101 protein-coding genes and 1 pseudogene are annotated in these 112406 nt (G+C 67.7%); 39 read left to right on the top strand and 63 right to left on the bottom strand.

Going from position 1 to position 112406, the window contains the following annotated elements; genetic code table 11:
• Nucleotides 1-177: 177 nt before the first annotated feature.
• Nucleotides 178-813, top strand: a complete 636-nt coding sequence (locus AC2JAJ_RS13140) for a DUF2461 domain-containing protein (RefSeq protein WP_486415525.1) — start codon at nt 178-180, stop codon at nt 811-813.
• Between the two features lie 21 nt (nt 814-834).
• On the opposite strand, the gene AC2JAJ_RS13135 is transcribed toward AC2JAJ_RS13140, so the two are convergent.
• From AC2JAJ_RS13135 to AC2JAJ_RS13090, 10 genes are all read right to left on the bottom strand, one after another.
• Nucleotides 835-1440, bottom strand: a complete 606-nt coding sequence (locus AC2JAJ_RS13135; protein ID WP_221386377.1) for a TetR/AcrR family transcriptional regulator — start codon at nt 1438-1440, stop codon at nt 835-837.
• 114 nt (nt 1441-1554) lie between these two features.
• Nucleotides 1555-3117, bottom strand: a complete 1563-nt coding sequence (locus tag AC2JAJ_RS13130) for an amino acid permease (RefSeq protein ID WP_221386376.1) — start codon at nt 3115-3117, stop codon at nt 1555-1557.
• A 176-nt stretch (nt 3118-3293) separates the two neighbouring features.
• Nucleotides 3294-3701, bottom strand: a complete 408-nt coding sequence (locus tag AC2JAJ_RS13125) for a DUF779 domain-containing protein (protein ID WP_486415526.1) — start codon at nt 3699-3701, stop codon at nt 3294-3296.
• Entirely contained in the window at nt 3701-4723 is a 1023-nt protein-coding gene (gene adhP / locus AC2JAJ_RS13120; RefSeq protein WP_486415527.1) for an alcohol dehydrogenase AdhP, read from the bottom strand. The genes AC2JAJ_RS13125 and adhP overlap by 1 nt, the downstream gene beginning before the upstream one ends.
• A gap of 45 nt (nt 4724-4768) precedes the next feature.
• Nucleotides 4769-6292, bottom strand: a complete 1524-nt coding sequence (gene exaC, locus AC2JAJ_RS13115) for an acetaldehyde dehydrogenase ExaC (RefSeq protein WP_486415528.1) — start codon at nt 6290-6292, stop codon at nt 4769-4771.
• 140 nt (nt 6293-6432) lie between these two features.
• Nucleotides 6433-7773 carry a GAF domain-containing protein gene (locus tag AC2JAJ_RS13110; RefSeq protein WP_221386373.1) on the bottom strand — a complete coding sequence of 447 codons (1341 nt, stop codon included), beginning with the start codon at nt 7771-7773 and terminating at the stop codon, nt 6433-6435.
• Between the two features lie 134 nt (nt 7774-7907).
• A complete protein-coding gene (locus AC2JAJ_RS13105; RefSeq protein ID WP_486415529.1) occupies nt 7908-9182 on the bottom strand; it encodes a glycosyltransferase in 1275 nt (424 codons plus the stop codon).
• Entirely contained in the window at nt 9182-9793 is a 612-nt protein-coding gene (locus AC2JAJ_RS13100; protein ID WP_486415530.1) for a TetR/AcrR family transcriptional regulator, read from the bottom strand. Before AC2JAJ_RS13100 ends, AC2JAJ_RS13105 begins: the two co-directional genes overlap by 1 nt.
• Before the next feature lie 62 nt (nt 9794-9855).
• Nucleotides 9856-11286: an FAD-dependent oxidoreductase gene (locus AC2JAJ_RS13095; protein WP_486415531.1), complete on the bottom strand. Its 1431-nt coding sequence runs from the start codon at nt 11284-11286 to the stop codon at nt 9856-9858.
• A gap of 122 nt (nt 11287-11408) precedes the next feature.
• Entirely contained in the window at nt 11409-12404 is a 996-nt protein-coding gene (locus AC2JAJ_RS13090) for a DNA topoisomerase IB (RefSeq protein ID WP_221386369.1), read from the bottom strand.
• A gap of 105 nt (nt 12405-12509) precedes the next feature.
• Between AC2JAJ_RS13090 and rarD the strand changes: the two genes are divergently transcribed.
• Nucleotides 12510-13568: an EamA family transporter RarD gene (rarD, locus tag AC2JAJ_RS13085; RefSeq protein ID WP_486415532.1), complete on the top strand. Its 1059-nt coding sequence runs from the start codon at nt 12510-12512 to the stop codon at nt 13566-13568.
• Nucleotides 13569-13684: 116 nt separating this feature from the next.
• Here rarD and gabT read toward each other — a convergent pair whose 3' ends face one another.
• Together gabT and AC2JAJ_RS13075 are read right to left on the bottom strand one after the other, a co-directional pair.
• The gene (gene gabT / locus AC2JAJ_RS13080; RefSeq protein ID WP_486415533.1) at nt 13685-15055 is read right to left on the bottom strand and encodes a 4-aminobutyrate--2-oxoglutarate transaminase; all 1371 of its coding nucleotides are present in this window, start codon (nt 15053-15055) and stop codon (nt 13685-13687) included.
• A 30-nt stretch (nt 15056-15085) separates the two neighbouring features.
• Nucleotides 15086-16516, bottom strand: coding sequence for an aminobutyraldehyde dehydrogenase (locus tag AC2JAJ_RS13075; RefSeq protein WP_473696601.1), 1431 nt, complete (start codon nt 16514-16516; stop codon nt 15086-15088).
• 170 nt (nt 16517-16686) lie between these two features.
• On the opposite strand from AC2JAJ_RS13075, the gene AC2JAJ_RS13070 reads away from it, so the two are divergent.
• Nucleotides 16687-18123 (top strand): PucR family transcriptional regulator, encoded by a 1437-nt coding sequence (locus tag AC2JAJ_RS13070; RefSeq protein ID WP_221386365.1) that lies wholly within the window; start codon nt 16687-16689, stop codon nt 18121-18123.
• A gap of 19 nt (nt 18124-18142) precedes the next feature.
• Here AC2JAJ_RS13070 and AC2JAJ_RS13065 read toward each other — a convergent pair whose 3' ends face one another.
• Nucleotides 18143-19756: a CYTH and CHAD domain-containing protein gene (locus AC2JAJ_RS13065; RefSeq protein WP_486415534.1), complete on the bottom strand. Its 1614-nt coding sequence runs from the start codon at nt 19754-19756 to the stop codon at nt 18143-18145.
• Nucleotides 19757-19897: 141 nt separating this feature from the next.
• Here AC2JAJ_RS13065 and AC2JAJ_RS13060 point away from each other — a divergent pair, with 141 nt between their 5' ends.
• The 3 genes from AC2JAJ_RS13060 to AC2JAJ_RS13050 all read left to right on the top strand — a co-directional run bounded on the left by AC2JAJ_RS13060 (nt 19898) and on the right by AC2JAJ_RS13050 (nt 23209).
• Nucleotides 19898-21160: an MFS transporter gene (locus tag AC2JAJ_RS13060; RefSeq protein ID WP_486415535.1), complete on the top strand. Its 1263-nt coding sequence runs from the start codon at nt 19898-19900 to the stop codon at nt 21158-21160.
• Nucleotides 21161-21841 carry a FadR/GntR family transcriptional regulator gene (locus AC2JAJ_RS13055; protein WP_486415536.1) on the top strand — a complete coding sequence of 227 codons (681 nt, stop codon included), beginning with the start codon at nt 21161-21163 and terminating at the stop codon, nt 21839-21841.
• A gap of 117 nt (nt 21842-21958) precedes the next feature.
• A complete protein-coding gene (locus AC2JAJ_RS13050) occupies nt 21959-23209 on the top strand; it encodes an AI-2E family transporter (protein WP_486415537.1) in 1251 nt (416 codons plus the stop codon).
• A 71-nt stretch (nt 23210-23280) separates the two neighbouring features.
• Here AC2JAJ_RS13050 and AC2JAJ_RS13045 read toward each other — a convergent pair whose 3' ends face one another.
• Both AC2JAJ_RS13045 and AC2JAJ_RS13040 read right to left on the bottom strand, forming a co-directional pair.
• Nucleotides 23281-24486, bottom strand: a complete 1206-nt coding sequence (locus tag AC2JAJ_RS13045; RefSeq protein ID WP_473697588.1) for an IS30 family transposase — start codon at nt 24484-24486, stop codon at nt 23281-23283.
• 515 nt (nt 24487-25001) lie between these two features.
• A complete protein-coding gene (locus AC2JAJ_RS13040) occupies nt 25002-25541 on the bottom strand; it encodes a hypothetical protein (RefSeq protein WP_486415538.1) in 540 nt (179 codons plus the stop codon).
• A 154-nt stretch (nt 25542-25695) separates the two neighbouring features.
• Here AC2JAJ_RS13040 and AC2JAJ_RS13035 point away from each other — a divergent pair, with 154 nt between their 5' ends.
• Genes AC2JAJ_RS13035 through AC2JAJ_RS13025 form a run of 3 tightly spaced genes read left to right on the top strand, consistent with a single transcriptional unit; the run spans nt 25696 to nt 28054 of the window.
• A complete protein-coding gene (locus tag AC2JAJ_RS13035) occupies nt 25696-25986 on the top strand; it encodes a hypothetical protein (RefSeq protein ID WP_486415539.1) in 291 nt (96 codons plus the stop codon).
• 3 nt (nt 25987-25989) lie between these two features.
• A complete protein-coding gene (locus tag AC2JAJ_RS13030; RefSeq protein WP_486415540.1) occupies nt 25990-26820 on the top strand; it encodes a DUF1206 domain-containing protein in 831 nt (276 codons plus the stop codon).
• 28 nt (nt 26821-26848) lie between these two features.
• On the top strand, nt 26849-28054 hold the full coding sequence (locus AC2JAJ_RS13025; protein WP_486415541.1) for an SRPBCC family protein: 1206 nt from the start codon (nt 26849-26851) through the stop codon (nt 28052-28054).
• Between the two features lie 68 nt (nt 28055-28122).
• On the opposite strand, the gene AC2JAJ_RS13020 is transcribed toward AC2JAJ_RS13025, so the two are convergent.
• The 7 genes from AC2JAJ_RS13020 to AC2JAJ_RS12990 all read right to left on the bottom strand — a co-directional run bounded on the left by AC2JAJ_RS13020 (nt 28123) and on the right by AC2JAJ_RS12990 (nt 35836).
• Nucleotides 28123-29589 carry an FAD-dependent oxidoreductase gene (locus AC2JAJ_RS13020; RefSeq protein ID WP_486415542.1) on the bottom strand — a complete coding sequence of 489 codons (1467 nt, stop codon included), beginning with the start codon at nt 29587-29589 and terminating at the stop codon, nt 28123-28125.
• Nucleotides 29590-29687: 98 nt separating this feature from the next.
• On the bottom strand, nt 29688-30953 hold the full coding sequence (gene cobA, locus AC2JAJ_RS13015; RefSeq protein WP_486415543.1) for a uroporphyrinogen-III C-methyltransferase: 1266 nt from the start codon (nt 30951-30953) through the stop codon (nt 29688-29690).
• 74 nt (nt 30954-31027) lie between these two features.
• Nucleotides 31028-31489 (bottom strand): SRPBCC family protein, encoded by a 462-nt coding sequence (locus AC2JAJ_RS13010; RefSeq protein WP_486415544.1) that lies wholly within the window; start codon nt 31487-31489, stop codon nt 31028-31030.
• Between the two features lie 208 nt (nt 31490-31697).
• Nucleotides 31698-32669, bottom strand: coding sequence for an ABC transporter permease (locus AC2JAJ_RS13005; RefSeq protein WP_486415545.1), 972 nt, complete (start codon nt 32667-32669; stop codon nt 31698-31700).
• Nucleotides 32659-33384: an ABC transporter ATP-binding protein gene (locus AC2JAJ_RS13000; RefSeq protein ID WP_221386355.1), complete on the bottom strand. Its 726-nt coding sequence runs from the start codon at nt 33382-33384 to the stop codon at nt 32659-32661. Before AC2JAJ_RS13000 ends, AC2JAJ_RS13005 begins: the two co-directional genes overlap by 11 nt.
• Before the next feature lie 27 nt (nt 33385-33411).
• A complete protein-coding gene (locus AC2JAJ_RS12995) occupies nt 33412-34539 on the bottom strand; it encodes an ABC transporter substrate-binding protein (RefSeq protein ID WP_486416688.1) in 1128 nt (375 codons plus the stop codon).
• 130 nt (nt 34540-34669) lie between these two features.
• Complete coding sequence (locus AC2JAJ_RS12990) at nt 34670-35836, bottom strand: RtcB family protein (RefSeq protein ID WP_486415546.1); 1167 nt, start codon at nt 35834-35836, stop codon at nt 34670-34672.
• 77 nt (nt 35837-35913) lie between these two features.
• Here AC2JAJ_RS12990 and AC2JAJ_RS12985 point away from each other — a divergent pair, with 77 nt between their 5' ends.
• Entirely contained in the window at nt 35914-36348 is a 435-nt protein-coding gene (locus tag AC2JAJ_RS12985; RefSeq protein WP_486415547.1) for an SRPBCC family protein, read from the top strand.
• A gap of 15 nt (nt 36349-36363) precedes the next feature.
• Here the strand turns inward: AC2JAJ_RS12985 and AC2JAJ_RS12980 are convergent, their stop codons facing one another.
• The 6 genes from AC2JAJ_RS12980 to AC2JAJ_RS12955 form a co-directional block, all read right to left on the bottom strand.
• Nucleotides 36364-37137 (bottom strand): hypothetical protein, encoded by a 774-nt coding sequence (locus tag AC2JAJ_RS12980; protein ID WP_486415548.1) that lies wholly within the window; start codon nt 37135-37137, stop codon nt 36364-36366.
• A gap of 205 nt (nt 37138-37342) precedes the next feature.
• Nucleotides 37343-38758: a sulfate adenylyltransferase subunit 1 gene (locus tag AC2JAJ_RS12975; protein ID WP_221386352.1), complete on the bottom strand. Its 1416-nt coding sequence runs from the start codon at nt 38756-38758 to the stop codon at nt 37343-37345.
• Nucleotides 38758-39702: a sulfate adenylyltransferase subunit CysD gene (gene cysD, locus AC2JAJ_RS12970; RefSeq protein ID WP_486415549.1), complete on the bottom strand. Its 945-nt coding sequence runs from the start codon at nt 39700-39702 to the stop codon at nt 38758-38760. The genes AC2JAJ_RS12975 and cysD overlap by 1 nt, the downstream gene beginning before the upstream one ends.
• Entirely contained in the window at nt 39699-40427 is a 729-nt protein-coding gene (locus tag AC2JAJ_RS12965; RefSeq protein ID WP_221386350.1) for a phosphoadenylyl-sulfate reductase, read from the bottom strand. Before AC2JAJ_RS12965 ends, cysD begins: the two co-directional genes overlap by 4 nt.
• Nucleotides 40427-42172, bottom strand: a complete 1746-nt coding sequence (locus AC2JAJ_RS12960; protein WP_486415550.1) for a nitrite/sulfite reductase — start codon at nt 42170-42172, stop codon at nt 40427-40429. Before AC2JAJ_RS12960 ends, AC2JAJ_RS12965 begins: the two co-directional genes overlap by 1 nt.
• Nucleotides 42173-42226: 54 nt before the next feature.
• Nucleotides 42227-43096 (bottom strand): sirohydrochlorin chelatase, encoded by an 870-nt coding sequence (locus AC2JAJ_RS12955; RefSeq protein WP_486415551.1) that lies wholly within the window; start codon nt 43094-43096, stop codon nt 42227-42229.
• 61 nt (nt 43097-43157) lie between these two features.
• On the opposite strand from AC2JAJ_RS12955, the gene AC2JAJ_RS12950 reads away from it, so the two are divergent.
• Complete coding sequence (locus AC2JAJ_RS12950) at nt 43158-43811, top strand: trimeric intracellular cation channel family protein (protein ID WP_221386347.1); 654 nt, start codon at nt 43158-43160, stop codon at nt 43809-43811.
• A 51-nt stretch (nt 43812-43862) separates the two neighbouring features.
• Nucleotides 43863-44291 carry an SMI1/KNR4 family protein gene (locus AC2JAJ_RS12945; protein ID WP_221386346.1) on the top strand — a complete coding sequence of 143 codons (429 nt, stop codon included), beginning with the start codon at nt 43863-43865 and terminating at the stop codon, nt 44289-44291.
• A 97-nt stretch (nt 44292-44388) separates the two neighbouring features.
• Here the strand turns inward: AC2JAJ_RS12945 and AC2JAJ_RS12940 are convergent, their stop codons facing one another.
• From AC2JAJ_RS12940 to AC2JAJ_RS12925, 4 genes are all read right to left on the bottom strand, one after another.
• Nucleotides 44389-44901 carry an endonuclease domain-containing protein gene (locus AC2JAJ_RS12940; protein ID WP_486415552.1) on the bottom strand — a complete coding sequence of 171 codons (513 nt, stop codon included), beginning with the start codon at nt 44899-44901 and terminating at the stop codon, nt 44389-44391.
• An 819-nt stretch (nt 44902-45720) separates the two neighbouring features.
• Entirely contained in the window at nt 45721-46821 is a 1101-nt protein-coding gene (locus AC2JAJ_RS12935; protein ID WP_473696580.1) for a polyprenyl synthetase family protein, read from the bottom strand.
• Nucleotides 46818-48149: a geranylgeranyl reductase family protein gene (locus AC2JAJ_RS12930; RefSeq protein ID WP_486415553.1), complete on the bottom strand. Its 1332-nt coding sequence runs from the start codon at nt 48147-48149 to the stop codon at nt 46818-46820. Before AC2JAJ_RS12930 ends, AC2JAJ_RS12935 begins: the two co-directional genes overlap by 4 nt.
• Before the next feature lie 5 nt (nt 48150-48154).
• On the bottom strand, nt 48155-48928 hold the full coding sequence (locus AC2JAJ_RS12925) for a demethylmenaquinone methyltransferase (protein WP_486416689.1): 774 nt from the start codon (nt 48926-48928) through the stop codon (nt 48155-48157).
• A 115-nt stretch (nt 48929-49043) separates the two neighbouring features.
• Between AC2JAJ_RS12925 and AC2JAJ_RS12920 the strand changes: the two genes are divergently transcribed.
• From AC2JAJ_RS12920 to AC2JAJ_RS12905, 4 genes are all read left to right on the top strand, one after another.
• On the top strand, nt 49044-50444 hold the full coding sequence (locus AC2JAJ_RS12920) for an isochorismate synthase (RefSeq protein ID WP_486415554.1): 1401 nt from the start codon (nt 49044-49046) through the stop codon (nt 50442-50444).
• A 225-nt stretch (nt 50445-50669) separates the two neighbouring features.
• Nucleotides 50670-51476 carry an ABC transporter substrate-binding protein gene (locus tag AC2JAJ_RS12915; protein ID WP_486415555.1) on the top strand — a complete coding sequence of 269 codons (807 nt, stop codon included), beginning with the start codon at nt 50670-50672 and terminating at the stop codon, nt 51474-51476.
• A 94-nt stretch (nt 51477-51570) separates the two neighbouring features.
• Complete coding sequence (locus AC2JAJ_RS12910) at nt 51571-52362, top strand: ABC transporter permease subunit (RefSeq protein ID WP_501053153.1); 792 nt, start codon at nt 51571-51573, stop codon at nt 52360-52362.
• Nucleotides 52363-52374: 12 nt separating this feature from the next.
• The gene (locus AC2JAJ_RS12905) at nt 52375-53178 is read left to right on the top strand and encodes an amino acid ABC transporter ATP-binding protein (protein WP_486415556.1); all 804 of its coding nucleotides are present in this window, start codon (nt 52375-52377) and stop codon (nt 53176-53178) included.
• A gap of 91 nt (nt 53179-53269) precedes the next feature.
• Here the strand turns inward: AC2JAJ_RS12905 and menD are convergent, their stop codons facing one another.
• From menD to AC2JAJ_RS12870, 7 genes are all read right to left on the bottom strand, one after another.
• Nucleotides 53270-55057, bottom strand: a complete 1788-nt coding sequence (gene menD / locus AC2JAJ_RS12900; protein WP_486415557.1) for a 2-succinyl-5-enolpyruvyl-6-hydroxy-3-cyclohexene-1-carboxylic-acid synthase — start codon at nt 55055-55057, stop codon at nt 53270-53272.
• A 109-nt stretch (nt 55058-55166) separates the two neighbouring features.
• The gene (locus AC2JAJ_RS12895; protein WP_486415558.1) at nt 55167-57233 is read right to left on the bottom strand and encodes a PhoX family protein; all 2067 of its coding nucleotides are present in this window, start codon (nt 57231-57233) and stop codon (nt 55167-55169) included.
• Nucleotides 57234-57404: 171 nt separating this feature from the next.
• Nucleotides 57405-58448 (bottom strand): o-succinylbenzoate synthase, encoded by a 1044-nt coding sequence (locus tag AC2JAJ_RS12890; protein ID WP_486415559.1) that lies wholly within the window; start codon nt 58446-58448, stop codon nt 57405-57407.
• 110 nt (nt 58449-58558) lie between these two features.
• Nucleotides 58559-59575 carry a magnesium and cobalt transport protein CorA gene (locus AC2JAJ_RS12885; RefSeq protein ID WP_486415560.1) on the bottom strand — a complete coding sequence of 339 codons (1017 nt, stop codon included), beginning with the start codon at nt 59573-59575 and terminating at the stop codon, nt 58559-58561.
• The gene (locus AC2JAJ_RS12880; RefSeq protein ID WP_486415561.1) at nt 59572-60048 is read right to left on the bottom strand and encodes a GbsR/MarR family transcriptional regulator; all 477 of its coding nucleotides are present in this window, start codon (nt 60046-60048) and stop codon (nt 59572-59574) included. Before AC2JAJ_RS12880 ends, AC2JAJ_RS12885 begins: the two co-directional genes overlap by 4 nt.
• Nucleotides 60045-61676, bottom strand: coding sequence for an ABC transporter permease (locus AC2JAJ_RS12875; RefSeq protein ID WP_486415562.1), 1632 nt, complete (start codon nt 61674-61676; stop codon nt 60045-60047). Before AC2JAJ_RS12875 ends, AC2JAJ_RS12880 begins: the two co-directional genes overlap by 4 nt.
• Nucleotides 61669-62694 carry an ABC transporter ATP-binding protein gene (locus AC2JAJ_RS12870; protein ID WP_473696571.1) on the bottom strand — a complete coding sequence of 342 codons (1026 nt, stop codon included), beginning with the start codon at nt 62692-62694 and terminating at the stop codon, nt 61669-61671. The genes AC2JAJ_RS12875 and AC2JAJ_RS12870 overlap by 8 nt, the downstream gene beginning before the upstream one ends.
• Nucleotides 62695-62748: 54 nt before the next feature.
• Here AC2JAJ_RS12870 and AC2JAJ_RS12865 point away from each other — a divergent pair, with 54 nt between their 5' ends.
• Both AC2JAJ_RS12865 and AC2JAJ_RS12860 read left to right on the top strand, forming a co-directional pair.
• Nucleotides 62749-63924, top strand: a complete 1176-nt coding sequence (locus tag AC2JAJ_RS12865) for an MFS transporter (protein WP_486415563.1) — start codon at nt 62749-62751, stop codon at nt 63922-63924.
• A 58-nt stretch (nt 63925-63982) separates the two neighbouring features.
• Nucleotides 63983-64885, top strand: coding sequence for a phosphatase PAP2 family protein (locus tag AC2JAJ_RS12860; protein WP_486415564.1), 903 nt, complete (start codon nt 63983-63985; stop codon nt 64883-64885).
• Nucleotides 64886-65190: 305 nt separating this feature from the next.
• Here the strand turns inward: AC2JAJ_RS12860 and AC2JAJ_RS12855 are convergent, their stop codons facing one another.
• Nucleotides 65191-65571, bottom strand: coding sequence for a VOC family protein (locus AC2JAJ_RS12855; protein ID WP_486415565.1), 381 nt, complete (start codon nt 65569-65571; stop codon nt 65191-65193).
• Nucleotides 65572-65813: 242 nt separating this feature from the next.
• Here AC2JAJ_RS12855 and AC2JAJ_RS12850 point away from each other — a divergent pair, with 242 nt between their 5' ends.
• Nucleotides 65814-66290, top strand: coding sequence for a hypothetical protein (locus tag AC2JAJ_RS12850; RefSeq protein WP_486415566.1), 477 nt, complete (start codon nt 65814-65816; stop codon nt 66288-66290).
• A 99-nt stretch (nt 66291-66389) separates the two neighbouring features.
• A complete protein-coding gene (locus tag AC2JAJ_RS12845; RefSeq protein ID WP_501053152.1) occupies nt 66390-67811 on the top strand; it encodes a hypothetical protein in 1422 nt (473 codons plus the stop codon).
• Between the two features lie 5 nt (nt 67812-67816).
• On the opposite strand, the gene AC2JAJ_RS12840 is transcribed toward AC2JAJ_RS12845, so the two are convergent.
• Complete coding sequence (locus AC2JAJ_RS12840; protein WP_486415569.1) at nt 67817-68419, bottom strand: TetR/AcrR family transcriptional regulator; 603 nt, start codon at nt 68417-68419, stop codon at nt 67817-67819.
• A 62-nt stretch (nt 68420-68481) separates the two neighbouring features.
• Here AC2JAJ_RS12840 and AC2JAJ_RS12835 point away from each other — a divergent pair, with 62 nt between their 5' ends.
• The gene (locus AC2JAJ_RS12835; protein WP_486415570.1) at nt 68482-68832 is read left to right on the top strand and encodes a cupin domain-containing protein; all 351 of its coding nucleotides are present in this window, start codon (nt 68482-68484) and stop codon (nt 68830-68832) included.
• Nucleotides 68833-68844: 12 nt separating this feature from the next.
• Here the strand turns inward: AC2JAJ_RS12835 and AC2JAJ_RS12830 are convergent, their stop codons facing one another.
• Nucleotides 68845-69498, bottom strand: coding sequence for a TetR/AcrR family transcriptional regulator (locus AC2JAJ_RS12830; RefSeq protein WP_486415571.1), 654 nt, complete (start codon nt 69496-69498; stop codon nt 68845-68847).
• Between the two features lie 100 nt (nt 69499-69598).
• Here AC2JAJ_RS12830 and AC2JAJ_RS12825 point away from each other — a divergent pair, with 100 nt between their 5' ends.
• A complete protein-coding gene (locus tag AC2JAJ_RS12825; protein ID WP_486415572.1) occupies nt 69599-70729 on the top strand; it encodes a flavin-containing monooxygenase in 1131 nt (376 codons plus the stop codon).
• Here AC2JAJ_RS12825 and AC2JAJ_RS12820 read toward each other — a convergent pair.
• Nucleotides 70698-71399: an esterase/lipase family protein gene (locus AC2JAJ_RS12820; RefSeq protein ID WP_486415573.1), complete on the bottom strand. Its 702-nt coding sequence runs from the start codon at nt 71397-71399 to the stop codon at nt 70698-70700. The genes AC2JAJ_RS12825 and AC2JAJ_RS12820 overlap by 32 nt on opposite strands.
• Before the next feature lie 128 nt (nt 71400-71527).
• The gene (locus AC2JAJ_RS12815; protein ID WP_486415574.1) at nt 71528-72745 is read right to left on the bottom strand and encodes an MFS transporter; all 1218 of its coding nucleotides are present in this window, start codon (nt 72743-72745) and stop codon (nt 71528-71530) included.
• Between the two features lie 200 nt (nt 72746-72945).
• Here AC2JAJ_RS12815 and AC2JAJ_RS12810 point away from each other — a divergent pair, with 200 nt between their 5' ends.
• Complete coding sequence (locus AC2JAJ_RS12810; protein ID WP_486415575.1) at nt 72946-73686, top strand: GAF and ANTAR domain-containing protein; 741 nt, start codon at nt 72946-72948, stop codon at nt 73684-73686.
• Nucleotides 73687-73701: 15 nt separating this feature from the next.
• On the opposite strand, the gene AC2JAJ_RS12805 is transcribed toward AC2JAJ_RS12810, so the two are convergent.
• Nucleotides 73702-74130: a hypothetical protein gene (locus AC2JAJ_RS12805; protein WP_486415576.1), complete on the bottom strand. Its 429-nt coding sequence runs from the start codon at nt 74128-74130 to the stop codon at nt 73702-73704.
• A gap of 160 nt (nt 74131-74290) precedes the next feature.
• Here AC2JAJ_RS12805 and AC2JAJ_RS12800 point away from each other — a divergent pair, with 160 nt between their 5' ends.
• On the top strand, nt 74291-74686 hold the full coding sequence (locus tag AC2JAJ_RS12800) for a hypothetical protein (protein ID WP_486415577.1): 396 nt from the start codon (nt 74291-74293) through the stop codon (nt 74684-74686).
• A 3-nt stretch (nt 74687-74689) separates the two neighbouring features.
• On the opposite strand, the gene AC2JAJ_RS12795 is transcribed toward AC2JAJ_RS12800, so the two are convergent.
• Nucleotides 74690-75316 (bottom strand): PAS and ANTAR domain-containing protein, encoded by a 627-nt coding sequence (locus AC2JAJ_RS12795; protein ID WP_486415578.1) that lies wholly within the window; start codon nt 75314-75316, stop codon nt 74690-74692.
• Between the two features lie 224 nt (nt 75317-75540).
• Between AC2JAJ_RS12795 and AC2JAJ_RS12790 the strand changes: the two genes are divergently transcribed.
• Nucleotides 75541-75882, top strand: a complete 342-nt coding sequence (locus tag AC2JAJ_RS12790; protein ID WP_221386320.1) for a hypothetical protein — start codon at nt 75541-75543, stop codon at nt 75880-75882.
• Nucleotides 75883-75922: 40 nt separating this feature from the next.
• Here the strand turns inward: AC2JAJ_RS12790 and trxB are convergent, their stop codons facing one another.
• Nucleotides 75923-76900, bottom strand: a complete 978-nt coding sequence (gene trxB, locus AC2JAJ_RS12785; RefSeq protein WP_486415579.1) for a thioredoxin-disulfide reductase — start codon at nt 76898-76900, stop codon at nt 75923-75925.
• A 172-nt stretch (nt 76901-77072) separates the two neighbouring features.
• Between trxB and AC2JAJ_RS12780 the strand changes: the two genes are divergently transcribed.
• From AC2JAJ_RS12780 to AC2JAJ_RS12770, 3 genes are all read left to right on the top strand, one after another.
• Nucleotides 77073-77396: a hypothetical protein gene (locus tag AC2JAJ_RS12780; protein WP_486415580.1), complete on the top strand. Its 324-nt coding sequence runs from the start codon at nt 77073-77075 to the stop codon at nt 77394-77396.
• Between the two features lie 129 nt (nt 77397-77525).
• On the top strand, nt 77526-77852 hold the full coding sequence (locus AC2JAJ_RS12775) for an ArsR/SmtB family transcription factor (RefSeq protein ID WP_221386317.1): 327 nt from the start codon (nt 77526-77528) through the stop codon (nt 77850-77852).
• Nucleotides 77849-78478, top strand: coding sequence for a cation efflux transmembrane domain-containing protein (locus tag AC2JAJ_RS12770; RefSeq protein ID WP_486416690.1), 630 nt, complete (start codon nt 77849-77851; stop codon nt 78476-78478). Before AC2JAJ_RS12775 ends, AC2JAJ_RS12770 begins: the two co-directional genes overlap by 4 nt.
• 101 nt (nt 78479-78579) lie before the next feature.
• Here AC2JAJ_RS12770 and aztD read toward each other — a convergent pair whose 3' ends face one another.
• From aztD to aztB, 4 genes and pseudogenes are all read right to left on the bottom strand, one after another.
• Entirely contained in the window at nt 78580-79791 is a 1212-nt protein-coding gene (aztD, locus tag AC2JAJ_RS12765) for a zinc metallochaperone AztD (protein ID WP_486415581.1), read from the bottom strand.
• A gap of 54 nt (nt 79792-79845) precedes the next feature.
• Nucleotides 79846-80667 (bottom strand): annotated as a pseudogene (aztC, locus tag AC2JAJ_RS12760) (zinc ABC transporter substrate-binding protein AztC).
• Between the two features lie 107 nt (nt 80668-80774).
• Nucleotides 80775-82019 carry a hypothetical protein gene (locus AC2JAJ_RS12755; protein WP_501053151.1) on the bottom strand — a complete coding sequence of 415 codons (1245 nt, stop codon included), beginning with the start codon at nt 82017-82019 and terminating at the stop codon, nt 80775-80777.
• Nucleotides 82000-82920 carry a zinc ABC transporter permease AztB gene (aztB, locus tag AC2JAJ_RS12750; RefSeq protein WP_486415583.1) on the bottom strand — a complete coding sequence of 307 codons (921 nt, stop codon included), beginning with the start codon at nt 82918-82920 and terminating at the stop codon, nt 82000-82002. Before aztB ends, AC2JAJ_RS12755 begins: the two co-directional genes overlap by 20 nt.
• A 25-nt stretch (nt 82921-82945) precedes the next feature.
• On the opposite strand from aztB, the gene AC2JAJ_RS12745 reads away from it, so the two are divergent.
• Together AC2JAJ_RS12745 and AC2JAJ_RS12740 are read left to right on the top strand one after the other, a co-directional pair.
• Nucleotides 82946-83689: an ATP-binding cassette domain-containing protein gene (locus AC2JAJ_RS12745; RefSeq protein ID WP_486415584.1), complete on the top strand. Its 744-nt coding sequence runs from the start codon at nt 82946-82948 to the stop codon at nt 83687-83689.
• 216 nt (nt 83690-83905) lie between these two features.
• Nucleotides 83906-84601: a GAF and ANTAR domain-containing protein gene (locus AC2JAJ_RS12740; protein ID WP_486415585.1), complete on the top strand. Its 696-nt coding sequence runs from the start codon at nt 83906-83908 to the stop codon at nt 84599-84601.
• A 497-nt stretch (nt 84602-85098) separates the two neighbouring features.
• Here the strand turns inward: AC2JAJ_RS12740 and AC2JAJ_RS12735 are convergent, their stop codons facing one another.
• A complete protein-coding gene (locus tag AC2JAJ_RS12735; RefSeq protein ID WP_501053150.1) occupies nt 85099-86358 on the bottom strand; it encodes an MFS transporter in 1260 nt (419 codons plus the stop codon).
• Complete coding sequence (ftsW, locus tag AC2JAJ_RS12730; RefSeq protein ID WP_486415587.1) at nt 86342-87628, bottom strand: putative lipid II flippase FtsW; 1287 nt, start codon at nt 87626-87628, stop codon at nt 86342-86344. Before ftsW ends, AC2JAJ_RS12735 begins: the two co-directional genes overlap by 17 nt.
• A 203-nt stretch (nt 87629-87831) precedes the next feature.
• Between ftsW and AC2JAJ_RS12725 the strand changes: the two genes are divergently transcribed.
• On the top strand, nt 87832-89382 hold the full coding sequence (locus AC2JAJ_RS12725; RefSeq protein ID WP_486415588.1) for an LCP family protein: 1551 nt from the start codon (nt 87832-87834) through the stop codon (nt 89380-89382).
• An 11-nt stretch (nt 89383-89393) separates the two neighbouring features.
• Here the strand turns inward: AC2JAJ_RS12725 and AC2JAJ_RS12720 are convergent, their stop codons facing one another.
• From AC2JAJ_RS12720 to AC2JAJ_RS12695, 6 genes are all read right to left on the bottom strand, one after another.
• Nucleotides 89394-89576, bottom strand: coding sequence for a DUF4177 domain-containing protein (locus AC2JAJ_RS12720; protein WP_221386311.1), 183 nt, complete (start codon nt 89574-89576; stop codon nt 89394-89396).
• Nucleotides 89577-89589: 13 nt separating this feature from the next.
• Nucleotides 89590-90225 carry a hypothetical protein gene (locus AC2JAJ_RS12715; protein ID WP_486415589.1) on the bottom strand — a complete coding sequence of 212 codons (636 nt, stop codon included), beginning with the start codon at nt 90223-90225 and terminating at the stop codon, nt 89590-89592.
• Nucleotides 90222-90794: an RNA polymerase sigma factor gene (locus AC2JAJ_RS12710; protein WP_486415590.1), complete on the bottom strand. Its 573-nt coding sequence runs from the start codon at nt 90792-90794 to the stop codon at nt 90222-90224. The genes AC2JAJ_RS12715 and AC2JAJ_RS12710 overlap by 4 nt, the downstream gene beginning before the upstream one ends.
• Nucleotides 90795-90809: 15 nt before the next feature.
• A complete protein-coding gene (locus AC2JAJ_RS12705) occupies nt 90810-91469 on the bottom strand; it encodes a hypothetical protein (protein ID WP_486415591.1) in 660 nt (219 codons plus the stop codon).
• Nucleotides 91470-91958: 489 nt separating this feature from the next.
• Nucleotides 91959-93410: a DUF222 domain-containing protein gene (locus AC2JAJ_RS12700; protein ID WP_501053149.1), complete on the bottom strand. Its 1452-nt coding sequence runs from the start codon at nt 93408-93410 to the stop codon at nt 91959-91961.
• A gap of 127 nt (nt 93411-93537) precedes the next feature.
• Nucleotides 93538-94713 carry an acyltransferase family protein gene (locus tag AC2JAJ_RS12695; RefSeq protein WP_486415593.1) on the bottom strand — a complete coding sequence of 392 codons (1176 nt, stop codon included), beginning with the start codon at nt 94711-94713 and terminating at the stop codon, nt 93538-93540.
• Nucleotides 94714-94856: 143 nt separating this feature from the next.
• Between AC2JAJ_RS12695 and AC2JAJ_RS12690 the strand changes: the two genes are divergently transcribed.
• Nucleotides 94857-95594: an ANTAR domain-containing protein gene (locus tag AC2JAJ_RS12690; RefSeq protein WP_486415594.1), complete on the top strand. Its 738-nt coding sequence runs from the start codon at nt 94857-94859 to the stop codon at nt 95592-95594.
• Nucleotides 95595-95892: 298 nt separating this feature from the next.
• On the opposite strand, the gene AC2JAJ_RS12685 is transcribed toward AC2JAJ_RS12690, so the two are convergent.
• Nucleotides 95893-96918: a DUF6454 family protein gene (locus tag AC2JAJ_RS12685; protein ID WP_486415595.1), complete on the bottom strand. Its 1026-nt coding sequence runs from the start codon at nt 96916-96918 to the stop codon at nt 95893-95895.
• Nucleotides 96919-97188: 270 nt separating this feature from the next.
• Between AC2JAJ_RS12685 and AC2JAJ_RS12680 the strand changes: the two genes are divergently transcribed.
• A complete protein-coding gene (locus AC2JAJ_RS12680) occupies nt 97189-98307 on the top strand; it encodes a glycerophosphodiester phosphodiesterase family protein (RefSeq protein ID WP_486415596.1) in 1119 nt (372 codons plus the stop codon).
• Between the two features lie 78 nt (nt 98308-98385).
• Here the strand turns inward: AC2JAJ_RS12680 and AC2JAJ_RS12675 are convergent, their stop codons facing one another.
• Nucleotides 98386-99855, bottom strand: a complete 1470-nt coding sequence (locus AC2JAJ_RS12675) for an FAD-dependent monooxygenase (RefSeq protein ID WP_501053148.1) — start codon at nt 99853-99855, stop codon at nt 98386-98388.
• A gap of 473 nt (nt 99856-100328) precedes the next feature.
• Between AC2JAJ_RS12675 and AC2JAJ_RS12670 the strand changes: the two genes are divergently transcribed.
• The 3 genes from AC2JAJ_RS12670 (at nt 100329) to AC2JAJ_RS12660 (ending at nt 106087) form a co-directional block, all read left to right on the top strand.
• The gene (locus AC2JAJ_RS12670; RefSeq protein ID WP_501053147.1) at nt 100329-103292 is read left to right on the top strand and encodes a BTAD domain-containing putative transcriptional regulator; all 2964 of its coding nucleotides are present in this window, start codon (nt 100329-100331) and stop codon (nt 103290-103292) included.
• A gap of 581 nt (nt 103293-103873) precedes the next feature.
• Complete coding sequence (locus AC2JAJ_RS12665) at nt 103874-104152, top strand: hypothetical protein (protein ID WP_221386299.1); 279 nt, start codon at nt 103874-103876, stop codon at nt 104150-104152.
• A gap of 246 nt (nt 104153-104398) precedes the next feature.
• A complete protein-coding gene (locus AC2JAJ_RS12660; protein ID WP_486415600.1) occupies nt 104399-106087 on the top strand; it encodes a peptide ABC transporter substrate-binding protein in 1689 nt (562 codons plus the stop codon).
• 50 nt (nt 106088-106137) lie between these two features.
• On the opposite strand, the gene AC2JAJ_RS12655 is transcribed toward AC2JAJ_RS12660, so the two are convergent.
• Together AC2JAJ_RS12655 and AC2JAJ_RS12650 are read right to left on the bottom strand one after the other, a co-directional pair.
• On the bottom strand, nt 106138-106323 hold the full coding sequence (locus AC2JAJ_RS12655) for a hypothetical protein (RefSeq protein WP_501053146.1): 186 nt from the start codon (nt 106321-106323) through the stop codon (nt 106138-106140).
• A gap of 632 nt (nt 106324-106955) precedes the next feature.
• The gene (locus AC2JAJ_RS12650) at nt 106956-107795 is read right to left on the bottom strand and encodes an SGNH/GDSL hydrolase family protein (protein WP_486415601.1); all 840 of its coding nucleotides are present in this window, start codon (nt 107793-107795) and stop codon (nt 106956-106958) included.
• A 126-nt stretch (nt 107796-107921) separates the two neighbouring features.
• Between AC2JAJ_RS12650 and AC2JAJ_RS12645 the strand changes: the two genes are divergently transcribed.
• The 3 genes from AC2JAJ_RS12645 to AC2JAJ_RS12635 all read left to right on the top strand — a co-directional run bounded on the left by AC2JAJ_RS12645 (nt 107922) and on the right by AC2JAJ_RS12635 (nt 112391).
• The gene (locus AC2JAJ_RS12645) at nt 107922-108317 is read left to right on the top strand and encodes a hypothetical protein (protein ID WP_501053145.1); all 396 of its coding nucleotides are present in this window, start codon (nt 107922-107924) and stop codon (nt 108315-108317) included.
• Complete coding sequence (locus tag AC2JAJ_RS12640; protein ID WP_486415603.1) at nt 108314-110386, top strand: DUF8189 domain-containing protein; 2073 nt, start codon at nt 108314-108316, stop codon at nt 110384-110386. The genes AC2JAJ_RS12645 and AC2JAJ_RS12640 overlap by 4 nt, the downstream gene beginning before the upstream one ends.
• A gap of 130 nt (nt 110387-110516) precedes the next feature.
• Entirely contained in the window at nt 110517-112391 is a 1875-nt protein-coding gene (locus AC2JAJ_RS12635; protein ID WP_486415604.1) for a DNA/RNA non-specific endonuclease, read from the top strand.
• The last annotated feature ends 15 nt before the right edge of the window (nt 112392-112406 follow it).

The following is a 112406-nucleotide window of genomic DNA, read 5'->3' as shown; positions in this document are numbered from 1 at the left end:
TGCCCCCCCACGGCGGGAACCATCCGGTCCTGCCAATTTCGGGCTTCGTCAGGACACCCCTCCCGGTCTTCCGGGCGGGGTGTCCTGCCGTTTAAAGAGCGGTTTTGCACATAGGGTTTTGCACATACGGTGCGCGGAGCCTGGCCGGTTGCGGCGGCCCGGCCCTAGGCTCCATCCATGAACACATTCGCAGGCATCCCGCCGGAGGCCTTCCGGTTCTACGCGGAGCTGGAAGAGAACAACAACCGTGAATGGTGGCTCGGGCACAAGGACACCTATGACTCCGCCGTCAAGGAACCCCTCACCGAACTCCTCGCCGGCCTGGAACCCGAGTTCGGGCCGGCCAGGCTGTTCCGGCCCTACCGGGACGTCCGCTTTTCGCAGGACAAGTCACCGTACAAGACCGCGCAGGGCGCCTTCTCCACCCGGCAGGAGGGGGTGGGGTTCTACCTGCAGGTGAGCGCGGACGGGCTGCTGATCGGCGGCGGCTACCACTCCCACACGCCCGCACAGCTGGCCAGGTTCCGGGCCGCCACCGACGCCTCGGCGAGCGGCGCCGCGTTGCAGGAGATCGTCGATGCCGTGGCGGGCGCCGGCTTCACCATCGAGGGCGAGAAGCTCAAAACCGTCCCCCGCGGTTTCGCCAGGGACCACCCGCGCGCCGAATTGCTCAAGCACAAGTCCTTGTCGGCAGGGGTGGAAGTGGGCCAGCCGGAGTGGGTCTCCACGCCCGCAGTCCAGGACGAGGTCGCGGCAAGGTGGCGGCAGCTGCGGCCCCTCGTGGAATGGGTGGGGAGGTACGCGGCGCCGTAGGTGCATGCCCCGCGGCAGGCGTCAGGCGCCCTGCGCGGCGGCGGCCAGGCGGGTGTCGAGGTTGTTGAAGAAGACCGCCAGCATCAGCTCGAAGGCCTTGGTGGCGGCTTCCGGCTCATTCATCACCACGAAGTCGAACTGCAGGCCGTAGAAGGTGGAAGTAAAGAGCCGGGCGTCGGTGTCGGCATACTCCTCCGCGATCCCCTGCACCATGAGCCAGTCCCGGGTCTTGTGGTGCAGCAGGCGGAAGTTTTCCTGCGAACTCCCGCGCGGCTCGCCGGCAACGATGTCCTGTGCGGTCGCCTCGAATTCGAGCCTGGTCAGGTGGCGGTTACGCTGCGCCATGGTCCACTGCCAGGAGTCCAGCAGGAACGCCCGCCATGCGTCGCGGTCGATGTCGCGGACGTCGGTGCTGCGCATCCAGTCCAGCCGGGATTCGATGGACGCGACGATGTCGTTGATGAGCTGGTCCCGGTTGCCGAAGTGGTAGACCAGTACGTAGGCACTCACGCCCAGGCCTTCGGCGAGGCTGCGGAAGGTCAGCTCCGCGAGCGTCTTGTCCATCAGGTAGTCGAGGATGGCGGTGAGCAGTTCGGCCTTGCGTTCGGACCGGGAGGGACGTGCCATGCTTCCATCCTAGGAGCCCGGAACCGGCGGGCCGGAAACGCCCGGAGCCCGATACGCGTCTGCCCGCCCGGGCAAAGTCCGGGCGGACAGAAACGGCAGGTGTTGCGGAGGAGCTCAGGCGCGGCTGAACTCGTCCTCGTCGTCACGGCCGGCAGCGGCGGCGGGGTCTGCCTGGGGTGCGCGGTTGACCGAGGCGCTTGCCTCGGCGAAGCGCTCGTTGAGCCGCGAGTGGCGCTGGCCGTAAGCGAAGTAGATGGCCAGCCCGAGGAGCAGCCAGAAGGCGAAGAAGATCCACGTCTCCACGGCGAGGTTGGTCATCAGGTACAGGCACAGCACGGCCGACACGATCGGCAGCACCTTGCCGAACGGTACACGGAACGCAGGCTTCAGGTCCGGGCGCTTCTTGCGGAGGACCAGGATGCCCAGGCTGACCACCACGAAGGCTGACAGCGTGCCGATGTTGATCATTTCCTCCAGCAGGTCCACGTTGGTCAGCCCTGCCACCAGGGCCACCGCGGCGCCGCAGATGATCTGGAGGCGGGCCGGCGTCGAACGCTTCTCGCTGGTCTTTGACAGCGACCGCGGCAGCAGGCCGTCGCGGCTCATGGCCAGGACCACGCGGGACAGGCCCATGAGGAGCACCATGATCACGGTGGTCAGGCCCACCAGGGACCCGAAGGCGATCACCTTGGCGGCCGAGGTGTCCCCTACCGCTTCGAACGCAGTGGTGAGGGTGGGGCTCTTGGCCTCGGCGAGCTGGGTGTAGGACACCATGCCGGTCAGGGCCAGGGAAACGAGGATGTACAGCAGGGTCACCAGCGCCAGGCCGCCGAAGATGCCGCGGGGCAGGGTCTTCTGCGGGTTCTTCACTTCCTCCGCTGAGGTGGCCACCACGTCGAAACCGATGAAGGCGAAGAACACCAGGGCGGCGCCGGCGAAGATGCCAAGCGTGCCGTACTGGGCGGGGGCGGCGCCGGTGAGGAAGCCGAAGAAGGACTGCTTCAGGACATCGGCGGCACCGGTTCCGGCCGTGGGCTCAGCAGCGGGAACGAACGGCGTGTAGTTCTCGAACTTCACATAGCTGAAGCCCACCACAATCACGAACAGCACGACGCCGATCTTGATGAGGGTGAAGATGTTGCCCACCCGGGCTGAGAGCTTGGTGCCGAGCACCAGCAGCACGGTGAAGATGGCAACGATCAGGAAGGCGCCCCAGTACAGGTCCACACCGCCCAGGGAGATGGCCGGCGGGATATCAGCGCCCATCAGGGCAAACACCTTGCTGAGGTAGATGCCCCAGTACTTGGCGATCACGGCGGCCGCGGTGAACAGCTCAAGGATCAGGTTCCAGCCGATGATCCAGGCGAGGAGCTCGCCCATGGTGGCGTAGGTGAAAACATAGGCGGAGCCGGCAACGGGGATGGCGGTGGCGAACTCTGCGTAGCACATGATGGCCAGCGCACAGGTGACGGCGGCGACCGCGAAGGACACGGTCACGGCGGGACCGGCAAAGTTGGCAGCTGCCTTGGCGCCAACGGAGAAGATACCGGCACCCACTGCCACGGCGACGCCCATAATCATGAGGTCCCAGGTACTGAGGGAACGCTTGAGCTTGCGTCCGGGCTCATCGGCGTCGGCCATGGACTGCTCAATGGACTTGGTCCGGAGAAGATTCATTGGGGAATCACAATCCTGGTTTGTGATGGAAACAGACCTATCAACGATAGTGTCCATCCAGTGGACGGCCCCAATCGTCCCACATGGTGAGACGGCCGGTTTTCCGAACTTTGTTCTGGAAAACGCGTTCGGGGCCCTCCGAATGGAGAGCCCCGAACGTATTTTGACCGAATTCCTCAGGCCGGCCAGTCCATCAGCGTGGACCGGATGAGGAAGCGCTTGCCTTCCGGCGCCTCCACCGAAAACCCGCTACCCCGGCCCGGAACCACGTCCACTGTGAGGTGTGTGTGGCTCCAGTATTCGAACTGCTCCCGCGACATCCAGAACTCCAGGGGCCGCGGGGCCACGCCGTCGGACAGGTCGAACAGCCCGAGCAGGACGTCGGAGCCGCCGGTGATGAAATCCCCCGCCGGATAGCACATGGGTGAGGACCCGTCGCAGCAGCCGCCGGACTGGTGGAACATCAGCGGGCCGTGCCGGTCCCACAGCATCTGCAGCAGCGCCACGGCGTCAGGCGTCAGCGCCACCCGGGAGAACTCCTCCCCCGGCAGCGTCGCGGCGGCCTCGATCCCCTGGGCCGGCATCAGAACCTCAGCACCACGCGGCCGTCGATCTTGGCGTGCTTCATTTCGTCGAACACCGCGTTGACCTCGGAAAGCTCCCGCACGGAAACCGTGGGATGGATCTTGCCACGGGCGTAGAAATCCAGTGCTTCCTCCAGGTCCTGCCGGGTGCCGACGATCGAGCCGCGGACCGTCAGTCCCTTGAGCACAATCTCGAAGATCGGCGCCGGGAAGTCCCCCGGCGGCAGCCCGTTGAACACGATGGTGCCGCCGCGGCGGGCCATCCCGATGGCCTGCCCGAATGCGGACGGGTGCACCGCAGTAACCAGGACTCCATGGCAACCCCCTGTTTCACGCTGGATCACTTCCGCCGGGTCTTCGTGCAGGGCGTTGACGGCCAGTTCGGCGCCGTGGGCCTTGGCGAGCGCGAGCTTGTCGTCGGCGATGTCCACGGCGGCAACCCGTAGGCCCATCGCCACCGCATACTGCACGGCGATGTGTCCCAGTCCGCCGATCCCGGAAATCGTGACCCACTGGCCCGGCCGGGCCTCGGTCATCTTCAGTCCCTTGTACACGGTGACGCCGGCGCAGAGCACCGGTGCCACCTCGACGGGGTCGGATCCCGCCGGTATCCGCGCCGCGTAGCGCGAGTCCACCAGCATGTACTCCCCGAAGGAGCCGTCCACGCTGTAGCCGCCGTTCTGCTGGGCCTCGCAGAGGGTCTCCCAGCCGGTGCGGCAGTACTGGCAGTCGCCGCACGCGGACCACAGCCAGGCGTTGCCCACCAGGTCGCCGATGGCGAGGTCGGTGACGCCCTCGCCCAGGGCCACCACTTCGCCCACCCCTTCGTGGCCGGGAACGAACGGCGGGGTCGGTTTGACCGGCCAGTCGCCTTCGGCGGCGTGGAGGTCGGTGTGGCAGACACCGGTGGTGAGCACCTTGACCAGCGCCTGCCCGGGCCCCGGTTGGGGGATGGCGATGTCCTGGACGGAGAGGTCGGAGCCGAATGTGGTTACTACTGCTGCTTGCATTGTCGTCGTCATTGGCGAAATCCTTGCGTCGTTGTAGCGGAGGTAGGGCAGCAGGGCCTAGAAGAAGCCCAGCTTGTTTTCGTTGTAGCTGACCAGGAGGTTCTTGGTCTGCTGGTAGTGGTCCAGCATCATGGCGTGGTTCTCGCGCCCGATGCCCGAGGACTTGTAGCCACCGAAGGCGGCCCCTGCCGGGTAGGCGTGGTAGTTGTTGACCCAGACGCGGCCGGCCTGGATTTCGCGGCCGGCGCGGTAGGCCACATTGCCGTTGCGCGACCAGACACCGGCGCCGAGGCCATAGAGGGTGTCGTTGGCGATGCCCATGGCGTCGTTGTAGTCGCTGAATTTCGTCACCGCCACGACGGGTCCGAAGATCTCCTCCTGGAAGATCCGCATCCTGTTGTGGCCTTCGAAGACGGTGGGCTGGACGTAGTAGCCGCCGGCCAGGTCGCCCGGCAGCTCGGCGCGGGCGCCGCCGGTGAGGACCTTGGCGCCTTCCTGCTTTCCGATGTCGATGTAGGAAAGGATCTTCTCCAGCTGGTCGTTGGAGGCCTGCGCCCCCACCTGGGTGTCGGTGTCCAGCGGGTTGCCCTGGATCATCTTCTCCACCCGGGCCACGGCGTCGGCCATGAAGGAGTCGTAGATGTCCTCCTGGACCAGGGCGCGGGAAGGGCACGTGCAGACTTCGCCCTGGTTGAAGGCGAACAGCGCGAAGCCTTCCTGGGCCTTGTCATAGAACGCGTCGTTTTCCTGGGCCACATCGTTGAAGAAGATGTTGGGGCTCTTGCCGCCCAGTTCCAGGGTGACGGGGATGAGGTTCTGGCTGGCGTACTGGCTGATGAGCCGGCCGGTGGTGGTTTCGCCGGTGAACGCGATCTTGCGGATCCTGGAGCTGGAGGCAAGCGGCTTGCCGGCCTCCACGCCGAAGCCGTTGACCACGTTGACCACGCCGGCGGGCAGGAGGTCCCCGATCAGTTCCATCAGCACCAGGATGGACGACGGCGTCTGCTCGGCCGGCTTGAGGACCACGGTGTTGCCTGCGGCGAGCGCGGGGGCCAGCTTCCACACGGCCATCAGGATGGGGAAGTTCCAGGGGATGATCTGGCCCACGACGCCGAGCGGTTCGTGGAAGTGGTAGGCGGTGGTGTCGTCGTCCAGCTGCGAGAGGCTGCCTTCCTGCGCCCGGACAGCCGAGGCGAAGTAGCGGAAGTGGTCGGCGGCGAGCGGGAGGTCTGCGTTGAGGGTTTCACGGACGGGCTTGCCGTTGTCCCAGGTTTCAGCCACGGCGAGCATTTCGAGGTTTTCGTCGATGCGGTCCGCGATCCTGTTCAGGATGGCGGCGCGTTCAGCGACGGAGGTCTTGCCCCAGGACGGGGCCGCCTTGTGTGCCGCGTCCAGCGCCAGCTCGATGTCCTCCGCGGTGCCGCGCGCCACCTCGCAGAAGGCCTTCCCGGTGACGGGGGTGATGTTGTCGAAGTACTGCCCCTTCACGGGGGCCACCCATTCGCCGCCGATCCAGTTCTCGTACCGGTCCTTGAAAGTGACCTTCGAACCCTCGGTGCCGGGCTGTGCGTAAACGGTCATTGCTAGCTCCTTTGCTAATCCCAGGCTTTCGCCATTGGAGCCAGCGTAGGAGGGGGCAGGTTGCAGCAAGGTTGCAACCGGGTGACGCACGTCACCTGGCATGGAAAGCACGCATGGAAGGTACGACGGCGCCCGCAGCCTCAGGCGCGGAGTTCGGCTTCCAGCCGTTCCAGGTCCGCGACCAGGGCGGCCCGCCGGGGTGAGCGCGGCGGGAGGAGGCGGAGCGCGGCCCGGCGGACGCCGACGTCGTCCCTTGCCTCCGGCAGCTCGGCGTACTTGAGCAGCGACTCGGCGCTGCCGTCGGTGAGGACTGCCTCGCGGAGCAGGGAGGAGACCCTGCTCCGCAGTTCGACGATGCCCGGCGCCTCCGAGCGCGGAAGCACCGCCCCGCGGTAGATTTCCAGGGCGATCCGGTGGGCCCCGCGCTGCAGGCAGCTCAGTACCTGGCCGGTGTCCGGCACCACGTCCAGCGGGAGCCGGTAGGGCCGCGAGCCGGGCACGGCTTCCGGGTTGAGCTGCTGGAGGACCTTGCGGAGGCGGACCATCTCGGCCCGGAGCGTGATGGTGGACCCTTCGCCGGGATACAGCAGCGAGCCCAGTTCCTCGGCCGAGAGCCCGTCCTTGTGGGTGCTGAGCAGCGCCATGATTTCGCTGTGCCGGGCGGACAGCGCAACCGTCTTGCCGGCCAGGCTGAGCAGCGCCTGGTCACGGCCCAGCAGCTGCAGGCTGTTGCGGTAGAGGCTGCCTTCCGTGGCACCTTTACCTTGCCTGGCAGCGGCGGACGGGGACCGGCGTCGTACTGGCTTCCGCGCCAGGTCCGCGGCGAGCTGCAGCCGCTCCACGCGCAGCTGCGCCTGCGCGGCGGCGACGGTGGCCTCCACGAGGGACAAGGTGTGCGGCGCGACGGCGGTGGCCGTTCCGGTGATGTCCACGACGCCGAGCACCGCGCCGGAGTCGGGGTCGTGGAACGGGACGGCGGTGCAGCTCCAGGGATGGACCGTGCGCTGGTAGTGCTCCGCACCGGAGATCTGGATGCCCCGGCCCAGGGCGAGGGCGGTCCCGGGGGCGCTGGTGCCGACGCTGGCCTCGGACCAGTCGGCGCCGGGCACGAACATCATGCCCTCGGCCCTGCGCTGCAGCGTGGGGTCTCCGTCCACCCAGAGGAGGCGGCCCACTTCGTCGCCTACGGCCACCAGGAGCCCGCTGTCGTGGCTGGGCTGGACCAGGAGCTTGTTGATGACCGGCATGATCGCGGCCAGGGGGTGCTGCCGGCGATAGTCCTCCAGCTCGTCCCAGTCGAGGGCCAGCGGCGCGGCGGGGTTGTCCGGGTTGGCCCGGAGGCTGGCGGAGCGCTGCCAGGACTCCTTGATGAGGTTGCGCAGCCCGGGCAGCTCCGGCGTGCCCCCGGAGGCGGCGTCCAGGTGCTCGTGCCCGGCCAGCGCAGCGCGCTGGAGCGGTTCAGGCTGGAGCAGGTTCGTCATCGAACTCCCGTTGTGTGCAAGCATGTGGCGGCCGTTCCAGGCCGTGCGCATTCGGTCCCGCGCCCTGGACTTTTGGTCCGGCTATGCAGGGCTCGGGGGTGCCCAAGCCAGCATAGCTGGCCAAGAACCCCGTGTCATGGGTGTACCCGGACCAGCTCTTCCAGGGCGTCCGCTCCTGCTGCTGCTCCCCCGGCGGCCGTGAAGCCTGCAGCAACCCGGCGGGCCCCTTCCTTTTTCGCCAATGCCTTCCGGACCGCCGCGCGGAGCGTACCCGGGGAGAGGTTTTTGCGGCTGAGCCTGATGCCGGCGTCGGCCGCCACCACCCGCGCCGCAACCTCGTGCTGGTCGCGCCCGAAGGGCACCACCACCACCGGAACTCCCTTGGACAGGGCCTTCTGTGTGGCCCCCATGCCGCCGTGGGTGACGGCCACGGCCGCATGCTCCAGGACTTGGCCGTGCGGGACGAAGTGTTCCAGCCGGGCATTCGCCGGAACGCTGCCGAAGCCGGCGGTGCCCGATGCCCGTGCCGCACCGGCGGAGCCTGTTTCCGCCGCGGGCACGGTGGCGACGACGGTGAATGGCTCCGCAGCCAGGCCTTCCAGGGCGGCCCGCACGATGGCCTCGTCCGCCTGGTACTCGGACGAGGTGGTAACCAGCACGACGGGCTCCGCGGCGTCCCCAAGCCAGGCCGGCGGAGGCGACGGCGGTTCCCACCCCAGCGCCCCGATCATGCGGACATCGCGCCCCCAGTCAGGATGCGGATACTCGAAGGGCTCCGAGGTGGTGACGAGCAGGAGCGGGGCGGTCCTGAACATCTCATCGGCGCCCTTGACCGGGGCAAGGCTGCCCCCGGACAGGCCGGCACGCAGCGAGTTGACGCGCGGCAGCATCAGTTTCTCGACGGCGCCAATCACCAGGCGGCGCGCCAGTGCGTCCCGGCCCCGCCCCAGGGGTCCGGGCATGGGATCGAGCCCGGGACCGAACGGCGGGGTGCCGCGGGACGTCAGCGGGGGCGTGTACGGGCTGAATGTGGCCCAGGGAAGCCCCGACGCCTCCGCCACGATCCGGGCACCCCAGGAGTTGATGTCCACCACCAGCAGGTCCGGCTTGACGGCATCCATGGCGGCACGGAGATCGGGTGCGTCGAAGCGGGCGCGGGCCGTGAAGGTCTCAACACTGGACGCCAAGGCAGCCCGCGCATTCCCTGCCCGGTAGTCCACGGCCTCCACGGCGAGAAGCCTGTCATCGACCGCCTGGGCCTGGAACCCGGCCCCGCGGAGCATCGGGATCTGTTGGCGGAGTGCGCGCACGTGGACCTCGTGGCCGCGGGCCTTCAGTTCCAGGAGCAGCGGCACCATGGGAAAGAGGTGGCCGATGGCCGGCGACGTGTAGGCAAGGATGGTGGACATCAGGACCTCCGGGTGAAGGGCTCCAGCATTTCGATCAGGGAAAGCGCCACCTGGTCCTTGCCCAGCCCCGCGTCGAGGCGGAGCAGCTTCCAGGTGTAGACGTCGCACAGCGCGACGAACTGGGCGACGCGGCGTTTCCGCTCCACCCCGGCCGGCAGATAGTCGTCCGCCAGGAACGGCGCGAAGACGCGTTCACACCATTCCCTGTGGAGGCGCCGGCCGCCTGCGGTGATCTCGGCGAGGACCGTCGACGTTTGCTCCTCCGCCAACAGCTTCAGCGCCAGGGCACCGGTGGTTTCGTAATGCTCCACGAGGTTGCCGACGGCGGCAGGGACATCCCCGGAGGGGGCGGCACCGCGCTGGGCGGCAACCCCGGTGGACGCGAACTCAGCAGTGGCGTGGATCAGGCCCATCCGGTCACCGAAGCGGCGGATGACGGTCTGGACGGTGACCCCTGCGCGGTCCGCGACGGCGTTCAGGGTTACGTCGGCGAGCGGCCCCTCCATGAAAAGCTCCAGCGTTGCCTGCAGGATCCGGCGCCCCGTCTCGGCGGCGGAAGAAGCCCGCTTCGGCGAACTGTAAGCCCTGGTTTTGGCCGCGGCCGTATTCATGTTAATCAGACTAACCCGAATACGTTTCCGCGCCTAGGGTTTTGGGCTGCGTGCTCCGGGGGTTAGCCGCGGGAGATGCGGATCATCTCTTCGCGCGGCACCACCTTGATGCGTTCGCGCACCACGTGGTCCAGGCCTTCGGGCCCGGTCCAGGCCTGGCCCAGGCCGGCCTCGTGGGCGTCGAGCTTGTTCCAGCCCTCCCACGTCGTGTATTCGATGCCGCGTTCCTCAAGCAGGTCGATGATGGCCTGGGGATCCGGGTTTTGTGCCGCCGGGAGGTGCAGCCGGTCCTCGAGCAGGAAGCCGATGGTCTCAAGGGCGTCGCCCTTGGTGTGCCCGATCAGTCCCACGGGACCGCGCTTGATCCAGCCGGTGGCGTAGATGCCGGGAACGGGGGTGCCGGAGGCGTCCAGGACGCGGCCGCCCTCGTTCGGGATGACGCCGCGCCTGGCATCGTATTCCAGTTCGTCAAGCGGGGAGCCGTGGTAGCCGATGGCCCGGTAGACGGCCTGGACCGGGTACTCGACGTATTCGCCGGTGCCCTTGGCGTTGCCGGTGCCGTCCAGCTGCATGCGTTCGAACTTGATGCCGCCCACCTTGCCCGTGCCGTCGTCGAGCACCTCGACGGGGCTGTGCAGGAAGTGCAGGTGCAGCCTTCGGGAGGAAGGGTTCTCGGACTCCGCGTGTTCCTCCACCAGCCAGTTGGTGAGGGTGTTCACCATGGTCTTGGTCTGGTTGTTGGTGCGGATGGCTTCGTCGGAGGCCTCGTCGAATTCGAAGTCCTCCGGGTACAGCACGATGTCGACGTCGTTCATGTGGCTCAGCTCCCGCAGTTCCAGCGGGGTGAACTTGACCTGGGCCGGGCCGCGGCGGCCAAAGACGTGCACGTCGGTCACCGGCGAGGACTTCAGGCCCTGGTAGACGTTGTCCGGAATCTCGGTGCTGAGCAGTTCCTCGGGATGTTTGACCAGCATGCGGGCCACGTCCAGGGCCACGTTGCCGTTGCCGATGACGGCGATCTCCCTGGCATCCAGCGGCCACTCGCGCGGTACATCGGGGTGGCCGTCGTACCAGGAAACGAAGTCGGCGCCGCCGAAGGAACCCTGGAGGTCAATGCCCGGAATCCCCAGGTCCGCGTCCTTGACGGCGCCGGTGGAGAAGATCACGGCATCGTAGAAGGCGCGGAAGTCGTGGAGGGTGAGGTCACGGCCATAGGTCACATTGCCCAGGAAGCGGATGTCGCCGCGGTCCAGGACCTTGTGCAGGGCGTTGACGATGCCCTTGATGCGGGGATGGTCGGGGGCCACGCCGTACCGGATGAGGCCGTACGGCGCCGGGTAGGCCTCGAAGAGGTCGATGCTGACCTGGAAGTCGCCGTCCTTCACGCCGCCGGACTTGGTGAGGATGTCAGCAGCATAGACTCCTGCCGGTCCGGCGCCGATGATGGCGACGCGGAGGGGACGGTTGGCGGCAGTTTCGCTGTGGTTGGACACCGGGAGCCCTTCTGAACTGGTCCTGCACGAGGTTTCGTGCTGCTGCGCAGCAGCATGCCGCGCACTGTGTCATTTTAGTTCTGTGCCATTCTAGTTCGGCGCCATTCCAGTTGGCGGCCATGCTAATTCGCGGCCAGCGCGACCACCTTGCCTTCCCGGTAGAGGAGGGCCCGGAGTTCGGCTTCCGCCGAATCAAGCCGTTTCGGGTCGATGGTCTCCCCGGCGTGGTAATGGTCCAGCACCCTGGGGTCGACGTAGCTTTTGCGGGCGATGGAAGGCGTGTTGCCCAGCGTCTCCGCGGCCTCATACATGGCCCGGCTGATGGCGCGTTTCCGCTTGGCGGCCGTCCGCTGCGCACCGGTCCGTGCCAGGCTGGCCGCCGCGGCCACGGTCCCCCGCAGCGTGCGGAAGTCCTTGGCGGTGAAGTCGGAGCCGGTCCGCTCCTTCACGTAGGCATTGATGTCGGCGCTGGTGACCGGACGCCAGGTCCTCCCGTCCTTGTAGGCCAGCAGCCGGGCGTTGGACCCCCGCCGCTTGAGCAGGCGCAGGAGGGCGGCGAGGTCGGCATCGCGGATTTCCGATTCCCAGTCCTTGCCGCTCTTGGCCGGAAACCGCAGCGTGATCCTGTCCTTGCGCACCTGGACGTGGGCGCACAGCAGGGTGGCCAGGCCGCGGCTCCCGTTCTCGTTCGTGTACCGCTCCGATCCCACGCGCAGGGACCCGCTGTCCAGCATCCGGAAGGCCGCCGCCAGGACGCGTTCGCGGCTGAAGCCATCGCTGCGCAGGTCCATGGTGACCCGGCGGCGGGCGGCGGGCAGGGATTCGGCCAGTTGCAGGGACCGGTCGAACTTCACCCTGTCCTTACGCTCGCGCCACTCGGGGTGGTAGATGTACTGGCGGCGGCCCACCGCGTCGAGGCCCGTGGCCTGGATATGGCCATTGTCGAAGGGGGCAATCCACACGTCGGTCCACGCCGGGGGAATGCCGATGCTCTCCAGGCGGTCGCGGACCGGCCCCGGTGGCAGGGTGGAGCCGTCCAGGTCCCGGTAACTGAAGCCTTTGCCGGCGGCCACCCTGCGGTAGCCGCGGCCCGAGGCGTTGCTGCGCCGGAGCCTCATGGGGCGCATTCCGGCCGGAGGGCACGTGTCATGAAAGCAAGCCTACTGACTATTTTGCGGAATGCCCGCGTGCCTGCCCGGAATACCTGTCCCCCGGCTGGTGTTATGGGTTCCGTGCCAACACCCGAAGGAACCCCCGCCAGCCCCGCAGCCACCTCCGCCCCCGTTGCCAAGGTTGGCGCAGCACCCGGCGGGGCCAAGGCAGCTGCCGCGGGCCCCATCCAGGCGGGCCCCAAGCAGGTGGGCGGGGATACGACGGCGGGCATGCTGTTCGGCATCGGCGCGTACGTCATGTGGGGGCTGCTGCCGCTGTATTTCTTCATCCTGATGCCGGCGGGCGCGGTCGAGATCGTAGCCAACCGCGTGGTGTGGTCGCTGCTGTTCTGTGCACTCCTGATCACCGTGACCAGGTCCTGGCGTCTGTTTGCGGCCGCGCTCAGGGACCGGCGCATCCTTGGCTCGCTGGCCCTGGCGGCGTTCCTGATCGCGGTCAACTGGCTGACCTACACCTACGGCGTCACTACAGGCCAGGCGGTGGAAACGTCACTGGGCTACTTCATCAACCCGCTTGTCTCGGTGCTGCTGGGGGTGTTCGTGCTGAAGGAGCGGCTGCGCCCGCTGCAGTGGGCCGCCGTCGGCATCGGCTTTGTGGCGGTGGGCGTCCTGACCTATTCCTACGGACAGCTCCCGTGGATCGCGCTGACGCTGGCCTTTAGCTTCGGCCTGTACGGCTTCGTGAAAAAGCGCGTGGGACCGAAAGTGGATGCCGTCACCAGCCTCAGCGTGGAGACCATGGTGCTGGCACCGCTGGCGGCGGTGGCGATGGTGGTCCTCGCGGCCTCCGGCACCTCGACGCTGATGTCCCATGGGGCAGGGCATTTCTGGCTGCTGCTGGCGTCCGGCGTGATCACCGCGGTCCCGCTGGTGTTCTTTGGAGCCTCCGCCCGGCGGCTGCCGATGACCACCATCGGCCTGCTGCAGTACTTCGCGCCCGTGCTGCAGTTCCTGGTGGCACTGCTGGTATTTGGCGAAACCATGACGGTTGAACGCTGGATCGGTTTCGGCGTGGTGTGGCTCGCCCTGGTGATGCTGACCCTGGACATGCTGGGCACGGCACGCAGGAACTCGCTGGCCCGCAAAGCCCTGCTGCACCCGGCCGCCTGACGCGGCCCTTCGTGCAGGCCGGCGTCGTACGGCAACCCATCACCTCAACCCACGAAGGTGGGCACCGCAGCCGCGGTGCCCACCTTCGTGGCGTTGCCGGAGGGAGTCGTTCCGGTTTAGGCGTGTGCCTTGATGGCGGCGGCCAGGACCTCCAGGCCGTCTGCCAGCAGCTCGTCGGTGATGACCAGCGGGGGCAGGAGGCGGATGACGTTGCCGTAGGTGCCGCAGGTGAGGATGATGACGCCCTCCTTGAGGCAGGCGGCAGCAACGGCCTTGGTCAGTTCCGGGTTCGGTTCCTTGGAACCGGCCTGGACGAGTTCGACGGCGAGCATGGCGCCGCGGCCGCGTACGTCGCCGATCACGCCGGCACCGGCAGCGGCCAGTTCCGACTGCAGCCCACGCAGGCGGGCCGTGGCGACTGCCTCGATATGGCGGGCGCGCCCGGCGAGGTCGTACTCCTCCATGGAGCTGATGGAGGCAAGCGCGGCGGCGCAGGCCACCGGGTTGCCGCCGTAGGTGCCGCCCAGGCCGCCGGGGTGGACGGCGTCGAGCAGGTCGGCGCGGCCGGTGATGGCGGAGAGCGGCATGCCGCCGGCGATGCCCTTGGCCAGGGTCATGATGTCCGGGACGACGCCTTCGTGGTTGACGGCGAACCATTCGCCGGTGCGGCAGAAGCCGGACTGGACCTCGTCGGCGATGAAGACGATGCCCTTTTCCTTGGCCCAGGCGGCCAGGGCGGGCAGGAAGCCCTCGGCCGGGACGATGAACCCGCCCTCACCCTGGATGGGTTCGATGATGATCGCGGCAACCTGGTCTCCGCCGATCTGCTTTTCGATCGCGAGGATGGCCCGCTTGGCGGCCTCGGCACCCGTGATGTCAGGGTTTTCCTCGCGGTACGGGTAGCTCATGGGCATCCGGTAGACCTCTGGCGCGAACGGGCCGAAGTTGGTCTTGTACGGCATGGCCTTCGCGGTCAGCGCCATGGTCAGGTTGGTGCGGCCGTGGTAGGCGTGGTCGAACGCGACGACGGCATCCCGGCCGGTTGCGAGGCGGGCCACCTTGATGGCGTTCTCCACTGCCTCGGCACCGGAGTTGAAGAGGACGGTGCGCTTTTCGTGGTCGCCGGGGGTGAGGCGGTTCAGCTGCTCGGCGACGGCCACGTAGCCTTCGTAGGGGGTGACCATGAAGCAGGTGTGGGTGAAGTGCTCCACGGCTTCCTTGACGGCACCCACGACGGCGGGGTCGGACGCACCGACGCTGGTCACGGCGATGCCCGAGCCGAGGTCGATGAAGGAGTTGCCGTCGACGTCGTGGATGATGCCGCCGTCGGCGTCGGCAACGTAGACGGGGACGCTGGAGGCGACGCCGGCAGCGACCACGGCCTTGCGGCGTTCGGTCAGCGCTACGGACTTGGGGCCGGGGAAGTCGGCCTGGACGCGGCGCTTCTGCTCCAGGCGGTAGGTGATGTCAGATGCGGTGGTGGTCATGGGGTTACTTTCAGTGCTGGTGGTGGGAAATCAGGCGTCGAGGGCGGACATGACGTGCTTGATGCGCGTGTAGTCCTCCACGCCGTACATGGAGAGGTCCTTGCCGTAGCCGGACTGCTTGAACCCGCCGTGGGGCATTTCGGCGGTGAGGAGGATGTGGGTGTTGATCCAGACGGCGCCGAAGTCCAGGTCGCGGCTCAGCCGCATGGCGGTGCCATGGTTGGTCGTCCAGACGCTGGAGGCCAGGGCGTAGTCCACGTCGTTGGCCAGTGCCACCGCTTCTTCCTCGGTGCTGAACTTCTGCACGGTGATGACCGGGCCGAACGTTTCCTTCTGGACCACGTCGTCGGTCTGCTTGGCGCCGGTGATGATGGTGGGTTCGAAGAAGTAGCCCTTCTCTCCCGCCCGGTGTCCGCCGGTCTCGATCCGGCAGTTGGCCGGCAGGTTCTCCACCACGGAGGTCACCGCGTTGAAGTGGTTGATGTTGTTCAGCGGGCCGAAGTAGTTGTCTTCGTCGTTCTGCGAGCCGGTGTGCAGGGTCCGGGTGTGCTCCACCATGGCGGCCACGACGTCGTCGTGCACCGACTCCTCCACCAGCACCCGGGTGATGGCGGTGCAGTCCTGGCCCGCGTTGAAGAACGCGAACTCGGCGATGGCTGCGGCGCTCTTCTTGATGTCGGCGTCCTTGAACACGATGGCAGGGGCCTTGCCGCCGAGCTCCAGGTGGGCACGCTTGAGGCCCTTGGCGGCGCCGGAGGCAACGGCAATGCCTGCGCGGACGGAGCCGGTGATGGACACCAGGCCGGGGACCTTGTGCTCCACCATCATCGCCCCGGTTTCGCCGGTGCCCAGCACCACATTCAGGACGCCGGCGGGCAGGATCTCCCCGGCGAGGCGGGCCAGCACCAGGGTGGACTCGGGGGTGGTGTCGGAGGGCTTGAGGACCACGGTGTTGCCGGCAGCAAGGGCGGGGCCGATCTTCCAGATGGCCATCAGGAACGGGTAGTTCCACGGAGCCACCTGGGCCACCACGCCGATGGGCTCGCGGCGGACGTAGGAGGTGTGGCCCTCGAAGTACTCGCCGGCGGACTTGCCCTCCAGGATGCGGGCGGCGCCGGCGAAGAAGCGCAGCTGGTCGGCGCCGGCGGCCACTTCCTCGGAGGCGATGAGCGAGCGGACCTGGCCGGTGTTGCGGTGCTGGGCCTCGACGATTTCGTCGCTGTTGGCCTCAATGGCGTCGGCGAGCTTGAGCAGCATCAGCTGGCGCTGGCCGGGCGTCACGTGCTTCCAGGTTTTGAAGGCGTCCTTCGCCGCCGCCATGGCCGCGTCCACATCGGCCTGGACGGAGACAGGTGCCTGCGCCACCACGTCGCCGGTGGCGGGGTTGACCACGTCCAGCAGGGTGGTGCCGGCGGGGGTGACGAACTTCCCGTTGATGAAGTTCTGCAAGGTTTGGACCACAGTGTGCAACCTCTTTTCTAGGAGCCATCGGCACCGGAGCGAATGGACCAGGACGGATGGATGGAACTGCCTCGAGCCTATGCCAGCACCAGGCCCCGGTGAATAGCCACCTGCACACCCTTGTCGACGTGCTTTAGTGCGCTTGCCCAGCAGCCGTTTATCCTTTCCTTATGGCCATTTCCCTTGCCGCCCTGGTGGGCGTGACCTCGCTGCACCTGTCCAAGGCAGGCATCGCGGAGACCACCTGGCACCAGGACATCAACTGGGTTGCGGTGACCGAACTGGAGGATCCGCAGCGGTTCCTCAATGGCGGCGAACTGGTCCTCACCACCGGCCTGCGGCTCCGTTCGGCCCCCGAGCAGCGGCGGTTCGTCCGGCAGGTGCAGCGGGCCGGCGCGGTGGGCATCGGCTTCGGGGTGGGGCTCTCGCATGAGGCCGTGCCGCCGGCGCTGCTGGCAGAGGCGAACCGCTGGGGCCTGCCGGTGGTGGAGGTCCCCTACGAAACCCCGTTCATCGCCATCACCAAGCTGGTGGCGGACGCCCAGTCGGCGGACCACTACGCCAAGCTGGAGCGGCTGATCGCCGGCCACCAGGTGCTGGCCCGGGCCCTCCTGACCGGCGGCGGCCTGGCCGAGCTGCTGAAGAACCTGGGCGGCATGCTGCGCACTGATGTCGCGCTGACCCAGTTCACGGCGCAGCTGTACAACAGCAGCAAAGCCAGCCCGTCCGCGGACTCCTGGTCCAGCTACCCGGTCCCCACGGGCCGGCGTGACGCCTGCACGCTGTGGATCCGGCAGCCCTTCGAGGACACGGGCATCATCGGCTACGCGCAGAACCTGATCAGCGTGGAGCTGAACAACATGGTCAAGCAGCGCCAGGCCCAGCGCGCCCTGTGCGGGCAGGTGCTTGAGGACGTGATCCACGGGGCGCTGGAGACGAGCGAGGCACAGCGCCGCCTGGCGGGCGTGGGCGTGAACAGCACCCGCAAGAACGTGGTGCTGCTGGCGGTGTCGGCGGCGCACGGCAAGGCACTGGGCAGCACCTCGGTCCCGCAGGAACTTGAGAAGGCAGTGGCCGCCGTCGTGGGCAAGGACCTGGTGCTGGTGGTCAATGACGACGGCGGGGCGGCACCTGCGCTGGCACGCAAGCTCAGCGACCACCTGGCTGAGGCGGGCATCCACGCCACGATCGGCATCGGCGGTGCGTACACCAAGCCGAACGGGCTGCGCTGGAGCTACTTCGAGGCGCGGGACGCCGCCAGCCACGGCCTGCCGGTCAATGAGCCGGAGCGGCTGAGCCTGACGTCGCTGCTGCTCGCCAGCGAGGATGTGCCGCTGGCGGACATGGCGCACGAGTCCCTGAATCCCCTGCGGAACTTCGATGCGGCGCACGGCGCAGAACTGATGACCACCCTGGAGAGCTACCTGAACAACAACGGCTCAGTGGCGGCCGTGGCGGAGGAACTCACGCTGCACCGGAACACCGTGCGGTACCGGCTGGCGCAGATCACCGAACTGACCGGGTACGACCCCTCGGTCACCGCGGACCGGGTGCAGCTCTGGCTGGCGCTGGCGGTGGCCCGGCTGTCCGCGCGGCAGGGCAAGTAGGCGCCGGCGACAGCAGGGCTCAGAGGACCCCGCTGCGGAGCAGGCCGCGGGACTTCTTCCGGGCCTTCCGGTACTTGGCCTGCGCCGACAGCATCCGTTCCTCCTGCCTGTCGAGCAGGCCCGCGTACACCGCTGCGGTGGCCGGTTCGGTATGCTCCGCGGCGATGTCGGCCAGCAGGCTGCGGGCCACCACGGCGTCCTGGAAGCCGCCCAGGATCTTCTGCTGCCGGCGCGCCGCCTTGGCCACCTTGCCGGCGCGCTTGCCCCGGACCAGGGCTGCGGTCTCCGCCACGTGGCGCAGCCGCTTGGCGTCTTTGCGGACCTGGTGCAGGGCACGTTCCTGGTCCGCGCCGCGCCGGGCATCCCGGGCGGCTTTCTGCGAGCGCCGGAGCCGCTTGGCGGACTTGTCCACCGCTTTCGCCGCCGCGCGCTGGCCGGACTTCACGGCATCGGCGCGCACGGGAGGGTTGTCGCGGAAGTCCTCCAGCTTGTCCAGGAGCCGAAAGTAGCGCCCCGACCCCAGCGCATCCTGAAGGAGGCGGTAGGCGGCATCGAAATCCTCACCGGTGCGCCGCTCCACCCGCTCCGCGGCAGCGGCGGCGCCCTCCCCCGGCGGCAGCCCGCCCAGCTGGCCGCGGAGGTCCTCACGCAGGACATGGGCGTCGCGGGGTTCACCGAGGACCCTGCCCAGCCACTGCAGTTCGTCGCGCAGCCGCCGTACCGGGGAGGCGCGGTACAGCTTGGCATACGCTGCCAGGACCGAGCGGATGCGCCGGGCGGCGGAGCGCATGTTGTGGACGGCTTCGGCGTCCTCCAGCCGGGCGCCGGCGTCATTGGCCAGGATTTCGTCCAGCTGCGCCGCCACATAAACGGTGACGACGGCGGCGGCCGGGGCGCGCTTTCCGGCAAGGAGCGGACGGCTGCTTTCGGCACCGGCGTCCGCGGGACCTTCGGCGGCGCGCTTCCTCGACGCCTTGCCGCCGCCGAGGGCGCGGGCCAGCTTGGAGGCGTGGCCGGCAGGCCGGGCCCCGGCGGCCATGAGCAGTTCCTCCACGGGCGCGAAGAGGCCGGGCTCCCCGTGCACCAGCTCCAGCTCCCATTCGCGCCACTGCTGCCGGCGGTCCTCGCCGGGGCCTGCATTGCCTTGCTCGTCCGGGCGGTTTCCGCCGTCCAGGCGCTCGGCGGTGACCTGGTCGTCGGCAAGGTCGGCGAGGTGCACGCCGTCGTCGCCGTAGAGCGGATGGGTGGTCCGGCGGGTCTCCAACCGGACCACCGGAGCCGGGACCGCGCCGCGCAGGTAGGCCTGCAGGTAGGTGAGCAGGCTGTCCGGCACGACGTCGGGCCGGCCCAGGGGTGCGTGCAGTTCCCTCCGCTGGGGCACTTCATCGGGGGCGGCAGCATGCGGCGGCAGCAACAGGTGCCACCCGGCGTCCTTGCCGCCGGTCCTCCGCCGCAGCGTAATGCGCCGGGCCGCCAAGGTGTGCCGGTCGGTGTCAAAGTACACCGCTTCCAGGACGTCGGTGTGCGGCTTGCCCACCCGCGCCACGCCGGGCGCGTGCTCCAGCGCCGGCACCGTGGCGCCTGCATCGACGTCGTACTTCTTCTCGATCTCCAGTCCCTCGGAAGCCTCCACAGCCACCCTTCCACACGTCGGCATGGTCCGGACCACGCCTTCCGCCGGCCCCTTGGCAGTCTATTCCCCGGGCCCGGCAGGCCGGGAGAGCTTGGCCACAAAACCTCAAACATCAAACGTCTAACCTTTAGGCTGGAGGGTATGTCCGCCACTCCACCCTCCCCCGCTTCCGCCCCGAGCAGCCCTGCAGCGGCGCCGCTGGCGTCCCCTGCTCCCGCATCAGCGCGGACCAAGCCGCGCTCCGCCGTCGTCTTCGGCGTCATCGCACTGGTGCTGATCGGACTGAACCTGCGCGCGGGCATCACGGGCGCCTCGGCATTGCTGCACGATCTCCAGGCTGTGCTGGGCTACGGCGCGCTGGTGGCGGCCATCATCCCTTCCATCCCCACGCTGTGCTTCGCCATGGCGGGGGCCACCACGTCGTGGCTGACCGGCAGGGTCGGCGTCGAAAAGGCCATCCTCCTGGCACTGGCCATGCTGGCAGGCGGGCTCCTGCTCCGTGCCATCCCGTCCACCGGGATGCTGGTCGCGGGCAGCGTGGTGGGCATGTCCGGCCTGGCGGTCTGCAACGTGGCCATGCCGTCCTTCATCCGGGAACACTTCGCCGCCCGCACATCCCTCATGACGGCGGTCTACACGGTGACCATGACCACCGGCGGCACGCTCACGTCTGTGGCCGTAGTGCCCCTGGCCCAGGCGCTCGGCTCCGCGTCGGCAGCTGTCGGCGCCGTGGGCATCGCCGCCGTGGCCGCCTTCCTCGGGTTCCTTCCGGTGGCACTGCACGCCCACCGCAGCACCGTGCGCACCACTGCCCGGCACGTCCCCCCCTGGCCGCTGCTTCGCAGCCGCAAAGGCCTGCTCCTGACCGCCATCTTCACCCTGCAGGCACTGCTCGCCTACGCGCTGTTGAGCTGGTTCCCGTACATGCTCACCACCATGGGCCTGAGCGCCTCGGAGAGCGGGCTGATGTTTGGCGTGATGCAGCTGGTGTCCGTGCCGGCCGGCATGGTGCTGATTGCCATCGGGTCCCGTCCACGGATGCTGCGCCCCGCGTTCTACCTGGTCAGCATCACCATGCTGGCAGGCATTGCCGCCTTGCTCCTCCTGCCCACGGGCCTGGCTGTCATCCCTGCCATCCTGATGGGGTTCGGCCTGGGCATTTTCCCGCTGGTGATGGTAATGATCAGCCGCAGCGGAACGAGCACCGCCGAAACCACCGCCCTCTCCACGCTGGCACAGTCCACCGGCTATCTCCTGGCAACGGCAGGCCCCTTCGGGATGGGCCTGCTGCACAGTGCCACCGGCGGGTGGGCCCTCCCCCTGGCCCTGCTGCTGGGCCTGGCCGCTGTGCAGATCGTGGTGGCGCACCTGCTCACCGGCCGCGCGTTTACAGGAGGCAGGTAGATGTCCCTGAGTCCCTCCGTGCGCCCGCCGCTTGCCGACGAAGTCACCGCCAAGTTGCGGGAGATGGTCCATTCGGGCGAGTGGGCGCTGAACCAGCGCATTCCGTCCGAGCCCGAGCTTATGGCCCGGCTGGGAGTGTCCCGCGGCACGCTGCGCGAAGCGGTCAAGGCCCTGGCCCACGGCGGCATGCTGGAGGTCCGCCGCGGCGACGGGACGTACGTGCGCGCCACCAGCGAGATGTCCGGCGCTGCCCGCAGGATGTACCAGGACCACACCGAGCAACACATCCTCGAGGTCCGGCTGGGGCTGGACACCCAGGCGGCCCGGCTGGCCGCCCGGCACGCAACCGACGACGACGTCACGGCCCTGCGCGCACTCCTCGCCACCCGGGACCATGCCTGGAGGAACGGGGACTTCGAAGCCTGGGCGGAAGCCGACTGGGGTTTCCACGTGCGCGTGGCCCAGGCCTCCGCCAACCCGCTGCTGCACGAGCTCTACGCCAGCTTCGGCACCGTGTTCCAGCAGGACCTCCTGGCGCAGCATCGCCGCCCGGGCTTCAACGGGCTCCCCCGGGAAGGGCATGAAGCGCTGCTCGAGGCCATCGGCCAACGGGACGAGGACGCCGCGGTTGCCACTGTGAACCGGAACCTCAACTCCTGCGCGGAGTGGCTCGCCGAATAGCCCCTGCGCGGACGGCGGTTACATCCTCCGAAACCAGTCAGTAGGCTTACTATCTGACCGGGGTATCCGTGGCCGCCCGCAGCGCGGGCAGGCACCGCCGATGATTGAGGAGTTTCCATGTCGAGACCAGCACGCACCTCCCCACCAGAGCGGGCCGGCTGGCCCGAACCGGCGCAGCCCGCCGGTAAAGAGCCTGCGGCGAACCCGGCCGGCGCGGAGCCGGCGGCGAACCCGCCCGCCGCGGAGGCCGCCACACCTGGCGCGAAGGCAGCCATGCCACCGGCGGCGCTCTGGTCTGACGGCCTGGGCAGGGTGGGCACGCGCGCAGCCCAGGTCCTGCTGATCCTGACGGTCGCCGCCGTGTCCGTCTTCGCCCTGATGCAGGTCAAACTCCTGGTCATCCCGCTCCTGATCGCACTGATCCTGGCGGCAGCCATCGGCCCGTTCGTCAACATGCTCCGCCGCCGCGGGCTGCCCGGCGGGGTGGCCACCGGGATCGCCTTCGTAGCCTTGCTGGCGATCCTGGCAGGCGTCTCCACCGTGATCTACTTCTCGGTGCGGAACCAGTGGGGCGAGCTGGCGGCACAAGCATCGTCCGGCCTCGACGAGCTGGAGAAGTTCCTGCTGACCGGGCCCATCCCCCTTGAGCAGGGCCAGCTCGACCAGGCACGCGAAGCCGTGGTGCAGTTCGCCACCAGCAGCCAAGTGCGCTCCGGCGCCGTCACCGGATTATCCGTCGTGACCGAGTTCATCGCCGGGGCCAGCCTCATGGTGGTGATCCTGTTCTTCTTCCTCAAGGACGGCGCCAAGATCTGGAACTTCTTCCTCCGCCCCTTCTCCGGGCAGCGCGAGGCAAAGCTGCGCCGGGCAGGCCGCCGCACCCTTGAGGTCCTGGGCGGCTACGTGCGCGGCACCGCGATCGTGGCACTGGTGGACACCGTCGCCATCGGCGCTGCACTGCTGATCATGCAGGTCCCGTTGGCCATTCCACTCGCCATCGTTGTTTTCATTACCGCGTTCATCCCGCTCGTGGGCGCGACCATCGCCGGCATCCTCGCAGCCCTGGTGGCGCTGGTGGCGAACGGGCCGGTGGTTGCGCTGATCGTGGTGGCCGTCGTCGTCGCCGTCAACCAACTGGAGGGCGACCTGCTGCAGCCGATCGTCATGGGCAAGTCACTGCAACTGCACGCCCTGGTGATCCTGATGGCACTGACCGCCGGCACGATCCTGGCGGGGATCGTCGGGGCAGTGCTGTCCGTGCCGCTGGCAGCCGTGGCGTGGGCCATCATCCAGGTGTGGACGGCAGAAGATCCCGACCTGAAGGACATGAACCCGGACCTGCCGCCGGCCAACACCCAGCCCGTCTGACCCCAGGGAGCCACGCACGACGACGGTCCGGCACCTGGGCGGATTCTAGGGGTCGTTGCAACACCTGCTGGTTAGGTGGTTAGTAGTAAATCACGCAGACGCTCGGCTGGAGTTTTCCAGTCGAGCGTTTTGCGTGGGCGGCCGTTGAGTTCCTGGGCGACGTGTTCGAGGTCTTCGGGGCCGTAGACGGACAGGTCGGTTCCTTTGGGGAAGTATTGGCGCAGTAGCCCGTTGGTGTTTTCGTTCGAGCCGCGCTGCCAGGGGCTGGCCGGGTCGCAGAAGTAGACGTCCATGTCGGTGGCGAGGCTGAAGGATTTGTGGGCTGCCATTTCCGCGCCTTGGTCCCAGGTCAGGGAGCCGCGCAGGTGCGCCGGAAGGGTGGACATGGTGTTGATTAGTCCGTCGCGGACGGTTTCCGCGGTGTGGTCGCCGGGAAGGTGGACGAGCATCACGTAGCGGGTGGTGCGTTCCACGAGCGTGGCGATCGCGGATTGGTTGTTCGCCCCGGTGATGAGATCGCCTTCCCAGTGCCCGGGAACGGCCCTGTCTTCGATCTGGGGCGGGCGTTCGGAAATCATGACCATCGGATCCACGAACCGTGACTGGCGTTGTTGTGGATCCTTGTGGGGTTTGCGGCGGGCCCGGCCCGTCCGCAGGGCAGTTGCGACCTCGCGTTTGAGGCCGCCCCGGGCCTGGATGTAGAGGGCTTGATAGATCGTCTCTGGGCTCACGCGCATCTCCGGTTTGTCGGGGAACTCGTCGACCAGGGTGTGGCTGATCTGCTCCGGAGACCAGCGTATGAGCAGTTTCTCTTTCACGTAGTTGCTCAGGTCCGATTCACCAGCGAGTTTCGCGATCTTGGGCCGGGCGCGGCGTGAGGCAGCTTGACGTTGCGCCGCATACGGCTGGTAGCCAACGCCCGGGTGGCCGTTACGGGTGATTTCCCGGCTAACGGTCGACGGCGATCGCTGCAACACTGCCGCGATTGAACGTACCGAAGCCCCAGCGGCGTTCAGGTCCCGGATGGTTTCGCGTTCTTGCAGCGACAGAAACCTCGGGTCAAGGGGCCGTTCAAGCACCGAGATCGATACAGGGCGGGTCTGCTGCCTATTGTCGGGGACGGCAGGAAGTGTCGAAGAATCCACAACATGGTTGTAGTGCACTCTCTGTCCAGCTGGATAAATGCGTCGACCGCCCGATTTCCTCACCCCAAGCTCCCACTCCCGTGCACTGCTGCGGGGAACGCCCAGCACCTTGACCGCATCGCGCCGGCTCAGTCCTTGGTCCCGTAGGCGCAGGTACTCCACCCGCCTGCGATGACTCACCGGTCGGCTGGAAATGCCCGCCTCGCGTGCCCAGCGGAACGCGGTGTTTACATTCAGGCTGATTTCAGCTGCGGCAACAGTCACGCTCCCTTCCCGCTCGAGAACGGACAAGAACTCCCGTTTCTGTTCGGGCGTGTACTTGGCTCTGGCTGCCGCCCGGGTTGATGCGGTGTTCCCGGAAGTGAGGCCAGCCTTGCGGAGCCACTGATAGCAGCTGTTCCGGTTCAAACCCAGTTCTGCCGCGGCCAATGTCGCACTTCCGAGTCGGTCAAAAACCCGGAAGAACTCTTCCCTCTGCTGAACAGTCGATCTCGCGTACTTCCGGGACTCCGCTGAAATTTCGCTTAAATGCGGCACGGTCGTTGCAACTCCCAAAATCTATGGGTGTTGCAACGACCGCTAGAACTCAAGCTGGGTGCCGGACCGTCGTCGTACGCCTTACATTGCCGTTGGACGGCTATTGACTGCTAGTCGCCGCGCAGGCCCGCGAACACGTTCTTGGGACGCTGCATCTCCCCGTGCTTGGCTCCAAGGATGATCACCAGTGCGGCGAATCCCGGGATAGCCCACTGCAGCATCTTGAGCTGCTGCTGGGCGGCCTTCAGTTCGTCCGAGGCTGCAGCGTGCGGCTCGGTGGCACCCTCTGCGCCCTCGCCCGAAAGCTTCTCCACCTTCTTGCCCAGGATGCCGGAGTAAAGGGTCACTGCGGCGCCCACTACCGTCACCGCCGTCTTGATGACGGTGTCCCGCGCCACGCCTTCCTGCTTGGCGATGCGGCCCTTGTTCTCCCAGGCGATGGCGAGGTCCGCCACCAGGTGGGAGGCGAATGCCGCCGTCTGGAACGGAGCCCACTTCATCCAGCCGGCGCTGGAAAGCCGCGTGCGCTCGGCGGGGTCCTTGGCCTGGGCCGCTGCCCCGTTCAATCCGACGGCGCCCATCAGGGATCCGCCGAACCATGCCGCTGCCGTCAGGTCGTGAACCGAACGGGCGATGAGATTTCCTGCCATGTTGTGCATTCCTAACGTTGTGAACTGTTCCGGTTGCCGCAGGTGCGGGCTTCTGTTGCCTGTCCCATCAAGGTATGGTGCGCCCATGGTAAGCACACTTACTAATGTTAAGAAAGCCCGTCTTGAACGGGGCCGACCGCGTAATATCGTCGCCATGGGAAACACAGGGACATTGTTCGGCTGGGCTTTCGGGGACCCGGCCCGTGAAGACGACGGAAACTACGTGGAGGGCCTGCAGCGCGAGGCGTTCGGGAACGCCAGCGAAACAGCGAAGGCGAAGGGTGTGGGCGTAGTGGCGGGCTCCGAAGTGTTCACCGTCCTCAGCGGGGACGACTCCCTGGTGGAACTGGACAACGCACCGGGCCGGCTGGTGGTCCGCTGTACGGTGCATGTCGAGGGACCCGGAGCCGAAAAGCTGCGGGCCGAAGGGCCCATGAACGGCTGACCCTTGTCCGACGGCGAATCCATGCTCAGCCAGGCGGCCGATGCCGTCGAGGAGGCATCCAACCACAAGGTCCTGGACGTCCTGGCCCGTTTGGGCTTCGCCGTCATGGCACTGCTGCACATCATTGTTGGCGCCATCGCGATCGCCATTGCCCTGGGGCACCCCGGGGACGCCGAGGCCACGGGTGCCATCGCACAGCTGGCGGACAACCCGTGGGGCCCGGCGGTCATGTGGGCCTGCGTGGCGGGCTGCTTCGGGCTGGCACTGTGGCAGGCCAGCGAGGCCACCCTCCGAATGCGCGGCGAACCGCGCAAGGAACGCCTGGCCAAACTGATTTCCTCGGGGTTCCTCGCCATCGCCTATGGCAGCGTGGGGCTCAGCTTTGCCGGGTTCGCTGTGGGGCTTCGCGGGGACTCCGGGGACAGGACGCGCGACTTCAGCGCCGCCCTGATGGGTCATCCGCTGGGACTGTGGCTACTCGTGGCGGTGGGGCTCACCATCATCGGGATCGGCGTCTATTTCGTGGTCAAGGGAGTCACCCGCGGTTTCAAGAAGGAGGAGCTTTTCCACTTCAACGGAACGAGGCGGGGCAGAATCATCGACAGCCTGGGCGTGGTGGGGCACGCCGCCAAAGGCATCGCGCTGGGCCTCACCGGACTGCTGTTCATCATCGCCGCCGCGAAGCGCAGCCCTGAGGAATCCACCGGCCTGGACGGCAGCCTGAAGGCCCTCCGCGACCATCCTTTGGGTCCGTACCTGCTGGTGGCCATCGGCGCGGGGTTCATCGCGTACGGGATCTTCGCCCTGATCCGGGCCAGGTTCGGACGCATGTAGCCGTGGCGATTATGGGTAGGGAGAAAGTATGACCCAGCACCTGGGCGACGCCCCCGCCGCCACCGGCGCCGCCGGCCAGGCCTTCGCCTCCCTGTTCCGGCTCCTGAAGCTTGCCCGGCCGGACCGGCCCATCCATCCCCATGGGCTGGGCCTCACCGGCGAACTCACCCGGACCGGCAGCCCGGCGGCACCCAGCGGGATCGACTGGCTGGACTCCGCCGGGACGGACAAGGTTGAGGCGCGGTACTCCCGCTCGGTGGGGCTGCCGGAGATGCTGCCGGACATCCTGGGGCTGGCGCTCCGGGTCACCCCTTCAGGCCCGGCCAGCGCAGGACCGGCGGATGTCCTCTTCGCCTCCACCGGCTGGCAGCTGCCGGGGCGGTTCCTGCTGAGGCCGCGGTTGGGCGTTGCAGGTGCCGGCATGACCACCCTCATGCCGTACCGCGGCCGGATGGGCCCGGTGCTGCTGGGCCTGCGCACGCGGAGTCTTCCGCAGGATTCGCTGGCCTCCGGGGACTGGGTGCTGGGACTGTACTGGGCTACCCCTGCAGGGCCGTGGCGCGAGTGCGGGGAGTTGCGGCTGCATGCCGGCGCCGATCCGTCGGACACCGCACTGCGTTTCGATCCGCTGGGGAACCAACCGCCCGGGGCACAGGTCTACGGGTGGACCCGGCGCCTGCGGAAGCCGTCGTACCGCGCGGCCCAGCGGCCCGCACCTCCCGCCGTCGTATACGGCCCAGGTGGGCAAACGCACCCGGACCGTGAAAGCACTACCGCAACCGGAAGGAACACCATGTCCACCGTTTCGCAGCAGTTCAACTCCCCGCCGGCCGACGTCTGGCGCGTCATCGCCGACGGCTGGCTGTATTCCGGCTGGGTGGTGGGCGCCTCCCGGATCCGCGATGTGGACGCCGAATGGCCGCAGGTGGGCGCGCGGCTGCACCACTCCGTGGGTGCCTGGCCGCTGGTGATCGACGACAGCACGAAGGTGACCGCCGTCCAGCCGGGCCGCTCGCTGGAACTTGTCGCCCGCGGTTGGCCGATGGGCGAGGCCAAGGTGGACATCACCGTTGAGGAACTCGGCGATGGCTGCAAAGTGACCATCGCCGAGGACGCCATCCGCGGGCCGGGGAAGCTGGTGCCCAAGTTCCTCCGCGACCCCCTGATCTCGGCGCGAAACCGGGAGACCCTCCGCAGGCTGGAACTGATGGCTGTCGGCGGCGCGGGAAAATAGCCCGGCAGGGTTAAAAGCAGGAACCGCGGAACCAAAGGCTCCGCGGTTCCCCGCTCGTGATAGGGCTGCTAGACCTGCGCGGCCACGCCGTCGCGGGAGATGTCCACCATGTCCTCGCGCGGCACCACCTTGATGCGCTCACGCTTGACGTCGACACCGTGCGAACCGCCGGCCTCGGTGGCTGCCGCGCCGAGCGCGAGCTCGTGGGCGTCCAGCGCCAGCCAGCCTTCCCAGCTGGTGAACTTCACGCCACGGGCATCGAGGAGTTCGACGACGGCGTCCTCCGCGGGTGCCGCGGCAACCGGCAGGTTTTCGCGGTCCTCCAGCAGGTAGGTCACGGTCTCGAGGGCGTCGCCCTTGGTGTGGCCGATGAGGCCGATGGGTCCGCGCTTGATCCAGCCGGTGGCGTAGATACCCGGCACGTGGGTGCCTGAGGCATCCAGAACGCGGCCGCCGTCGTTCGGGATGACGCCCTTTTTGTGGTCGAACTCGACGTCGGGCAGGGCGGAGCCGAAGTACCCGATGGCGCGGTAGACGGCCTGGACCGGGTAGTCCACGAACTCCCCGGTGCCGCGGGCGTTGCCGGTGCCGTCCAGTTCCGTGCGCTCGAACTTGATGCCTGCCACCTTGCCGGGGGTCTCGGCGTCGTCGTAAATCTCCACCGGGCTGTGCAGGAAGTGCAGGTGCAGGCGGCGGGAGGCCTTCAGCTCGGAGAGGTCCTCGGGCTGCTCGGCAATCCAGTTGGTGAGCGTGCCCACCATGGTCTTGGTCTGGTTGTTGGTCTGGATCTGGCGGTCAGATTCCTCGTCGAACTCGAAGTCCTCGGGGTACAGGACGATGTCCACGTCGTGGGAGTGGGACAGCTCGCGCAGTTCCAGCGGGGTGAACTTGACCTGGGCCGGGCCGCGGCGGCCGAAGACGTGCACGTCGGTGACGGGGGAAGCCTTCAGTCCGGCGTAGACGTTCTCCGGGATTTCGGTGGTGAGAAGGTCGTCGGCGTGCTTGGACAGGACACGGGCCACGTCCAGGGCCACGTTTCCGTTGCCGATGACGGCGATCTCCTTGGCCTCGAGCGGCCATTCGCGCGGGACGTCCGGGTGGCCGTCGTACCAGGAGACGAAGTCGGCGCCGCCGAAGGAGCCTTCCAGCTCGATGCCGGGGATGTTCAGGTCCGCGTCCTTGATGGCGCCCGTGGCAAAGATGACGGCGTCGTAGTGGGTGCGGAGGTCCTCGATGGTGAGGTCCGTGCCGTAGTCCACGTTGCCGAAGAAGCGGATGTCGCCGCGGTCCAGGACCTTGTGCAGGGCGTTGACGATGCCCTTGATGCGCGGGTGGTCCGGGGCCACGCCGTAGCGGATCAGGCCGTAGGGTGCCGGGTAGCGGTCAAAGAGGTCGATGCTGACGGTCAGCTCGCCGCTCTTGACGGCTTCGCTCTTGGTGAGGATGTCAGCGGCGTAAACGCCGGCCGGGCCGGAGCCCACGACGGCGACGCGGAGCGGACGTTCGGCAGAACCTACGGTGGTGCTTGATGACACGGCTGTGTTCCTTTTGTTCGTTCCTTCCCAACCAGGTAGCGCTAAGTGTCGTGATGAGGGATCAAAACGACACTTCGCTCTGCCTGGTTGGGTGGGGGCTAGGTTGTGAGGACTCGGGGCTTGCGGGGGCTGTTCGGGGTGGTGGTGCTGTAGTCAGCGGTTTTGAAGTGCGACGGCGCGAACGGGCTCACGCGCACCACGTCACCGATGACAATCACGGCCGGGTTCGCCACACCGGCGGCGTCGGCCTGGTCTGCGATGGATCCGAGCGTGCCGATGGTGACGCGCTGGTTCGGCAGATAGCCGTTCTCCACGATACCAACTGGAGTGTTTTCCGGCAGGCCGGCTTCGCCCAGCGCGGACGCGGATTCGCGCAGCTGGCCCACGCCCATCAGCAGGACGATGGTGTGGTCCGGGCGGGCCGGAACCTCGGACAGTTCCTCGTGGCCGGTTACCACGCTGAAGCCCTTGGCCAGGCCGCGGTGCGTCACGGGAATGCCGGCTGCTGCCGGTACCGAGATGGCGGACGTGACGCCCGAAACCACTTCGACCTCGACGCCGTGCTGGCGGCAGTATTCGGCTTCCTCGCCGCCGCGGCCCAGGACGTAGGGGTCGCCGCCTTTGAGCCGGACCACGCGGTGGCCGCTCTGGGCTTCCTCCACCAGGATGCGGTTGATCTCCGCCTGCGGCACGGGGTGGTGGCCGGGGGTTTTGCCCACTTCGATGACGCGGACGTCGGGGGCGAGTTCGTTCAGGAGTTCGCGGGGGCCGAGCCGGTCGGCAACGACCACGTCGGCCTGGCCCAGGAGCCTGCGGCCTTTGACCGTGATGAGGCCCGTGTCGCCGGGGCCGCCGCCCACGAGCGCCACGCTCCCCTGGTGTGCGCGGCGGCGGCGCAGCGGGAGGTCGCCGGTTTCCAGGGCGGTGGCCACCGCGTCACGGAGGGCCATGGCGCGGCGCGGGTCTCCCCCGGCGTTGATGGCGATCTTGACGTCGTCCACCACAGCGACGGCGGGGGTCCAGGCGGCAGAGGCTTCATGGTCGGAGGCGTTGACGCACCAAACGCGCTGCGCCTCGGCGTCGGCCGACACCCTGGCGTCCACCTCCGAATCGCCGGTGGCGGTCTGGACGAACCAGACGCCGTCGACATCCTTCGAATCATACGGCCGCGCTGCCCAGGTGAGCAGGCCGGCGTCGGCCATTTCACGGAGCGCGGGCGAGGCAACCGGGGCCACGACGGTGACCACGGCACCAGCGTCGAGCAGCCCCTTGGCACGGCGGGCGGCAACGGGGCCGCCGCCCACCACCAGCACGGGGCGGCCGAGCAGCCGCAGCGCCGTGGGGTAAATATCCTGAATTGCCATGGATCAACGGTAGGGCCGCGTCACAATCGCCTACAAAGGCCGAGCAACACCAGTTCACGCAAGGTAACGCTGCGTCACAAAGTATTCCCAGGCGCACTGCTGGCAAGGAACCGTCCACGGGCAGCAATCAGCCGCTCAAGGTACCGGGCCAGGAATAACCGCTCGACGGCGACCCCCAGGGCTCCCAGCGGTGCGGCGAACTCCACGCGGTCCGTCATGACGCTGCCCGCCGCTGTTGATTCGAACCCGTGGACGTGGCGGAACGCCTTGAACGGGCCCTTGACTTGTTCATCCGTGAAGCTGCGGGGAAAGTCGAAGTGGGTGATGCGGCTGGTCATGCTCAGCGGGATCCCGAAGTGCCGGGCCCGCCAGGTCACCTCCTGTCCCTCCCCGATCAACCCGCTGGTGACACCGGCGACGGCGCGCTCCCCCGAACCCTTTTGCGAGTCCAGGTGCAGGTCGATGCTGCGTGCCAGGTCGAACAACTGCTCCACCGGCAGCGGGGACTCGGTGCGGCACACGAAGCGGGCGGTCATGGCGCCAGTCTGCCATTGATTCTTGGGCAGGTCCGTCCCTGCCGTCGTGGGGCACATTGGCGGGGAATCTATGGGCAGGAAGCTTTTTCCCCGGCGTGTCCGTGTCAAAGTGCCCCTCTTTGGTTGCCACGCGCCCAGGAAACAGCAGAAAGCCCGACGGCGGGAGGTCGCCGTCGGGCTTTCTGCTTTAAGTGTGGAGCGGGCCGGGTCAGCGGGTGCTGCCGGCCAGGAGCCCGCGGCGGCGCAGGAGCCGCTTCTCGATGGGGCCGAAGACCAGCAGCTCGATCAGGATGCCGACGGCGAGGATCAGCAGGATCGCCGCCATCACCACGGCCATGTCCGAGAGCTGGCGGCCCTGGTCCAGCAGGGAGCCCAGGCCGAAGCCGATGGTGCCGCCAACGGCAATGATTTCCGCGGCCATCAGGGAGCGCCAGGAGAACGCCCAGCCCTGTTTGAGGCCGCCCAGGTAGCCGGGCAGTGCGGCGGGAAGGATGACCTGCAGCGCCATCTGGAGCCGTGAGGCGCCCAGGACGGTGCCCACGCGGCGGTACTGCGGCGGGATCTGGTCCACACCCGAAATCAGGCCGTTGATGATGGAGGGGATGGCGCCCATGAACACCACAAAGTAGACGGTGGCGTCGGTGAGGCCGAACCAGATGATGGCCGCCGGCACCCACGCCACCGACGGCAGCACCTGCAGGCCGGAGATCAGCGGACCGAAAGCGCGGCGCAGCGGAGCGACCTGGGCCAGCAGCAGGCCCACGGGGGTGGCGATGGCCACACTGATCACGAACCCGACGATGCCGCGCTGCAGCGACGTCCACACGGATTCCTGCACCTTGCCCTCGCCCCAGAGAACCCCCATCTGGTTCAGCACGTCCAGGGGCCCGGGCACCTGGTCGCGGCGCTTGAGGCCCAGGGAGACGTAGAACTGCCAGATCAGCACCAGGACCACCAGGGCCGCGATTGGCAAGAGGATGCGGGTCCAGTCGATGCGGTGCTTGCGGACGGTGTCGGACTGCAGCGAGTCGAGCCCGGATTCGAGCTCCCGCAGGTCCTCGTTGCCGGTGGAGGTCCGGGTCAGGGCGGCATGGACATGCTCGCGGGGTTCGGCGGACCCGGTTTCGACAGATTCGGCCACCGGCTTCTCCTCGACAACGGGGCTGGGGTTACTTGGCATGGCGGCGAATCTCCTCCCGCAGCCGGGCGGTGATGACCCCGGTCAGCTGGCCGGCGAGCCCGGCGTCGGTTCGGTGTTCCTCGGTGACGGCCCATTCCTGGACCACACGGCCGGGCCGGGAGGACAGCAGCAGCACGCGCTGGCCCAGCCGGACGGCTTCGCGGACGTTGTGGGTGACGAAGACGATGGTGCGTCCGGTTTCCTTCCAGATGCGCTCCAGCTCGTCATGCAGCAGGTCACGGGTGATGGCGTCCAGGGCGGCGAACGGCTCGTCCATGAGCAGCAGCTGCCGGTCCTGCGCCAGGGAACGGGCCAGGGACACGCGCTGGCGCATGCCGCCGGAGAGCTCGTGCGGGCGCTTGTCCCCCGCCGCGCCCAGGTGCACCAATTCCAGGAGCTCCTGGGCTTTGGCGCGGCGTTCGGCCTTGCCCACACCGCGCAGCTTCAGGGCCAGTTCGATGTTCTCGCGGGCCGTAAGCCAGGGGAAGAGTGCGGCGTCCTGGAACATGAAGGCGGCACCGTCGCTGGGCACTTCCAGGGCGCCCGACGTCGGCGCCTCCAGTCCCGCGATGATGTTCAGGAGGGTGGACTTGCCGCAGCCGGAGGCACCGAGGAGGGCGACGAACTCGCCCCGTCCGATGTTGGCGTTGACGTCGTCCAGTACCGGGGCGCCGTCGCCGAAGCGCTTGCCCAGGTGTTCCAGTACGACTGGCATGGTGCCGTCCTTAGGTAGAGGGTGGGGTCAGTCCAGGCCGAGGCCGGCTGCGGAGATCTTGCTGCTGCCGGTGACTTCGTTGAGTGCCCGGAGGTCGAAGAGGCCGCTGAGATCGGCCTTCTTGGTGGTTCCTGCCTCCACGCCGTCCTGCAGCAGCTTGGGGTAGCTGCCCGCCAGGGGGTCCAGGGTGAAGGTGATGTTGGCCAGCGCCCGGTTAAGGACATCGGCGGGCAGTGCCGCGCCGGCGGACTCCTGCAGTCCGGCGTTGATGACGGCCGCCTTCTCCTCCACTGGGGCCGAGTTGAGCCAGGCCACGGACTCGGCGTTGCCCTTCAGCAGGGCCTTGACGGTGTCCGGGTGGTCGGCGGCGAACTTCTGGTTCACGATCAGGATGGTGGTGGGGAACTCGCCGGGCTTGCCGGTTCCGGCACCGTCCCAGAGGTCCTTTTCGTCCACCAGCACCTTGGCTCCGGCCTGGAGCACCAGCCGTGATGCCCACGGTTCAGGCAGCCACGCGCCGTCGAGCTTTCCGTCCTGGAACAGCTTGAGGGTCTGGGCGTTGTCGGTGGGGTTGATCGCCACATCGCCCCTGCCGTCGACGCTGGTCTTATAGCCCTGGGAGGACAGCCACGCGCGGAGGGCGACGTCCTGGGTGCCGCCAAGCTGGGGGGAGGCGAGGGTCTTGCCCTTGAGGTCTGATGCCGAGATGATGCCGGGCTTGACCACCAGCTGCGCACCGCCGGCAGCCGCTCCCGCGATGACGCGGACGGACTGTCCCTGGCTCTTGGCGAAGGAGTTGATGGCCGGGTTGGGGCCGATGTACGCGGCGTCGATGGCGCCGGCATTGAGCGCCTCGATGGCGGCCGGACCGGCGTTGAACGTCTCGGTGCTGAGCTTGGTGCTGCCCAGCGCTTCGGCGAGGAAGCCCTTTTTCACGCCCACCAGCGCGGCGGCGTGCGTGACGTTGCCGAAATAGCCCAGCTTCAGTTCCGCTGCGGGGGTGGGTTCCGCGGCCTGCGCCTCAGTGTTGCGCGAGATATTCGAGGCAACAATGGCGCCGACGGCGATCAGCAGGACAAGCCCGATGGCCAGGGCGGCTTCGATGGCACGCTTGCGCTTGGGAACCGCGCTTTCGCCTGCCACGATGCGGGTCATCCCGGGCTTGGAACTAGTCATTGTTTCACCATAGGGAGTGGCCCAAACCCGTTCAACGAAGCGGAAACGGGGGGTCACGCACGTTCATCTGGCGTCACATTTGGCCGTATGCCTGGCGGGATATGACGGCTCAGTCGCCTTTCACGTTGACCAGCTGCCGCAGCTTGTGCCGCACCGCCACGAGGTCCGCCGCGTCCTGCATGACCTGGTCGATCGGCTTGTAGGCGGCCGGAATTTCGTCAATGAAGGCCTCGGACGCCCGGAACTCGATGCCGCGCATGGCCCGCTTCAGTTCCTCCAGCGTGAACGTTTTCCGCGCGGCGTTCCGGGAGTATTCGCGCCCGGCGCCATGCGGGGAAGAGTGCAGCGAAGCTTCGTTGCCGAGCCCAACAACAACGTACGACGCCGTCCCCATGGACCCGGGGATCAGTCCGGGATCGCCGTCGCCGGCTTTGATGGCCCCCTTGCGGGACACCCCGACTTTCTTGCCGTAGTGCGTCTCCCGCTCCGTGAAGTTGTGGTGGCAGTTGATCCGTTCCAGCTCCCGGACGCCGCCGCCCACCCACCTCGCGAACGACGTGCTGACGCGGTCCATCATCTCCTCGCGGTTCAGCAGGGCGAAGTGCTGGGCCCACCGCAGCTCGGCGATGTAGCGGTCGAACTGCGGCGTTCCCTCGTCCAGGTAGGCCAGGTCCGGATGCGGCAGGTGTACCTGGTGCTTGCGGCCAACGTGCTGGGCGACCCCGATGTGGTGCTGGGCGATCTTGTTCCCCACGCCCCGCGAGCCCGAATGCAGGAAGAGCCAGACGCCGTCATGCTCGTCTGCGGAGACTTCGATGAAGTGGTTTCCCGACCCCAGGGACCCCAACTGCAGCTCCCATTTGGCCACGTACTGTGACGGGTCGAAGCCGGCCTTCGCGGCCAGCCGTTTCAGCTCCGCGACCCGCGGCTCCGCGGTGGCCATGATCTGCTTGTTGTTGTGCCCCGCAGACAGCGGGATGACGCGTTCGATATCCTCGCGGAGGCGTTTACGGTCCTTCGGCAGGTCCTTCACCGAATACTGGGTCCGCACGGCGATCATGCCGCAGCCGATATCGACGCCCACGGCTGCCGGGATAATGGCCCGGAGCGTGGGGATCACCGAACCCACGGTGGCACCCTTGCCCAAGTGCGCGTCCGGCATCAGGGCCAGGTGCGGGTAGATGAACGGCAGGGCCGCCGTCATCACCGCCTGGTCGCGGGTTTTGCTGTCAAGGATGGATGCCCAGTTGAGGAGCTTTGGGCTGATGGTTTCCATGGCTTCACCTCCCCCGGTTCCGACGAGGACTAACGTGATGTCCAGGCTAGTCCCGCACTCTACAGAGGAGATGCCAGATGGTGAACGTACAAACCGAAGTTGTCATCAACTGCCCGCGCGCCCAGGTTTCGGAGTATGCGGCCAATCCGGACAACGCGCCAAGCTGGTACGCGAACATCCACTCGTCGCAGCGGCTGGACAGCCGCCCGCTCGGCCCCGGCTCAAAGGTGGACTTCACGGCCAAGTTCCTGGGCCGGGAGCTTAACTACACCTACGAATTCATCGAGTATGTCCCGGGCGAAAAGCTGGTGATGCGGACCGCCCAGGGTCCCTTCCCCATGCAGACCACCTACACATGGGCGGACGACGGCGGCGGGACCCGCATGACGCTCCGCAACACGGGGATCCCCTCAGGTTTCTCGAAGCTGGCCGGGCTGGTCATGGAACCGATGATCCGCCGCGAGACCCGCAAGGACCTCCGGCGGCTCAAGGCGATTCTCGAAAACCGGTAGCGCCGGCGGCAGGGCCTACGGGGTGCGGGGCACGCGGTGGCGCACCGCACGGACGGTGGGCTGTGCCTCCAGCAGGCGGCGCACGTTGAACCAGCTGAACATCGCGAGCCCGAAGTAGAGGGTCAGCTCCAGCACTTCCCCAAACTCGGAGATCACAAACGTAGGCTCCGGCCAGATCAGCAGGCGGAAGAGCCGGTACAGTGCGGCCAGCAGGAAGGCCGGCACAAGGCAGAGCGGCGGGACGAGCAGGCGCCGGGACGCAACGCTCTTCCACCGGTCCCCCAGCCACGCCGCTACCAGCGCGGCACAGGCGCCGTACAGGCTTGCCACGAGCATGGCCGCCGGGACGAACTCCTGCACGCCCCGGATGTTGTGCAGGTTGGTCTCGTCCTGGCGGTTAATGGCTTCCATGGATGCCGGGGTCTGCCAGCCAAAGATGCGCTGGCCCCAGGAGATCTCCTCGCCCGCCAGGAACACGACCCCGATCGTGACCACCGCGTACAGCACCGCCATCCCCTTCTGCCCCCTCCGGTACAGCCGGAAGGCGAGGAAGCCCAGGAAGACGGCGGCGGCCACCAGGCACGCAAACTGGAGCCATTCGATCGGATGGTCCTCGTCAACAAGCCAGAGATAGAACTCCTTGAACGGGACCGTGGCAGCGACAGCAACGGTGAGGACTAACGGGAGCAGCGCGAGGAGCTTCGCCTGGCGCTGGGGGATTCCCCACGCCTGGGAATCACGCCTGAAGACTTCAGCCGCTCGCGTGGACCATCGCTGGACCGTTTCCATCCTGCCTCCTGAAGGGAACCTGCCAGGGCGTGCAGGCCCGGGCATCGTCAAAGCAATGCCTGAGCTTCCCACGCCCCCAACAGCCAGGGAACATCCGGGGCGAACCTTTGTGGTTAACGTGCGGGATGCCGCAGAAACGCGGAATCGCCGGAATACTGCCGGGTTGCCGTAGCGGCCCCGCAGTGTTCCGGCGATCCGGAGAAAACTAGATGCTGTAGCGCTCGTCCTCATGGTCGCCCGGGTGGTCCTTGACCAGCCCGGCGGCCAGCGTGTTGCCGTCCAGCGGGTCGATCACCAGGAACGCGCCGGTGCGGCGGTGGTGCAGGTAGTTCTCCAGCGGCAGCGGCGCGGCGAGCCGGAGCTGCGCGTGGCCGATGTCGTTCAGCTCCAGGTTGGAGGCGCCCTCCAGCTTGAAGGTGGACAGGTCCAGCTTGCCGGACACGCTGCGGACCATCGCCTGGACGGTGCGGGTGCCGTGCTTGACCAGGACCTTCTGGCCCTCGCGCAACGGCTTCGGGGACAGCCAGCACAGGGCCGCGTACAGGTCGGCGGAGGCTTCGCGGACGGTGCCGGCGGCGGCAATGGTGTCACCGCGGGCGACGTCGAACTCGTCAGCCAGGCGGATGGCCACCGACTGTGGGGCGGCAGCTTCCTCCAGCGAGGCGCCGGCGAAGTCGATGCCCACCACGGTGGTGGTGCGCGGGTCCTGGCCAGGCGTCAGCACGGAGACCTGGTCCCCCACCTTCACGGAGCCTTCAGTGATCTGGCCGGCGTACGCGCGGTAGTCGCGGTAGGCCTCAACATCCAGCCCGGCTGCGACGGCGTCCGGCGCCAGCGCGCCCTGCGGCCGGATGACCAGCTGCACCGGGAAGCGGAAGCTCTCCAGGTGGCTTTCGAGTTCGTCCGCGGCCGGGAGGGTCTCGAGGACCTCCAGCAGCGCGGGACCGGTGTACCAGGGGGTGCGCTCGGAGCGCTCCACCACGTTGTCGCCGTCCAGCGCCGACACGGGGACCACCAGCAGGTCGGAAATGCCGTCCGAGCCCAGGCCCAGCTCGCGGCCCACCTGCTGCACGTCGGCTTCGATCCCGCGGAACACGGACTCGCTGAAGTCCACCAGGTCGATCTTGTTCACGGCCACGATCACGTGCGCCACGCGCAGCAGCTGCAGCACGGACAGGTGCCGTCGGGTCTGCTCCAGGACACCCTTGCGGGCGTCAATGAGGACGACGACGGCATCCGCAGTGGACGCGCCGGTCACCGTGTTCTTGGTGTACTGCACGTGCCCGGGGCAGTCGGCAAGGATGAAGCTGCGGCGGTCTGTGGCGAAGTAGCGGTAGGCCACGTCGATGGTGATGCCCTGTTCGCGCTCGGCGCGCAGGCCGTCGGTGAGCAGGGCGAGGTCGATGCCGCCCTTTTCCCCGCCGAAGCCGCGGTCGGCCGAGGTGCGCGCCACGGCGTCGAGCTGGTCGGCCAGGATCGCCTTGGAATCGTGGAGGAGGCGGCCCACCAGGGTGGACTTGCCGTCGTCGACCGATCCCGCAGTGGCGAACCGGAAGAGGGTGGTGGGCAGGGCTGCTTCCAGGCCACCGGCAGCGCCGGACACAACAGTTTCGGTGGTCATTAGAAATACCCGTCCTTCTTGCGGTCTTCCATGGCGGCCTCGGAGATGCGGTCATCTGCCCGGGTGGCGCCACGTTCGGTCAGGGTGGAGGCGGCGACTTCAACCACCACGTCGGACACCGTAAAGGCGTTCGACTCGACGGCACCGGTGCAGGACATGTCCCCCACGGTGCGGTAGCGGACGGTCTTGGTGATGACTTCCTCATCGGGGCGCGGCTGGGAGACCTCGCCAACCGCCCGCCACATGCCGTCGCGGGCGAAGACCTGGCGCTCGTGGGCGTAGTACAGGCCGGGCAGCTCGATGTTCTCGCGCTCGATGTAGCGCCAGATGTCCAGCTCGGTCCAGTTGCTGATGGGGAACGCGCGGACGTGCTGGCCCACGGTGTGGCGGCCGTTGTACAGGTTCCACAGCTCGGGGCGCTGGTTGCGCGGGTCCCACTGGCCGAATTCGTCGCGCAGGCTCAGGATGCGCTCCTTGGCGCGGGCCTTGTCCTCGTCGCGGCGGCCGCCGCCGAAGACGGCGTCGAACTTGTTCTGCTGGATGGCGTCCAGCAGCGGGACGGTCTGCAGCGGGTTCCGGGTGCCGTCGGCGCGCTCGGCCAGCTCGCCGCGGTCGATGAACTCCTGGACAGAGCCGACCACGAGCTTCAGGCCCAGCCGCTCCACGGTCCGGTCGCGGAAGTCGATGACCTCGGGGAAGTTGTGGCCTGTGTCCACGTGCAGCACGGGGAACGGCACCTTGCCCGGCCAGAACGCCTTGGTGGCCAGGTGCAGCATCACCACGGAGTCCTTGCCGCCGGAGAACAGCAGCGCAGGCTTCTCGAACTCGGCGACAACCTCGCGGATGATATGGATCGCTTCGGATTCGAGGGTGTCCAGGCTGGACAGGCGCGTGGATATGGCGGCGTCAGTCACCTGGGTCTCCTCGGATAGGTAAGTGCTCATACGTGTAGTCCGCATTCTGTCTTGTCGGAACCTGCCCAGCGGCCGGCGCGGGGATCCTCGCCGGGTGCCACCTTGCGGGTGCAGGGCTGGCAGCCAATGGAGGGGTAGCCCTGGGAAAGGAGCGGGTTGACGGGCAGGAGGTTGTCGTCGGAGTACTGGACCAGCTGGTCGAACGTCCAGGCGGCCATCGGGTTGACCTTGACCAGGCCGTTCTTCTCGTCCCACGTGACCAGCGGCGTGTTGGTGCGGGTGGGGGCTTCGTCGCGGCGGACGCCGGTGAACCACAGCTCGTAACCGGCCAGGGTGCGCTGCAGCGGGGCCACCTTGCGGAGGGCGCAGCACTGGGCAGCGTCGCGGGCGAAGAGGTCCTTGCCGAGGAGCCGGTCCTGCTGCTCCACGGTGTTCTCCGGGAGGACGTCCACCACGTTGACGCGGAGGTTCGCGGCCACCTCGTCACGCGTGGCGTAGGTTTCCGGGAAGTGGTAGCCGGTCTCCAGGAACAGGACGTCGACGCCGGGCATCTGGTCTGCGACCAGGGCCGGCAGGACGGCATCGGCCATGGAGCACGCGACGGCGACGGCGGGCAGGTCGAAGTTGCGCTCCACCCAGGCGATCACGTCGCGGGCGGGGGCGTCCCAGCCGAGTTCGGCGGCGCCGGCTTCGGCCAGGGCCTTCAGCTCCTCCTTGGGGCGCTTGGCAGGTGCGGGTGCGAGATGCTTTGCCATTACTGCAGTGCCTCCTCGTCTGCTGCGTGGGCCCATTCAGCGAAGGTCTGGCCTTCGGCGCGGTCGGCGACGAACCGGCGCACCACGCGTTCCACGTAGTCGGGCAGGTCGTCGACGTAGACCTTGAGGCCGCGGACTGTGCGTCCCAGGCCGGCTTCCTCGCGGTCCTTCGAAGCCAGCCCGCCGCCCAGGTGGACCTGGAAACCCGGGGAGGGGTCGCCGTCGGGCGTTGGCAGCATCATGCCTTTGAGGCCGATGTCCGCCGTCTGGATGCGGGCGCAGGAGTTTGGGCAGCCGTTGATGTGCAGGGACAGCGCGTGCGGCAGTTCACCGGACCCGGCAAGGTCCGCCAGGCGGCGTTCCAGCTCTGCAACCGCGCTGGCGGCGGTCATCTTGGTCTCGACGATGGCCAGCTTGCAGTACTCGATGCCGGTGCAGGCGATGGTCCCGCGGCGGAACACGGACGGGCGGGCGGACAGGCCCAGGGCGTCAAGCTCGGCGATGAGCGGCTCCACGTGCTCCTTTTCGACATCCAGGACCACAATCTTCTGGTGCGGGGTGGTGCGCAGCCGGTAGGAGCCGCGGGCCTCGAGGGTGTCCGCGAGCTTGACCAGGGACGAGCCAGCCAGGCGGCCGGCCAGCGGGGTGGCGCCGATGAAGAACTTGCCGTCCTTCTGCTCGTGCACGCCCACGTGGTCGCCCGGGGTGGCGGCCTTCGGGGCGGCCGGGCCGTCGGCCAGCTTGTAGCCGAGGTATTCGTCCTCCAGGACCTGGCGGAACTTCTCGGTGCCCCAGTCGGCCAGGAGGAACTTCAGGCGGGCCTTGGTGCGCATGCGGCGGTAGCCGTAGTCGCGGAAGATGCTGGTGACGCCGAGCCACACGTCGGCGGCTTCTTCGGGCTTGACGAAGGCGCCCAGTCGCTTGCCGAGCATCGGGTTGGTGGACAGCGCGCCGCCCACCCAGAGGTCGTAGCCCGCGCCCAGTTCGGGGTGGCGGACACCCACGAAGGCGCAGTCGTTGATCTCATGGACCACGTCCTGGCTGGGGTGGCCGGTGATGGCGGTCTTGTACTTGCGGGGCAGGTTGGACACGATCGGGTTGCCGATGAAGCGTTCCGCCAGCTCCGCAATAAGCGGTGTGGGGTCGATGATCTCGTCCTTGGCGATGCCGGCCACGGGCGAGCCCAGGATGACGCGGGGAACGTCGCCGCACGCCTCGGTGGTGGACAGGCCAACGGCCTCCAGCCGGCGCCAGATCTCGGGGACGTTCTCCACCTCGATCCAGTGCAGCTGGATGTTCTGGCGGTCGGTGATGTCCGCGGAGTCCCGGGCAAAGTCCACCGAGATCTGGCCGATGACGCGCAGCTGCTCGGTGGTGAGGGCGCCGCCGTCGATCCTGACGCGGAGCATGAAGTACTTGTCCTCGAGCTCGTGCGGCTCAAGCGTTGCGGTCTTGCCGCCGTCGATCCCCTGCTTGCGCTGGGTGTAGAGGCCCCACCAGCGGAAACGGCCGTGCAGGTCCTGGCCGGGGATGGCGTCGAAGCCCTCCTTGGCGTAGATCGTCTCGATACGCTCGCGCACGTTGAGGCCGTCGTCTTCCTGCTTCCAGGTTTCGTTGGCGTTCAGCGGCGTTTTTCCGTCAACCTTCCACTGCCCGTGCGGCTTTGCGGCAGGGCGGGACGGGCGGGCGGGGCGCTTGGGGGCAGCGGAGTCCGCGGACGCTCCGGCTAGAGCTGTATCAGTCATGCATCGACTGTAGGGCGCCCCCGAATTGCGTCACAAAGGCCCGGAAATGCGAAGTCACCTAGGGAAATATTTCGTCACGAAACGCCGGAGGGCCTTGAAGAAGCCACCCTGCTGTGCATCCGGGGACGGCTTTCCAGACGGCTCCGGACCGGCCGCTGCGGGGGCCGCCGCTTCGGCCGCCGGGGGCGTTTCGTTCATCCTTGCGACGGCGGCGTCGTACCTGTCCAGCGCGATCTCCGCGAGCACCGGAGACGGCAGCAGGGGTTCGGTGACGACGTCGGCCCCGGCCTTGGCGAGCTGGTCGTGGAAGAAGCCCGGCGCAAGGAGGTATGAGGCAACCACCACGCGCCCGCCGACGTCGACCGCTCCCGCGGACTCCCCCGCGCCGGCACCCCCGGCGAGCTCCTCGCGAAGCATCGCGACGGCGTCGGGCACGGATGGCTGGGCGGAGGCTCCGTAGGCGGCCACCATCCGGTTGGACCGCAGTTGCTGAAGCTGGCCCAGCAGCTCCTCGACGCTGACGGCGGCGTTGGGATTGGACGAGCCTGCGGCCGCGAGCACGATCACGTCGTTATCGGTGGTCCCGGCCTCGCGCAGCCGCTGGTCCAGCAGTTTTGCCAGGCGCGGGTCCGGGCCCAGCGGCGCGGCCGCGGCACTGCCGGGACGGCTCTTCACCGCCCGGGCGATGTCCACCTTAACGTGGTAGCCCACGCTCAGCAGCAGCGGCACCACGACGGCGGCCTCCCCCTCGGGCAGGCCCGCCACCACGTCCACCAGGTCGGGCTGCTGGACGTCCACGTAGGCTTCCCGGACGTCGAGGCCGGGGCGCAGTTCCGCGATGGCGGCGCGGAGGGCGTTGACCTCCGCGGCCCCTTGTGTGTTGGACGTCCCATGGGCGCAGGCGATCATGATGGGGCTGTTCATAGGGGCTAGCGTAACGTTGGAGCCGCCCTGTCCGCCCTCTTTGAAAATGCCGGGACGCTCCATGACATTCGCCTTTGACAACTCCCCGGTGTGGCTGGATCTGCTGGGCGTGTTCTTCTTTGCGGTCTCGGGATCGCTGCTGGCGGCGCGGAAGCAGATCGACATTGTCGGCTCCCTGCTGCTGGCTTCCCTGGTGGGGCTTGGCGGCGGCGTGATCCGCGACATCATCCTCGCCGTGGTCCCGGCGGCGTTCACCAATCCGGCATACCTTGCGCCGCCGGTGCTGGCCACGGTGCTGGTGTACTTCCTGTTCTCCAGCGTCCAGCGCTACACCTCCCTGTTGACCCTGTTCGACGCCGCGGGCCTGGCTTTGTTCTGCATGACCGGCACGCTCAAGGCACTGGCCACCGGCCTGAATCCGGTGGCGTCCGTGCTTTTGGGCGTGACGACGGCGGTGGGCGGCGGCCTGCTGCGCGACATCACCGCCAATGAGGTTCCGGAGTTGTTCAACCCGAAGGACATCTATGCCCTGCCGGCTTTTGTGGGCGCCTCGCTCACTGCAGTGCTGTGGGTGCTGGGGGTCTTCAACGTCCTGACCGCAGCCGCCATCGCAGCCCTGGTTTTCACGTTCCGCGTCCTGGCGTGGCGCCGCTCCTGGCAGGCCCCGCTGGCTGTCCGCGGATGGCACCGGCGGCCCAGCGACCCGGGGATGTGAGTGCATCCCGGGTGTCATTTTGGGTGGGCCCCGATTAGCTAGGATATGAACATGACTGACATGTTCCTCGAGAAGTTCAAAGCGCTTGTTCCGAAGTATCTCGAGGATGAATGGCAGGAAGAGGACGGGCTGACGCCCGAGGAACTCGACTCCGCGCTTGCCGAGCACCAGTTCCAGATTCCCCTGGTCCTCCGCGAGTTCTACCTGGCCCTGGGCGGCTGCGAGGACCTGATGGAGGCCTACCACTACTTCTGGGACCCCGAGGAACTCGAAGTCGATGACGAGGGCTTCCTGATGTTCCTCGAGGACGAAGAGGAAGCGTTTACGTGGGGCTTCCGCGTGGGCGACCTCAGCGTCCCGGACCCCATCGTGTACCGCCGCAACAATGCCCGCGGCCAGTGGAAGTCCGAAGAGGGCACCTTCTCCGAGTTCGTCTTCGACATGTTCGAGTGGGCCTTCGAGGAAGAAGCCGAGGAGTAGGACTTCCCTGGCTTCTGAGCTGCCGCATTTGCGCCATTTATGGAGCCAGCCAGGCATGACTTCTCCGGATTGGCAGGGCCGACTTCCTCTGGACCCGCTATAAGTGACGCATATCCGGCCGGCCCCGCCCGGACCGCTTCCACAGGAGCAGGACTGCTTGGATCTCCGTAACCATGACTTCCGGACGGTGGATAACGTCCTCGTAGTAATAGCGCAACACCAGGTAGCCCCCGATAATGCTCTGGTTATTGCGCCGCTGGTCCCGCTTGATCGATTTGGGCTCAAAGTGTGTTGAGCCATCGGTCTCCACTACCAGGCACTCCTCAACCAGAAAGTCGACCTCTCCCACGCCGGAAATGTGAACGTGGCGGCGGACCCGCAGTCCCGCCCGCGCGAAATGCACATTGGCAATGACCTCCAGCACTGAGTCCGCACGTGGAATCACCAGGTCCAGGACCGATCGGGCGAGCCCGTTCCGGCGCCCTTGGCATTTGTCGTAGAGGAAGTCGAAGGAAATACTTCCGTTCCCTACGGCTGACTGAACCATCACAAGGGCCTCCAGGTCAGGCAAGCAGTGCAGCGCATGCAGGAGCACGTCAGCCAGCCCCACGACAGGCAGCCAGGCATGCCGTGGATGCTTGGGGCGCCCGTGGTCAGTGACACCGGAAGTAGCGCTTGGATGGCTCCGGCACAGGTGCAGGGATGTCGGGCCATTGAGCGTCCAGAGTCGGTAGAAAGGTGCCGCGGACAGACAGGTAAGACGACCGCCGGCAGCCAAAGCCATCCTGACTGGGCTGCCGGCGGGCAGCGAATAGACTCCACGCCGAACCCTTACAACCACCCCAAGCTCTACTGCCTGCCGCACCCTGGTCCGCGTTAACCCAACCTTTTCCAGCTCAAGGGAGCGGGCTGCTCCTCCACGCCTTTCCAAGTAGTCACAGATGTCCATTCGCTTATCGTGGCTGCGCTTTGGCCCCTGCGGTGCCGCCACCCGCCCTTATGTGGATAACGCGGGAGGAGGAGGTCGTTGACGCAATTGCGTGATTCATGCAGTGCGTCCGGGGACGAGGCCGCGTGGAATCAGGCTAAGTGTTGATCGTGGTGCGCATAAGTCACGCAATTACGGCGTGGACTTGTACGCCCCCCGCGACGGCAGAAGCGGCCCCGAAAACCCTGTGACACTTCTGGTAAATCAGGGCTTGCATATTATGACAAAGCTGTCATAAGCTATTCACGGATCCGCTAAACGCCTCCGGCGGGTCTGATGCGAACGGAGAGATAGCCCCGGTTCACAGCAGCTTCGGTTGTTGGGGACCGGGGCTATCCCGTTTAAGCGGAGGAAGTTAAGCGGAGGAAGCCGGGTTAACCGAAGAAGCCCGGCCCCACCTGGCATCAACCAGGCCGAACCGGACTCCAAACAGATGCTTACTCAGCTGGCGCGGTCCACCACGGCCAGCGCGAAGTTGGACAGCGATTCCTTGACCACGCCTTCGGGCAGCGGGGCAAGTGCGGCGATGGCCTCGTTGGCCCACTGTCGGGCTACCACCCAGGACTCGGCAGTGGCAGGGTGCTCACGCAGCCCGGCCACGGCGGCGGCCAGCGCCTCGTCGGAGGACAGGTCGCCGTCAATCAGTTTCAGGAGGTCGACGGCGGACTGGTCACCGTCAGCGGCAGCGCGCCGCAGCAGCAGGACCGGCAGGGTGGGCACGCCTTCGCGCAGGTCGGTTCCGGGCGACTTGCCGGACTTCACCTTCACGCCGGTGACATCGATGACGTCGTCGGCGAGCTGGAACGCTACGCCCACCTTCTCGCCGTATTCCACCAGTACCTGTTCGTAGGCCTCGTCGGCGCCGGAGAAGATTGCCCCCAGCTGGCCCGATGCCGCCACCAGGGAGCCGGTCTTGTCCGCGATCACGGACAGGTAGTGCTCCACCGGATCCTCGTCCGGGCGGGGTCCCACGGTTTCGTGAAGCTGGCCAAGGCACAGCCGTTCGAAGGTGCGCGCCTGGATGCCCAGTGCCCGGCCGCCGAGCTCGGACACCAGGATGGAGGCGCGGGCGAAGATCAGGTCGCCGGTCAGGACCGCGACGGAGTTGCCCCAGACTTCGTGGGCCGTAGGGGCGCCGCGGCGGAACGGCGCGGAGTCCATGACGTCGTCGTGGTACAGGGTTGCCAGATGCGTCAGTTCAACCACGACGGCGGCCTGCACCACATCGGGCAGCGACGCGTCGCCGAGGTGTGCGCAGAGCAGGGTCAGGAGGGGCCGGATGCGCTTGCCGCCGGCTTCCACCAGGTGGCGCGACGTTGCGTCAGCCAGGGGATCGGAGTTGGCGATGGCTTCGCGGAGCTTCTTCTCCACCTTGGCGAGGTTGGTGGTGATGGCCGGGCCCAGTTCGGCGTCCCCCGCGATGGCAGCAAAGCCGGCCGGGAGCTGCAGGCCGGTGGCGATGGCGGTGGTGTTGAGGCTGGGTTCGGAGTCCGGCAGGCCGTGCCCGGCGTGCGTCCAGCTGTGGTCTGCGGAGTTGGTCACGGGTTAACCCTAACTTTTTGTTGCGGATACCGCTGATTCGTAGCTGGTGGGGCGTTGGTTGTGGCGGGGACCAGTGATTCGAGGACGCGGATCACCCGGTCCTCGAAGCCCTTCGCGGAGGGGTCCGTGAGGTTGGCCAGGAGCCGGACCACGAAGCGCATGAGCACCGGGATCGGCATGCCGGTCCGCAGCGCGAGTTTCATGACGGCGGGTTTCCCGATCAGGGCGGCGAACGCCCGGCCCAGGGTGAAGTGCGAGCCCCACTGGTCCCGCACGTAGTCCGCGTACCGCGCAAGGTGCGCATCGGCGTCGTACGTTCCTCCTGCGGCATATGTACGCGAGGAGGCATCGATGATGAACCCTGCGGCGAAGCGCGCGGATTCCATCGCATAGGAGATGCCTTCGCCGTTGAACGGCGAGACCATTCCGCCGGCATCACCGAGCAGGAGCAGGCCGGGTGAGTAATGCGGGGTGCGGTTGAAGCCCATGGGCAGCGCCGCGCCGCGGATCTCCCCCACCTGGTTCTCCGGCGTGAAGCCCCACTCGGCGGGCATGCCTGCCGTCCACTCGCGCAGGACCTGTTTGTAGTCGAGCTTGCCGAATTCCTTGGAGGAGTTCAGGATCCCCAGGCCCACGTTGGACGTGCCGTCGCCCACGCCGAACACCCAGCCGTAGCCGGGGAGCAGCTTGCCGTCGCGGCCGGGAAGCTCCAGCCAGCCTTCCATCCAGTCGTCATCCGTGCGCGGGGAGGTGAAGTAGGTACGGACAGCCACGCCGAGCGGGCGGTCGTCGCGCTTCTGGATACCCAGGGACACGGCCGTGCGGGTGGAGTTGCCGTCGGCAGCGAGCACGACGTCGGCACGGAACTCGCGCGTCTCCCCCGTCTTGCGTCCGGACTCGTCCAGGAGCGCTGCGCGTACACCGGTGACGCGGCCGTCGTCGTTCCGCAGGGCATCGGTGACGCTGTGCCGCTCGAGAATCGCGGCGCCGGCCGCTTGGGCGTGGCGGGCGAGTTCCTCATCGAAGCCCAGGCGGGTGCGGATCAGCCCGTACTGCGGGAAGTCGGAGACCTCGGGCCACGGCAGCTCGATGGTGCGGCCGCCGGCAATGAGGCGCAGGCCCTTGTTGCGCCGCCAGCCGTCGTTCTCCGGGTGCGCAAGGCCGAGCTTCTGGATCTCGCGGACGGCGCGGGGGGTGAGGCCGTCGCCGCAGACCTTCTCGCGGGGGAAGCTGGTTTTCTCCAGGACCGTGACGTCGAGGCCGGCCTTGGCAAGGTAGTACGCGGCGGTGGACCCGGCCGGGCCCGCGCCGACAATCAGTACCTGCACGCCGGTCAGCGGACGATGTTGCGGCGCAGCTTGGTCACCGGGCCCTTGTGCGCGGCGATGGCGGCAGCGGCGCTGTCCGCGGCGTCGGCCGGCTTGAAGGCGCGGTGGACCGCCACGATGCCGCCGGTGAGGTTCCGGTAGGTGACCTTCTCCCAGCCGCTTTCCTGCAGCCACGCGGCCAGGTGGTCCTGGTCCGGCCAGGCACGGATGGACTCGGCCAGGTAGACGTAGGCGTCCGGGTTGGAGGCGACCTTGACCGCGATCGCGGGCAGGGCGCGCATCAGGTATTCGGTGTACATGGTGCGCCACAGCGGAACCACGGGCTGGGAGAACTCGGCAATGACCAGCCGGCCGCCGGGCTTGGTGACGCGCAGCATTTCCTGCAGGGCCTTCTTGGGCTCGTTCACGTTGCGCAGGCCGAAGGAGATGGTGGTGGCGTCGAAGGTGTTGTCAGCGAACGGCAGGTTGGTGGCGTCCCCAGCGATGAAGTCGATGTCCGGGCGGCGGCGCTTGCCCACCTTGAGCATGCCGAGCGAGAAGTCGCAGGCCACAACGTCTATGCCGGCGTCCGCATATGGCTCGCTGGAAGTGCCCGTGCCGGCCGCGAGATCCAGGACCCGCTGGCCCTTGGAGACTTCCATCGCATCCACCACGATCTTCCGCCAGCGGCGGGTCTGCCCCATCGAGAGGACATCGTTGACGACGTCGTATTTTGGTGCGACGTCGTCAAACATCGTGGCTACTTCGTCCGGACGCTTATCCAAGGATGCTCGGTTCACCATGACATTGTCTCAAATGTTCACCGGCGTCCGGACCACCGCCGGCAGGTTCCTCAAGCTGCCCGCCCGGGTACCCGGCGGGATAAGTACCTTTCAGTACTAGTGTTGTCTCATCATGACGAGCACGTTCCGCACCTTGACAGTCCCCCTGGATGGCAAAGCGTTCCCCGGGGGGCTGCCTTCGTTTCTGGTCCGGGACGACGTCCTCTGCTGGACCCGGCGCGAGGCAGGGCTCGCCGGATTTGGCGAAATCGCGCGCTTCAGTGCCACCGGCCCGGAGCGGTTCCTCGAGGCGGACATCTGGTGGCGGCACCTGGTCCTGGAGGCGGACGCCACCGACTCCGTGGAGCTCCCCGGCACGGGACCGGTGGCTTTCGGCTCCTTCGCGTTTTCCAAGACTTCCACCTATGAGTCGCGGCTGATCGTGCCCGAAATCGTGGTGGGCGTGCGGGACAACCAGGCCTGGCTCACCCAGTTGACGTTCGACGACGGCCCGCTCACCGAAGAGACGGCCCTCGCCGCCCTTGACCGCTGGCTGGGCAGCGGCTCCGCCGGCACCCTTGGCATTGAAAGCACGACGGCGGCGGCGGACTCCGCCGGGGACGGAACCTTGGGCGGGGGGCCAGCCAAGGCGGGGGGCGCCGTCGTACGCCCGCTCCGCCTGGCAGCCGGAGCAACGCTGCACACCGGGTCCCTCAGTGAGGAAGCGTGGAAGGATGCCGTCGCGGCGGGGGTGGCAGAAATCCGCACCGGGGCACTGGAGAAGCTGGTGCTGGCGCGTGATGTGGTGGCAACCATTCCCTCCGGCGTACATGCCTCCGATGTGCTGCGCGAACTGGCCGCCAGGTACCGCGAATGCTGGACCTACGGCGTGGACGGGCTGGTGGGCGCCACCCCTGAGATGCTGATCCAGGTGGAAGGCCGCACCGCCCAGGCCAGGGTGCTGGCCGGCACGTTGGACCGCCGCGACGCCCACGGCCAGGACGGTCCTCCGATGGAATACGCCACGCGGGTGCTCGCCGGCTCTGAAAAGCAGCGGCATGAACACGAAATCGCCATCCAGTCCCTGACCTCACAGCTGGCACCGTTCTCGGAGGCGATGAACGCCCACGACGAACCGTTCATCCTGGAGCTGCCCAACGTGTGGCACCTGGCGTCTGACGTCAAGGCGGAGCTTACGGAGGTGGAAGGCCACGTACCCACGTGCCTGGCGCTGATCAATGCCCTGCACCCGACGGCTGCCGTCTGCGGCACGCCCACGCTGGTGGCCGGGGAGCTGATCCGCAGATTGGAGCACCTGGACCGCGGGCCCTACGCCGGTCCCGTGGGCTGGCTGGATGCCGCGGGCAACGGCGAGTGGGGCATCGCGCTGCGCGGAGCCGTCATCGAATCGCCGGAGACGGTGCGGCTGTATGCCGGATGCGGCATCGTGGACGGCTCGCAGCCTGAGGCCGAACTGGCGGAGACGTGGGCCAAGTTCCGGCCCATGCTGGAATCCCTGGGCATCAGCAGCTAGAGGCGCCCCTAGCGTCTTTCGCGAGCATCAAAACGCCATGTCCCGGCCCCGCACCGGCAGGAAGTCCGGCATCCCAGACAATCTTCTGCTTGGAAGGCTTGAATCTGGGTGTGGTTTAGTTATCAAATAATCAAAATAAGTTTTCTGTGATGCACATCTCTCCATCGGCGCTACACTATGAACCGGTTTAGTCCCGCATACCCCCTGCAACAAAAGGTAAGAAATATGCAGCTCAAGTCCCTGGCCACGGCCAAAATGTCCGCCAAGGCAGCAGCAATCCTCGCCGCCGGCGCCCTCACCCTTACGGCATGCGGCGGCGGCAGCAGCTCCACCCCGTCAGCCTCCCAGGGAGGCGTGCAGCTGATCAACACCGGCAAGCTCACCGTCTGCTCCGACATCCCGTACGAGCCGTTCGAATTCCAGAAGGACGGCAAGACCGTCGGGTTCGACATCGACATTGCCACCGAACTGGCCAAGGACCTCGGAGTTGAACTCAACACCGTGGACAGCTCATTCGAGGCCATCGAGACCGGCACCGCCCTGACCCAGTGCGACGTCTCTATCTCGTCGATCTCGATCACTGACACCCGCAAGTCGGTCATGGACTTCTCAACCCCTTACCTGGACGATGACCTGACCCTGGTAGCCAGCGCGGACTCGGGCATCAAGGGCCTCGACGATGCCAAGGGCAAGAAGGTTGGCGTCCAGCAGGCCACCACTGGTGCCGACTACGCCAAGGAAAAGGGCATTGAGGCACAGCAGTTCGAGGACACCGGCCTCCTGGTCCAGGCCCTCAAGGCCGGCACCATTGATGCCGCGCTGGGCAACCAGTCGGTCCTGGGGTATGCCATCAAGGACGAGTCGAAGTTCAAGAGCGTCGCGGACTTTGCCACGGGCGAGAAGCTCGGCATCGCCGTCAAGAAGGGCAACACCGCCATGCTGGACAAGGTCAACGGAACGCTGAAGCGCCTGACCGACGACGGCTCGCTGGACAAGTTCAAGACCACCTGGTTCGGGCAGTCCGCCAAGTAGTCCTCCCGGCAAACAACGCTGCTGGGGCCCCGGAGCCGGCTGTATCCAGTCCGTCCGGGGCCCCAGCCACGCAACAACGAAATGTGAGCTTTTTATGGCAATGACCGCACGCCAACGGGCAAGGGTAAGCCTCTATGTCCAGGCCGGGATCTTTATTGTGGCCGCGGCCGCCATCGCCCTGGCGGTTGACTGGAAGACCATCGGCAACAGTGTCTTCAACTTCGGCAAGATCGGTCCGATGTTCCCGGAGATCTTCCTGTCCGGCCTCAAGAACACCCTGGTCTACACCTTCCTTGGCTTTATCGTCGGCCTCTCCGGCGGCCTGCTGCTGGCACTCATGAAGCTGTCCAGCTTTCCTCTCTACCGCTGGATCGCCACCGGCTACATCGAGTTCTTCCGCGGCGTTCCGGCGCTGCTGGTCTTCATTGCCTTTGGATATGGCGTCCCGCTGGCGTTCGGCGTGCAGTGGAACGTGACCATCGTGGTCATGATCTCGCTGGGCATGGTTGCATCGGCCTACATCGCTGAAACGCTCCGTGCCGGCCTCCAGGCGGTGCCCCGGGGCCAGTTCGAGGCAGCCCGTTCCCTTGGGATGCCGCACTGGCGCTCAATGGTCACCATCGTGATCCCGCAGGCCTTCAAGATCGTCCTCCCGCCGCTGACCAACGAGGTCATCCTGCTCACAAAGGACTCCTCGCTGATTTACGTCCTGGGCCTGACCGCGTCCCAGTACGAGCTCACCAAGTTCGGCCGTGACGGCATCTCCAGCCTCGGCGCAGGCCTCACCCCGCTGCTGGTCGCGGGTGCGTTCTACCTGGTGATCACCATCCCCCTGAGCCTCCTGGCCCGGAAGTTCGAAAGCCGCTCTGCGCGGACCAAGCGATAGGCAGCCAAGACAATGAACGACGTCGTAAAATCCGCCGCAGGCAGCACCGCCACCGTGCACGCCGCGGGTGTGGCCATCAAGGACCTGCGAAAGTCCTATGGATCCAACGAGGTCCTGAAGGGCATCAACCTCAACGTTGTACCCGGTGAAGTGGTGTGCCTGATCGGGCCTTCCGGCTCCGGAAAGTCCACCCTGCTGCGCTGCGTCAACCTTCTGGAGCAGCCCAACGAGGGCAGCATCCACGTGGGCGGTTTCGAAGCCACCGACCCCGACGTGGACATCGACAAGATGCGCCGCAAGGTGGGCATGGTGTTCCAGCAGTTCAACCTGTTCCCCCACCTGAACGCCATGCGCAACTGCACGGTTGCCCAGACCAAAGTGCTCAAGCGCTCCCAGGCTGAAGCGGACAAGGTGGCCATGCACAACCTTGAGCGTGTGGGGCTGGGCCACCTTGCCGACCGGTTCCCGGACCAGCTCTCGGGCGGCCAGCAGCAGCGCGTGGCAATCGCCCGGGCGTTGAGCATGGACCCCGAGCTGATGCTCTTTGACGAGCCCACGTCCGCGCTGGACCCGGAGACGGTGGGCGATGTCCTGTCGGTCATGCGCAACCTGGCCCAGGAAGGCATGACCATGCTGGTGGTCACCCACGAAATGGGCTTTGCCCGCGAGGTTGCCGACCGCGTGGTCTTCATGGACGGCGGGGTGGTGGTGGAAGAAGGCGTGGCCGAGCAGGTCATCGGCGCCCCCACCCAGCCCCGCACCAAGGAGTTCCTGCGACGCGTCCTGGACCCGACGCACATCGAGATCGAGGAATAGGCCTCCGCTTTTCGCTGCACAAATTCCCTGGCGCTCCCGTTATTTGGGCAGCGCCAGGGAATTTTCGCATCGCGGGGGAATTCCCGCGTCGTCACTGCCCGGCCAGCACGCCGTCGACGGCAGCGGCCACCGCTTCCTTAATCCTGGCGTGGAGCTGCCGCAGCGAATGGCGGTCCGTGCGGACCTCCACAATGCTGCGCCCCTGCACAGGCTGGTGGAGCGCTTCGGCGAGTCCCGCCGTCGTACTGACCAGGGAATGCCCGACGCCGTACGCCTTGGCGAGTGCCGCGATGTCCACCGAGTGCGGGGTGCCGAAGAGGCGTTCGACGGCGTCGCCGTAGCGGCCGGACTCCTCGACGCCACCGTGTTCGAGCAGCCCGAAGATGGCGCCGCCGGAATCGTTCAGGACGACAATCCGCAGGTCCGGCTGCTCCTCCCCCGCGCCCAGGAGGAGGCCGCCGGCGTCGTGCAGGAAGGTGACGTCGCCCAGCAGCACTGTGGTTTCCTGCCTGCCGCCCAGCGCGATTCCGGTGGCGGTGGAGATGGTGCCGTCGATCCCGGCCAGGCCGCGGTTGGCGTAGACGGTGGCGGCGGGTTCCGGCGCGGGCAGCCCGGCGAGGTCCACATCGCGGATGCCGTTGGAAGATCCGAGCAGCAGCTGGCCGCGCGCGGTCTTCCACACCAGCGACGCCACGGACGGGCCGGTGGCGGCAGCCGTCGCGGACAGCACCTGGTCCAGTGCATGCTGGGCCGCGGAGCCTGCCAGGAGCCAGGTGTCCAGCCAGGAGGCAGCCCCGCGGCCGGCGAAATCAGCGAGGTCTGCGAGGTTTTCCAGCGGCAATTCCGTGCGCCGCCCGGGCTCGTACCAGGCCACGGGCACTGGCTGGTACAGGGCTGATTCAACGTCGGCGCGGGCCAGGAGTGCGGCCACCGGGCGGGACAGCGTGGGCCGGCCGAACAGCACCACGCGTTCGATTGGTTGCGCAGAACCGGCGCCGAAATGTTCCAGGAGCAGCCGGTACGGGCCCACAGCGTTGGGGCCAAACCGCGAGTTGGAGGACGGTTCGGCGAGCAGCGGCAGGTTGTGGGCTCGCGCGAACGCCTCGGCGACCGGGCCGGCGTCGTGCCCTGCCAGCACCACCGTGCGCCGCTCCGGCAGGGTGTCCGGCGCCGGCGGCAGGTTCATGACCAGCGGCTCGGTGCCCACCCGGTAGCGCTGCCGCTCCACCGCCTCGGGCAGGCTTTCCCCGGGCGATGGAACCAGCGGATCGCGGAACGCAAGGTTCAGCTGCACAGGCCCCGGCGCCAGCTGCGGGAACGCGCCGGTGGCGGCAGAGAGGCCGGTTTGGATTGCGCGCTCCGGGTTGCTTCCGGCCGGAACGTCGGCCGCGAAACGGACCTGTTCGCCGAACAGGTCAGGCTGCATGGTGGTTTGGTTGGCCCCTGTCCCCCGCAATTCGTCCGGCCGGTCGGCGGAGAGCACGATCAGCGGGACGGCGGCATGGTTGGCCTCCATGACAGCGGGCATCAGGTTCCCGACGGCGGTCCCGGACGTGGTGAGGACGGCGGCGGGCGAGCCGGTGGCAAGGGCCAGGCCCAGGGCCGTGAACCCGGCGGAGCGTTCGTCGATCCGGACCAGCAGGTCCACCCGGCCCGCCGCCGAAGCCTCGGCCAACGCGTACGCCATGGGGGCCGACCGCGAACCCGGCGACACCACCACGTGCCGCACGCCGCCGTCGAGCAGGACGTCGACGGCGATCCGCGCCGCGGCGAGCGCGCTCAGCTCAGGGGTGTCCAGCCTGGATGCGTCACCGGGATGCCGGGCTTCTGCGGAGGCGGATGGGGTGGCGTCGGGGGCGGGCTCGTTCAACGAAGTCACTCATCCAGTCTGCCACCCTCCAACGCCCGCCGTAGTTCCCGCTTGCTCTATCACTTTTGGTCCCTAAACCGGGGTTTTGGGGACCAAAAGTGATAGAGCAACGGGGGGACTAGCCGCGGAACACCTGGACCACTGAGGGACGGGGCGCGCGCACCTGGCCGGGGGCCGGCGCCGTACCTGCCGGGACGTAGTCCGGGAAGTAGGAGTTGGGTGCCTCGAAGGTGCCGTCCTCGCCCGGGTGCTGCACGGAAACGAACACCGTGCGCTCGTCGTCGTGGATGACCGGGCCGCAGGTCTCGGCATCGCGGGGAACGGAGAGGAACTGCTCCACCTTGCCGCGTTCGGCGCCGTCCAGCGTGACCTTGAAGAGGCCGTCGTTGTAGCCGATGCCGGAGGGGGCGCCGTCGGTGGAGATCCACAGGTTGCCCACGGAGTCGAAGGCGACGTTGTCCGGGCAGGAGATGGGCGAAACCTTGTCCACCGGGTAGCCGGAGAAGTAAGTGACGTCTCCCTGGGCCGGATCGCCGCAGACCATCAGGAGGGTCCAGTTGAACTTCGTGGAGGTCTGGTCGCCGGTTTCGGTGATCTCCACGATGTGGCCGTCGCGGTTCTGGGTGCGCGGGTTGACCTCGGTGGCGCTTTCCTTGCCAACCTTGCCGCGGTCAGAGTTGTTGGTGCAGACCACGTAGACCTTGCCGGTGTGCAGGCTGGGCTGGACGTCCTCGCAGCGGTCCATCTTGGTGGGGCCCACCTTGTCGGCGGCCAGGCGGGTGTACACCAGGACCTCTTCGACGGACATGCCCGGGACAGCCGACTTTCCGCCAACTACCAGGGGCAGCCATTCACCCGTGCCGTCGAACGCGCCATCGGAGGGAAGGGCCCCCGTGCCGGTGATCTCTGCGGCGGGCGAGTTGCCGGTGAACTTGGCAACGTACAGGTCGCCCTCGGACAGCAGGTTCATGTTGTGCCTGCGGTCGCCCTCACGGTACTTCTCCGCCGAGACGAACTTGTAGAGGTAGTCGAACTTCTCGTCGTCGCCCATGTACGCCACCACGTGCCCGGACTCGGCTACGATCACGTTGGCGCCCTCGTGCTTGAACCGGCCCATGGCGGAGCGCTTCTTGGGGGTGGAGGTGGGGTCGAAGGGGTCGACTTCCACGATCCAGCCGAAGCGGTTGCTCTCGTTCTCGTAGCCGGGGTTGCGGGTGTCGAAGCGGGGGTCGTCCAGTTCCCACTGGCGGGCGGTGGGCTTGGCGGTGAGGCCGTAGCGCTTGTCGCCGGCGGAGGTGCCGGCTGCCACGAAGTAGCCATTGAAGTTTTCCTCGCCGGAGAGGATGGTGCCCCAGGGGGTGGTGCCGCCGGAGCAGTTGCCGAACGTGCCCTTGATGGCGCGGCCGGAGGGGTCGGCCGCGGTCTTGACCAGCGCGGAGCCGGCAACGGGGCCCGTCAATTCGTAGGTGGTGTCGGAGAGGTAGCGGCGGTTCAGCGGCGCACCCTTCACGTAGCTCCAGGGCTTGGTGGTGTTCTTGCGCTCCAGCTCCACGACGGCCAGGCCATGGGCGGCGCGGCCGATGGCACGGGTCTCCGCGGCGTCGTAGCCGGCAGGGACCATGATGCTTTCGTTGGTGTACTCGTGGTTGGTGAACAGGACGGCGCGGCGGCCCTTGCTGCCGGGGATCTCCAGGATGTCTGTGTAGTCGTTGTTGTAGCCGAACTGCCGGGCCTGCGCGGCGGCGGTCTGGTTGTTCAGGTCGAAATCCGGGGAGTCGTTGAACAGCGGGTCGCCCCAGCGGATGATGGGCTGCCAGGAGAAGCCTTCGGGCACCGTGAAGGCGTCAACGGCCTTGTCCACCGGCTTGATGGCGGTGAACTCCAGCTTGGACTTCCCGAAACCCTCCGTGGCGGCCTTGGACAGCCCGGCGGCGGAGGCGGGTTCGTTGGAGGTCACGGCGGAGCCGAGGACGACGGCGAGCGCACCGGCGGCGCCCAGGCCCAGGGCGGCGCGGCGCGACATGGCGGCGGAGGCAATGTCGCGGAAGTATCCGTTGGAGCTGGTGTTGCAGACCTCCCCGGCGCAGGCGTTGTCGCACTTGAGCGCGCAGGTGACGGGGCTGCGCTTGCCCTTGGTGTGGCCGAGCATGGGCAGCAGGGTGAACTTGCGGGCTGTTTCAGACATGGGAACCTTCCAAGGAATCTCTCTGGGGATGCCGCCCACCCTTCCAGCCGCTTCCTACGCAAACGCATCGATTGGATGAACTCAGGGTGAACCGCCCGTGACCTGCAGGAACGCCCCCGCCCGGCTCATCGGCTGCTGAGCAACTGCCCTTTTGGAGCCGGAAAACGGCAGTTACCCAGCAACCGATGGGGTGAGGAGGGCGTGGACGCGGCGGAGCCGGTCCAGCCACCATTCCCGGCGTTCAGCGGGAGCCGCAAACCGCTCCAGCAGCCCGGCGTCGGGGACGGCGTCCCGCAGGCGGATGGCGCCGTCGTCGGCCACCAGCGGATCCAGCGTGACGTCCGATGCGAACAGGGACACCGTGCCCAGCCCGCATGCGTAGGGCAGGTCCGGCAGGGCCGCCGCGAGCGCCAGGCCGGCGCGGATGCCCACGGAGGTGTCCAGGGCGGAGCTGACGACGGCGGGAAGCCCGGCCTGTGCCACGATGTCCAGGGCGCGCCGCACTCCCCCGAGCGGCGCCACCTTGACCACCAAGAGGTCGGCCGCGCCGGCACGGGCCACGCGGAGGGGGTCGGATTCCTTGCGGACGCTCTCGTCGGCGGCGATCAGCACCGGCGTTCCGGCGTCGCGGAGCCGGGCACGGACTTCGGCGAGGCCTTCGATGGAGGGCACGGGCTGCTCGGCGTATTCCAGCCCAACAGGAGCCAGCCTGGTGAGTGCCTCCACGGCGGCGGGCACGTCCCAGCCGCCATTGGCGTCCACCCGGACGGCGGCCTCTGGCAACGCGGCGCGGACGGCGTGAAGCCGGGCGATGTCGTCGTCCAATGACTGCCCGCGTTCAGCCACCTTCACCTTTACCGCGTCCACCCGGCCGAACCGGGACAGCACGTCCGGCACCCGGTCGGCGGGGACGGCCGGTACCGTGGCATTGACGGGCACGGAGGAACGGACAGGAGCCGGAAACCCGTGCCAGCCCGCCTCGATGGCCGCGGCCAGCCAGCGGGACGCCTCGGCGTCGCCGTATTCGGGGAAGGGGCAGAACTCACCCCACCCGTGGGGGCCGCGCAGCAGCAGGGTTTCGCGCTCCATGATGCCGCGGAACTTCACCCGCATGGGCAGGCTGAGAACGCAGGCCCCTGCCAGGAGTTCGCCCAGGGCCGGTATTCCCTCCGGCAGGACAGCGGGCACGGAACGGTCAGTCGGGAGGTGCGGCATGCCGTTTACTGTACGCCGGAGTTCCGCGGGGCCGCCGACTGCCAACCAGCCTTAGTCTCTGCAGCCCATCGCAGGCCACAAAGCCCGGCGCGGCGCAAACGGAAGCCGGGTCAGATCCACTTGTTGTGCTTGAACGCGAGGTACAGGACCAGGCCCATCGCCAGCATCAGCCCCAGGGCGAAGGGGTAGCCCTCCGCCCAGCCCAGTTCGGGCATGTTGGCGAAATTCATGCCGTAGATGGATGCCACGAGCGTGGGCGCGAACAGGATGGCGGCCCAGGAGGAGATGCGCTTGACCTGCTCGTTCTGCTCAAAGCTGGACTGGGTCATCCGCTGCATCTCTTCGTTCTGGCGCTGCGCCACCAGGGCCGCATTCACGGCCAGGGCATTCTGCAGCAGGGCGCGGAAGGATGCCACGCGCTCGTTCAGCCGGATCACGTGGTCCAGGACATCGCGGTAGTGGTCACGCAGCTCGGTGGCCTGCTCGCGGTCCGGAGTTCCGGACATCAGCGCCTGCAGGATCCCCACCAGCGGGCTGGTGGCGCGCTGGAACGTGATGACCTGGCGGGAAAGCTCGTAGATCCTTCGGGAGACGTCCGGGTCGGCACCGAACAGGTCGTCCTCGATCTCGTCGATGTCGTTCTCCAGGCCGGCGGCCACGGGCTCGTACTCGTCCACCACTTGGTCCAGGATGCCGTACAGCACGGCATCGGGGCCCAGCGCCAGGAACTCCGGCATGGATTCCATCCGGCGGCGGACCTTGGCCAGGTCCGGGGATTCAGCGTGCCGGACCGTGACCACGTACTCCTCACCCACGAAGACGTGGATCTCGCCGAAGTCCACCTTCTCCACGTCATCCAGGTACCTGGCCGGCCGGAGCACCAGGAACAGGCACTCGCCGTAGTGTTCCAGCTTGGCGCGCTGATGCCCTGCGAGTGCGTCCTCGATGGCCAGCGGGTTGAGGTCGAATTCCTCCCCCACCGACTGGAGTTCCTCCGCGTCGGGGCGGTAGAGCCCGATCCAGGCCATCCCCTCGCGCTGCCGCAGCAGGAAGTAGGTCTCGTCAAGGTCCTCCGGGTCCTCGGTGCGCAGGCCGTTCACGTACACCGCATTGTCAATGATGGTCACGGCTCCGCCTCCCGCTCATTTTCCCAATCATCCAGCAGCCCAGGCATCCGGGAGTTGAGGAAGCGGTAGAACCGGGCCATTTCCGCAACCCGTGCCCGGGCGGCGGACCCCGCGGGAAGGGTTTCCGCGGTGGCGTCGGTCAGCTCGGCCAGTTTTTCGTAGATGGGACTGTTGCGCATCGACACCACGTACCACTCGTCGTCGTGCAGGGCGTAGAGGTCGCGGCGGCTGCCGGGCCGGGCAACCCGGTGGACGAACCCCACCGTCTGCAGGTACCGCACGGCTCCGGACACCGCCGCGGCGCTGGCACCCAGCCGCTCCCCCAGTTCGGCCGCCGTCAGGCTCCCGTCCTCGGAGGCCACGAGGGCCAGCAGCGCCCGGGCCGGCATCTTCGGAAACCCGGCCGCGGCGAATCCGGCGGCGGCCCTTTCAGCAGCAGCAGTCACGGCCTCGGCCGATACAACATCACTCATGCCGTCCCCACCTCCCGCCGCCGCATCACGATCACGGCGAGGCAGGCAACAGCACCGGCGATGGCCAGCATCCACCAGGCACCGCTCCAGTCCGTGGCGTCCCCGTGCGGGACCGGTGTGTGCGTGAACGGGGACAGGTCCCGCAGGCCCTGGTCAATCCCCAGCATGCCGCCGAAGATCCCCAGGAACACGCCCAGCCCCAGCAGCACCCAGCCGGCGGCGATGGTCGCGGCGGGCCACAGGACAAACACCAGCGCGGGCACGGCGAGGTAGAGCAGCGCCGCCGGCAACTGCGCCAGGACGGTCTGCCAGAGCGCGTCGGCCGGCATGGACTCATCACCTGATCCGGTGAGGGTGGCCCAGGCGCCCACCCCCGCCAGGCCAAGCACCAGGACCACGGCCAGGGCACCCAGGGCCAGGTAGCCGGCCAGCCACCGCACCCGGCCCACAGGGGCGGCCAGCAGGAGTTCGGCGGTGCCGGAGGCTTCCTCCTGCCGCAGCCTGATGACGGCCTGGAGTGCGCAGGCCGCGGCCAGGACGCCGGCGATCGAGAAGAGCACCGAGACCATGAGCTGGGTCAGGGAGATCCCCTGCGACCGGAGCATGGCCCGCAGCGCCGCAGTAATTCCGCTGCCGGGAGTGTCGACGGCGGCAATCGCCTTTCCCAGCGACCCCGCCAGCAGGCCCAGGGCCAGCCCGCCCAGCCCCCAGCCGAGGATCGAGCCGGACTGCAGCCGCAACGCCAGGGCGACCGGGCTGTTCAATCCTGCCCGCGCGGATGTCCGTGCCGGCCTGTCACCCCAGACGCTGTCGCCGGTGTCGCGGACGCGCAGGATGAGCCAGGCGGCCGTAAGGCAGGCAGCGCCCCATCCGAGCGGGAGCAGCAGCGGCCAGGCGCGGTTGCCGGAAAAGGCGAACGTCTGCTGTCCCCAGCCGATGGGTGAGAACCAGCTGGCCGCGCCTTCGGTCATGGTGGTGCCGTCGGAGTGCGGCGTCCCCGTGGCATCCCCGATTCCGCGCAGCACATAAGCAAGGACAACCAGGGCCGCGGAGACACCGTTGGCGCCGCGCGAAGTGCCCATGAACTGGGCCACCAGCAGCCCCACGCCCAGGAAGCAGAGGCCGACGGCGCCCGTGGCGGCGCCGGCGAGAAGGGAACCCTGCGGGTCCAGGCCTTGGGCGGCAAACCCCCCGAAGACGGCGAGTCCCGCCAGGACGTTGGCGGCGGTGCCGTGCAGGACGGTGGCGGTGTTGGGCAGCAGGCGTCCGGCAGGAGTGGCCGCCACGAGTTCTGCGCCGCCGGTTTCCTCGTCGGCCCGCGAATGGCGCACCGCCAGGAAGGTGCTCATCAAGCCGGCCAGCAGGGCAAGGAAAGCATAGATCAGGAAGAACGTGAAGGCGCCCTGGTCCGCTCCGCGGGGAAGGCCGCGCAGCATCAGGATGGCGGGCGTGGCGATGGCTACCTGCAGGATTTCCGTGCGGCTTGCGGCAGTGCCGTAGGTTGAGCTGACTGCCGAGGCTGCGAACAGGGCGAACGCCCCGATGACCAGGATCCAGCAGGGCAGTTGCCAGCGGTCCCGCCGCAGGCGTTGCCGCCAGAGGATCAGCAGCACGCCCACGTCAGGCACGTCCCCTCATGCCGGGCAGGTGCCGCCGCCCACCATGCCGGTCGCCACCGTGCCCGTGGTCGCCGTTGCCGTTGCCGCTGCCGTTGTTGATATCAGCCGGGGACTCTGGATGTGCCGAAGTATCGCCGTAGTGCCGCAGGAACAGTTCCTCAAGGGAGGGCGGATTGATGGTCAGCCCCTGCACGGCCAGGGCACCCAGGGCGGGAAGCACCTCCGCCACCCTGTCCGAGTCCGCGCTGAACCTGACCCGGCCGCCGTCGAACGCCAGGTCATGGACGGCGCCCAGCCGGGCCAGTGCCTGCGTGTCCAACCCGTCCGCGGCGAAGGAGATCTCGGTCCGGGTGAGGTGGCGCAGGGAGTCCAGCGTGCCGCCGTCCACGATCCTGCCGGCGCGGATGATGCTCACGCGGTGGCAGAGCACCTCCACCTCGGACAGGATATGGCTGGAGAGCAGCACGGTGGCGCCGCGTTCGACGGCGGCAAGCAGCTCCCGCCGGAAGACCGCCTCCATGAGCGGGTCTAGGCCGCTGGTGGGCTCGTCCAGCAGGTAGAGCTCGGCGTCCGTGGCCAGGGCAGCGATCAGGGCGACCTTCTGGCGGTTGCCCTTGGAGTAGGCACGCCCCTTCTTCCCCGGATCGAAATCGAAGGCTGCGCAGAGGCGGGCCTTGCGCCGGCGGTAGGCATTACCGTCGGCCGTGCCGCCGCGCAGCCGGGAGAGCAGGTCGATGGTCTCGCCGCCGGACAGGTTGGGCCAAAGCCGCACGTCGCCGGGAACGTAGGCGAGCCGCCGGTGCAGGTCCACGGCCCGGGTCCAGGGTTCCAGGCCCAGCACGGTGGCGGATCCGGAGGTTGCCTTCGCCAGGCCCAGCAGGATGCGCAGGGTGGTCGATTTGCCGGCACCGTTGGGGCCAAGGAAGCCGTGGATTTCGCCGGCCTGGATCTCCAGGTCCAGGCCGTCCAGCGCGTGGACGCGGCCGAAATGCTTGTGTAGATTCACGGTCTGGACAACGGTGGTCATACATCCAAGTCTTTGAAGTTTTCACAACTTTGTGAAGGTACTAAAGTCCCAACCATGCCCTCCAGCACCCAAGCCACCCGCCCGTCGACGGCGCCGCTGTACGCAGCGGGCTTTGTCACCGCCTTCGGCGCCCACAGCATCGCGGCGGGGCTGGGTTCGCAGAGCGGCAACATCGGCTTGACCCTGCTGAACCTGGGCATCCTGCTGGCCCTGTACGACGTCGCCGAGGTGTTCCTGAAACCCGTCTTCGGGGCCCTGAGCGACCGCATTGGCGCCAAGCCGGTCGTCGTCGGCGGCCTCCTGGCCTTCGCCGCCCTGTCGCTGATCGGCCTCGGCGCGGCCGATCCGTTCATCCTTGCCCTGGCCAGGCTGGGACAGGGCGCTGCGGCGTCGGCGTTCTCCCCGGCGTCGTCCGCGATGGTGGCAAGGATGGCCCGCGGCGGGAAGGCGGGCACCTACTTTGGCCGGTACGGGTCCTGGAAGAGCCTTGGCTACATCATCGGTCCCCCGCTGGGCGCCGGGCTGATCCTGGCCGGCGGGTTCCCGCTGTTGTTCGGCACGCTCTCGGGCCTTGCGGCGCTGACGGCGGTGTGGGTGCTGGCCTCCGTGCCGCACCTGGAGCCCCTGCCGCGGAAGCGCTACACCGTGATGGACCTGGCCCGGCAGGTGGGCGAGCGCCGTTTCCTGGTGCCCACGCTGGTGCTGGCCGCATCGACGGCCGCGCTGGGTGCCGCCGTCGGCTTCCTCCCGGCACTGGCCGCCCGCCACGGCCTGGACGCCCTCGCCGGCACGGCCGCGGTGAGCGTAGTGGCGCTGGGCTCGGTGCTGACCCAGCCATGGATCGGCAGGCTCCGGGACAGGGGCGGGGTCAGTGACAAGAAGGGCACGACGACGGGCCTGCTGCTGGTTGCCGCGGGCGTGGGTATTGTTGCCGCCGCCCCCGGCGTGGCCACGATTTTCGTTGCGGCGGCCCTGATTGGGACGGGCCTTGGCGTCGCCACGCCGCTGGGCTTCGCGCACCTGGCCGACACCACGCCGCCGGAGCGGATGGGCCGGACCATGGGCTCGGCCGAACTGGGCCGGGAACTGGGCGACGCCGGCGGTCCCCTCCTGGTGGGCGCCATCGCCACGGCCACGGCCCTGCCGTTCGGGCTGGGCGCGCTGGCGGTGCTGGTGGCCGCGGCGAGCATCCCCAGGCTGCCGCCGGCCGAGGCCGCCCCGGCCACCTGACCCGCCGTTCCACCCTTTGCTGGAGCGGCCTTCCAGCTTTTTGTGCCAACCTTAAACAATGGCTTCCACCTCCCGCGCACAGATCCGGACACCAGCCCGCCCCGCCCCGGGCTCCGGGTTCCTGTTCGTACTGTCCACGCTGGCGTGCATCGCCGGACTGGTGGCCACCTACTACTTCTTCGTGCAGACCACTACCGGCCAGTTCATCGACGAGTCCGCGCTGGCCGAGGCCGTGGAGATCCACGGGCCCGCCGGGAAGGCAGCCACCCAATTCCTGGACCTGCTGCCCACCATCTCACTGGTCATGGCCGCCGTCGTGGTCCTGTTTGTCACGGTGATCAGGCGGCACTGGGCCGAGGCGGGGATCGCCGTCGCTGCCTGCGTCGGCGCGAACGTGGCCACGCAGGTGCTGAAGGACGTGCTGCCTGCCAGGCCGGACAAGGGCGTACTGACCCTGGAGCTGAATTCCCTGCCGTCCGGGCACACCACCTTGGCGGCGTCGGCGGCAGCCGCGGTGTTCCTGATGGCGTCCCCGCGCTGGCGTCCGATGGCCGGGTTCATCGGCGGGACGTTCGCCATCGCATCCGGCGTGTCCACGCTGATCAACCAGTGGCACCGGCCTGCCGACGTGGTGGCCGCGTTCCTGCTGGTGGGGGCCTTCATGATTCCCGCGGGCTGGCTGATCCTGCGCCGCGGGTCCTGGAACGCCTGGGAAGGGTTCGGCCGGCACATCGGCTCGGCGAAAATCTGGCTGACACTACCCGTGCTCATCGGGCTGGCGTCCGCTGCCGTGGCCGCCTATTCGCTGATCCTGATCGCGCCCAGCCCATGGCAGGAAGGCAGCACCACCAACTACTTCTGGGCGGGCATCGCCCTGATCGTCATCGCAGGGTACCTGGCCACGGTGGCCACCACGTCACTCTTCGCGTTCGCCGCCCGCCGGTGGGACCCGCCGCGTTAACGGTGCCGGCTCCCGATTTTGATCAATTCTTGAGGAAATTGCCACCTCCAGCTTGAGGCTGGCCGTGGATAGTGGCAGGTGCCAGGCCGGAAGGCCGGGCCCGGTTGGCCCGCTGAGATCCGAGGCCAACAAGCTCCTGGCGGCGTCTTGAAGCAGGCGCCGCCAGGTACAACCCCGAACGCCCCATCACGTATCGGAGCCAAAAGCCGAACGCGCTATCACCTACTCCAGCCAAAGACCGCACGCCCCATCACCCTTGGTGACAGGGCGTTCTTTCGTAAGGCCGAGGGTGCGGCGGACCGGCGTCAGTGCAGCGGTCCCAGCCGCTTCCGCAGCAGGCAGAACTCGTTGCCCTCGGGATCTTCCAAAACGTGCCATGACTCGTTGCCGGTCTGTCCGACGTCGGCAGGCCGGGCGCCGAGGGCAAGCAACCGTTCCAGCTCGGCGTCCTGGTCCCGGTCGGTGGGGTTGACATCGATGTGCAGCGGGAGGCGTCCCGTCCGCGGGTTGTTGCTCGGGCTGAAGATGATGGTGGGCTGCGGGCCGCCGAAGCCGGCCTCGGGGCCGATCTCGATGGCCCCGTCCTCCCTGTCGAGCTCGACGTACCCGAGGACGTCGCACCAGAACCGCGCGAGCGTTTCGGGATCGGAGCAGTTGAGGACCAGTTCACTGATTCGGCATGCCATGTGCCCCAGTGTACGGACGCGCCACCGGTTTGCACGCGCATATCCGTTTTCGAGGGTCATCAGGCATCTGACCTGCGGTTTCTTCGCAGAAAAGGCTCAAGGCCGGCAGATCCAACTTTGAGAAAACCTTGAGTGATTACGGCAGTGTAATTTGATCCGCCTCGGACAGAGTGTTCCCATCGGAGCCGCCAAGGCTCATCAGGTCTCGCGGATAACCGCAATAGAGTTTCTAGGGGAACGACATGAGCAAGATTGCAGGACGCAAGAAGCGCATCATCGGCACCACCGCAGCCCTGGTGGTCGTCGGCGGCGGCGCGGCTTTCGCTTACTGGACGGCATCCGGCCACGGCAGCGACAGCGCCAAGTCGGGTACCGCCGCTAACTTCAGCGTTACCAGCGAGGTGGTCACGGACGCCACCCTCACCCCCGGCGGCCCCGCCAAGACGTTCAAGTTCACGGTCAAGAACGAGGGCACGGGCGTACAGCAGGTCACCAGCGTCAACGCGGCAGTCGCCAACGCCGACGGCAGCGCCTGGACTGCCGTCCCGGGCTGCACCGCCGCGGACTTCAGCGTCACTCCTGCAGCATCCACCGCCCAGAGCCTGGCCGCCGGGGAGACCCTGAGCGAGACCGTCACGCTGCAGATGATCAACCGCACCGCCAACCAGGACGCCTGCCAGGGAATCACCACCATCCCGCTCTACTTCACAGCCAACTGAACAGGGCAGGGACTGACGTTCCTGACCCAGAGCGCCAACTTGCCGGCGCGATGGTAAAGAAGTTCGCCTCCCCCCCAAGGCCGACACACGGAAGGTCCCATGCCCGCCACCAGCTCCCCCGAAGCCCAGCAGGGCCTTCGGCGGGAGCTGGTGGTCCTTAAAGGCGCCGCGCGCTCCGGCGTCGCGGCCGCCGTCGTCCTCCTCCTCGCTGTCCTCCTGGGAGCGGGACCCGCGGCAGCGTATTGGGCGGCTTACGGGAAGGGAAGCGCGACGGCGGCAGTCGCCACGCTGCTCCCGCCCACCAACCTCGTGGTGCCGGCGGGCAGCGGCTCAACAGTGGCGGTGAGCTGGACGGGATCGGCCGGCGCAGTGGTTCCCGCCGGCTACTACGTCACCCGGACCAGCGGCGGCACAACCACGGCCGCCTGCGGTTCCAGCGCCTCGTCCCTGGTCACGGGAACGTCCTGCTCGGACGCCTCCGTCCCGGACGGCACTTTCCAGTACCGGGTCACGGCCGTGTACCGGTCATGGACGGCAGCCAGCGGCGCGAGCGGGGCGGTCACGGTTTCCACCCTGACAAAACTCGCCTTCACTGCCCAGCCGTCCGCCAGCGTGACAGCAGGCTCGGCGATCAGCACGCTGACGGTGCAGCTGCAGACAGCGGCCGGCGTTCCACTCCTGACCGGCGGCGTGCAGGTGGCCATCGGCATCGGCACCAACCCCGCCGGCGGAACCCTTTCCGGTACCCTCACGGCCACCACGAACCTCAACGGGGTAGCCACCTTCAGCGGACTGTCCATCGACAAGGCGGGAGCCGGCTACACCCTCGCCGCTTCAAGCGCCGGCTATTCGGGTGCGGTCAGCACCAGCTTTTCGGTTTCCCCTGCGGCAGCCAGCAAACTGGTTGTCACGGCCGGCTCTTCCCTTGCGGGCACGGCGTCGTCGGCCGCCCTCCTGGGCCCGGTGACCCTGCAGCGCCAGGACGCGTACGGCAACCCGGTCACGGCAGGCACCACCGCCATCAGCCTGGCGTCCTCGAGCGCCACCGGATTCTTCTCGGCTTCCGCGAACGGCGCGAAAGTCACCAGCGTGAGCATCGCAGCGGGGGCCGCATCGGCGTCGTTCTTCTATGGGGACACCAAGGCAGGGACGGCGACCATCACCGCGGCTGCGACGGGCCTCAGCAGTCCGGCTCCGGTGACGGCTTCCATCACCGCCGCCGCGCCCGGGAAACTGAAGTTCGACGCAGTTCCGGCGAGCGTCCTCAAAAACGTGAGCATCACGCCTCCGGTGACGGTGCACATCCTCGATGCCTTTGGCAACGCCACTGACAGCACCGCGGCCGTGACGATCCAATCCACGTGCACCCTTAAAACCACCAGCACCCTCACCGTCCCGGCCGTTTCAGGGGCGGCCAGCTTCCCCGACCTGCAGATCGCGGGCAAAGCAACCGGCTGCACCCTCACGGCGACGAGCGGGACGCTGGCATCGGACACCAGCAACGCATTCAACGTCGAGTAGGGGACCTACGGCTGCGAAGCGAGCGCCGCGTCCAAAATATCCAGGGCGTTGGCACGCATTACACCGAATGCCTGCGCGGCGGAAAGCCCGGCGACATCCCGCAGCCAGATGTACGGCTCTATGCCCGCCGCGGCGCGAAGCCGGACGGCCAGGACGGCGGTGTCGATCCCCGCGTTGGCGTCGAGCGGGGACAGTGCATCCCGGTACCAGCCGATCGCCCGGCCCCCCCGGAGCGTGGGCCGGCCAGAGCCAGGAGTGAGGGAGAGCCTGAGTGCAGCCCGCAGCTGCGGCTCCCACGTGCGGATGAAGTCGAAGTGGGCGTCAAGGGTGCGTGCCATGCGGTCGCGGACGTCCGACGGCGGGTCCTCCCCCAGGAGCGACCCCGACCCGGTCTCGGGCAAGGCGGCGTGCAGAAGGGCTTCCTTGTCAGGAAAGTACCGGTAGGCGGTGGTCCGGGAAATGCCGGCAAGGGCCGCGACATCGGCTACGGACGGGTCCTGCCCTTCCTTCAGCAGCTCCCGCAGGACGGTCACCAGCGCGTCGCGCGTCCGCGACTTCTGCCGGGTCCTCCCGGTCTCTACATATTTTCCATTGCGGCGTGCAGACACGCGTCTTATGATACCTATGTGCCGTTATGGTACGCACGTCCCATAAACAAAAGGGGTTTCCGGTGGCCGATCCCATTGCAGTGAATCCGCAGCACTACCGGCTTGTTTTCGAAAATGACCGGGTCCGCGTCCTCGAGTATAGCGACGGCCCCGGCGACAGCACCGGCACCCACTCCCACCCGGACAGCGTGATGGTCACGCTCAGCTCCTTCACCCGCCGCCTCCGGTCCGGCGACAAGGAAGTCGATGTGGAGCTGCCGGCGGCGCAGGCCCGCTGGCTGGATGCCCAGGAACATTCCGGCACCAATACCGGCGAGACTCCCACCCACTGCATCTTCGTCGAGCTGAAGGAGCCGCGGCCGGACGCGCCGGCCGCAGGGCACGGCACCCGGCTGGGCCCTGCCGCTTCCTGACACGCCCCGCGGCTAACCGGTCTTCAGCAGCAGCCGGCACCATGCGTCGGACAGCCATGCCGCGAACTGCTCCGGGCTCCAGCCGCGATGGTCCACCAGCAGCACCCAGTACTCGGGCCCGTTCATGCTCCAGACGGCATCGGCGAGTTCGGCGGCGGGCCGGTCGGTGCGCAGCTCCCCGGTCGACGCCAAGTCCTCGATGAACCTCAGCATGTTCGCGGCCCGCCGGTCGGAGATCTGCTGCCACAGCGCGCCACAGTCGGGGTCGGTGCCGGCAGCATCGCGCAGCGCCACGTATACGGGGGCCAGCCGGGGCTGGATGCCGGCCAGCGCCTGCGCGTAGATGCGGATCTTCTCGGCGGCACCGGCCGCCTGGCGCAACCGGATGACGTAATCGCGCTGCTCAGCGGGTACGGCGTGGCCCGTGCCCGAGATTGCTGTTTCCACCACTTCGCGCAGAAGGTCGGGCTTCCGCCCGATGGTGGCGTAGATGGTATCGACGGCGACCCCGGCCCGCCGCGCAATGCCCGCCACGGTGGTGGACCGGTAGCCCTCCCCCACGAACAGTTCCCTTGCGGCTGACACAACAGCCTCACGGGTGGCTGCCGCCTGCTCCTTCCGCCGCGGCGAGTGATAGCGGCGAGGAGGGGCGTTGACTCCACTCATGGCCGGGCCTAACCTTGATTCATCCGAAGTGTATTCGGATGAATTGTAGCAGGAAGCCGGGTCCGCGGCGTGGCGGTGCCCCGCGGAAAGGCAGGCCATCATGTCCGAGCATTTCGACACCGTGGTGATCGGAGGCGGACAGGCCGGCCTCGCCATGGGCTACCACCTCTCCCGCCTGCACCGCCCGTTCGTGATCCTGGATGAGAACGCCAGGACCGGGGACAGCTGGCGCTACCGCTGGGACTCCCTCCGCCTCTTCACCCCGGCCCGGTACGACGCCCTGCCCGGCAGCCGCTACCCGGCACCGCCCTGGTCCTACCCCTCCCGCGACGGGTTTGCCGACTATCTCAGCTCCTACGCCGCAGAGTTCTCCCTGCCGGTACGCCACAACACCAGGGTCACCCGGCTGGGCCACAACGGAGCCGGCTTCGTCATGGACACAGGCACCGGACAAGTGGAAGCCGGCAACGTAGTGGTGGCCGCGGGCTGGGACCGCCAGCCCAAGGTGCCGGAGTTTGCAACCCAGCTGGACAGCACCATCCGCCAGCTCCCCGCGGCGGACTACAAGAATCCGCAGGACCTGCAACCGGGCCCCGTCCTGGTGGTCGGCGCCGGCAACTCGGGGGCCGACATCGCCCTCGAGCTGGCCGCCACCCGCAGGACGTTCCTCTCCGGCCGGCACCCTGGCGAGATCCCGTGGCCCATCGACGCCGTCGCGGCCCGGCCCCTTACCCTCGCCGTCTTCTTCGCCTTCTCCCACGTCCTGAACGTCAAGACCCCCGTGGGACGGAAGGCCCGGCACCAGGTCCTTGCGCACAGCGGACCACTGATCCGGGTGAAGGACCGCGACCTGGTGGCTGCCGGCGTCGAACGCGTCCCCAGGACGGAAGGGACCAGGGACGGCATGCCGCTGCTCGCAGACGGCCGCACCCTGGACGTTGCCAACGTCATCTGGTGCACCGGCTTCCGGCCGGCCCTGGAGTGGATCGACCTTCCCGTGACAGGGCCCGACGGCGAACCCCAGCAGGAGCGTGGCGTCGCCAAGGCGCAGGAAGGGCTGTACTTCCTGGGTGCCGTCTTCCAGCAGTCGCTGGCCTCGTCCATGGTCCACGGCGTGGGCAGGGATGCGGCGTACATCGCCCGGCACATCGCGGCACGGACGCGGGCAGAACAGGCAGCGCCGGCCCGGGCAACAGACGTCAGGCAGGCAGGCTCAGCTGCTCCACAATGATCCGTGCCGTTTCGGAGTCGCCCAGGATCCGGAAATGCCCCGCCACCGGCAGCTCGATGTTGGTGGCGCCGGGCAGGACGCTTCCCTCCGGGATGTGCGGATCGAACGGCCCGTAGATCGACGTGATGCGGCTGTTGATGGCAAGTTCGCGGGACATCTGGAGCGTCAGCGGGTTGCGCGGGGAGAAGATCCGCAGGCTGGGCAGCAGCATGTACCGGGCGTAGCGCGAGCCGGAAAACGGTGCACACACGGCGATCATCCGGTCGATCCGGTGCTCGGGGTCCAGGGACAGCATGGCGTATTTGCCGATCAGGCCGCCTTTGCTGTGCGCCACCAGGATGGCGTTGCGCAGGCCCGCCTCCTCCAGGTGCTGCGCCACCAGCTTGGCAGCCTCGGGGACTGTCAGCTTGTTGCGCTGCAGCACCGTGACTACGTGCACGGGATGGCCGGCGTCGTGGATGGCCTGGATGAGCGGCATCATGAACTGCCAGTTTTCGTACACGCCGGGGATGATCAGCACGGGCGGCCGGCTGCCGTCGCGGAAGGACCCCGACTGCACGCGCGAGAGGAAGCCGCGGACCTGCCAGATTCCGGCGTACACGTAGTCCTGCGCCCACCACACGGCCTTCTGCAGCGGACTGATGCGAGCGGTGGTGCCCGTTTCACTCATGTGTCGAGGATAACCTCGCACCGCGGCCTACCCACCAACCCGTGCGCCAAACACGGCCCGATGCTCTATCAGATCTGGTCCCTAAACCTCCCTTTTAGGGACCAGAAGTGATAGAGCAAGCCGGGCCATCAGTAGTTCCGGCGGTGTCTCAGGCGGGGAATTACGACGGCGAACACGGCCGCCGCCGCGAACCCCAGGACGCCGGTGGCTGCGATCCCCGGGCCCAGCGATGCGAGCGCAGTCACCCCGGAGAGGAGCACGGGCCCGCCCGTGGACCCGGCGTCGGCCATGAACCGCCAGAGGCCCAGGAACTGGCCGCGGCCACGGTCGGGCGAGAAGTCGGCGCCGAGCGTCATCACCAACCCGGAACTGATCCCGTTGCCGAACCCGATCAGCAGCGCCGCGAGCAGCAGCCCCACGAAGGACCCGGTCAGGGGGATCAGCAGCAGCGCGGTCCCCATCAGCAGCGTGGACGGGACCGCCACCCACTGCCGGCCCTTGCGGTCCATCAGCCTGCCGGCCGGGTAGAACACCAGCATGTCGATGGCCCCGGACAGCCCGTAGATCAGCGACGCGGAGGTGGCATCCATGCCCAGGTGGTCGGCCCAGAGCGGGATCACCACCTGCCGGGAGGAACGCAGCGCGCTGAGCAGCAGGATGCCCACGCCCAACGAAAGGAACACGCCCGCGTGCGAGGCCGCGACGCTGCGGAGCGTGGGCTGGGGGCCGGCGTGCCCGCCCGGGGCGGGGTCCGGCGCCGTAAGGTCCGGGATGGTGAGCGAGAGCAACGCGGCCGCGGCCATGGCCACCACCCCCACCCAGTAGGCTCCGGCGAGGCCGGAGAACTGCATCACGGCTGCGCCCGCGAACGGGCCGATGAACACGCCGATGCGGTTGACGCCGCCCAGCGTGGACAGCGCCCGGGCACGGAACTCCACCGGCACGGCTTCGGTGAGGTACTTCTGCCGCGCCAGTCCAAAGACCGCCCCGGACATCCCGACGACGGCCATCGCCGCTGCGAGCAGCCACAGTCCGTGCGTGGCTCCGGAGGACACGGCGGCCGCCGCCAGCGCCAACCCGGCGGCGACGGCGGCACCCACGATGGACCAACGCTCACCGAAACGCAGGGTTACCAGGGACGCGGGCAGGTTGAAGAACCAGGACCCGAGGCCAATGAGCGTGACGACCAGGGCCGCCACGGCCACGGACGCCCCCAGTTCGCGCGCGGACAATGCCACCACCGGAAGGATCGCCCCCTGGCCGACGCCGAAAAGCAGGCTGGGTCCAAACGCGGCGACGGCAATTTTGCGCAGGCTGAAGGGCTGGGTATCATCCGGGGAAGTCATCAGATTTATCCTATGGCCGCGTCCCGCCATGCAAGGGGAAGACCGCTGCCCCGAAGGGATAAGAAAAGGTAGGGCCGGAGGGTCCCGCGACGGCAGCCGGCCCTAGACTGGAAGTGTCATCGCAAACGGGCTGTTCCGCCTTGAGCACATCCACGCGTTCCGGTCAGCACAGGTGCCATGGTATTTCGGAAAGATGTGGCATGGTCGAAAATCGGAGCCCCCAGCCCCAGCCCGGGATCCTGGAGCACCTCCAAGACCTGGTCCTGGAAAGTTCGGACGTAGCGGAACTGCTGCAGGAGCTTGTCACGTATTCCGCCGAAAGCCTTTCGGGGGACAACAAACTGCTCTGCGGCGTGACCCTGCTGCGGCACCGCAGGCCGGCCACGGTGGCCACCAGCGACCCCCAGGTCCATGCAATGGACGAGCTGCAGTACGCGTTCGGCGAGGGGCCTTGCCTGACGGCACTTCGGGATGTGGTCACCATCCATGTGCCCAACCTCGAGGATGAAACCCGGTGGGCGCACTACTGTTCCACCGCCTGGTCCGAGGGGATCGGTTCCGTTCTCTCTGTCCCGCTGCCGCTCGAGAATGACGCCGGCGCCGCACTGAACCTGTACGCGGCAAATATCCATGCGTTCAGCGCGGAGGACATCGAGTGCGCGGAGGCCCACGCTGCGCAGGCGTCCAAGTCGTTGCGCATTGCGGTCCGGGTGGCGCAGTTGACGGAGGACCGGGAGAACCTGACAGCGGCCATGGAGTCCCGCACCACCATCAACCTCGCCGCCGGCATCATCATGGCCCAGAACCGGTGCGACCAGGACACCGCCATGCGGATCCTGCGCAGCGCCTCCAACACCCGCAACCTCAAGCTCCGCGATGTGGCATCAAGGGTAGTGGCGTCCGTGGCCCACGACCCCACTGTTGTCACGCACTTTGAGTGACGGTCCTGCACGTCCCTAACGGGTCCGCGGGCGGGAACCTGCCAGGCCGCGGAACAGGTTCACCACCTCCACCACGGCACCGATGATCGAGCCCACGATGCCGAGCACCAGGAACACCCGCACCAGCACCGGCCAGCCGGACCAGCTGTTCCCGAAATCGAAGGGGAAGACTTCCCACATCCGGATCACGGCCGCCAGCCCAATGCCCAGGACCACCAGGTTCCCGAGCGCCATGACGGCCCTGTTGCGCACCAGTACGAACACCAGGTTGACGATGATGCCCGCGATCAGGGACGCATTGATGAGGTCGAGGACGCGGGTCATGTCGGCCGTCAGGAATGGCACCACCCGCCAGCCCGGCCAGATGTTGATGCCCCACAGCAGCAGAGCGTTGACAACGACTGAGCCTACGCTGCCGCTCCTCGTGGAAGTCCGGCCCGCCATGCCAACTGCCTGCCCCGGTTCCACAGGCAACCAGAAGTGCCGAAGGTCCCGCCGGCCGCCCTCTTCAAGCGGTGCATGTATTCCGGCGGCCTGACGGGCCGTTCGGCACTGTTCCGCTTCCGTCCACAACAAGGAAGCTGGCTGCAGGAGGTGGTGGGAAATGTTCACCCTGCGTACCTTGGGCGGCATCGCCCTCCTGATGGCTGGAAGCAGCTGGCTGTGGCTGACGCCCACCTTTGCTACCCGCGGGGTAAACACCTCAGGCGCCTGGTGGAACATCACCATGGTCCTCTCACTGCTCACCGTGCTCGGATTCGCGGTAGCAACGTGGGGGTTGTTTGCACGGTGGAACTGGTGGGAATACGCGGCGCGGGCATCGGCTGCACTCGGCCTTGTGGCCCTGGTTCCGTTCTGGTTCGCAGCCACCGGCGGCGGCGAAACCCTCGGAACCACAGCCTGGAACGTGTTCATCCATGTCCTGATGGTGGCCGGCGTCGCGGTGTTGCTGCTGGTGCCCCCGCTGGAATGCTGGGTGAACCAGCAGGTCATGGGCTGACAGTCAGCGGGAAAGCCGGAAACCGGCCACCGCTTCCCGGGCTTTCCCCTCCGCCGCGGACTTGACCAGCCCATCCGCCACAACGTGGAGTTTGACGTTGATGTGCTGGCTTTGGTCGGCCAGGATATCGAAGGCTGCCTCGGCCTCCACGCCGAGCAGGCCCATGACAATGCCCTTGGCCTGCTCGATCACGGCTTTGTGCGCGTACACGCCTTCGATCGCTTCGCTGGCTGCGTTCTGCGACTCGATGCGCAGGCTCTGGGTGATGTCCACCATGAATCCGTGCGCACGGGCCACGCGTCCGGAGGCATCAGCCTCGACCTGGATCGCCGAAAAGACGCGCCGTTCCCTGCCTTTGGCGTCGATGACGCGGTGGAGCAGCGCACCCTGGCCCCCGCCGGCCAGGAGGTCCATCCACAGCTCCCTCACCCGGTCCCGGTCCAAGGGTTGCTTGTGGGCCATCAGCAGTTCGAACGTGGGCACCACCTCGCCCTTGCCCAGCCCATGGATGCCGAACAACCCCTCGGACCATTGCATGTTTCCCGAAGCGACGTCCAGTTCAAAGGTCCCGGAGGGGCACACGGTGGGCGGCCGGAGAGGGTAAAGGTAGGTATCCAGCTTTGACCACATTCCAACCTCCAACAATTCTCGGAACATCCTCCCCGGGCTGCCGACATTCGGCATAGCTGAGCGCCGCCGCGGTGTAGACACAGTCCATGCGCCGGCCCACGTGCCAGCCCGGCGGATTCGGCAACTGTCCGCAGAAATTCAGGGGTCACAAATGGCCTGCGGAGGAGTAGCGTTCGCCTTATGGGGCGCTGATTCGCGCCTCCAGCCAAAGGGGAGGTCATTTCATGGGTGAAGTGTGGATCCGCACGCTGGGCAACGGGCTGGTCCGGGCAGATCGAGTCACAGAAATTTCATCCACCCGGGGGTCGCTGTACGAGGACCGCGGGTATTCATTGAAGGTCATTGTGGACGGCAAGGGCCACGTGCTGATTGACGACGGCGGCGTGCAGGGCAGCCTGCCCGAGCGGCTGGAATACGCCAGGCACATGGAGGACGCCCTGCTGCTCGCCATTGACGAGGCGCGCGAGAACGATGCCTCCATGGTCATTTCGTATGAACCGGAGCGTGAGCGCTGGTCCGCGGCGCCCGTTTCGGTGTTAACGGGAAGGCTTCCCGAGGTCGTCTGACCCGGGGAGCGGCCGCCCCATCAGGCCGGGGGCACGGAGCCTAGCCGTGGGTGGGTTCCTCAACCAGCGCCGTCGCAATGCTGGCGGCGTCCTCCAGGGCTGCCAGGAAACGCTCGGCATCCAGGGCCGCGGCGCAGCCGGTGCCGGCTGCCGTGATGGCCTGGCGGTAGCGGTGGTCCACGGCGTCGCCGCAGGCGAAGACGCCGGAAAGGTTGGTGCAGGTGGTGGGCGAGTCCACCTTGATGTAGCCCTCCCCGTCCAGGTCCACCTGCCCGGCCACGAGCTCGGTGCGCGGCAGGTGCCCGATGGCCACGAAGATGCCGGTGGCGTCCTGGTGGCGGGTATCGCCCGTGCGGGTGTCCGTGAGGGTGACGCCGGTGACCTTTCCGTCGCCGTGGATGGCGGTGACGGCAGAGTTCCAGGCAAAGCGGATCTTGGGGTTGTCCTTGGCGCGCTGCGCCATGATGCGGGAGGCTCGGAGTTCGCCCTTGCGGACGACGACGGTCACGGACTTTCCGAAGCGGGTCAGGAAGGTTGCTTCCTCCATGGCGGAGTCGCCGCCGCCCACCACGATGATGTCCTGCTCCCGGAAGAAGAACCCGTCGCAGGTGGCGCACCAGGACACCCCGTGGCCGCTGAACTTCTTTTCCTCGGGCAGGCCGAGTTCCTTGTAGGCCGAGCCGGTGGCCAGGATGACTGCCTTGGCCTCGTACGTCTCCCCTGCGCCGGTGACCACGCGCTTGACGGGACCCTTGAGGTCGACGGACGTGACGTCGTCGAACTCTATGCGCGCGCCGAACCTCTCCGCCTGCTGCTGAAGGCCGTCCATCAGCTCCGGGCCCTGGATTCCTTCGGGGAAACCGGGGAAGTTTTCCACCTCGGTGGTGTTCATCAACGCGCCTCCCGCCGTCACTGCACCGGCCAGGACCAGCGGGTTGAGGCCGGCGCGGGCGGCGTAGATGGCGGCGGTGTAGCCGGCAGGGCCTGAGCCGATGATGATCAGCTGATGGTTGCTCATGTTTGTCCTTCGGTGGCAGGGCTGCGTGGTCAGGAGGGAAAGAACATTCGGCGTAATAATTAGGCTGGTGTTGCGTGCATCACATTCGTTCCCTAATCTAATGGAGGCTCGAGCAAACGGGCCAAGCAAGAAGCTGCAGCGTCGCAGCCAATGCAGGGGAAGGCTTTACACCTTGAATTCGAAGCTGAACATTGTGGTCCGGGTGGACCTGGACCACGCCAAAGCTCAGGTGATTGCAAAGGGGCACATCACCATCCATAGCATCAACGCCATCTACGTCGTGGCAAAGCGGGCCAATTCCATCAAGGGCGGCCTGGACCTGGAACTCGATATCTCACACGCACTGGTGGATGACGAGGCGCTGGAGATGCTCCGCGCCGCCTCCGAAACCAGGCACCTGCCCGCAAAAATCGATCCGGAGCAGGCTCCATGCACCATTAGCGTGCTGGCTGAACGGCGGCATCGGCCCGCACCGGCAACCCGCCTGGCCGCATAACGCACCCGGCAGCTCGCAGCGCCCAGATTCCGGGCCAGAGCGAGCCGGACACCCCTCTTCTTCCATTACTTCCGCCGGGCCTTGAATACAGCTGGATCTGAATACACGGATGGCTGTATTCTCGGTTCGATGGAAACCCTCACGCACGCGCCGGTCCTCGCGCGCTTTGGCTATGCAGTCTCGGACCCCACCCGTGCCCGGATCATGCTGGCCCTCGCTGACGGCGGCGCCTACCCATCGGACCTTGCCGATTCGATCGGCGTTTCACGCCAAAGCATGTCCAACCACCTGACCTGCCTGCGTGGCTGCGGTTTGGTGGTGGCCGTCCCGGACGGCAGGCGCACCCGGTATGAACTGGCCGATGCCAAACTTGGCCACGCCATACGGGACCTCCTGGGCGTGGTCCTGGCAGTGGACCCCGCATGCTGTGCCCCGGACGGGACGTGCACCGCATGACAGGCCTGCACCTGGGCCCTGCCCCAGCCCGCCGCGCGGTACTTACCCGCCGCATCCGGCTGCTCGCCGCGGCCACCATCACCTACAACATCATCGAGGCCGTGGTGGCACTGTGGGCCGGCGGAGTGGCTGATTCCGCCGCGCTGCTGGGCTTCGGCCTGGATTCGGTGATCGAGGTTGCCTCCGCAGTGGCCCTGTCCTGGCAGTTCGCCTCGAAGGACCCGGAGCGCCGCGAGCACCTGACGTTGCGGATGATCGCCCTCTCGTTCTTTGCCCTCGCGGTTTTCGTCTCGGTGGACGCGGTCCGGTCCCTTGCCGGCGGCGGCGAAGCGCAGCATTCGGTGCCGGGAATCGTGATCGCGGCCCTGAGCCTGGCCATCATGCCCGTCCTGTCCTGGTTGCAGCGGCGTGCCGGCCGTGAGCTGGGTTCAGCGACCGCCGTCGCTGATTCCAAGCAGACGCTGCTCTGCACGTACCTCTCGGCCGTGCTGCTGGTGGGCCTGATGCTCAACGGCGTGCTGGGCTGGTGGTGGGCGGATGCCGTCGCGGCCCTGGCGATCGCCGGTATTGCGGTGCGCGAGGGCTTCAACGCGTGGCGCGGCGAGGTTTGCTGCGAGCACTGCTGACCGCTGCGCCCTCCGGTCATAGCCTTGTTCGCAGTTCCTGGCCCTTGATGGTTCAGAACCGCGAACAAGGCCATGACGGAAGGTGCCTGTCCCCCGGGGAGTCAGCCCGTGACGCCGGCGAGCTCGTTCGGGGTGCGCTCCAGCGTGCCCGTGCCGGTGGTTTTTCCGCTCTCGACGTCCACGGCGTGGATCGTGCTGGTGCCGGGGTCCGTGATGTACGCGGTGTGTCCGTTCACGAAGATAGTGGGCCGCGGTTCCTGCCAGTCGAGCGGCTCTTCCCAGGCGGGGATGACAGGGAAGCTGTTCGTCACGGCAGCGGTGTCCGGGTCGATGACGTGCAGCGCGCCGTCGGTGCCGAGTACCAGCGCCTCACCGTGCGGTCCGCGGGCCAGCGACCGGAAGCTGTAGCTGGTTCCCAGGTCCACGAACGCCAGCGACTTCGTTTCGGTGTTGATGAGCGAGATCTGCTGTGGCCGTTCAAGTTCCGCATCCTTGTCCTGCTTGTAGTCGCCCAGGGTCACCACGGATTCCTCCGAGCCGGCCTGGTTTCCGATCCGCCCGTACGCCGTGGGGCTGTCCAGCTTGGTGATGGCGCCGCCGGCGTACACCAGGACCCCGGTCTGGCAGCCGATCACCACGGCCTCGCCCGCGGCAGTGGCCTCGCCGTGCACGCCAGGGCAGTCCTCGTTCCGGGCTATCTCCTTGCCGTCCTTGTCCAGCACCACGATGCCGGGGCGTTCCTCCTCGTTCCCCAGCGTGAGGACCAGGTCGCCGTTGGAGAGTTCGACGGCGACGCCGTGGTGGGCCTCTTCGGCGCGGTGGGTTTCCACCCGGGGTTGGCCGGACGCCAGGTCAGCGGAGTTGAAGACACTCACTTCGCCGGTCCCGTCGCTGAAGAGGATCGTCTTGCCGCCGTGCCGCACCACGTGGCCGGGCTTGGTGGTGGGAAAGACGATGTCCGTCATGGCGGGTGCCTGCGCATAGTGGGTGCCGGCGTCGGTCCACGCTCCGGTATCCAGCACCTCGAAACCCTTCGCTGTGGAGATGATGACGTGCCGGCCGTCGCCTGCGGGACTGATCCGGTTGAACCCGGCCAGCGGGAAGTCGCCCAGCACCTTGAAGGTGGCAGGGTCCAGGACCTGGATGCCGCCGTCGTACGTGGTGACGAGCCGCTGCTGCGCAGCCTCCACGGCGGGAGCGGAGGAAGCCGGCGCGTTGCCGGCGGGCGTGGCATCGGCCCCGCAGCCGGTGAGCAGCAGGCCCGTGAGGGTGAGCGCTGCGAGCAGGCGGACGGGGGTGGTGCGGTGATGCATGGTGTTCCTTTTCTTATCGGGATGGGGATTCGGGAGTGCCAGGACAACTCCCGTTCAGGACAAGGCGGTGGCGATGCGTTCGGTGTTGGTGCGCATCATGTCCAGGTAGGTGGCGGCGCCGGAGCCGTCGGTGCCCAGGGATTCGGTGAAGAGCGGGACCACGGCGATGTCCTGCCCGGCCTCGGCGGCGAGCACTTGGGCCAGCCTCTCGGGCTGCGAGGAGTCGGCGAAGATGGCCGCCACGCCTGCGGCGCGGATTGCCGTGGTGAGGTCGTTGAGGTCAGCGGAACTGGGCGAGGCGAGCGTAGTCCCGCTCGGAACCACCGCGCCGATGACCTCGAAGCCGAACCGCTGCGCCAGGTAACCGAACACGTGGTGGTTGGTGAGGAGCTTGCGCTGGCTGTCGGGGATGGAGCTGAAGCGGGTATTCATCCAGGACTCCAGCTCCCCCAACTGCTGCACCTAGGCCGCCTCCTGCGAGCGCAGGGCGCCGGCGTCCACCCCGTCCACGTGCTTGGCCACACTGCGGGCTATCGCCCCGGCGGCCTTCGCCACCCGGGACGGATCGGTCCAGAAGTGCGGGTCTTGCGCCCCGCCGGACGGCCCGCCGGCACCGAATACCAGGGGTTCGACGGCGTCCAGCACCTTGAGCGCCGGCACGCCTTCAGCGGCGGCTGCTTCCACCTGGTTGAGGACGTTCTCTTCCAGTCCCCCGCCGTTGTGGATCACCAGGTCCGCGCTCCCGATGACGGCCGCCTGCTTGGCGGAGATGCCAAAGGAGTGGGGGTCGGCGTTGGCGCCCATCAGCACCACCACGTCCGCCTGGTCGCCCACCACGTTGCGGGTGATGTCGCCCAGGATGTTGGTGGTGACCACCACGGTGGGCCGCGCCACTGCAGCGGGAGAGCAGCCGGCGAGCGCCCATCCCAGCCCAAGGCACAGGACCAGCCACAGCACGGTGCGGCGCACCGGCACATCCGGCCTCACAGCCCGGTCTCCAGCAGGAAGTCAGCGGCCGGAACGTCGAACGTCCGGGCGATGCGGAGCCCGTCCGCGTAGTCGAGTTCGTGGACCTTGGAGCGGGCAGGCTCGCTGACGTAGGCGCGGGAGGTGTCGATGCGTAGCTGCGGGTGGCGGGCAGAAGCGGGTGCCAGCAGGGCGGCCCGGGCAGTGACCCCACCCGTGGCCGTATTGAGGGCCAGCACGGAGCCGTCGACGCCGGCAGCCAGCACCCGCTTCCCGTCACCCACCGCGGCGGCGGCCACGGCGGGGACGGGCGTGGGCAGGTACGTCCAGGTGCGTTTGGCGACGTCCAAGTGCCAGATGCCGGAGCTGCCGGCCGGTCCGGCAAGCTCGTTGGAGCCGGGACGGTGCCCCAGGCTGGTGGCCGGCGGGAGGCCCGCGCCGCCGTCGGGATACGGAATCTTCTCTGCAGCGAAGGCACCGTCATCCCCCGTGACCAGCAGCGCCCCGTCGGCGCAGGCGAACACCAAGCCCGCGCGGACGTAGGCGTGCCCGGCCAGGCCGGCACAGTCCTGCCGGCCCAGGACCACGGCGTCCGAGGCGTCGCGGACCTCCACCCCGCCGGCCGCGGCCGGGTCCCCGGCGGAGGATCCGGCAGAGGACCCGGTGGAGGACCCTTCGACCGACGCGATGAAGTGCCCCGCATACGGGACCACCATCCCCGAATGCGGAGACGTGGTGATCCGGAATGCCTCGGCCATCGAACCGGCGTCGAGGTCCTTGTGCCGGTACACCGACGCGTAGCCGCCGGACGGGGAGAACACGGCGATGGATTTGCCGTCCCCGGCCACCGCCCCCGCGTCCGGCACGGCGAGGGTCCCCACCGGGCCCGGCGGGGAACTGTAGTAGTGCCTGTGTTCGCCATGGTCCACGGTCCATGCACCGGTGTCGAACACCTGCACGCCCGCCGCCGTGGTGAGCAGGGCGTAGCGGCCGTCCACCTGCGCGGCGGTGACGGGTCCGTACGTGCCGGCGTCGGACGCTTCTTCGGTGAGGAGGGACAGCAGCTGCCCCTCCCCCGTGCCGGCGTTGAGGGTGAGCAGGCCGGCCTGCGGCTCGGGCTTCTCCTGCGCCCCGGCGACATAGCCATGCGGGGTGGACGCGGACAGCTGCGCCCCGGGCGGGGCGTCCGGCGCAGCGCAGGCGGAGAGCAGCAAGGGAAGGCTGAGCAGGACGAGCAGGGGTTTAGGCGTGGTGCGGGGCACGGGGCAGGGGTTCCATTTCCAGTGGTTCGGATGGGCGGGGTTCGGACGGGAGGGGTTCGACGGCGGGTGTGGCGGGCGGCCGGACCACGTGGCGGACGGCGGCCCGGGCCAGGGCGGAGGCGAAGTAGGACAGCGCTGCCGCGAGGGCGATGGTGGCGCCGGCGGCCGTGGAGGCATGCCAGGAAATCCAGAGGCCAACCACTACGCTGGCGGCGCCGATGAGGGAGCCGAGCATCATGGCTCCCCGGACGGACCGGGCCCAGACCAGCGCGGCAGCCGGCGGGGCGACGAGGAGCCCGAACACCAGGAGCGTGCCCACCACCTGGAAGGACGCCGCCACCGCCAGGGTCACCAGGGCCAGCAGCATGACGTGGGCCCGCCGCGGACGCAGCCCCAGGCTGGCGGCCTTCTGCGGGTTGAAGGCCGCGGCAAGGAAGGCGCGGTGGCACAGCGCGGCGGCGGCCAGGACAACTGCGCACACGGCGGCGAGCAGGACGACGTCGGCCGTGCTGACCGCGAGCACGTCGCCAAAAAGCGTGCCGGTGAGGTCCACGGCGAAGGAGCCGGACGCCGACACGATGATCACGCCGAGCGAGAGCATCACCACGAACAGCAGCCCGATGGCCGTGTCCTGCGATACGCGCCGGTTCCGCGTGATGGCCGAGACGCCAGCCGCCGTCGCCGCCGCGCTGACGGCTGCGCCCAGCAGCAGGTTGCCGCCCAGCAGGGAGGCGACCGCGATGCCGGGCAGGAGGCCGTGGGACATGGCGTCGCCCAGGAAGGCCATGCCGCGCACCACCACCCAGGTACCGACGACGGCGCAGAACACAGCAACCAGGCAGCCGCCCAGCAGGGCGCGCTGCACGAATGACACGCTCAGGGGATCAAGTAACCATTCCATCGCGGCCCAGCGTATCTTAATAAGAATGATTCTCAACAATGATGCAGAAGTGATGTTCAGCGGGGCGGGTTTTGCCTATCCGGACCGGCAGGCGCTGCAGGGCGTCTCGATCGGCTTGTCCAAGGGCACGCACACGGTGCTGGCCGGGAAGAACGGCTCGGGAAAATCCACCCTGCTGGCACTCGCGGCGGGAGTCCTGCGGCCGACCCAGGGGTCGGTGGCCACCGGTTCGCGGCCGGCTTTTGTCATCCAGCTGCCGCGCACGCCGCAGGACCTGCCCTGTACGGTCCGGCAGGTGGTGGAGATGGGGCGCTGGCCGCACCGCCGGGGCCTGCTGCCGCTGCTGGCCGGCGACCGTCGGGCAGTCAACGCGGCCATGGAGCGGATGGGCATCGCGGATTTGGCTGGCCGGCAACTCCAGGAACTCTCCGGCGGGCAGCGGCAGCGGACCCTGATCGCGCAGGGGCTGGCCCAGGAGGCGGCGATCCTGGTCCTGGACGAGCCCACGGCAGGCCTGGACAGCGCCGCGCACCTGCTGGTCCGGGCCGCCGTCGAACAGGAACTGCGGCGCGGGGTGACGGTCCTGGAGTCCTCCCACGCCCCGCAGGACATCGGCCGGGCGGACCGCGTTGTGGTGCTCGACGGCGGCCGGGTCGCCGCGGACACCGCCACCGCGTGCGCTCCAGCCCAGTTGCTTGCCCCGTGCAGGGTGCCACGCCCGGGAATTCCGGGAACGTCCGCGGGCCGGAATCCCAGGCTGAAGGAGTAACTGGGCTGGATTGCACGGCCCCGCGGGGCATGGGCAAGTACTCCCCCGCGTGCCGCGGGAAAGTAGAGTACCGGCTACTCGTGCTGCAGCCGCGGCGGCCCCATAGATTCAGGGAAAACCGCGGCACCGGCGTCGCGGATCAGCGGACGGGGGCGGATGGTGGCAGGTGGTCCAGCGGGTGGCGGGCATGACCGGCAGGGGTTGCTGCTGGATCTGGTGACGGACACCGACGACGACGCGCAGTCCCTGCTCAAGCTTGCCCGTGCTGCCGCGAAGGCGCTCAGCGGGCCGGCAGAACGTGCCGCCGATTGCGCCGTGATGCTCCATCGAAAGGGGTCTGTTCCTGCCAGCGCCGGAAGCACCCCGGCGGCCACTGCCCTGGCCGAAGACGAGGAGGCCCGTGTGGACGGCCCGATGGCCCAGGGCGCACTGTCCCGGACTGCGGTCATTGGCTCCACCGCTTCCTCGCCCCGGTGGCAGGGGTACCGGCGGCGGCTCCAGGAGCACGGATACGGCGTGGCGCTTGCGGTCCCGCTCCGGCTGGAGCCTGAAGCAACGGGTGTGGTGGTCCTGCTGGTCCCCGCCGGCGCCGAATTCGACAGCCACCTTGTACAGGAGGCGCAATCATTCGCCGAGGTAGCGTCGAAGAGCCTGAAACTGGCGCTGGACGTGCACGCCGTGAACCGGGCCGGCGACAACCTCAAGGAGGTCCTGGAGGGCAGGACGTCCATCGACGTGGCCTGCGGGGTGATCATGGCGCAGAACCGCTGCTCCTATGCGGAGGCGTTCAGCAAGCTCGCCAGCGCCTCACGCCAGCGGAGCGTGAAGGTGCGCAGCGTGGCTGAGGGCATCCTTAAGGCAGTGCCCACGGCCGCACTGGCGGCGCAGCTGGAACCGCACACCTTTGCCTGAATGCGGCAAGGAGTCAGTGCCGCGCCCGCGCCCGGATGAGTCCGGCAGCAGCAAGGCCCGCCGCACCCAGTGTTGCCAGCATGCCACCCAGGGCCACAAGGTAATCGGTGATGGTCATTGTCCTGCGCTCCTTCGTACTGCGTCGTACTAAGTGATGGCCTCAAAGTAAGCCCGCAATCTGCTCGATTCCTGAAGGATCGCCAAGGGTTTGGGTCAAGATCAGGTAAAGGTATGGTTGCGGAGTTCCACATGCTTGGCCCCCCACCCTTCTGTTTGTGGGCCGAGTCCGTATTATTCAGGGATGTGGACAAAACAAAGCCAAAGCTTCTGCCCCTCGTGCGGCAGGACCACTAACCACGTCACACACTTCCAGAAGGACGACGCCGGCGCTTTGGTTGCGAGCGTCCGCTGCACCGAGTGCCCCGAGCCTTCCGGGGCGGCCGCCTGAGTTTCACAGGCAGCCAGGCGGATTGCCAGCCAGGCGGAGTGAAGAGGGTTCAGCCGGTACGGGGCCGCACGGCGGGGAAGATGGCCAGGGCCGCGGCTTGGACGACGGTCACGGTGACGGCCAGCGCGAAGAGTGACTGCTCGTACAGCAGGCCGATCAGGAAACTTCCGGCCAGCCACGCAAGGCCGTAGCAGGCGGTGAACATGCCGTACGCACTCCCGCGGCGCCCTGCCGGGGCGAGGCCGGCCACTGCTGCGCGCATGGTGCTTTCCTGCACGCCCATCGCCGCTCCCCACACCAGCACACCCACGACGGCGAGCGCCGTGTTGTTGCTGAACCCCAGCCACGGGACCGCAGCTGCCAGGACAGGAAGCGCCAGGAGGACCTTCAGCCCGATCCTGTCGAAGAGCCAGCCGGACGCGAGCGCCGCCACGGCATCCACCCCCATGGCCACGGCGTAGAGGACCGGGACCAAGGCGGCGGGCAGGAGCCCGGTGGACACCAGGTGGAACGAGAGCAGGCCGAACGTGGCGTAGCCGAACATGGTCAGGCTGCTGAACGCGGCGTAGACCCAGTACTGCCGCGGCATCGGGACCCGCGTGCGGTCGGTGGCCGGCACCTCGCCTGCCGCAGCAGGAGCGGCCCCCGGCACAGGGGCTGGCCCGCCAGGCACCGCAGCCTCGTACACGGCGGGGTCGGGAACCCGCCGCTTGAGCCGGAACAGGATCAGCATGGCAGCGAGCCCGGGAACCGCCAGCAGCAGGAACCCAGGGCCGTACGTTCCGCTCAAGGCCAGGGCCACACCCCCCAGGAGCGGACCCAGAAGTGCGCCCACCTGGTCGAGGGCCTCGTGCAATGCGAATGCCTTGCCCTGCCCCAGGCCGGCGCCGGCCTCGGCGAGCATCGTGTCCTTCGCCGGGCTCCGCACAGCTTTGCCCAGCCGCTCAAGCAGCACCAGCAGGCACGCAACCCACAACGCGTCGGTGATCCCCAGCAGCGGCACGGACAACGCGGTGAGGCCGTAACCGCTGAGGGCCAGCGTCCAGCGCAGCCCGGGCCGGTCCGCCAGCCGCCCGAACAGCAGCCGCAGCACCAGTGCCACCGCCTCCCCCGCACCGGTGACCACGCTGACCAGGAGGGCGGATGCGCCCAGCACGCCCAGGAAGGGGCCGGTGACGCTGCGGGCGCCCTCGTACACCATGTCCATCAGCGCGCTGACGATCCCGAACACCAGGATGAAGCGGATGGCGGTCATGGGCGCGGCCGGAGCGCCGCCGGCGTTACCCCGGACGTTACCGCTGGTACTCATGCCGGCGGCCGTTTCCCCGGCCAGCTGTCGAGCCAGGCGAAGCACCCGCCGCGGCCGCACCTGCCCCGGCACGCCGCGGATCAGGCTTGCCACCCACAGGTTCCGGCCGTGTCACCGCCAGGACGATCCCGATCCCGGCCAGCGAGGACACCATGGCGGAGCCGCCGTAGGAGATAAACGGCAGCGGGACGCCGATCACGGGCAGCAGCCCGCTGACCATGGCGATGTTGATCACGGCCTGCCCCAGGATCCAGGTGATCACGCTGCAGGCAACGATCCGGGAGAAGGTGTCCTGGGTGCGCGCGATCGTCTTGAACACCGCGATGGCCAGGATCGCGAACAGGCACAGCACCAGCAGCGTCCCGGCCAGGCCCAGTTCCTCGCCCAGGATAGTGAAGATGAAGTCGTTGTGGGCTTCCGGGATCCAGTTCCATTTCTGCCGGCTCTGCCCCAAGCCCAGCCCGAACCAGCCGCCGGAGGCCAGCGCGTAGGTGCCGTTGGTGGCCTGGTAGCCCACGCCCTGCGCGTCCTCGGCCGAGCCCATGCCCAGCCAGGAGGAGATCCGGCCCATCCGGTTGCCGCTGGTGGCGGCGAGGATCAGGGCCGCCACCGCGCAGATGAGTCCGGCCACGGAGAAGACCTTCATCCGCACTCCGCCGTAGAACATGGTGGCGGCGAGGATCATCATGATGATCATGGTGGTGCCAAGGTCGTGTCCCAGCGCCACGATCAGCATGATGAGCCCCCCGGCGGGCAGAACCGGGACCACCGCATGCTTCCACTGCCCCAGCAGGGCCTGTTTCCGGTCCAGGATCGCGGCGCCCCAGACGATGAGCGAGAGCTTGGCAAACTCCGACGGCTGCGCGGTGAAGCCGCCCACGCTCAGCCAGTTCCGGTTGCCGTTCACGGACATGCCCAGCGGCGTGAACACCAACACCAGGGCCACCAGGGAACCGATCAGCAGCGGCCAGCCGAGCTTCCGGATCCGTTGCACCGGCAGCCGCGCCAGCACCAGCATGATCACCACGCCGGCCACGGTCCACATGGCCTGCTTCAGGGGGAGGTCGTACGGATTGTTTCCTGCCGCCACGGATTCCACGGACGACGCCGATGCCACCTCCACGAGGCCGATTGCCGACAGTGACAGGACGGCTGCCAAGATGACCGGCCGCAGGCGGCCTGGGGAGTCGTCGGCGAGCAGGAAGGCAAGGGTCCGCTTCCGCTGCCGGGGTGTGCGGACATTCGCCGTCTGTTGTTGTCCTGTATTCATCTGTCCGTTTCCTTGCCCGCGCCGCAGGCATCCCCCATCGCCGCTTCCACAACCGGAGCGGGCACCACCGAGAACATAGAGTACGCCTCCAATGGCCGGGACGCGTGGCGGCAGGGCCGCTCCCACGCCCGTTCTAAGGGAATTGCCAGCTTCGGCCTGTAGGCTTTTCCGACACCTGCCCCCCTTCCAAAGGTTATTTTGCTGTGCTCGGTTCCAAGAATTCCCCCGGCCCGGAGCAGGACGGCACGGAGAATCCCCACTCCGGCCCCGTGTCCTATCCCGGCCAAGGCGAGCTGTACGCCGCCAGTACCTCCCGCCGTCGTGCGTCCCGCCGCAAGCCCCGCTGGGTCAAAGTCCTCACCGCCGCAGTGGCCGTGATGCTCCTCGGCGTGCTGGCGTTCGGCGGCTACTGGGTGTGGCGCCTGCAGTCTAACCTCAGCACGTCCGAACTGACGGCCGGAGGCCAGCGGACCGAGGGGACCGCCAATGACAGCACGGACCGGCTGCAGATCCTGGTGCTCGGGTCCGATACCAGGAGCGGCAACAACAGCAAGTACGGCACGGCCGAGGACTCGTCCGGGTACGGGCAGTCAGACGTGATAATGCTGCTGGACATCTCGGCGGACAACAAGCACGTCAACGTGGTGAGTTTCCCCCGCGACCTGCTGGTGGACGTCCCGTCGTGCACCGATTCGAAGACCGGCGAGAAGTACCCGGCGCGGCAGGACGCCATGATTAACAGCGCCATGGCCCAGGCCGGGATCGGCTGCGCGGTGGATACCGTAAACAAGCTCACCGGCCTGGAGGTGGACCACTTCATGATGGCCGACTTCAATGCCGTCAAGGAGCTGTCCAACGCAGTGGGCGGCGTGGAGGTCTGCGTGAGCGACGCTGTCAACGATCCCGATTCAGGGCTGAAGCTGCCCGCCGGCACCTCCCAGGTGCAGGGCGAACAGGCGCTGGCGTTCCTGCGCACCCGGCACGCCTTCGCCAACGGCGGGGACCTGGGCCGGATCAAGGCGCAGCAGGGCTTCCTGGCCTCGCTGACCCGCAAGCTCAAGTCCGAGGGCACGCTGGCCAACCCGCAGAAGACGCTCACCATCGCCGATACGGTCACCAAGAACCTGACGGTCGATTCCGGGCTGTCCTCGGTCCCGTCGCTGCTGACCATCGCCAACCGGCTCAAGAACATCGACCCCGCCAGCGTCAACTTCATCACCGCGCCCACCGTCCCCGCGCCCGAGGACCCCAACCGGCTCGCGCTCGATGAACCGGCGGCGTCCAACTTCTTCGCCGCGCTGCGCAACAACCCGGACCTGAGCCAGCCCCCGGCCACCCCCACGCAGACGCCGACCACGCCCGCGCCGCCGGCCTACGACAAGTCGCTCCAGCCGGTTTCCATCGCCAACGGCACAGGCGTGGCGGGGCGGACCACGGCGATCGCCGGGATCCTTGCCGATGCCGGTTTCACCAACGTGACCAAGCTGCAGGGCCAGGTGCAGCAGCAGACCATGGTCTACTACGGCGCGGGGTTCGAGGACGTGGCCGCGGACGTGGCGGCACTGTTCGGGCTGCCGGCCAGCAGCATCATGCAGGTAGCGAATGTCCAGGGCGTGCAACTGTACGCGGGTACGGACTTTGCCACCGGCACCAAACCCGCCGCCCCGCCGTCGTCCGCTGACTCCGGCGGAGGCGTGGTGGCGCAGACCGGCAGCGACCAGACCTGTGAGTCCACCAACCCCGGGGGCTACTAAACGCCCCCCGTTCAGCTGACGACCCGCCGGCACAGGGCCTGCGGGGCTGAGCTGAGGTTCGCGAACATGGTTCCGGGGCGGATGGCCACCACCTCCCAGCCCGCCTTGGCCAGTTTCTTCAGCTCCTTGGCCTGCTGCCGGGGCCGGCTGTCCACCTGGATGGTGACGTACTCGTAGTCCGGGGTGCTGTCCATGACGAACCTTCTTTCAGTGCCCCCGTTGTGCCGGGGACGGTTTCGTGGGGTGGGCCGGTGGCGTGGCAGCCGATTCCCCCGGGGTGGTTCCGGTCCGGCCCGGCGCGTTCTGCGCGGGGGCCGGAAGCTCCGGAACACGGGCTGGCGGCTGGGTGGAACCCGGATTCCGGGCGGGAGCCGGCGCCGGGCGGCCGGAATGGCCGTGGGTGACGGCTTCGACGACGGTGGTGATGGTCTGCTGCGCTGTCTCGCGGAATCCCGGGTCAGTTGCGGCGACGGCCGCCGTGCCGGCTCCCATGGACGCAGCTACCACCAGCACGGTGAGCGTTGCGCGGCGGTGCTTGCGTCGCCGCACGGCATCCAGGCTGATGGGTTCCGGGCTGGCGGGGTCCGGGCTGGCCGCTTCGGGGTTGTCGGGGTCGGGGTTGTCGGGGTCGGGGTTGACCGCTTTCAGGCTGACGGGTTCGAGTTGGGCCGGGGCCGCCGCCATCAGGGCGGCGAGCCTGGCGGACGGAACCACCTGCGGGCCATCCGCGAAGCAGCGGAGGTCCAGCAGCGCTCCCTTCAATTCGGGTGCCTCGTCCCAGCCGGCTTCGAAGAGCAGTTGATCGACCACCTGCTCGTCGTGAAGTGTGTGCCCGGCGGTCATCCCGGCACCCCGCTCCCTATGGTCAGCTGCTTCCGGAGGCTAACCAGCGCCCGGCGCTGGAGTTGCATGACGGCCGCCGGCGATTTCTGCATGATGGTGGCCACCTCGTTGACGGAAAGCTCCGCGATGATGCGCAGCCGCAGGACCTCGCGGTGGTCCGCACTGAGGCCGGCGAGCATCGCCAGGGCGTCAGCTTCGGCGTCGCCGTCCACCACCAGGTCTTCGGCCGACGCGCTCAGGCGGTGGTCCCGGCAGGGGTCGTATTCCACCGGGGCGGCTGCCCTGCCGCGGCGCCGGTGATGGTCCACCAGGCGTGCGTGCGCGATGGAAAAGACCAGTACCCGGATGCCCTCTGCTCCCCCGTGGACCGCCCCGAGCTTCGGGTAGAGGGCCAGGAAAACGTCGTGGGTGACGGCTTCGGGATCATCCACTCCCCCGGCCCGCAGGTAGCCTGCAACTGCCGGGGACAGGGAGCGGTAGATGGCGGTGAACATCGATGCACGGTCGCCATCACCCCGCGACGCCGATACGTCATCGGGGTTCAGCCGCGCTACCCGCCCCCAGGACATCCCGCGCGCCCTGGCTCAGGGTTTCCCTGCGGTGGCAGGCTTGTGCGAGGGTCCCCTGTCGGCCTGGACCGTATTGGCCTGGCTTGATGACACCTGGTTTGATGACCGGTCCGCGTCGGGCTTGTCCTGGTCGTCCTGTTGGTCATTCTTGTCTGGCTTGTCCTGCTTGCCCTGATTTCCCGGGTCGTCGGGACGGTGCCCCGCGGAGTTGCCCGGAGCCGGTACGGACTTGCAGTACTCGGCGATTCCGCCCTTGCCATCCGCGGCCGCTGCCAGGGACTTGTAGGCGGTGGAGGCCGGATCCAGGCCCCCGTGAGTAAACGCGGTGCACAGTCCGAAGGCGGCCGGACCGGTGGCGGCCGGACCGGTGGCGTCCGGACCTCCGCCGTCGTCGGAGTCCGTTCCCTGTGCGTCGGCAGCCTTCTCCCGACCCCGCCCCTGCCCCTGTCCCTGTCCCTGCTCGGCGGCGTCCGGCCTTTGGTCCGGAACTGTCGGGAAGGCCGTGGGCAGGTCCGCGGGCGCCGGGGCGCCGATCAGCTCATGGCTGCCCTGCTGCAGCGGCGCCGGGAGTGTCCCGGTGTAGGCAGCCGCGGCCGCTCCTCCGGCGGCGATGGTTCCCCCGGCCAGCAGCCCAGCCGCGACCTTGCTGGTCACCAATGCGGTAAAGAACGACATAAAGTCCCTCCCCTGTGAAAAGCCCAGACAACGCTTGCGGACATCAGGTCCATGCTCAGGTAATCGCCGGAGGGACAGGAACCTGACGGAGAATTCCGAAAGATTCGATCAATTCCATACACCTCTCTGCCCCTTCTTCCTGCCCTTCCTGACCGCAGGGTGCGGAACATCCCGCCCTGTGGCCGAAGTCTACGAACCATACGGAACCGAGAAACGAGTAGCCGGTACCCGATTTCCCCTGCCCGGGCCGCAGGCGGCGGGTACGGGCTGAGTGGGTTCGGACTGAGTGGGTTCGGACTGGGTGCGCCCGGGCTCTGTGCGCCCCCACGCATGCTTGAACACGGCAGCAGCCAGGACCCCTGGACCCTGGACCCTGGACCCTGGACCAGCGGCACTCAGAAACCTGGACCGTGGAGCGGCGTCATTCAGGACCCGGTACCGGGCGCCGACGAATGCCTCGTTCCCCCCGTCTACGCGCACAGGAAGCATCTACCCGTGTAGGAATCGTTCCAGGGCCCTTTCTCCTAGGGACTGCCCGGTGAAGACAAAGTCCGGCGGGTCTCCCGCCTGCGGCTGGACGCCGGGTGGCCACCAGGGCGGTTCCCAGTCCTGGAGTTCACTGATGTAGTGCCGGCCGGTGGGTGAAAGCCAGCCGGGTGGCTCGTGTTTGCTGGCCGGAGTGGGTGTCCAGCCGGTGGTGTGGCGGAGCCTGTGGTGTTTGCGGCAGGGCTGTCCCAGGTTGCTGATGCCTGTGGTGCCGCCGTTGGCCCAGGCGAGGATATGGTCGGCGTCGTTGTCCAGGGAGTTGTTGCTGCAACCGGGAAAGGGGCATTTGCCGTCGCGCATCCGCAGCCAGGCCCGCATGGCTTTGGTCACCCGGTAGCTTGTCCGGCCGATCTCGAGCGGCGCTCCGTCCCGGGGATCCACGAGTACCCGGTAGAACGAGTGGGCGCCGTTGGCGACCAGCTGCCGGGCCATGGACGCCGGGATCGGTCCGTAGCCGTCCAGCATGGCCGGCTCGTCCGTCTGGCCCGTCAGCGAGGACACCGGGACGGTGACCAGGACCTGGGCGCGGATCCGCGAGGACAGGCCAGCTCCACGGCCGTCCGCGTCGGTAACACCGGCGGGGCTCCTGTTGCCCAGAACCGCCTCAGCGAACGTGTCAGCGCAGAGCTGGGGCATGCTGCGGTGTTCGTCCGGGCCCTGCATGCTCCGGGCGGCCGCGGTCAGCCGGTTCCAGCCCGCCAACGCCTGATCGGCACGCAGGTAGGCGGAGAGCCAGGCCATGCCGTTACCGTCCGGCCGGAATTCCACCCGCCGATCCGCTACCCCCTTGGCATGGCGGATTTCGATGCTCTCGGCATGATGACGTTCCCGCCACGTCCGGGCCTTGCCCCTGAACCGGTGTGCTGGCATCTGCCCCACCGGGCATCCCCTGGCAGGGTCCGGAGCGTCAGGGTCCAGGAAATGGGCCTCCAGCGCGCCGGCACTGGCAGCATCAAGACTCGCCGTTTCGTCGACCATGGCCAGAGCGTGCTGCCAGGACAGGGCCCCGGCTTCCAGTGCCGACAGAGTCCTGGGCAGCGTGGTGGCAAGGGCGTGGGAGGCGGCCAGGAACGACGACGCGGCCCGCGGCCCCAGAGCCAACACACACCCGATCTCCGCCGCTACAGCCATCTCCTGCGCCTGGACCGGCGCATCGGGCCCGGGAACAGCGTGGGCGCTCTCCGCGTACGTCACAGCGGCCTTCGCCTTCAAACCAGCGAACCCCGCCTCCACCTCACGGGCCCCGGCAAGAATATCCAAGCAACCATCCGCCAAACCAGCCAACGGATCAGACGCCGAAAACGCCTCCGGACCGGCCCCATCCGCCTCCGCGTGAAGCACAGCAAGGGCAGCCCTGATATCCGCATAAGCCTTGGCCACCGCTGCTTTCCCCATGAACCAATCATCAGGGGAGGGTCTGACATTGTGGCAGGTGGCCCCAGCCGTCATGAGCTGGAAGCCCCCGCGATGCGGGAAGGCCTGCCCGCGCGCCGTCCTTCGGCCGGCTTAGCCGGAAACCGGCCTACCCGGAAACTGCCACCGGCGCCTTTGCACGCTCGGTGGCGCGGGGTACGACCGGGGCGTCCAGCTTTTTGTTGGCCCAGCGGCGCAGCGGCAGCTCCACCAGGCGGAAGGAGGCATAGGCCACCAGCACGGTCGCGGCGGCGGAGAGCGCGATGCGCAGGGGCACGTCCGGGACGAGGCGCATCAGCAGGAGGTACACCGGAATGTGCCAGAGGTACATGCCGTAGGAGAGGTCGCGGCCGGGCCGGGCGAGCCACGGATGGCTGAGGATGCGTCCCATAAAACCCGCCGGCTGCAGGACCAGCGAGCCGATCAGCAGCGCTGCCAGCAGGGCAAGGCCTGTGGGCCCTACGGTCCAGAAGGTGTTGAACCAGGCATTCGAAGCCTCCGGTTCCTTGAACAGGAACACCGCGGCCACCAAGGTAGCGGCCGCGAGCGGGGCACCCCAGCGGGCGATCCACTGCAGGACGCGGTGCAGGCGTGAGCCATCCCGGAGGGCGGTGAACAGGAGTGCGAGGGCGCAGCCGATCAGGAGCTCGTCCGCCCGGGTGTCCGGCCCGTTGTACAGGCGGTTCAGCGGCGCGCCGGACATGACCAGCACGAACCGTTCCAGCAGGAAGGCCGCGGCCAAGGCCAGCGTGGCGAACGCAACGGTGCGGATCTTCCAGAACCGGAGCATAGCCAGCAGGAGCAGGGGCCACACCAGGTAGAACTGCTCTTCGACGGCGAGGGTCCAGGTGGGACCGAGGGTTTCCCCCTGGATGGACTGGCCGAACGTGCCAACGTGCGCCAGGTTCATGACGTAGGCGGCCGCGGGCAGGATGAAGCCCGCCTGCCCGCCCAAGCCGGAGGCCGGGAACACGAAGCCGACGGCGAGGATCACCGCGCAGAGGAACAGAAGGGCCGGCCAGAGCCGGGCCAGGCGCTTGGCATAGAAGACGCGAAGGTTCAGGCGGCCCGTCGCGAGCCGCTCCTTCATGATCAGCAGGGTGATCACGAAGCCACTGAGGGTGAAGAACACGTCCACGCCGATCGATCCGCCCGGGACCAGTTCGGTGGCCGTATGGAAGAGGAAGACGCCGGCGACGGCGACGGTGCGGAGCCCGTCCAGGGCGTGCTTCCGCCCGGAGATGAGCGGGTTTTGGGGTGCTGCCGGACGTTCCGAAACTGACAAATTTCCACTGCTTGACCTAAGAACCACTCAACAAGCATATATAACGTTTCCATAACTGCGCTGGGCGAAGGCTGGGTGAATGCTGGCAGCGGCGGTTCCCACCATGCCTTGCTGCGGCATCCCGCCGCTTCTAGATTGAACTCATGGTGGACCCAGACATGGCTGACGACTTCGAGAGCCTCGTTGACCTGATCGCCGGCACTGAGGACATAAAATCCGTCCTCGACGGGCTGACCAGCTTCGCCGCGGCCACCATGTCCGCCACCACGGGAGCGCAGATTGAATGCGCCGTCACCCTTCACAGGCGCAGGCGCACCGCCACCATCGGAGGCAGCAGCGCCAAGGCGGTGCTGCTGGACCGGATTGAACAGAACCTGGGAGACGGGCCCTGCGTAGAGGCCTTGGAAAGCGGCCTTCCCGTTCTTCTCGGTGACGTCTCATCGGACTCTCGATGGCCGGAGTACCGCAGTGCACTCTCCGCCGCAGGCATCGCCAGTGCGCTGGGGATTCCCATGGACCTTGGGGACGGGTCCGGGGCGGTCCTGGATTTCTTCGCTCCCAGGAGCGGGCTCTTCAGCGAACAGGCAGTCGCCGACGGGATGAGGTTCGCGGAGATGGCAGGAAAGGCGCTACGCCTCGCTGTCCGGATCGCGTCGGCGGACCAGCGCGCCCAGAATCTTAAGGCGGCAATGGACACCAGGACGGTGATTGACCTGGCATGCGGGATCATCATGGCCCAGAACCATTGCAGCAAGGATGCGGCTTTCGATCTTCTCCGCAGTGCTTCCAGCACTCGGAACCAAAAACTCCATGACCTCGCCCAGGCCGTCGTAGACCGCTTCCCCGGTTCAGCGGACCCTGAAGCCCATTTCGAGGACTGAAGGCCCGGTCGGGTCCGGAGGCCAGCCACACTGCTGGCCCCCGGAGAGGAAGACGGGATGCGGCCCACCCCCGAAAAAGGGCAAGTCCCTTGGGCCACATCCGCGTCGGCTTGGAGGGCGGATGCGCGCCGGGGAAGGGGTGCTTGCTGCGGCAGTGGCGGCGGGAAGAGGCTCCGATGACGGCATCCAACGGCCGTCTGCATGACCCGGGCCAGTTTAACAGGATTACTTCCAGGACTGACAGCCCCGAAGGCCCTATTTTCTTATGTGGGAATCTGCTAGGAGGCCATGTGGGGTATTACCGCCGCAGAGCCACGTCGGCTTCGTACGTGAGGATTTCGGTGCCGTTGCCTTCCTCGCCGTTGTCCGGTGCCACCGTCATGGTGAGGTGCCCGCCGTCGGCCGTCATTTTGAAAGGATTGCGCGTGGCCACGTGCCCGGCGGTGGACCATTTCTGGAACGGGACCTCGCGGGCCACCTCGTGGGACTTCAGGTCGATCATCGCCATGCCGCCCAGTTCGTAGGTGGCTGCCGTGCCGCCGGCTGCCGGGGTCTGCGGAAGATTGGTGACGCCGGCGCAGAGCATTTTGGCGTTGGGGACGTACTGGCAGTCCTGGTAGTCGATGAAGTAGTTCGGGTTCTCCCAGGTGGCCAGCTCCTTGCCCTGGAGGTCCCATTCGGCGAACCGCCCCGAGCCCCAGGTGTTGCCCACCAGGTGGCCGGTCTGCTTGTCCAGGACGACGCCGCCGAAGTGGTCCTTGACTTCGAACTGCTTATGGACGTCCAGCGTGGCTGCATCAACCTTGTAGATGATGGCGCTGCTGTTCGGCCGGTACTGGGCTACGGGGACCCAGACGTTGGTGCCGTCGAAGTCGATGCCGCCCGGGTGGTACATGTCGCCTTCGCCCAGGATGATGTCCTTCTGCAGGTTTCCGGCCCTGTCCATGACGAACAGGTGTCCGACGCCCTTGCCGGCCGTGCGGTCGTACCCACCCTGCGGTGCGGGGTACTTGACGGTGGGTTCGGTGATCTGAACGGCCGAGAGGAAGATATGGTCCTGGCTGTAGGCGATTCCCTCGGTGTGGTACGTGGGGAAGTTGAGTTTCAGCTTGGAGGTCTGCTGCCAGGCTGTGTTGCGGTCGACGGCGTTGAACGCGTCAGCGAGCGCGGTATCAGTTTCGTGGTGGACTCCCGGGTCCGGGCTGGCGACGGGGCGGCTGTTGCCGCCTGCTGCCTGGGCGGCGGCGGTGCCGCCGACTGCTGACGCAGCCAGGATGACGGCGGCGGCGGCCGTGAGGACGTGGCGGGTAGTGGACGAGCCCATGGGGAGCCTCTCAGGTTGGGGTCTGCACAAGACAGCGCCAAGTTACTTGCCGGTAATTAACCGCTTCCGGCGGGCAGGTGAACGCCAGGTGGCGTTATGGCGCACCCGCCCGTAATCCCGGTCCATGGGATCCGTCTTCGAAGGACCGCATCCGCCGTTCACTTCCCGGTCATGAAGAGTCTCCCCGGCCTTCGCCGGGCCGTTTCCGCATATGGGAACAGTGGCGAGGGCCCAACCGGGCCCCTCCCTCCCCAACCTGGAGACAATCTCATGAAGTATGCAAAGCTGCTGACCGCAGCCGCCGTGTGTACCGGCATGGCTTTGGGAACATCCCTCCCCGCGCACGCCGCCGACACCAACCCCAACGGCACCGCAAACCACTTTGACCTTGAGGCGCACCGCGGCGGCATCGGCCTGACCGTGGAGTCCACCCTGGCATCCTTCGCCAAGGGAATGGAGACGGGCGTTTCCACCCTCGAGCTGGACCTGCAGATCACCAAGGACGGCCGCGAGGTCATTACGCACGACCGCAAGATCAGCGGGCAGAAATGCCAGGACACGGCGCCCGTCACCCCGGATGACCCCGCATTCCCGTACGTGGGGAAGTACATCAAGGACCTTACGTTCGAGCAGGTCCGCAGCCTGGACTGCGGCTCCCTCACGCTGCCGCAGTTCCCCGGCCAGCAGGCTTCCCCTGGCGCCAAGATGCCCACCCTGGCTGAGGTGTTCGACCTGGCCAGGCAGTACCGGGCCAGCCAGGTCAAGTTCAACATCGAGACCAAGGTGGAGGCAGGTGCCCCGGAGCAGACCGCGCCAAGGGAACAGTTCGTTGACGTTGCGCTGCGCGAGATCAACGCCGCCCGGATGGCGGAGCGGGTCTCCATCCAGAGCTTTGACTGGGGCTCCCTGCGCATGGTGAAGGAACGCCAGCCGGGGATCCGCACGGTAGCCTTGACCAACAAGGACTTCCTGCAGGCTGGACAGCCCGGCGCCTCACCCTGGCTGGGCGGCATTGACGCCGACGACTTCGGCGGAGACCTGGTCGACGCCGCAGCGTCCTTCGGCTTCGACGCCATCTCCCCCGTCCACGGCACGCCGCAGAACGGCAAGGTCACCGATCCCGGGTACGTCCCCTACGTGACGGCCGATATGGTGACGCGCGCCCACGCCAAGGGCATGCAGGTCATCCCCTGGACCGTGGATGACAAGCCCACTATGCGCGCCTTGATGGACGCGGGCGTGGACGGCCTCATCACCGATTACCCCAACCGGTTGCGCGAGGTCATGGCTGAGCGGTCGCTGAAGCTGCCCAAGCAGTACACGCTGGAGCCCGGCGCTTCGGCATCGGCAGCGGCAGCGGCATCGGCAGCGGCAGCGGCAGCAAACTAAGGGACGTGCCGGACCCGCGCCAGTGAATCCGGAACCTTCGGCGTCCCCGGCCGGTCCCGTTTAAGCTGGCCGCTGGCTTCACCCGGCGCCGGCCCCAAACCAGGTGGCGAGGGCTTCGCCAAGACCCCCGGCGGAGCCCTCGCCCACCCAGGCCACGTAGCCGTCGGGCCGGACCACGACGGCGGTCGGCGCGGCCACGGTGCCCAGCACCGGAAGCTGCCACGCGCCGTCGTACGTTGCCGCTACGTGCCGGACCCGGCCGGCCCAGGCGCCCAGGTCCAGTGCCGGGCCGCCGAACTTAAGCAGCACGGGCCGGGCCTGGTGCAGCAGTTCGAAGACGCGGAGGGGTCCGTCGGCGGTGGCGAGGTCAAGGTCGGGCATCCGCCGACCCAGCAGGGGATGTGCGGGCACGGGGTGCCCGGGCATCCCGTGCCCGTAGGCCACGTCCAGCCCGGTGACCAGCGCGGCGATGGGCGTTCCCGCACCGTCGACGTGGAGCACCTCGTCCAGCAGGTCGCGCAGTGCTTCCTGGCGGGGGTCGGCCTTCTGGAAAAGCGACTGCGCCATGGTGTACTGGAGCGCCCGCGCCCCGGCGGGATGACGCTCCGCATGGTAGGTGTCCAGCAACTCCTCCCGGGCGATGCCGCGGACCACCTGCCCCAGCTTCCAACCGAGGTTGACGGCGTCCTGCAGTCCCAGGCCGATGCCCAGCCCGCCGGTGGGCGAGTGGACGTGGGCTGCGTCCCCGGCCAGCAGGATCCGGCCTTTCCGGTAGGCTCCGGCCTGGCGGGTGGCGTCGGTGAACCGCGAGAGCCAGGTGGGGCTGTGCACGCCGAAATCGGTGCCGAACACTTCCACCAACTCCCGGCGCAGGTCCTCGAGCGTGGGTTCAGTGGTGGGACCGAGCACGGCCTCGGTCACCACGACCCGGACCGTGCCGTCCCCCATCGGGTACAGCCCGTGGACGCCGCGGGCGTCCACTTTCCCCTGCTGCGCCGGCTCCCCTGCCGCCTTGACCTCGGCGATGAGGCTGCTGCGGGTCGCGTCCGGGCCCGCGAAGGCGATACCGGCGGAACGCCGGACTTCACTGCGCCCGCCGTCGGCGCCCACAACGTAGCGGCCGCGCACGGGGCCGCCGGACGCACGCTGGACATCCACGCCGTCGTCGTTCACTGCAACCCCCGTGACCTCCGCGCCGCGGCTGATGCGCACGCCCAACTCCTCCACCCATTCCAGGAGCAGCCGCTCGATGTGGTTCTGGAACAGCGCCAGCGTGTACGCGTGGCGCGTGGGCAGCCCTGACAGGTCGAGCTGCGTGCTGCCGAACGTGGCGGTCTGCACGGTTTTGCCCGCGGCCAGGAAACGGCCGGCGATGCCGCGCTGGTCCAGCAGTTCGATGGTGCGGGAGTGGATTCCGCCACCGCGCGAGCCCGCCAGGTCCTGGGTGTCCCGCCGTTCGAGCACCGCGGCGTCCACCCCCGCCAGCTTCAGCTCCCCGGCGAGCATCAAGCCGGTGGGCCCGCTCCCCACGATCACCACGTCATGCATGTGCGCCCCCGCTTCGTTCCGCTTTCCGCCTGCAAGTATGCGGGGAACCGGGGGCCTTGCGGCAAGGCCCCCGCGGCGAGGTACCTTGGAAATAGAGGGGGCTACGCGCGCCCTATCGGCATGAAGGCAAAGGGAAAGCCCCTCCTAGGAGGGGCTTTCAACGTAGTGGTCATTTGTCTTCTGGCAATGGTCAGTGGTGATGCACTCCCCCTTCCCGGACGCCCCCGGCGCCCATCCGGACTATGACGCACACCACTTTAATAGCCCGGCCCGGCCCAGTGAAGAGGGCTGGGCAAAAAAGTTGGCAGGACGGCGGCATAGTCCCCAAAACGGGCAGCAGACAGTTATAGACGGCCCCGCTTCTCGGGAGCATGATGGGGTCAAGCTGGTAGCAATGCAACGGGTCCTCGTGGAGCGCTCGGTGTTTGGCGGTCGAGAGGGCTGGTCACCGTCTGGTGAGGAGGTTCCTCGCGATGAGTGCACTGTGGATACGTGCCCTGGGGCCGCTGGACGTGGTGCTCGACGGAAAGCACATACCGGTTGGCGGCACTAAACAGAGGATTGTGCTGGCGTGCCTCGCGTTGCGGGCCAACATCGTGGTGACAACTGACACCCTTATCGATGCCCTGTGGGCGGACAGCCCGCCCAGCAAACCCGGTCCGCAGCTCCAGGTGTACGTTGCAAACCTTCGGCATGCTCTGGAGCCGGCCCGTTCCAAGGGAGTCGCTTCCCATCGCTTGGTGGGCAGGGCGGGAGGTTACGTGCTCACTGCCACCGGGCAAGAGTTGGACCTCGTTCAGTTCCGCGAGCGCGTGAAGTCCGCAGAAGCGGCAGTAGAGGCCGGGGATATTGCCGAGGGCGCCGAATGCCTTCGCGAGGCGGTGGAACTCTTCACCGGCCCGGTCTTTCCCGACCTGGCAGACATACCGCCGCTCCGGCCCGAGCTCGACAAGCTGGAGGAAACCCGCCTGAACACGCACCAGGACCTGATCGATGTTGAACTGGCTTTGGGCAGGCACGCGGAACTCGTCGGCGAGATCCAGGCCCTCCTCGCCGAGCACCCCTACCGGGAGCGGCTGTGGGCACAATTTGTGCTCGCCCTCTACCGCTGCGGCCGCCAGGCCGAAGCCTTGGCGGCGTGCCGCAAGGCGTACCGGGTGTTCACCCACGAACTTGGCATCGACCCCGGGCCGCAGCTGAAACACCTGGAGAATTTGGTACTGCGGCAAGACCCTTCCCTCGCAGCTCCCGCCCGCGCAAGCCACCGCAGGCACCACCAGCGCATAGACAACCTTCCGGCCGAACACACAGCCCTGCTGGGCCGCGACGCCGAAGTGGAGGAAGTCTGTGCCCTCTTCGCCTCGGAAGGCTGCCGGTTGCTCACCATCACCGGCCCGGGGGGAACCGGCAAGACCCGCCTGGCACTGGCAGCGGCGGGCCGGCTTGGTGCGGGGATGCCCGACGGCGTGTGCTGGGTCGATCTTGCACCGCTCAGTGACGTCCCCCAGGTTCCGCCCGCCATAGCGTCTGCGTTGGGCCTGGAGGATTGGACCGGCTCTGATCCGCTCGGCACAACAACGAACTTCCTACGGTCACGCCGTTTGCTGCTGGTGCTCGACAACTTCGAGCATCTGGTGGAGGCGTGGACCGTCGTCGCCGATTTGCTCAGCATGGCACCAGAGTTAAGGATCCTGGTCACCAGCCGGCAGCCGCTGAGGATCAGGGCGGAGTACGAGTACGACCTCGCACCGTTGGCGCTCCCCCAACTCGACCCGCCGCTGGCGTTGCCCGTCCTGGCGCAAGTACCTGCCGTTCAGTTGTTCCTCACACGCAGCCGGGCTGTCCGGCCTCTTTTCGAACTCGGACCCGGCAACGCCTTTACCGTGGCACGCATCTGCCACCGCCTTGATGGGTTGCCGCTGGCCATAGAGTTGGCTGCCGCACAGCTGCGCGAGCGCGATGAGCAAGCACTGCTGCAAGACCTGGAGGTCAGTTTGTCCACGCTGCGCGGCGACCTCCGCGATCTCCCGGACCGCCAGCGGACGCTGTCGGCCACCATAGCGTGGAGCTACCGGTTGCTTTCCGGGGCCGAACGGACCCTGTTGGAACGGCTTGGCGTCTTCGCAGCCGATCCGAGCGTCGAGGCAGTGCGTTCGGTTCTCGACGGGGCTTGCGATCCGGATGAGGTTGATGCGCTCCTGACCGCCTTGTCACGGCACAGCCTGCTCCACCGGTACAAGGACGATTCGGGGATAGGGAGGGCATCGCTGCTGCAGGTCATCCGGGAGTTCGCCCGCGGCCGTTTGGAGCTCAGTGACCAGGCGGACAGCGCGCGCCGGCGGCACGCGGAGTATTACCTGCGCGTCGCCGAGGAGCTTGGCCCCCGCCTCTGGGGATTCAACCAGGTGGACGCGTTCCACCGCCTGCGGGCTGACGGAGCAGACCTTCGCAAGTCCCTGCTGTGGGCGTGCGGTCCTGACGGCTCCAAGGACATGGCGCTGCGGCTCGTAGGCCAGTTGTGGCACTACTGGCAGATGGTGGAGGACCTGTCCGAGCCATGCGGCATCGCTTTGAAGTTGCTCTCGGAGACGCCCTCTGCCCCGCCGGAACTTCGGGCACCGGCGCTGAGCGGAACTGCGACCCTTAGCTGGATCCTAGGGCGCAATGCCGAGGCGACCAGGCTGCATGAGGAGGCGCTGCAGGCGTTCACGGCGGCCGGCAACGGCCAGGGAGTGGCGTGGTCCACCATCTGCCTGGCAGTGCAGGCCATGGAGCGCAGCGACAGCGCATCGGCACAGCGGCTCGCCGGGCAGGCGCTGGCCATGCCACAGTCCAGTGCCGCCACACGGGTAGCTGCCCTGATCTGTCTGAGCCGGACTGAATTCTACGCGGGCCGCCATGCCCGCGCCCTTGACCTGTGCAAGGAGACCCTCCATCTTGCCCGTGCCTTGGGGGACCGTCTGTTCCTGGGAATCGCGCTGACGAACCTGGCGGAGAGCATGGAGCAGACGGAAGACTTCGATACCGCTGAGGAGCTGTTGCTCGAAGCCCTCACAGCCACGCTTGACCTGGGCGCCCAAGCCAACATCGTTGGCTACCTTGAGTCGCTAGCAGGCATCTACATTCATCAGGACCGCATTGAACTGGCTGTCCGCGTACTAGGTGCAGCCAACGCCTACAGGAACGACCGAAGCTATCCGCTGAGTGCGCCGGAATCGCGGATCGTGGAATCGATGCTGGCCGACGCCCGGACGAAAGCCGGCCCCATCCGCTTTGGACTGGCGTGGGCGGCAGGCCAGGGCCTGACCCTTGCACAGGCCGTCCAAGAGGTTCTGCCGCCGGACAGTGGAAGAGGGGACGAGCCTGGGGTAATGCAACCCGGCAGCGACGCCATTGCGTCCGGTGGCGTTCCCGTCAGCGCGGCCCCCTGGACTTAATCCCTCCGCAGGTCCGGCAGTGCGCAGCCCCGCCTGCCGCCACACATAGATTCTGTACGCATCAGCACGTCCAGAGTGCGTGCTTCGCTCAACCGCGCCCCCCTAACAACTAGGCCCAGCAGCCTGGAAGAGCTTAAGGATCAATTAAGCCCCCGGCGGGATTCTTGAGTCATCAAAGCACCGAGACCCAGCAGCCTCCTTGTGTAGGCCGGGCATCCAAAGGAGAGCCTGATCATGAAGCGGATAGAAGCCCCACATCGCGTCCATCACCAACCATTACCGGGCCGGGTTGAAGGTGGGCCGGAAACCTTCCGCCAACGGCCCTGCTGGCAGTCCGCATCAGCTCCGGAGCGCAGGAACTGGGCGGAAGACCTCTGGCCCGACTGCCGGAAGTGACCGCCGCTTTTCCGCAGGACCGCAACCACCTGCCAATCGGCACATTCTTCGCCAAACCGGCGAACGCCTGAACGAAAAACGCTCAGGAAAACCAGCCGTCCCCGTGGGCGGCATCGCATGAAAGGAGCAGTACGTTGTTCACGCTTAAAGGACACCATCGCACCACCGGGCACAATACCCAGCCAGTGTCCGCAGAAACCAAACGGTCTGATGGAGCACGACAGGGGAAGCTGCCCCTCGCCGTCGCAGCCGCTGCCGCAGCCTATATTTCGGCGGGCATGCTCGCTGCCCCCGCCCAGGCCGCCACAACAGCTGAGGGGTGGAGCGAACCCCTGGCTGCCCCCATTGCGGTGCCGTACAGCGAGGACGAAATCCGCGGCCTGCAGCAGGCTGGTGACCTTCTCGGTGCCAACTCCCGCATGATGGCCAACGCGTTCGCCGCGGGCAAGGTGTACCGGAGCTAACAATTCCGGGCCTCCGGCAAAGGAATGCAGAAGTTCCCTACGCGAACCTCCCGGCTCGCGCAGGGAACTGCCTTGTGGGTACTGGTCTTCAAAGAGGGGGTACTGGCCCTCAAGGAGGGGGCACCCGCGGGCCTTTTGGCCCTAGGTCAGCATCCCGCCCGGCCATACCGTGAAACCCCCTTAGGCGCCGTTACCGACGCCGCTACCGAACAGCGGACTGACCCCCATCGACTGGTAGGAGGCGGAATGCGTTTTTCGCGCGCTGCCAAAGTCCGAGGCACCATTGCCATTACTGCCGCCTTGGTCGTGACCGGATGCGATGGCACAACGGGCGTCAAAGGCGGTGGCGAGCCAACGGGAAGCAACCCCGCCAAGGTCATCACCGCATATGGCAGCGAACCGCAAAACCCGCTGCTGCCCGGGGCCACCAACGAATCAGGCGGCCTGCGCGTGGTGGAGCTATTGTTCGAGGGCCTGCGCGCCTACGACTCAAACGGCAAACCCGTCAATGCGCTGGCAGAGTCCATCGAAACCGCGGACTCGCAGAACTGGACCATCAGGATCAAGCCCGGCGCCAAGTTCACCAACGGTGAGGCCATCACAGCCAGGACCTTCGTCGATTCCTGGAACTTCGCGGCGCTCAGCACGAACCTCCAAAACAACGGCTCATTCTTCGCATCCATCGAAGGCTATGCCGACGTCGGCGCCGTCAACGAAACCACGGCCCCGGACGGCACCACCACCTCCTCCCCCGCCCCGACGGCGCAGACCATGTCAGGGTTGAAGGTCAAAGACGACCAGACCCTCACGGTCAAGCTGGTCCGTCCCGAGGCTGACTGGTCGCTGCGGTTGGGCTACTCCGCCTTCTACCCGCTTCCATCCCAGGCGCTCACGGACCCGAAGAAGTTCGGGGAAAACCCGGTGGGCAACGGCCCGTACGCCATGGAGAAGGAGGGAGCCTGGGTGCATGACCAATCCATCTCCCTGGTCAAAAACCCCGATTACAGCGGCCCCCGCGCCGCGCAGAACGGCGGGGTAACCTTCAAGTTCTACACCGACCCCGGCCCCGCCTACACGGACCTGCAGGCAGACAACCTGGACATCAGTGACATCCTGCCCGCCAACGCACTCAAGACCTACAAGAGCGACTTCCAAAACCGGAATGCCGCCAAAGCGGTGGCCGTGAACGCAGCCTTGGTCATTCCGCCCTACAACGCGAACTTCCAGGGCGAAGCAGGGAGGCTGCGCCGCCAGTCGCTATCCCACGCCGTCAACCGGGAAGAGATCACGAGGGTGGTCTTCAACAGCACTCGCACGCCGGCCACGGAGTTCACGTCGCCGGTGCTCGATGGCTACTCGGACTCCATTCCGGGTAACGACGTCCTGAAGTTCGACGCCGAGAAGGCCCAAAAGCTCTGGGCGCAGGCAGAAGCGCTGAAGCCGTACGACGCCACGAAACCACTCAGTTTCACCACGAACACCGACGGCGGCAACAAGGAGTGGGTCGATGCCGTCGCCAAGGGCGTGGAGAACAACCTGGGCATCAGGACCGAGGTCCATGCACTCCCCAGATTCGCGGATCTTCTGGACCTGCGCCTGTCACAGTCCCTCCCCGGCCTGACGAGCACCGCATGGCAGGGCGACTACCCCTCGCTGTACAACTTCCTGGGCCTCGAATGGAGCACGGGGGCATCTGCCAACCTCGAGAAGTTTTCGTACCCCGAGTTTGACCAGCTCCTGGAGGAAGGCCTCCGGTCAACCGACCCGGCACAGGCCAACGCCAAGTTCAACCAGGCGCAGGAAGTCCTCTTCAGGGAGCTGCCCGCGTTGCCGCTTTGGTACAACAACCAGCCGGTGGTGTGGAGCAACAACGTCCTGGCCGCCGAGACAGGCTGGAACGGGGTCATCCGCTACTTCAGCGTCAAGGCCAGGTGACGCCGGCTGCCGGACGCGTACGACGGCGGCACGCGGCCACCGCGGTGACGTTACTGGATGAGGTAGTGGCGTTCCTCGGCCAGCGCCGGCTTGAAGGCCTTGGGGAAGACGGCCTTCGACAGGGCCTTCAGGCCGATCGCCGGAAGCAGCACGGCGGCGATGCCAATGGACAGGCTGGTCCAGCCGATGTTTTCGAGCGTGCCGAGCGTGGGCGCCTGCGAAGCAGTGTTTGCCAAGGTTCTGACCCTTTTTGTGAGACCGGTAATCGCTACAAGGTTACGGCACTCGCCCGGGCTGCAGAAAAAAGACGGAGCGCACAAATTTTCGTGAGTCTTGATCAATTCTTGACGGTAAGTGGCGCTGTTGTTGAGCGAGGGCCTCCACAGTGATGCATGAAGGCACGGAGCGCACGAGATGCACCTGGGAATCTGGGTCCCAGTTACCCCGGGCCTACGTCGGATAAAACCGATGGTCTCAACCGCTTGGCGGCGTCACGCAACGGCGCCGCCAAGCGCTTCCACATTCCATACAGACCAGGGGCCGATGGCGGAGGCCAGCGGATCAGCGTCGATTCGCAAAAAAGCCATCGGCCCCCACATATCACCCACGACGACGACACCCGGCTTCAGCGCCCGGAAGCGCGGTTTAGGAAAAGCCGCGCTGGGTACAGATTCACCAGAAGAGCCCCGCGGAAGAAGATATCCCCCGCGGGGCTTTTCGCGGTTCTGGAAATCGGCCAAAGGGATTGGTGGTGACGCGCCCGCCGCACTGCGTTTTCGACGCGCAAAAAGGCTATCGCGGCCCATATATGGGTAGCGTCAGCCTGTTTGCGTGTCGAGAAATGCTATCCGCGTCGAAAACGGTGCACCTACCGGGTCAGGGCGGCCCAGGATTCCAGGAACTTGCTGGCGATGTAGGCGTGGCCGGCGCTGTTGGGATGGGCGCCGTCGAAGTCGAAGCCTGGACTGTTGGCACTGGTGAACCAGCCGGCCTCGATCGCATCGATGTACGGAGCATTGGCGGCCGCGGCACCTGCCCGGACGGCGCTGTTCACGCCGCGCAGTTCTTCGGCCAGGGGCTGGGGCGCCGACGGCCCCATGACCACCACCTGCATGCCGGGCCAGAACCGGCGGGCCGCCTCGATGGTCTGCGTGGTGGCAACCCGGACCTCATCCGGGTTACCAAGCTGGGAATCGTTCTGCCCGCCCTGCAGGATCAGGACGTTGGGCACGAACGCCGGGTTGGCCGCGATCTTCCGCAACCGGGTCTCGTATTCGCCGCCCAGCTCGTCCTGCGCGCCGCCGCCCCAGGCGAACCCGGTGCCGCCCACTCCGTCGATGGTGGCGGGATAACCCAGCTCCCTTGCAACGAGGTACGCCCACCCCTGGTCCGGCCGGGCTGCACCGTCCCCGAAAGTGTAGGAATCCCCCAGGATCAGGAGCACAGGCTCGGCCGGCAACTCGATCCGCACGGGTGGTGCCGTGGCGGTGGCGGTAGCAGTAGCGGTGGCCGCGGCAGTAGGGGAAGCAGAAGCAGTAGGCGTGGCCGCCAAGGGGCCGGCCGGTGCAGGACGGGCGTCGTCCACTGCGGGCGGGCCCATCAGGGCGAGCGCTGCCACCGCGAACGCCGCGGCTGCCAACACAATGAGGGCAGCGTACTTGATCCACTCCCGCGCCACGATGCGGGGGCGCCCGCCGTTCCTCGTCACCGGCACATCCTACCGGCCGCACACTGCACGCCAACGGCAGCAGTAACGGCGCAGTAACGCGCGTCTGATCGACTCTACCTGTGGTTCCCCCGCGTGTGAGGCCGGTGCAATCGTGAGGCCGGTGTGATGAGTCAGCCCTGGAGTTCGGTCCGGGTGGCGGGCCTGGCCCTGGACGTCCCGGCCCAGCTTGTCCCCACGGACGAGGCAGCCTTCGAGGGCAGCGCGGCCGTCCTCGAAGGTGCCGGCATGCGGCTGACTGTTGATGCCAGCCCCTTCGCCGACCCCCTCACACGCTATGGAGCCAAGCCCGGCTTCGAACACTGGCAGGAACCGGTGGGCAGCGCCACCGCGGACTTCGTCGTGTTCGAAGAGGAGGGCACCCGCACCGTTGCCGTCACCATCCACGGGCGGGCCACCGCCGTCGTCCATCAACCGGCCGGGCGCCCCAAAGGACGTCGCCCTGCAGATCCTGCGAAGCATCCGGACAGATCAAATCCGGACAGAACAAGGAGAAACCAATGACTGAAGAGCTGTACTCCGCGGCGCCGTTCCTCGCCGCCGTCCAGAACACCGGCCCGGGCGAAAGCAATCCGGGCTTCAGCAAAGTACAAAGCTACCTCGAGCGCTTTGGTTACCTGGGGCCATCCGCCGCCAGGGACGTCGGCGTCCTGGACGATCCCACGGCCGGGGCCCTGAGAAGCTTCCAGGAGTTCTTCAACCTCCCCGTCACCGGCGTGTTCGACGACGCCACCCGGGAAGCGATGATGCGGCCCCGCTGCGGGCTCCCGGACAAGCGCAGCGGCGACCTCGACTTCGCCACCGCGTGCGCATGGGTGGACCGGACCCTGACATTCGCCTTCGACACCGGCACCGACGACGTCGCCGGGACCGCCGAGTTCGACGCCATCCGGCGTGCCATCCAGACCTGGCAGGGCGTGGGCGGACTGACCTTCACCGAAGTCGCCGTCGGCTCCAGTCCGGACGTCCGCATCGGCTGGCGGCCCGCGGCGGACCCCGACCATTCGATGGTGGGCGGCGTCCTGGCCCACGCCGACTTCCCGCCCGGCTGCAGTGTCATCACCAACACCCTCCCCAAGCCGGTCCACTTCGACGACAGCGAACACGTCTGGAGCGTCGGCGCCGTGGCGAACGCCTTCGACATCGAAACGGTCGCCCTGCACGAATTCGGCCACATTGTGGGGCTGGCGCACTCCAGCGTTGCCGGCTCGGTGATGGCACCCACCGTGGCCTCCAACTTCACCAAGCGCGTCCTCACCCAGGACGACCTCGACGGGTTCCGCGCCCTGTACCCGGCCGCGCCGCAGCCATGGTCCGGGTGGAGTTCCCTGGGCGGTGTCATCACCTCGGACATCGCCGTGGGCAACAACAAGGACGGGCGGCTGGAAGCTTTTGCCCGGGGCACCGATGGCGCCGTGTGGCACCGGTGGCAGGTTGCCCCGAACGGCAACTGGGCCGGCTGGGCCTCGTTGGGCGGGGTGATCACCACCGAGATCGCGGTGGCCAGCAACCAGGACGGCCGGCTGGAGATCTTCGCGCGCGGCACCGACAACGCCCTGTGGCACCGGTGGCAGAGCACGCCCAACGGCAACTGGGCCGGCTGGGCGTCCCTGGGCGGCAGCATCACCGGGCCCGCCGCCACCGGGCGCAACGCCGACGGCCGGCTCGAAGTCTTCGCCAGGGGGACGGACGGCGCCGTATGGCACAAATGGCAGACGGCACCGAACGGCAACTGGTCCGGCTGGGCGTCCCTGGGCGGGGTGATCACGTCCGAGATTGCCGTGGGCAGGAACAAGGACGGCCGCCTCGAAATCTTCGCCCGCGGGACCGACAACGCCCTCTGGCACAAATGGCAGACGGCACCCAACAGCGGCTGGTCGGCCTGGGCCTCCCTGGGCGGCATCCTCACGTCCAACATCGCCACCGGCACCAACGCCGACGGCCGCCTCGAAGTCTTCGTCCGGGGCACCGACAACGCCCTCTGGCACAAGTGGCAGACGGCGCCCAACAGCGGCTGGTCGGCCTGGGCCTCCCTGGGCGGCATCCTCACCTCCGATATCGCCGTTGGCAGGAACGCGAGCGGCCGGCTGGAGGCTTTCGTCCGCGGCACGGACAACGCGCTGTGGCACCTCTGGCAGACAGCACCGAACAGTGGCTGGACCGGCTGGGCCTCCCTGGGCGGCATCCTCACCTCCAACATCACGGTGGGGAGCAACGCCGACGGCCGGCTTGAGGCCTTCGTCCGCGGCACGGACAACGCCCTCTGGCACAGGTGGCAGAACAGTCCCTTCCTGACCGGAGAGTCCACCGAGGCTGCCGCCGCCGAAGAGACAGCCGAAGAGGCGGGCGGGGAGGCAGCCGCAGCCGTGGTCCCGCAGACAGTGGAGATGCCCGCCGGCACCATGGCCGAGAGCCTGACAACGAACGGCCACCAGCAGCCGGCAGCAGCGGAAATGCCTGCGGGGTCAATGGAGGAACCTCCGGCCAGGGAGGCCGCGGGAGATTCCGGCGCCGCTGGCAAGGAACGCGCATCGGACGCGATGCCGGACCGGGGCATGCCTGCCAGCGCCTAAGGCGCGCGGCAGGGAACTGAAGCGTACGACGGCGGAGCTGGGCCGCCGTCGTACGTCGCCCCGGACGCACCCAAGGCCGCCCGCCGCGGCCGAGCAGTAAAAAGCACCACACCCAGGAAATGGACTTGGCATGGACACCACCGACCGCCCCTCCCCCGAAGCAAGCAGTCCCGAAGCAGCCAGCGACAACGAGCAGATGCTGGCCTCGCTGCGGCAGTTCATCAGGACCAAGGGCGCCGCCTACCTCGAGGACCCCAACATCACCTCAATCGGCGTGGGCCACAAGGTGGTGGACGGGAAAGCGACGGGCGAGATTTCGCTCCAGTTCACCGTGGGCGAGAAAGTGGCTCCGGAAGCCCTGGACTCGCTCAACACCAAGCCCATACCGGACACCATCATGGTGGACGGGATCCCGGTACAAACCGATGTGATCGAGCGGGACTACCGCCCCTCGTTCCGGGCGGTGGCAGAAGTTGAGCCCCCGCCCACCAAGGTCCGGCTCGACCCCATCAGGCCGGGAGTCAGCGTGGGCAACATCCACTCCAGCGCCGGCACCATCGCCTGCATCGTGTACGACAGGCACGACGGGACGCCGCTGGTCCTCAGCAACTGGCACGTGCTGCACGGCGACACAGGCGCCCTCGGCGACGTGGTGGTCCAGCCGGGCCCGCACGACGACAACCGGGTCAACGCCAACGGGCTGGGCCGGCTGGTGCGCTCCCACCTGGGCGTCGCGGGAGACTGCGCCGTGGCCACCATCACGGACCGCGGCTTCACCACGGACATCCAGTCCCTGGACGTGACGCCGGACCAGCTGGGGGAACCCGAAATCGGCGACAAGGTGGTCAAGAGCGGCCGCACCACGGGCGTCACCCACGGGGTGGTGCGGCGCGTGGACGTGATCGCCAAGCTCTTTTACGGCTCCGCGGGGATGCACACCATTGGCGGCTTCGAAATCGGCCCGGACCCGGCCAACCCCTCGGCGGACGGGGAAATCAGCCGCGGCGGGGACTCGGGCTCGGCCTGGATCTTCAAGACCCCCTCGGGTGAGCTCACCACCGTCCTGGCGGGGCTGCACTTCGGCGGGGAATCGGGGGACAGCCCGGACGAGCACGCCCTGGCCTGCCTGCCCCAGTCCGTGTTCGAGAAGCTGGAAATCACCCTGCGGCCGCCGGCGGCTCCTGAGGCTGCCGAGGTTGTTCCCGAGGGGTTCCTCGCCGATTTCCTCGGGCCCCACATCGCCGTGCCCACGCTCGGCGCCGCCCTGAACACCGACGCGGTGCGCTTCGCCGGCTCGGACATCATCCCGTACACCCACTTCTCGCTCTGCCTCAGCACGTCACGGCGGTTTGCCCGCTGGGTGGCGTGGAATATCGACGGCGGCAGCCTGCAGAAACTGAGCCGGTCCGGAATCAGCTTCATCAAGGACCCCCGGCTCCCCGTCGGCGTCCAGGTGGGGGACGAGCTCTACCGCGGCAACCGGGTGGACCGCGGCCATCTGGCGCGCCGGGCCGACCTGCTGTGGGGAGCGGCGGACGAGGCTGGCCGGGCGAACAAGGACTCGTTCTACTTCACGAACATCACCCCGCAGCTGGAGGACTTCAACCAAAGCAGCAAGAACGGGGTCTGGGGCCGGCTTGAGGATGCCGTGTTCGAGGACGTGGACGTCGACAACCTGAAGGTCAGCGTGTTCGGCGGGCCGGTGCTGCAGGACGGTGACCACGTCTACCGGGGAATTCCCCTGCCCCGCGAGTACTGGAAGATCATCGCGTTCGTGGAGCACGGGCAGCTCAAGGCCAGGGGCTTCCTGCTGACCCAGAACCTGGACCAGCTCGAAGCGCTCGAGCTCGACGAATTCCGGGTGTTCCAGGTTGCCGTGAGCGAAATCGAGGCGCGGACCGTCCTGCAGTTCGCCGATTCGCTGCGGCAGGCGGACACCTTCGCCGTCCCCGAGGCGGTTGGCGACAGGCGGCCGCTGGACGATACCTCGGACATCCAGTGGTGAGTGCCTACGGTCACG

The sequence above is a fragment of the Arthrobacter sp. MOO21 genome (assembly GCF_057369995.2).
This window is presented reverse-complemented; position numbering and strand designations above follow the sequence as displayed.

What these genes read in the sequence shown, in the direction of transcription:
- AC2JAJ_RS13140 (WP_486415525.1), top strand. Translation starts at nt 178, where the DNA reads ATGAACACATTCGCAGGCATCCCGCCGGAGGCCTTCCGGTTCTACGCG.
- AC2JAJ_RS13135 (WP_221386377.1), bottom strand. Translation starts at nt 1,440, where the DNA reads ATGGCACGTCCCTCCCGGTCCGAACGCAAGGCCGAACTGCTCACCGCC.
- AC2JAJ_RS13130 (WP_221386376.1), bottom strand. Translation starts at nt 3,117, where the DNA reads ATGAATCTTCTCCGGACCAAGTCCATTGAGCAGTCCATGGCCGACGCC.
- AC2JAJ_RS13125 (WP_486415526.1), bottom strand. Translation starts at nt 3,701, where the DNA reads ATGCCGGCCCAGGGGATCGAGGCCGCCGCGACGCTGCCGGGGGAGGAG.
- adhP (WP_486415527.1), bottom strand. Translation starts at nt 4,723, where the DNA reads ATGACGACGACAATGCAAGCAGCAGTAGTAACCACATTCGGCTCCGAC.
- exaC (WP_486415528.1), bottom strand. Translation starts at nt 6,292, where the DNA reads ATGACCGTTTACGCACAGCCCGGCACCGAGGGTTCGAAGGTCACTTTC.
- AC2JAJ_RS13110 (WP_221386373.1), bottom strand. Translation starts at nt 7,773, where the DNA reads ATGACGAACCTGCTCCAGCCTGAACCGCTCCAGCGCGCTGCGCTGGCC.
- AC2JAJ_RS13105 (WP_486415529.1), bottom strand. Translation starts at nt 9,182, where the DNA reads ATGTCCACCATCCTTGCCTACACGTCGCCGGCCATCGGCCACCTCTTT.
- AC2JAJ_RS13100 (WP_486415530.1), bottom strand. Translation starts at nt 9,793, where the DNA reads ATGAATACGGCCGCGGCCAAAACCAGGGCTTACAGTTCGCCGAAGCGG.
- AC2JAJ_RS13090 (WP_221386369.1), bottom strand. Translation starts at nt 12,404, where the DNA reads ATGAGGCTCCGGCGCAGCAACGCCTCGGGCCGCGGCTACCGCAGGGTG.
- rarD (WP_486415532.1), top strand. Translation starts at nt 12,510, where the DNA reads ATGGGTTCCGTGCCAACACCCGAAGGAACCCCCGCCAGCCCCGCAGCC.
- gabT (WP_486415533.1), bottom strand. Translation starts at nt 15,055, where the DNA reads ATGACCACCACCGCATCTGACATCACCTACCGCCTGGAGCAGAAGCGC.
- AC2JAJ_RS13070 (WP_221386365.1), top strand. Translation starts at nt 16,687, where the DNA reads ATGGCCATTTCCCTTGCCGCCCTGGTGGGCGTGACCTCGCTGCACCTG.
- AC2JAJ_RS13060 (WP_486415535.1), top strand. Translation starts at nt 19,898, where the DNA reads ATGTCCGCCACTCCACCCTCCCCCGCTTCCGCCCCGAGCAGCCCTGCA.
- AC2JAJ_RS13055 (WP_486415536.1), top strand. Translation starts at nt 21,161, where the DNA reads ATGTCCCTGAGTCCCTCCGTGCGCCCGCCGCTTGCCGACGAAGTCACC.
- AC2JAJ_RS13050 (WP_486415537.1), top strand. Translation starts at nt 21,959, where the DNA reads ATGTCGAGACCAGCACGCACCTCCCCACCAGAGCGGGCCGGCTGGCCC.
- AC2JAJ_RS13040 (WP_486415538.1), bottom strand. Translation starts at nt 25,541, where the DNA reads ATGGCAGGAAATCTCATCGCCCGTTCGGTTCACGACCTGACGGCAGCG.
- AC2JAJ_RS13035 (WP_486415539.1), top strand. Translation starts at nt 25,696, where the DNA reads ATGGGAAACACAGGGACATTGTTCGGCTGGGCTTTCGGGGACCCGGCC.
- AC2JAJ_RS13025 (WP_486415541.1), top strand. Translation starts at nt 26,849, where the DNA reads ATGACCCAGCACCTGGGCGACGCCCCCGCCGCCACCGGCGCCGCCGGC.
- cobA (WP_486415543.1), bottom strand. Translation starts at nt 30,953, where the DNA reads ATGGCAATTCAGGATATTTACCCCACGGCGCTGCGGCTGCTCGGCCGC.
- AC2JAJ_RS13010 (WP_486415544.1), bottom strand. Translation starts at nt 31,489, where the DNA reads ATGACCGCCCGCTTCGTGTGCCGCACCGAGTCCCCGCTGCCGGTGGAG.
- AC2JAJ_RS13005 (WP_486415545.1), bottom strand. Translation starts at nt 32,669, where the DNA reads ATGCCAAGTAACCCCAGCCCCGTTGTCGAGGAGAAGCCGGTGGCCGAA.
- AC2JAJ_RS13000 (WP_221386355.1), bottom strand. Translation starts at nt 33,384, where the DNA reads ATGCCAGTCGTACTGGAACACCTGGGCAAGCGCTTCGGCGACGGCGCC.
- AC2JAJ_RS12995 (WP_486416688.1), bottom strand. Translation starts at nt 34,539, where the DNA reads ATGACCCGCATCGTGGCAGGCGAAAGCGCGGTTCCCAAGCGCAAGCGT.
- AC2JAJ_RS12990 (WP_486415546.1), bottom strand. Translation starts at nt 35,836, where the DNA reads ATGGAAACCATCAGCCCAAAGCTCCTCAACTGGGCATCCATCCTTGAC.
- AC2JAJ_RS12985 (WP_486415547.1), top strand. Translation starts at nt 35,914, where the DNA reads ATGGTGAACGTACAAACCGAAGTTGTCATCAACTGCCCGCGCGCCCAG.
- AC2JAJ_RS12980 (WP_486415548.1), bottom strand. Translation starts at nt 37,137, where the DNA reads ATGGAAACGGTCCAGCGATGGTCCACGCGAGCGGCTGAAGTCTTCAGG.
- AC2JAJ_RS12975 (WP_221386352.1), bottom strand. Translation starts at nt 38,758, where the DNA reads ATGACCACCGAAACTGTTGTGTCCGGCGCTGCCGGTGGCCTGGAAGCA.
- cysD (WP_486415549.1), bottom strand. Translation starts at nt 39,702, where the DNA reads ATGAGCACTTACCTATCCGAGGAGACCCAGGTGACTGACGCCGCCATA.
- AC2JAJ_RS12965 (WP_221386350.1), bottom strand. Translation starts at nt 40,427, where the DNA reads ATGGCAAAGCATCTCGCACCCGCACCTGCCAAGCGCCCCAAGGAGGAG.
- AC2JAJ_RS12960 (WP_486415550.1), bottom strand. Translation starts at nt 42,172, where the DNA reads ATGACTGATACAGCTCTAGCCGGAGCGTCCGCGGACTCCGCTGCCCCC.
- AC2JAJ_RS12955 (WP_486415551.1), bottom strand. Translation starts at nt 43,096, where the DNA reads ATGAACAGCCCCATCATGATCGCCTGCGCCCATGGGACGTCCAACACA.
- AC2JAJ_RS12950 (WP_221386347.1), top strand. Translation starts at nt 43,158, where the DNA reads ATGACATTCGCCTTTGACAACTCCCCGGTGTGGCTGGATCTGCTGGGC.
- AC2JAJ_RS12945 (WP_221386346.1), top strand. Translation starts at nt 43,863, where the DNA reads ATGACTGACATGTTCCTCGAGAAGTTCAAAGCGCTTGTTCCGAAGTAT.
- AC2JAJ_RS12920 (WP_486415554.1), top strand. Translation starts at nt 49,044, where the DNA reads ATGACGAGCACGTTCCGCACCTTGACAGTCCCCCTGGATGGCAAAGCG.
- AC2JAJ_RS12915 (WP_486415555.1), top strand. Translation starts at nt 50,670, where the DNA reads ATGCAGCTCAAGTCCCTGGCCACGGCCAAAATGTCCGCCAAGGCAGCA.
- AC2JAJ_RS12910 (WP_501053153.1), top strand. Translation starts at nt 51,571, where the DNA reads ATGGCAATGACCGCACGCCAACGGGCAAGGGTAAGCCTCTATGTCCAG.
- AC2JAJ_RS12905 (WP_486415556.1), top strand. Translation starts at nt 52,375, where the DNA reads ATGAACGACGTCGTAAAATCCGCCGCAGGCAGCACCGCCACCGTGCAC.
- AC2JAJ_RS12895 (WP_486415558.1), bottom strand. Translation starts at nt 57,233, where the DNA reads ATGTCTGAAACAGCCCGCAAGTTCACCCTGCTGCCCATGCTCGGCCAC.
- AC2JAJ_RS12890 (WP_486415559.1), bottom strand. Translation starts at nt 58,448, where the DNA reads ATGCCGCACCTCCCGACTGACCGTTCCGTGCCCGCTGTCCTGCCGGAG.
- AC2JAJ_RS12880 (WP_486415561.1), bottom strand. Translation starts at nt 60,048, where the DNA reads ATGAGTGATGTTGTATCGGCCGAGGCCGTGACTGCTGCTGCTGAAAGG.
- AC2JAJ_RS12870 (WP_473696571.1), bottom strand. Translation starts at nt 62,694, where the DNA reads ATGACCACCGTTGTCCAGACCGTGAATCTACACAAGCATTTCGGCCGC.
- AC2JAJ_RS12865 (WP_486415563.1), top strand. Translation starts at nt 62,749, where the DNA reads ATGCCCTCCAGCACCCAAGCCACCCGCCCGTCGACGGCGCCGCTGTAC.
- AC2JAJ_RS12860 (WP_486415564.1), top strand. Translation starts at nt 63,983, where the DNA reads ATGGCTTCCACCTCCCGCGCACAGATCCGGACACCAGCCCGCCCCGCC.
- AC2JAJ_RS12855 (WP_486415565.1), bottom strand. Translation starts at nt 65,571, where the DNA reads ATGGCATGCCGAATCAGTGAACTGGTCCTCAACTGCTCCGATCCCGAA.
- AC2JAJ_RS12850 (WP_486415566.1), top strand. Translation starts at nt 65,814, where the DNA reads ATGAGCAAGATTGCAGGACGCAAGAAGCGCATCATCGGCACCACCGCA.
- AC2JAJ_RS12845 (WP_501053152.1), top strand. Translation starts at nt 66,390, where the DNA reads ATGCCCGCCACCAGCTCCCCCGAAGCCCAGCAGGGCCTTCGGCGGGAG.
- AC2JAJ_RS12830 (WP_486415571.1), bottom strand. Translation starts at nt 69,498, where the DNA reads ATGAGTGGAGTCAACGCCCCTCCTCGCCGCTATCACTCGCCGCGGCGG.
- AC2JAJ_RS12825 (WP_486415572.1), top strand. Translation starts at nt 69,599, where the DNA reads ATGTCCGAGCATTTCGACACCGTGGTGATCGGAGGCGGACAGGCCGGC.
- AC2JAJ_RS12820 (WP_486415573.1), bottom strand. Translation starts at nt 71,399, where the DNA reads ATGAGTGAAACGGGCACCACCGCTCGCATCAGTCCGCTGCAGAAGGCC.
- AC2JAJ_RS12815 (WP_486415574.1), bottom strand. Translation starts at nt 72,745, where the DNA reads ATGACTTCCCCGGATGATACCCAGCCCTTCAGCCTGCGCAAAATTGCC.
- AC2JAJ_RS12810 (WP_486415575.1), top strand. Translation starts at nt 72,946, where the DNA reads ATGGTCGAAAATCGGAGCCCCCAGCCCCAGCCCGGGATCCTGGAGCAC.
- AC2JAJ_RS12805 (WP_486415576.1), bottom strand. Translation starts at nt 74,130, where the DNA reads ATGGCGGGCCGGACTTCCACGAGGAGCGGCAGCGTAGGCTCAGTCGTT.
- AC2JAJ_RS12800 (WP_486415577.1), top strand. Translation starts at nt 74,291, where the DNA reads ATGTTCACCCTGCGTACCTTGGGCGGCATCGCCCTCCTGATGGCTGGA.
- AC2JAJ_RS12795 (WP_486415578.1), bottom strand. Translation starts at nt 75,316, where the DNA reads ATGTGGTCAAAGCTGGATACCTACCTTTACCCTCTCCGGCCGCCCACC.
- AC2JAJ_RS12790 (WP_221386320.1), top strand. Translation starts at nt 75,541, where the DNA reads ATGGGTGAAGTGTGGATCCGCACGCTGGGCAACGGGCTGGTCCGGGCA.
- trxB (WP_486415579.1), bottom strand. Translation starts at nt 76,900, where the DNA reads ATGAGCAACCATCAGCTGATCATCATCGGCTCAGGCCCTGCCGGCTAC.
- AC2JAJ_RS12775 (WP_221386317.1), top strand. Translation starts at nt 77,526, where the DNA reads ATGGAAACCCTCACGCACGCGCCGGTCCTCGCGCGCTTTGGCTATGCA.
- AC2JAJ_RS12770 (WP_486416690.1), top strand. Translation starts at nt 77,849, where the DNA reads ATGACAGGCCTGCACCTGGGCCCTGCCCCAGCCCGCCGCGCGGTACTT.
- aztD (WP_486415581.1), bottom strand. Translation starts at nt 79,791, where the DNA reads ATGCATCACCGCACCACCCCCGTCCGCCTGCTCGCAGCGCTCACCCTC.
- aztB (WP_486415583.1), bottom strand. Translation starts at nt 82,920, where the DNA reads ATGGAATGGTTACTTGATCCCCTGAGCGTGTCATTCGTGCAGCGCGCC.
- AC2JAJ_RS12745 (WP_486415584.1), top strand. Translation starts at nt 82,946, where the DNA reads ATGATTCTCAACAATGATGCAGAAGTGATGTTCAGCGGGGCGGGTTTT.
- AC2JAJ_RS12735 (WP_501053150.1), bottom strand. Translation starts at nt 86,358, where the DNA reads ATGAGTACCAGCGGTAACGTCCGGGGTAACGCCGGCGGCGCTCCGGCC.
- ftsW (WP_486415587.1), bottom strand. Translation starts at nt 87,628, where the DNA reads ATGAATACAGGACAACAACAGACGGCGAATGTCCGCACACCCCGGCAG.
- AC2JAJ_RS12720 (WP_221386311.1), bottom strand. Translation starts at nt 89,576, where the DNA reads ATGGACAGCACCCCGGACTACGAGTACGTCACCATCCAGGTGGACAGC.
- AC2JAJ_RS12715 (WP_486415589.1), bottom strand. Translation starts at nt 90,225, where the DNA reads ATGACCGCCGGGCACACACTTCACGACGAGCAGGTGGTCGATCAACTG.
- AC2JAJ_RS12710 (WP_486415590.1), bottom strand. Translation starts at nt 90,794, where the DNA reads ATGTCCTGGGGGCGGGTAGCGCGGCTGAACCCCGATGACGTATCGGCG.
- AC2JAJ_RS12705 (WP_486415591.1), bottom strand. Translation starts at nt 91,469, where the DNA reads ATGTCGTTCTTTACCGCATTGGTGACCAGCAAGGTCGCGGCTGGGCTG.
- AC2JAJ_RS12700 (WP_501053149.1), bottom strand. Translation starts at nt 93,410, where the DNA reads ATGGGGAAAGCAGCGGTGGCCAAGGCTTATGCGGATATCAGGGCTGCC.
- AC2JAJ_RS12690 (WP_486415594.1), top strand. Translation starts at nt 94,857, where the DNA reads ATGGTGGACCCAGACATGGCTGACGACTTCGAGAGCCTCGTTGACCTG.
- AC2JAJ_RS12685 (WP_486415595.1), bottom strand. Translation starts at nt 96,918, where the DNA reads ATGGGCTCGTCCACTACCCGCCACGTCCTCACGGCCGCCGCCGCCGTC.
- AC2JAJ_RS12680 (WP_486415596.1), top strand. Translation starts at nt 97,189, where the DNA reads ATGAAGTATGCAAAGCTGCTGACCGCAGCCGCCGTGTGTACCGGCATG.
- AC2JAJ_RS12675 (WP_501053148.1), bottom strand. Translation starts at nt 99,855, where the DNA reads ATGCATGACGTGGTGATCGTGGGGAGCGGGCCCACCGGCTTGATGCTC.
- AC2JAJ_RS12670 (WP_501053147.1), top strand. Translation starts at nt 100,329, where the DNA reads ATGAGTGCACTGTGGATACGTGCCCTGGGGCCGCTGGACGTGGTGCTC.
- AC2JAJ_RS12660 (WP_486415600.1), top strand. Translation starts at nt 104,399, where the DNA reads ATGCGTTTTTCGCGCGCTGCCAAAGTCCGAGGCACCATTGCCATTACT.
- AC2JAJ_RS12645 (WP_501053145.1), top strand. Translation starts at nt 107,922, where the DNA reads ATGAGTCAGCCCTGGAGTTCGGTCCGGGTGGCGGGCCTGGCCCTGGAC.
- AC2JAJ_RS12640 (WP_486415603.1), top strand. Translation starts at nt 108,314, where the DNA reads ATGACTGAAGAGCTGTACTCCGCGGCGCCGTTCCTCGCCGCCGTCCAG.
- AC2JAJ_RS12635 (WP_486415604.1), top strand. Translation starts at nt 110,517, where the DNA reads ATGGACACCACCGACCGCCCCTCCCCCGAAGCAAGCAGTCCCGAAGCA.